The organism is Spirosoma humi (genome assembly GCF_054776575.1).
The window spans coordinates 1,498,584-1,613,926 of sequence record NZ_BAAHBR010000008.1 but is presented as its reverse complement, the minus strand read 5'-3'; the positions used below and the strand labels follow the sequence as shown (position 1 = coordinate 1,613,926).

The window sequence follows — 115,343 nt, the reverse complement described above, 5'->3', positions numbered from 1 at the left end:
GCCTGTGTATAATTCGTAAGGGCTTTACAGTCGCCATATTTACTGGCAGCTACCTTATCGGCTTCAATAGTTTGCCAGCCACCAATGCCAAGCTGAATGCTGATGTAACGCGTCTGATCCTGAACGTACTTATATACTTTTTGAACTTTCCCCAAGGTGCTTGCTTCACGCTTTGTCAATTCCAGCACGTGCTGTCTTAATTCTTCGGGAATACGGTCACGGCCTGCATTCAGGGTATGGTAGAATTGACCCAACTCCTTCCAGGTCGTTAAATGCCCTTTGTAATCCTGAACATCAAAATCGACGGGAGCCGTGTATACGATTGGCAGCTGCTCCCAGGCCGGGGGCGACAGCGGCTCAAACTCCACAGCCGGTCGATCAGCCACTTTCCAGACATATGTTTTTCCTCCATCGGCTGACGAGGTCAACGCAACCGGCGTTGGCAAATTTACTTCCTTGTAGCGCAGTGCCAGACCAGCTGGTAAATTGACCGTGAACGTAGCCTGTTCAATAGCCAGATGCTCCTCATCCTGGGGCAGCCAGGTCGGATAGAACATCAGGTTTCGCTCCGTCGTTTCCACCAAAAAATCAACGGTATAGGGATAAGAAGGCTGTTTAGGAAACGACGCAACTTTTACTCGCTGATCGTCAAAAAGATTGTAGTCCGTGTAAGTACTGTTATCGTCAATATCTGCTTTCTTAAGTTTCCTGATCAATTTACCATCCGCATCGTACAAGGTGCCTTCCAGGTTGGTCACTTTCGAGAGTTTATCATACCCGACTACTTTTTTGGCCTGATCATCGCCCCGCTCATCCAGCACCGTCACCACGGTATGAATCCGTTGGGTAGCCTCCCCTATCGACTTGACGGTAAATGTAGTTTCATGCCGACGCACAACAGCATGGGCATTTTCTTTTAAGGCTGACGACAGCGATCCCGATTGGTATTCGATCTGCGCTTGTGCAATCTGGCTAATGAACAGAAGTAGCAAAAGATGTTTTTTCATTATACGCTTATTTTCTCTCGGCCACGTCAACCCGTTTCAGAACAACCTGCTCTGCGTGTTTTGCCACAATCCGGCTGAACAACTCCCGCAGTGGACCATATTCGTCGGCTACATACTGCGTTTTCCGCAGCGAAATACGACTCATTACCTGCAACTGATTGTCGGCATTGACCGCTACCTGATATATGAAACGACCACCATTTTCGGGTAAAACCATCGAGATAGACTTAGGCATTTCTTCCACCTGATAGCCTTTGGGCAAGGTATATGTAGCCGAAAACGTCTCGTCGATCAGCACGCCAAAGTCGACCGGATAAAGCCGTTCCATTTCTTTGAATGGGCTACTGCCATGCGCTTCGGTTAGCATAGGCCGCAGATAAAGGCGATCGCCGGCTCTGCCACAAGCTTCGGGTATCGTAACCGTATACATTTCGTTGAAGGACGTACTCTTTTGATCAGTCCCCGTAAAGTCGGCTTTTTCGATCTGCCAGGCCGTCCGTTTCTTCTGAACACTCTCCAGGTACTTCGTTTTTCCGTCAACATTAAACAACTTACGACTGCGCAAGGCACTGTAGCCGCCACGCGAAAGAACAAGTGTGCCGGATACTTCGCCGTCGGTATCGATCGTGTACGAACCGGTATGCACATCGACGTCACGTTCTACCGGCGTCAGCGATATAAACCGGGGTCTGGTTGGGTGCACAAGCCGACCACTGCCGTTCAAACAATGGACGGGCAACATGCCGGGCGCCAAATAGACATCGGTGGCATCAAGCAACAGGTCTTTTCCGCCCACCGAAACGTGCGCGACTACATAATTGAATTTTTTCAGTAAGGCATATACTTCACTAATGCGCCCGTGAGAACGGGTGCTGAGGATCACAGGATTGGCATCAATGTCCATTTCCCGCAGCAAGGCAATCAGCATCAGATTAATATCGCCCGCGTCACCTTTCTTTTCATCAAATACTTTTTTGATGTTGCGCGACCAAAACGAAGATTCCTGATTCCATTTTATTGTCTGGCGGATGAAATCATAAGCGGCTGTAATGCGGTTCAGCGTATCGGGATACTGGCTCACCAGTGCTTTTGCTTTGTCGCGCAGGAAAGCCGCTCGTTTGAACTGCCCGCCAAACTCAGCATCGCTGAGCAAGGTTTTATCCATGGCATCCCAGCCAACGGAAATATTGGTGGTTACGGCACTGATAGCTCCTGGCAACTGGTAGCTGGCCAGCTCAAATTCAATCTTAGCCAGGTAATCGTCATCCGTCGTAATATAGGCTTCATCACGAAAAGCCGGAACGTTACCCATAGCAAACCGATAAGCGGATGCCGATACAGCTCCCTGACCCGGTAATAAGTCTACAGTGGTCGTTTTGCGGGTATTGACCGTTAGCGGCATGTACCCGTTCTGCAATATTTTGTAGTAAAAATAATCAGGTATGGTAATGCGGTATTCGCTCCAGTTGACGGGTATGTTTTGCTGAAACCGCCACGTTTTGGGGTTGTGGCTAACGTTAAAGGGCGTACGCACCGTGTAACGATAGTCGATGATAGATCCCTCCCGAACATTGGGCAGGGTGTATTTTTCGATCCAGAACTGATCGGATGCCCGTTCGGTAAAATGGCCCGTCTTGGTCAGTTGGTCGATTGACACATTTCCATCGACGAGATTGTAGGTATAGCCCTCGAAATCAGAGACTAGTTCGTGCTGCCCCGTTTTTCCACGCCGGGTAATCAGTTCAATAGTAGCCCGGTCATAAGCTGCTTTTTTACGTATCTGCAGCCTGATGTGGTACTGGGATACCAACCATAGGTCATTGCTATTTTCGTCAAACGTGACCTCTCCATAATCATACAGCACAACGGCCTCGGCGGTAGAATCCGTGGTGGCGTTTGAAAACTGGTCGGGGTTAATCTGGCCGAATTTGATGGCCGGGGCAGGGTCTTTTTCTTTCGCTTTCTGGGCAAGCCCAGTGGATACCCCAATCAGGGCAAGGACAACGACCAGCAACAGGCGCTGCCGCTCAAACAGGAAAGTGAACATACGTGGTGGGTAACTAACTTTACTTAAATCGGGGAGCAATATATTCGCCAATTGATCTATTTACACCATGTGAGGCACATAAATACATTTTACGGTAACCGTCTTAGCTGGCTCCGGGTGCTTTATCTGCCCGTTACCAGCCAGTCAGGACTTTCCGAAAAGTCCCTGAATGTTTTATCTTTGCTCAGTATACATCCACAAGTTTAATGGATAAGCTAACCGCCGACGATCTGGTTTACGGCTACATTAATGGTATTTTCCCTATGGCCGACGCCGACGGTACGCTTTACTGGTACGCGCCAGACCCCCGTGCCATTATTCCTTTGGCAACCTATAAACCAGCTAAATCGCTTCGTCCGGTTCTTAATCGCAATCAATTCGAGGTTCGCATCAATACCGCCTTCAATGAGGTGATGCATTTTTGTGCCATTCCCCGCTCGGACGATGATAGTGTCTGGATTTCGGAGGAAATTATCAGTGCGTATACCGAACTGCACCAGATGGGCCTGGCGCACAGCGTAGAAACGTATATAGACAACAGGTTGGTGGGTGGCCTTTACGGGGTGGCGCTGGGCAGTGCTTTTTTCGGCGAATCCATGTTCAACCGGGTGAGCAATGCCTCTAAGGTGGCCTTCCACCACCTGATTTTGCGTCTTCGCCAGCAACACTTCACCTTGCTTGACACCCAGTTTATCAATGACAATGTTCGCCGGTATGGCGCTATCGAAATTCCGAAAGCCGACTACCTGAAGCAGCTCAAAGCCGCCCTGCGCCAGAAAGCCCGTTTTGTGGAGCCAGTATCCGTGATTAAAAAGAACCCCGTTAGGTGAGTAGCGCGGTGATGCGGCCTTGGTCCGTATCTTTGCCGACATGAGAAAGCCCGTTCTTGTCCTTAAATTCGGTACGGCGTCCATTACCAAACCCAATGGCGAGCCGAATGAACCCGTAATGGTCGACATTGCCCGCCAGGTGGCCGCACTGCATCCATACTATCGAATTGTATTGGTATCGTCGGGGGCCGTTGGCGCCGGAAAATCCCTGATCCGGGAATACCGGGGCGACATTACGCAACGAAAAGCCGCTGCTGCCGTCGGCAACTTGCTGTTGCTTAACCAATATTCCCGCTTTTTCTCCATCTATGGCATTTCCATTGCCCAGAGCCTGTGCGAGCGTCATCACTTCGCCAACCGGGACCAGTTTCTGCAACTGAAGCAGACCTACGAAGAACTCTGGACCAACGATCTGATCCCGATTGCCAACGAAAACGATGTGGTCAGTAACCGCGAATTAAAATTTTCGGACAACGACGAACTGGCTACGCTTATTGCGGTCGGTTTTGGCGCCGAAGCCCTTATGCTTTGCACATCCGTGGGTGGTTTACTGGATGCTACCGGGCAGGTAATCAGACAAGTTACCAACTTTGATGAACGGGTATTCGGTGTTGTCCGAACGGACAAATCATCGCTGGGATTAGGCGGCATGGCCTCGAAACTAACGTTTGCCAAACTGGCGACCCGGATGGGCATTCGGGTCGTTATTTTCGGGTTGAGCGAACCGGACAGCATTAGCCGGGCGTTACGCCATGAAATTGGTACCGAGTTTACCCCACAGGCTACGGCTCTTTCTGCCCGAAACCGGTGGCTTGGCAGTGGCAGTCTGGCCGTGGGTCGTATTCAGATCGATGCGGGTGCTGTTCGGGCGCTGCAGCAACGGCGAAGTCTACTGGCCGTGGGGGTGAGAATCATTGTCGGCGAATTTGCAACGGGCGAAATGATTGAGATCACGGCCGAAGATCAAACAACGGTGGCCGTAGCCCGCGCCCGAATCTCGTCGGAAACCCTGGCGCAACAGCTTAACCAGCAAAACGTTGAGGTTGCCAATGCAAATGATATCGTACTTTTGTAGATCATTCTTTTTGATCATCTTTATGCTGAAACGCAATTCAATATGGTACAGGTAACGAAACAATCAGTGCAGCAGTGGATTATGTTTGACTATCTGTCAAAAAAACATCGCTTTCAGGATACGATCAATCAAATGGAGAGAAAATATGGAATGACTCTCCAAGAATTTGAAAAATACGTTGCCGCTGCCGAGAAAGAAGACGTTCAACAGTGGGATGATAACATTGAGTGGACAGCCGCTGTCGAAATGCTAGCTGACACACTCAGAAGTATTGAAGAAATTAAGCGTGGTGCTATTGAAATAGTAGAATGAGTAGTCAATACGCCCGTATACACCATATCTTGGATGATTTAGATAACTCGCCAATAATTAGCCAGTATGATGTTCTGAAATACGACCATACGGCCGTTAAATTCCAGCTAAGACTACGAATTGACTTTGTAGATCAATCGACTTTGTTTACAAATGAATATATAGGAGCGACGGTTAGAAAATATGCTTTTCATTGGCAGAGAAGCGATTTAGAAACACTTATTCGTTGGGACAATGCCCCACACTTCCCCAAATTGGCTTCTTTCCCTAATCATAAACACGACTATCGGCAAGGCGTAGAAGTTGTAACCGATAGTATCGACATTACGCTGATAGAGGTACTTGCCTACATTAATAATCAGCTCACGAACTTGTAATTATGACACCCATTACGCCCCTTCTTCAGGCCACTCAACAGGCCGCAGCCACCGTTCGGCGGCTCAGTCCAGCTCAGAAAACGGACATGCTCAATCGGCTGGCCGATGTGCTGGCCGAAAATACGGCTGAAATCCTGGCTGAAAACCAGAAAGACCTCGACCGGATGCCAGCGTCTGATCCAAAATACGACCGCCTGAAACTTACGGCAGACCGCGTTGCCGACCTCTCGGCAAGTCTGCGACAGGTAGCTATTTTGCCTGATCCGGCGAATGAGGTTCTGTTGGAACGTGGTATCGAACAGGGGCTTCAGCTTAAGAAAATCACCGTACCACTGGGCGTTGTGGGAGTCATCTATGAAGCGCGTCCGAACGTAACCGTCGATGTAGCATCGGTATGCTTGCGGTCAGGAAATGCGTGTGTTCTGAAAGGTGGTAAAGAAGCTGATTTCTCCAACCAATACCTGATCCGTCTTATCCAGCAGGTGTTGGTTGAATTTGACGTGCCGAAAGCCGCCGTTACGTTGCTTCCTCCCGACCGGGCGGTTGTCAACGAACTACTGACAGCCACGCGCTATGTCGACATTATTATTCCCCGTGGATCGGAGTCGCTGATTCAGTTCGTTCGCAAAAACTCGCTGGTACCGACCATCGAAACCGGTGCTGGTGTTTGTCATACGTACGTTGAAGAAAGTGCGGATCTGGCCAAAGCCGTTGCCATTGTTGTCAACGCCCGCGTTTCGCGGCCATCAGTTTGTAATTCGCTCGACTGTGTGCTGGTCGATGAAACCATTGCAGAGCGGTTTTTGCCCATGCTGACCGCCGACTTTGCTAAATGGAACGTTGAAGTCTTCGCCGACGAACTAAGTTATCCGATTTTTGAGAAAGCGGGTTACTCCAATCTGCAACACGCCCAACAGGAGGATTTCGGCCGTGAGTTTCTGGACTATAAATGTGCCGTAAAAGTGGTAGCTGGCCTGGACGAAGCGCTATCTCACCTTCAGACGTATTCTTCGCGCCATTCAGAAGCCATCCTGTCGCAGAATCAGGTGTTCATTGACCGGTTTTTGTTTGAGGTAGATGCGGCTGCGGTTTACGCCAATGCTTCCACTCGTTTCACCGACGGGGGCGTGTTTGGCCTCGGTGCCGAAATTGGCATCTCGACTCAGAAACTTCACGCCCGTGGGCCATTCGCCCTTGAAAAGCTGGTAACCGAAAAGTGGATTGTTGTCGGAGACGGACAGGTACGGTGGTGATTTAGACGCTAATAGTGGGCATGAACTGGCTACGATTCTTAATCCTGGGCACGGGTACACTGTCTGGTCAATGGGTTGATGCTCAATGCAGAATACTCTACCGAAGTCAGGAATTGGTCGTACAGCCCGATCAATACGTAGCCATTATACCCGATACAGCGGCTCAAATTACAGCGATTGAGTCGCGGGGTGTTTTGAGCAAATATTTACTTGTTCACTATGCGCACGCGAAGAGAAAGTTGCTTCTCAAGAGTAGTATATGGGGCTTCGTAGACAGCCGTCAAGCGGTGTGGCGATCCTATAACAAGGAACTCTTTCTTGTCCTTAACTATAATAGCAGCTGGGTCGAGTATGCCATTGAACGCCCGGTCGGGACCAGGCTTTCGGCTACTTACCCGGCGGTTATGTATAGCCGCACCCTGGATAGTGAGATCAAGTCAACGTGGAATGATGCGATAAAAGACGTTTCACCTGGTTATATAGTGCGTTGATCCATACCATTAGCTAGTACCTGGCTTGCCTGAGTGAGTCGCCATTGTAGCCCTAAATAAATTCAGAAGGGATGTCTTCGTTTAGTGATCCCATCCATCACCGGTCCATCAATAGCCGTCTCTTTATCTTTCCGAGGACGCTTGCAACCTCTTCCTAGCGCCGGGCCATACTAGCGTTTATCCTTATTTGAAGCCGTCATATTAGTTTACTTAAAATGCCAGATAATAAATATTATTACTATTTACGTATCATAACTATATTTAATTTAACAAATCATTTACTTTTATCAAAATTTACAACCCACCGTCTGGCTTTATGATGGACACCTATACCGCCATTTTTGGTGACCTGGCAGATGCGTACGTAAAAGTGCACAATCAAATTCCGGATGACAATACGCATCTTTTCAGGATATCTTCCGTAGGTCCTTATCTGGACTTACTGCCGATGTTATCCATTTTCCAAACCCACGGCGTCACTGTAGATCGCTTCATCGCAGAAACTACTCCAGATGGTGTGACGGTAGCGGTTCTGGTTCGTGACAGTTCCTATTGTCTACCCTGATCGCTCGTCAGTTGCTTAAAATATCGTCTGGTAAGACAGGAAATCGCTCACGCGTTACCCAGTCGGCACTACCATTTCGCTCAATACCCATACCAGTCCCCCCACCATTTCTGTAGGCTGCGTCGGATCTCAGCTTCTCGGGCATTCTGACCAGGATCGTATAGCCGACGCCCTTTCAGATCATCAGGCAGAAAGTTTTGCAGCGCAAAATTACCTTCGTAGCCGTGGGCGTACTGGTATTCTTTTCCGTAGCCAATCTCTTTCATCAGCTTCGTGGGAGCATTCCGCAGGTGCAGCGGCACGGGCAGGTGCGCCGTTTGCTCAGCCAACGCAATGGCCTCGTCGATAGCCACATAACTCGCATTGCTCTTGGGCGACGTGGCCAGATACACCGCCACCTGCGACAGAATAATCCGGCCTTCCGGCATCCCGATCGCCCGAATAGCCTGCACGGCTTCCGATGCCATAATCATGGCCGTGGGGTTGGCGTTACCGATATCTTCAGAAGCCATGATCAGCATTCGCCGGGCAATAAAAATTGGATCTTCACCGGCCACGATCATGCGGGCCATCCAATACAAAGCCGCGTTTGGGTCGGAGCCCCGCAAGGATTTGATAAAGGCGGAAATAATGTCGTAATGCTGTTCTCCCGACTTATCATAACGGGCAATGTTCTGTTGGGCAACGGCGGTTACACCCGCGTCAGTGATAATTAACGGGTCGGCAGCAACATGGGCCGAAGCCACCAGCTCCAGCAAATTGAGCAGTTTACGTCCGTCACCACCCGACAGCCGCAATAACGCATCGTATGATTCGACTTTAATTTGTTTTGACCGAAGAAACGTGTCCTGCGCAATGGCCCGGTCGATAAGCTGGATTAACTCTTCCCGATTAAGCCCTTCCAGCACGTAAACCTGGCATCGTGACAACAGGGCACTGTTTACTTCAAAAGAAGGGTTTTCGGTGGTAGCCCCGATAAGGGTAATCTGACCTTTTTCAACAGCCCCCAGCAGGGCATCCTGCTGACTTTTATTGAATCGGTGAATTTCATCAATGAACACCACCGGCGAGAAAAGACCGCTTGGCCGACTCAACACATCCCGAATTTCCTTGACGCCTGAGTTGATGGCGCTCAGGGCAATAAAAGGGCGCTTAACAGCCTCGGCCAATAACAACGCCAGGGTTGTTTTGCCAACGCCCGGCGGTCCCCACAAAATCATGGATGGCAGACGCCCCGATTCTACGGCTCGCCGGAGAGCACCCGATGGACCAATGAGCTTACGTTGACCAATTACATCGTCGAGAACGCGGGGACGAACCCGCTCAGGCAAGGGTGTTGAGTCTGTATTCATTCAGCGAAGTTACCCGAACCACAGAGTCTTTACAAAACGAAATTTGGTTAGACAACCCTTCCACCGCCCCTGCTGCATCTACGTTCATAGACGGTGTTTGACGGCTGAGCCGGGCGCTGGTCAGTCTAAAAAAATGACAAATAAAAATCCCGATAACTGGCTTACAGCTATCGGGATTGAAAAAATTTAGGGCTATACAGCGTCAGAGCGACACATTTTCGAGCGTGACATAACGCTTGAGGTTGCTCATGGCACCAAAGATCAGGTTATAAACGGATTGGATATTGATTTCCATGAGCGAAGAAATTTCTTCATTGCTCATGTTCTGAAAATACCGAAGATGAACAGCTTCACGCTGACGGCGGGGAAGTTTGTCGAGGGCCTGATGCAGGCAATCCGTCATAAACGAATCTTCCTCGTGGGCAATCAATAGGTTTTCGTGCGATGGATCAGCCCCGGGCAACGTATCACCAACGCGTCGGCCATTGATCATATCATCCTGACTAACTAGCTTCTGCTCAGCCGTTAAGTGCCGAACCAGCTTGCGCTTGATGGAAGCCATCAGGTAAAAGCGTACGGAGGTTGTTGGGCCAATAGTGGTCCGGTGTTTCCACAATTCAACAAACAGATCGTGAATACAATCTTTAATCAAGGCGCGGTCCGTAGCAAAGTGGGCGCAGTAGTGGTAGAGAGTTTGAACATAATTTTGATACAATCGGGCAAACGCATTTTCATCGCCACCGCGAAACTGATTCCAGAGGGTTTCGTCGTCGGGGCCGGTTTGGGAGCGTGAGCGGGCCATAGTCGGTAAGTGAGAGATTAAGGTTAGGAATAGCCTTGAGGAGTGTAAACGTACCCATAAAAAATAGAATTTAAAACAGTTAGCAAATAAAATTTTTTATTGGGGCTATTTAACTATTTGAAGAGGGGTAAAACCAAACATTCGCCCATCGAATAATCCTTTATCACTCAATTTTAGCGAAGGAATAACAAGCAATGCCATAAAAGATAGGGTCATGAAAGGGGCCGCCAGCGTACTTCCCAACACGTGCTTGGCAAACTGGTCAAGTGCCGCATACTGCCCGGCTACCACATACCCGTCTGTATCCGTCATGAGTCCCGCCACGGGAAGAGGCAACAGCAGCGATTCGGCTATTTCATGTTCACGACTCACCCCGACGGCCGATAAACCACCTTTTGCCTCGATGACCAGGTTGATCGCCCGGCATAGGCTCTCGTCATCGCAGCCAACGGCCGTAATGTTATGCGAATCGTGCCCAACGGACGACGCGATAGCGCCCTGTTTCAAACCCACATTTTTAATAAAGGCTACGGCCGGAGGTGTGTCCTGGTACCGATTAACGACAACCAGTTTCAGAATATCACGGGTCGTGTCAGGGACAATCTGTCCATTTTCGATTTTAGCGTCCTGCTGCAGTTCATTGGTAATGAGCTGCCCATCAAGCGCTTCGATAACCCTGATGAGCGGATCGCCTGCCGAACGATCGGCTTTCACCGCAAAATCAGCCGGCGTTTTAGGCGAGCAGTTAAATTGATTGACATGATCGCTCCGCCAGTCTGGGATCATCGATTGGCCATTCTGGGCAACGATCTCTCCGTTAATTACCGTTTGCTGTACACGCAATTCGGTCAAATTCGTGACGACGATATAATCGGCGGGGTCACCCTCACGCAACAGCCCGACCGGTAGCCGATAATGAAGTACCGGATTCAGGCAAGCCGCCCGTAAGACCTGCCAACGTGAGTGGCCTTTTTCCAGCGCCCGCACCACCAACTGGTTAATGTGCCCTTCGGCCAGGGTATCGGGGTGTTTATCGTCCGAGCAGAACATGATTTGCGTAGGAAACTCGGCCAGTAGCGGGATGAGGGCTTCGAAGTTACGGGCCGCGCTCCCCTCCCGAATCAGAATATTCATGCCCCGTTGCGCCTTGTCCAGCCCTTCCTCGTAGGTAAAACATTCGTGGTCGGTGCTGATACCGGCATCCATGTATCGCTGTGCATCATTGCCGGTCAGGCCGGGGGCATGACCATCGACTGGTTTGTTGAACGCTTTGGCCAGAGCGATTTTGGCCATCATGTCGGGGTCCTCGTGCAGCACACCCGGAAAGTTCATCACCTCGGCCAGGTAACCAATTTCCTTCATGGCCAGTAAAGTTCTGATATCCTGGGCGCTGATCGTCGCACCGGCCGTCTCGAAGGGCGTGGCAGGAACGCACGAAGGAGCACCGAACATAAACTTGAACGGCACTCGACGGGCTTCGTCAACCATGTAATTGACGCCCGCAACGCCTAACACGTTTCCAATCTCGTGCGGGTCCGATACGGTGGCAACCGTTCCATGAACCACCGCCAGACGCGCAAACTGTGGCGGTGTGAGCAGGGAACTCTCCACGTGGACGTGTGCATCCACAAAGCCCGGCAATACATACGGTTCGCCGGGACGTTCAGCACCCAGCCGATCAATCTGAGCAATACGGCCATTTTCAACCGAGATTGTACCGTAAGAAATTGTCTGATCGAACAGATTCAGAATGTTAGCGCTGAGCATGTAGTTAGATACGAATAAAGAGTTTCCGGCGGTACATCCACCGAAGGATTAAGTAAAAAATGCCTAACGTGACCAAACCCACCAGCAGTTGTTCATAGGCAGGCCCCAGTATCAGAAAAGGGCCTTTTCCCAGATGGGTATACAGCGATGTGACAATGAACCGGTCAATCAAATGCACCAGGCAGTAGATGGCAATGGAATTCATGCCAACCACGATGAGGGGAAAGGCCCAGCTTTGTTTATTGGCAACATCGATAATGCCGTAGAAAAGGGCGAGCAACCAGAAACACCAGCCACCGCTGAACAGCACCCAGGCAGGAGTCCAGATGCGCTTTACAACCGGACAGATACCCAACACGTGCAGGAGAACACCAGCGGCTAGGCCAATGGCCCCGGCGATCAAAAATCGCTTGATAAGCTCGTGCTGCGCTATCCCCGACCGTAGCCACCGCCCCGCCTGCAGACCCAGCAACATCGTGCCCAGGGTTGGAATAAAACTCAGGGTGGCATACCCGCCCCCGTTGAACAGAAACGGTTTTTCCCGGGGAAACAGATTGAGAAACCAGGTGTCGAACGCCCAGGCCAGGTTACTGTTTTTGTTAAAATGAGCCATCAGTTCGCTATAATGCTCCGGCCAGTCTGCCGGAACACCAACAGCGGCATATGGAAAATCAGCACCGGGGGCGGGGTAGAGAACGAAGGCCAGCCAATACCCAACCAGAATGGCAATCAGGGCCAGCCAGATCGTTCGGACGTTGGCTTTGCCCAATAAGAACAGAAACGGATACCCAAGCCCAATCTGCGTCAGTGTATCTTCAAACGTAAAATTTGTCTGACTGGCGTGGGTCGACCGCAAAAAAATCCCCAGCAGAATCAAGATTAGTGACCGACGTAGCGCTCGGCCAAATTGTGCAGCCGACGACTGGCCCAACTCGGCCCGGCTGGCCATTGAATACGGCAGCGCCACCCCAACCAGAAACGAGAACGACGGCTGAATAAGGTCGTGCAGTGAACAGCCCGCCCACGCGACATGGCTTTGATGATGGGCCAGAAAAGCCCAGAAGCTACTCTTGGGAAACGCTTCGTGCAGTTGCTCGAATTGCAGCATCTCGGCTGCCATCAGTGTCATCACAAAGCCCCGATAGGCATCCATGGACATCAGGCGTCCGGGCCACGAAAGGCCGGGCCACGCATGACCGGCCTTTCGTGGCCCGGACGTAAAATCGGTTTGGGGAGTAGACAATGAGGAGGGCATGATCAAGGTAGGAATTCAAGTATCAAAACTTGGCATTGGCCGCCACATTCGCAATAGAGTTGAACAAAGTTTTTACCTGAGGTGGTATATTTATGTCCATTTCGACTTACCGACTTATAACTTATTTATTATCAGATGCCTGCCCGCGTGTTAAAAGTTCATCCTGCCGATAACGTCATTGTTGCGTTGCGTAACCTGGCCGCCGGAGAACAAATTGAATTCGATAATACAACGTATGACTTACCCTATGCCGTTGGCGCCAAGCATAAATTTGTAACCGAAGACCGGCAACCCGGCGATCCCATTACCATGTATGGCGTGTTGGTTGGCAAGGCGACCCAGGCCATTCGACGGGGCGAACCCATCACGACGTTCAACCTGAAGCACGACGCCGACCGCTACGGTCTTGATAAAAAGCAGCCCTACGCCTGGCAGCCCCCCAATGTTTCGGCCTGGGCCGATCGGACGTTTATGGGGTATCACCGGGCCGATGGCAGCGTCGGGACGCGCAACTACTGGCTGGTTGTTCCCCTGGTCTTCTGCGAAAACCGGAACGTTCTCATTCTTAAAGATGCTTTCGAGCGCGAGCTTGGCTACGCCCAACCCGACACGTACCGGACGCAGGTGCATGAACTACTGAGCCTTTACAAAGCTGGCGAAATGGATATTGCCAGAAAGATGGAGCCTTTCGTCGATGAGTCGCAGATACGAACCATTCACCATCAGCAAAATCGTCCCTTCCATCATATTGATGGCATTAAATTTTTGACCCACGAAATGGGGTGTGGCGGTACCCGCCAGGATTCAGGCTATCTGTGCTCCTTACTGGCCGGGTTCATCAACAATCCCAACGTGGCCGGGGCAACGGTACTTAGCCTAGGTTGTCAGCATTTGCAGGCCGATATGATTTCGGCCGAGATCAAGCGGCAGAACCCGAAGTTCAACAAACCCCTGCTTCTGTTCGAACAACAGGCGGGCACGGAATACGCGTTGATGTCGCAGGCCGTCAAGGAAACCTTTCTTGGCCTGGTCGAAGTCAATAAACTTGAGCGGAAACCCGCCCCCCTCAGTGCCTTGACGGTTGGGTTAAAATGTGGTGGCTCCGACGGATTTTCCGGCATTTCGGCCAACCCCGCCCTCGGACAGCTATCGGATATTATCGTGACCTTGGGTGGCAAAACGGTTCTGGCCGAATTTCCCGAACTCAACGGTGTGGAGCAGGAACTGATCAACCGTACCGACGATACCGCCAAAGCGCAGAAATTCATCACGCTAATGAGCGACTACTCGGCGCAGGCCGAAGCGGCCGGGTCGGGCTTCGATATGAATCCCTCGCCGGGCAATATTAAAGATGGCCTCATTACGGATGCCATCAAATCGGCAGGGGCAGCCAAAAAAGGAGGCACCGCGCCCGTCGCCGATGTGCTGGACTATGCCGAACCCGCCACCACATCCGGCCTTAATTTGCTCTGCACACCGGGCAACGACGTTGAAGCCACAACGGGCATGGCGGGTTCGGGCACCAACGTTATTGTTTTTACAACGGGACTCGGAACACCAACCGGCAACCCCGTTTGTCCTGTCGTGAAGGTGTCGACGAATACGACGCTCAAAAACCGGATGCCCGATGTTATTGACTTCGACAGCGGCCCCGTCATCGATGGCGAACAAAGCATCGAACAAAATGCCCACGCCATGCTCGAGTACATTATCCGGCTGGCATCCGGCGAGGAAATTACCCAGGCCGAACGGCTGGGTCAGGATGATTTCATTCCCTGGAAACGGGGCGTTTCACTATAAATTAGCGAAAGAGCGAATGAGTGAAAGAGCGAATTCTCACTGGTACGCCAGCCTGCTTTTCGCTCTTTCATTCTTTCGCTCTTTCACTTCCTTCTCTCTATGTTCTCTCTCAAAAACAAAACGGCGCTTGTTACAGGCGGAGCCAGCGGTATCGGGCTGGCTATTTCTCAGGCGTTTGCCCAGGCTGGCGCCAGTGTTCATATTCTGGAAATCAACGGCGACTTAGCCCAACAGGTTGCCAATGACATCACCGCATCCGGCGGCCAGGCCCAGGCGCATACGATCGATGTATCGGATCAGGCGCAGGTGGTTGACCTAGTCGGAAAAATTGCTCAGCAGTCGCCCATTCACATTCTGGTCAACAACGCGGGAGTCGCGCACATTGGGAAAGCCGACACAACGGAAGAGGCTGACTTCGACCGGATTTTCCGCATCAACATCAAGGGTGTTTATAACTGTCTGTATGCTATCATTCCGCATTTAAAGGCCAATGGCGGTGGGGTCATTCTGAACATGGCGTCGGTAGCAGCCTCGGTGGGTATCCCCGATCGGTTTGCGTATTCGATGAGCAAAGGAGCCGTACTGACCATGACGCTGTCAGTGGCGAAAGATTATCTGCCTGATAATATCCGGTGCAACTGCATTTCGCCCGCGCGGGTCCATACGCCTTTCGTCGATGGGTTTCTAGCCAAAACCTACCCCGGTCAGGAAGCCGAAATGTTCGAGAAATTGTCGAAAACGCAACCCATTGGCCGGATGGCCGAACCCAAAGAAGTTGGTGCACTGGCGCTGTATTTATGCTCCGACGAGGCAGGTTTTACGACCGGCTGCGACTATCCATTGGACGGCGGCTTTATTCGACTCAATAATTAATACGGGTTCTGTTTACTTTTTCTCGCATAGACCAGGTTTTCGTCAGAATGGTTAAACTTGCGGCCTAATCTACTTTTCGTTCAAAGAATCTCTCTCCTGCATGAAACTCTTCCGCTTCGGCTCGCCCGATCACGAACATCCTGGTGTTGTGTTATCCACCGGTCAGCATATTGACGTCACCCACTTTGGCGAAGATTACGACGAATCGTTCTTCGCCACCAACGGCCCCGAACGACTCACGCACTGGCTTTCGGCGCACGCCCAAAACTGTCCTGAAGTATCGGCCGATACGCGGTTTGGCCCTTGTGTCAAGCGCCCGTCAAAAATCGTTTGCGTTGGCCTCAACTACGCCAAACATGCAGCAGAGACCAATGCGCCCAGCCCGGCAGAACCTATTTTGTTCTTTAAGTCGACAACGGCCCTCTGCGGACCCAATGACAACGTAGTTATTCCGAAACGGTCCGAAAAAACAGACTGGGAAGTTGAGCTGGCCATCATTATTGGCAAACGCGCCAGCTATGTCGAGTTGGATGAGGCCATGGATTACATCGCGGGTTATGCCCTGCACAACGACTATAGCGAACGGGCCTGGCAACTGGAGCGGGGCGGCCAATGGGTGAAGGGCAAAAGTGCCGATACGTTTGCGCCACTGGGACCTTACCTGGTTACGACCGAGGAAGTTCCGAATCCAAATGCGCTGAATTTATGGCTCAAGATCAACGGGGAGGAGTTGCAGAATTCCAACACCGACGATATGATTTTCAACGTGCCAACGCTGGTCAGTTACATCAGTCAGTTTATGACGCTGCTACCTGGTGATGTCATTTCGACGGGAACGCCCGCGGGTGTTGGCCTGGGTCTGAAACCTCAACGCTACCTCAAACCAGGGGATGTAGTTGAGTTAGGCATCGAGGGGCTGGGCGAGCAGAAACAGACCGCCGTTTCGTTTCATTCATGACAATCGACGCTCACCAGCATTTCTGGCTTTTCGACCCGGTGCGGGATAACTGGATCACAGATGACATGGCTAGCCTTCGACGGGATTTCCTGCCCGCCGATCTGGAACCGATTCTGCAACAAAATGGCATCGACGGCTGCGTAGCGGTTCAGGCATCACAATCGGAGGCTGAGACGACCTTTCTGGTTCGCATGGCGCAGGCCTACGACATCGTTAAAGGGGTGGTCGGCTGGGTCGATTTACAATCGGCGCAGTTGCCCGACCGCTTGCAGGAGCTATCGCAATACGAAGAGATCAAAGGGTACCGGCACGTAGCCCAGGCCGAACCGGACGATTTCCTGACGCGACCAGCCGTCGTCGAGGGCATTCGTCAACTGGCCAGCTTCGGCCTGACCTACGACATTCTGATTTATCCAACGCAGTTGAAGGCAGCCCTGCATCTGGTACGAAGCGTTCCTGAAGTCTCTTTCGTGATTGACCATTTGGCCAAACCTTACATCAAGAAACGGGAGATTAGCCGCTGGTCGAATTTTATGACCGAGATCGCCAAGAACAAACACGTTTCCTGCAAACTTTCGGGCATGGTTACTGAAGGGGACTGGCAGAACTGGAGCAAAAAAGATTTTTTTCCGTACATGGATGTCATCTTCGAGACCTTTGGTCCCGACCGGATTATGTTCGGTTCCGACTGGCCGGTCTGTCTGGTAGCTGCCGATTACACCCAGGTGAAAACGCTGGTCGAAGACTACGTTAGTGACTGGGGCGAGGAGGTTCGGGCAAAAGTTTTCGGAGCAAATGCCGTATCTTTTTACAAGTTGCCTGCGTAGAGAGATCTTGTCAAAGCTGTTTACATTTTCGCTTTAGTACTAGATTTGTCATTCTGAGGCAGGAGGAATCTTCGGTAGGTGTAGAAAATTAAGGCTAATACCAAAGATTCCTCCTGCCTCGGAATGACAAATTCATTTATTTCAACTCTTTTCAGAAGTTAACCAGCTTCATCAAGCGATTCGCTGACTTTTTTGATTCCCTACCTTATGGATTGTTTCGTTGGCGTTGATGTTGGCACCACCAATATAAAAGCACTGGCTATGCCATCAGATCTAAGCCAGATTCTGGCCCATGCCTCTGTCTCGCTTACGACCCTCGCCCCTCAGCACGGCTATGCCGAGCAGGACCCCGCCGAGATTTGGTCAGCTTTTAGTCAGGTCATCAGCGAAGTAAACAAAGAGCTAACGCAGGCCGGTCACACCGTTACGCACGTCGCTTTCTGCACGGCTATGCACAGCCTGCTCCCTATGGATGCCGATGGATCGCCACTGGATAATGCCATTCTCTGGTCCGACAACCGGGCCGAAGAACAGGCCAATACCTTACGAAGCACGCAGGCCGATTTGGGAAAAGCGATTTATGCCGAAACAGGTACGCCCCTCCACCCCATGATTCCGCTTTGTAAACTAGCCTGGATGCGCGAAAATGACCCGCGGGAACTGCGCCGGACGGCCCATTTCGGGTCCATCAAGGAGTTTTTGTGGCACAAGCTGACGGGTGAGTTCGAAGTCGATTACTCCATTGCCACGGCCACGGGGCTTTTCAATGAGAGCAAACGCGACTGGAGCGAACTAGCCATGAAATTTGCCGGTGTCCGGGCCGATCAGTTATCGACTCCTGTCGCCACGACCCACCAGCGCCCGTATCAGCCCCGCCCGGAAACGGCCGGTACAGGATTGCCAGAAGGTGTTTCGCTGCTCATTGGCGCGTCGGATGGGTGCCTGGCCAATCTGGGGGCGGGCGCGATAAAAAAAGGAACGGCTACCCTCACCATTGGTACCAGCGGAGCCATCCGGCAAACCGTCCGGAAACCATTGCGCGATGCCGAAGTTCGCCTGTTCTGCTACTACCTCGATGAAGGGTATTATGTTGTTGGCGGGCCTACCAACAATGGCGGCAACGTGCTGGAATGGGTAACCGAAAAGCTTACGGAACAGGATACCGACGCCGTTTTAGCCGAAGCCGCAACGGTTCCGCCCGGCTCAGATGGACTGTTATTTCTTCCCTACCTTCAGGGCGAACGGGCACCTTTGTGGAATGCCTCCGTCCGGGGGGCTTACCTGCACGTAGACTGGCTGCACACGCGGGCTCATTTCGTTCGGGCATCACTGGAAGGGGTACTTTTCAACCTACTCAGCATAAACGAGTTATTGACACAGCACACCGGTCCGGCACGAGTTATTCACGCCAATGGAGGCTTTGCCCAATCGGACCTGTGGGTGCAGATGCTGGCTGATATGGCCGGCATTCCCGTTCGGCTCAACGCCAGTAACGAAAGTGGCTCCATGGGCGCTATCCTGCTTACCATGAAAGCAACGGGCGTGGTGAAAACGCTGGATGAAGCCGCTGAACGAGTGGCTTTTGGCCGTACGTATCAGCCCGACCTTGACCGGCACACGACCTACCGGAAAGCCTTCGACAAGTGGGAAGAAGCCCTGAAAAAATTATAGCTCAACAGGCGGTGAACCAAATAGCAGACTCTCTTCGCCGTCGGCCCTAACGCTGATCCTACGCTCTAAACGAAGCCCTAATTTTTCAAGCAGGCGAATCGAATACTGGTTGGTCGGCAGCGTAATCCCAACGATGCGCGTCAGCCCCAGTACGTCCCGTGCGTATTTCATTACGGCCGTGGCCGATTCGAACCCATACCCTTTGCCAGCGAAATCGGGTAGAAAAGCAAACCCAATGTCAGGGGCGTCTACCGAGTCACGCTTAAACAAACCACAGAGACCAATGGGCTGCCCATTGGTCTTTAGCTTTACCAGGTATGGCCCAAAACCATGCTGTTGGTAGCTGTTCTGGGCACCAGCCAAGATATAAGTCTGTGCATCGGACAGCGTTCGTACTCCCCTATCTCCAATAGACTGAGTCCAGGAAGGTGTATTGAGCAGTGTCAGAATGAAGGGGGCGTCTTCAACTGAAAATTTATCGAGTATTAATCGGTCTGTTTCAATCATCGTGATTTATCGGATATATAAGGTATTTAGCCCTTAAAACGATCACCTTTTTTCATACAAAAGTATACCTATACTAAACGAATAAGGCAAGACTGTAAAAATCAAGCTTTAAGACCAGAAACAAAACTGACTAAAGGGAAAGTATGCAGTCTAAAAAATAAACCATTCCGTGTATCAGTCGATTAGCAAACGAATCAGTACGGTTTTCGCATCGGCCCGGCACGCTGCTACCCATAAATATGCTAACCAAAGTAAAAGTTCTTCTAGCCATTCGTCAGGGGCAAATTGGCGGAGGGGAAAGTCATGTACTCAATTTGGTACACTTCTTAAACAAAGAACAGTATGAACCCATAGTCCTGTCGTTCACGCCCGGCCCTATGGTTGACAAACTCAGAGAAAATGGCATAACTACATACGTTATCGAGGGAAAGAGCCCGGTTAATTATCCGATGTGGAAACAGGTAAAGGCGCTGTTGCAGAACGAGAAGATCGATCTGATACACGCCCACGGTACCCGGGCAGCGATGAATATCATTTGGGCCGCCAAACAATGTAAAATTCCGGTCATCTATACCGTACACGGCTGGTCGTTTCACTCGGATCAGTCGTTTCTGGTGAAAACGGCCCGGATACTGGCCGAACGAAAATTGACCCGCTGGTCTCATCTGACCATCACCGTATCAGATTCCAATCACCATACGGGCCAGCAACTGATCAAAGGATTTCAGTCGAGGGTGATTTTCAACGGGATTGACATGACCCGCTTCTGCCGGGATCAACCGTTCAACGACATTCGGGCATCCTACAACATACCGGCTACCCACATAGTCGTTGTTTTTATGGCCCGTATGACGTTGCAGAAAGATCCGATTACGATGGTTCAGGCTTTTAAATACGTGGCCGATAAACACCAGGACATCACCCTGCTGATGATTGGTCAGGGCGATCTGGATCAGGATGTGCTGGACGCTATTAAGCAAAATGGGCTTCAGGAACGCGTCATCCGCGACGGTTTCCGACTCGATGTTGCCGACATACTCCATGCCAGTGATATTTATTGCCTGCCCTCGCACTGGGAAGGTCAGCCCATCGGCTTGATTGAAGCGATGGCCATGGGGAAAGCGGTTATCGCTACGCATGTCGATGGCTCGAAGGAATTGGTGCAGGATGGCATCAACGGGCTTTTGATCGACCCTCAGCAGCCGAAGCAGCTTGCGAAGGCACTAGAGCGGCTCTATACAGACCATAGCCTGCGACAAGAAGTAGCGGAGCAGGCCTATCACCTGAGTAGGGAGCGCTACGATGCCGCTTACATGGCCGACTACATTGAAGACGCTTATGAAACCGTATTGACGCAAACCAGACCCGACTATTTACAGCCATCTACGCCCCAAAGCAGCCGCCTGAAAAAAGATACACTTGCCGATCTGGAAATGCAGCCGTAACCAACTATTCTCGTCTCATTCAGCTTCAGCAAGCTTACTGTCTTGCCCGATCGGGCTCTGACCTGTCACAGTAAATTCAGACGCCCCAGCTAGCCTTCTGGTCAAAAGAGTTATCTTTCCACCTTCTGGCAATAGCTTGTTTGAATGAAATCACTAGACTTAAGGCGGTCATTATACCTTATCATGCTTGTGGGCTTCGGCACATCGGTTCGGGCTACGGCTGCCCCGACCGACGAGCTGCCGGGCGTCACGTTTTTGAAAGGCTCTTGGAAAGAGGCCCTGACCGAGGCCAAACGGCAGAATAAACCCATCTTTCTGGATGTGTTTACGAACTGGTGTCCACCCTGCAAACGAATGGCGAAGGAAGCCTTCCCCAATGCCAGGGTAGGCACCAAATTCAATGTCCATTTTATTAATTATCAGTTGGATGCCGAAAAAGGTGAAGGCATCGCCATTGCGAAACAGTATGCGGTAGCCAGTTACCCGACAGCGTTGTATATAGCCCCTAACGGCGAACTCGTTCACCGATCGGTAGGCTACGGTGGCGTTAAGGCGATGCTTGATCAGGCTGATCTTGTATTAGCCATGCCTCCTTTGAAAATAACCCTCGCCAAAGGAGACAAAGACTATGCGCAGGGCAAGCGAGACCCGGACTTCCTGAAACGTTACCTGAAAACCCGGCAATCGCTCAACCGGCCTACCAATGATGTGCTGGATGCTTACCTGGACGCTCTACCCGAATCCGAACGAACAACGCCGGAAGCCCTATCGTTCGTAGCCCATACGCTTCACTCATCCGATACCAAGGCGTTTGGCTACCTGCTCAAAAACCGTCCTTCTGCATTAACGTCCGACCCCATCAACCAAAGCCTGGCGCGGACTATTGTTGGAGCGACCTACCGCGTACTCGATAGCGAGTTCCGACAAGCCTGCGCTACACATGACGAGGTCCTGCTGGAAAGCGTAATTGCCGGTAGTGAGCGAAACACAGCCTCTATCCATCCACTGGCTATACGGCAGGACGCGCAGGAGGAAGCCGCCACCCACTACAGGCTGGCGTTTTATGAAGCGACCAGAAACTTCGTGCGATACCGGGCCCTTTCGGGTCCTGTAGCAGCCAATCTGTTGATAAGCCAATCCGTCAATGAGGTGCAAAAAACGGATTCGGCAGGCGCTGTACGAATAAAGAATGCGCTGGCCTTATTACCCGACTCGCTCAGAAATAGCCTGCCCGCTACCCTGGACGAAAAGCTGCTGACAAACAAACCTATGTCGTGGAAAGTAGCGAATTCACTTCATGAAATTGCTCGTACGTATTTGGCATTGGGGACATCACCAACTGACTGGAATCCAGCCCTGATGTGGATGGAACGGGCCCTAACCTTACACCGGACGCCGGACTACGTAAATACCTATGCTGCTCTGCTCAAAAAACTGGGGCGAACAGACGATACCCTTAATGTACAGAAATAAAGTCCACAACTGGTTCAGTACACATACTCAAAATCAGGCAGGCATTCAATCGAAAATCCTGACCAGCAACGCATTAAACAACTCACCAAACTTATGAATAAGAATTCATTCACCCGCCACTTCGAGAAGTTCGCTTCCAGAGCCACGCAAGCCACAGGTTCCTCAGCCGCTTTCCTGCTGGCCCTGGCAACGATTGTTGTCTGGGTTATCACGGGGCCTATTTTCGGGTATTCAGATACGTGGCAATTGGTCATTAACACCGGCACGACCATCATTACGTTTCTGATGGTTTTCCTGATTCAGAAATCGCAGAATAAAGATTCCATGGCCATGCAGATCAAACTCAACGAACTGATTGCAGTGAATACCAAAGCCAGCAACCGCCTGTTGAATGTCGAGGATCTGACAGAAGCCGAACTCCACGCGCTGCACCAGTTTTTCGGCAAATTGGTCGAAAAGGCAAAAACGGAAGCCAATCTATCGGAGTCGCACTCGGTAGAAGAGGCCGAGGAAATTCACGAAGACAAAATTGAAGCCTTACAGCAAAGGCAGGCTGCTTACCGAAAAGAAAGATCGACCCGGCAAGCAGGCTCGTCAACCAACCAGAAACAAGCCCAGCAACCGCGGGCAGGCCGAAAAAAGACCAGCGACGAGCGCCTGTAAACGGGTGGCCGGGCCCCTTTACAAAACAATTTTCCCCCTTTAGTTTTATTATTGTTTATGTAAGTAGGATTTTTGCCAAGAGCCATACCTCGCTTTCTGTTTGTATGCGACCTATTGATCTTACTCCAACGGCTCTGGCAGTCCTTTTTCGCTATTCTTAACGCATGAATCAGCCCTTTGCTGCTCAACCCACCCCGTTAGCGCCCATTGACGAAACGTTACTCCGGCGTTCATACGATCAGTTGCAAACAGCCCTAAGCATTGGTCTGATTGCCACTTGGTTCTGGGACATTGGCACCGATAGAGTAAGTGGTGACTTAAACCTGCTTCGTCTGTTCGGCGTCGACGAACAGGCGGGCACCGACGGCCTTCCGCTGAGTGCGTTTATCAATGCAATTCATCCGGAGGATCAGCAACGCGTGATGAGCCTCATTGACGAAGCGATTCGTTCGGGCAATACCTACGAGGCCGAATACCGGATTAGCCTCCATGGCCAGACAAAATGGGTACTCGCCCGAGGGCAGGGTATTTACAACAGCAATCAGCAGCCCCTTACCCTATCCGGCGTACTGGTCGATGTTACCGATCGGAAACAGGTCGAACTGCATTCGCAAATCGTTGAAGCGAGCTTCCGGCTATCGCTTGAAGCTGCCCGGATGGGTACCTGGGAGTACCGGCTGCTAACCGACGAACTGATCTGGTCTGACCGGACCAAAGAACTCTTTGGTCTTCCGGCCTCAGCGTCGGTTGACTATCGTATTTTTTTGCAGGCCCTGCATCCTGACGATCGGGAAGCAACGGACCAGACTATTCAGGCCGTTCTCCAGCCAAGTAGTTCGGGCCGCTTTGACTATGAGTACCGGACAATAGGTATCAACGACGGCCAGCTACGCTGGATTCGGGCCAACGGACAAACGTTTCGTAACGACCAGGGCGTTGTCCATCAGTTCATTGGTACGGTAATCGACATTACGTCCGATAAAGAAACCGAAACCCTTCTGCAACAGCGCGTCGAGGCACAAACGCGTACGCTGGAACAACAGGCCCATCAGCTACGCACTACGCTGGATGCTTCGATCAATAGCATTATAGCCATGACCGCCCTGCGCGACGAGACCAATACGATCGTTGATTTTATGATGGATAACGCCAATGCTGCGGTTATCAAAAGTAATTTTATGACACCCGATCAGATTATTGGCCGCACGTTACTGACGGTCTTTCCCGGCAACAAGGAAAATGGTTTCTTCGACCTGTATATACGGGTTGTCGAAACGGGTAATCCGGAGCAAAGCAGCCAATACTACCGCGACGAGTTTGGGCTTGAAGGCTGGTTCGAAGTGTCGGCAGTTAAACAGGGCGATAACGGTGTCGTCGTCACCTATAACAACATTACCGAACGGAAGCAGGTCGAGCTAGCGGCCAGACAGCAGGCGAAGGAGCTCAAAGAAGCCAATACCGAGCTTCAGCGCTCCAACGAAAGTCTCCAGCAGTTTGCCCATATCGCGTCGCATGACTTGCAGGAACCGCTCCGGCGCATTCAGGCATTCAGCGACATTCTGCAAAATCAGTTTCTAGACAGCCTGTCTGATGGAGAGCGGGATATGGTCCGGCGAATTCAGCGATCGGCCCAGCGGATGCAATTGCTCATTAAGGACTTGCTCCTCTACTCTCAGCTTAGTACCCAGCGCGACTCCTTTACGGTTATTCCGCTCACCAATGTGCTGCAGGATGTTACGGCCGACCTGGAAATGACTATTGCCGAGAAACAAGCCACTGTCGATGTCTCTACCCTACCCAGCGTATCCGGAAATGCATCACGGCTGCGGCAGCTTTTCCAGAACCTGATCACCAACGCCCTCAAGTTTGGCCGGTCGGGCGTGTCCCCGCTGATTCAAATTCGTTCCCGTCTGGCAAACTCCGACGAACTCCCGGCCCTATTGACCGATCAGGCCGAACATCCGTTCTGGCTCATTACGGTCACTGACAATGGTATTGGATTCGATGAGCGCTACAAAGACCGGATTTTCAGCCCGTTTCAACGACTGCACAATCCGACTACCTACAGCGGTACGGGCATTGGTCTGGCCATTTGCCAGCGGGTGGCCGAAAGTCACGGGGGAGCCATTGACGTAACCAGCCAGGATGGGCTGGGCTCGACATTCAAAGTCTTTCTGCCCGTTATTGCTGACTAGCTGAACACGTGAATGCCGCCGATCTGGTAGCCGAAAAAATGGATTGATAGATCCTGAATGTTTCGTCGGCCGCAGCCACTACCTCATCGGCATGGGGCGTACCCTGCTGGCTCAGAAAGGTGCCGAACGTCTTCCAGTTTCTTCCTAAAGCCGAGCCATATCCCTGGTAAAACCGTCCCCCCTGCGCCAGTAAGGGTCTGATTGCTTCGTTTTGCTGCAGCATCCGTCCAATTACCGTTCCACCCAGCATGGAGCCTTCGCCTACGTAAGCTGCGCCCAGCAACGAAACGGGCGACCAACCCACGAACAGTTCGGGCATACGCACGGATTGGTCTTGCGTCAAATAGGCCAGATCGGCCAGCAACCAGGGCGTTTTCCGACGAACGTCCGGCTCGTATTCGCGAAAAAAATCACCATTACGATCAATTGCCTTTTCCAGTGCTTGATGAAAGACCAGGTGAGTCCGCACCAGATGGTTATACTCATCGGTCGAGAGGGTCCCGTTTTGCAGCGCTTCCGTATAAAAAAGTTGTTCGGTCTGTTCATGCAACGGGCGGGTTTCCTGTCTCAGTCGCTCCAGTAAGTTCGTCATTTATAATTTGTTCGAGTATTATTTCCCAGCCAGAAATCACACAGTTTTTTGAGCACCTCGCCCATTTCCTGATAGCTTCCTGGCTTCACCACATACGCATTGACACCCGCGTCGTAGGCTGATTTGATATCGTTTGGGTTGTCAGATGTGCTGAACGCAACAATGGGTATGTGCCGCGTCCGGTCGAGTGCCCGTGCCTGTGCAATGACCTCAAATCCACTGGTACCGTCCAGGTTCAAATCCATGAGAACCAGTTTAGGTAGCTTACTGCGTTGTTGCTCGTATCGCCCGTTCCCTGCCAGATAGTCGATGGCTTCTGATCCGCTGCTAATAACGGTATAGGTAATGGGCCGGTCTAATTTACGGATCAGGCGACTGAAGATATCCGCATCGTTCGGGTCATCTTCAACGTACAGTACGTCTACCATGAGCTTATCATTAAGTAGGGTTGACCGGAAACGAAACGAAAAACGTAGTGCCCTGGTTTGGCTCGCTGTGAAACCAAATTTTGCCCTGATGCCGGTTAATGATCCGCTTCACAATAGCCAGCCCAACACCAGATCCTTCGAAAGCACGGGCATTTTCCAGACGCTTAAACAAGTCAAATATTTTACCGGCATGTTTCATATCGAACCCAATCCCGTTATCTTCTACCGAATAAATGACTTCGCTATCGGTTTGCGTACCCTTGATGCTCACGACGGCTTCGGTGGCGAGCTGCGTGTATTTAGCTGCGTTGCTGATCAGGTTGGTAAACAGTTGCAGCGCCATCGTTGGGTCAGCCATGATCGACGGCGTATCGCCAATGTCGATCCGTAGCGAGCGCTCTTTCGACGTTACCGTAAGCTCTTCCCGGATACCTTCCAGCAACTGGCGCATATCAATCGATTGCGTATCCAGTTCCGAACGGCCCATCCGTGAGTAGAAGAGGATGTGACGAATCAACCGGCGCATCCGGTCGGTAGAGTCGATGACTTTTTGAAAGAGCGCCTGTGCATCCGGCGAAAAATCTTCGCCATATTCTTCGAGCAGGATTTCGGCATAACACCGGATAGACGATAAAGGCGTACGCAAATCGTGCGATACGGTGTAACTGAACGCATCCAGTTCTTCGTAAGCCAGCTGCAATCGTTGGTTGAGCAGACGAATCTCGTTGGCCTGCCTTGTTACAATCTGCAGAATATCCTCCCGTAGCTTCACCACAACGGACAGCTCGGCTTCGGTCCACGGTTCCGACGTATTGCGTACGATCTCTGTCCAGGCCGCAAAACTTTTACGGGGACTAAGCCGACGGAGTCCATCGTCATCGACGGTAATCGCCTTATCGGGATTTCCGGCCCAGGTAACCTGTTCAACGCGTTCGGGTTTAAACCAGAAAAGATATTCGTTCAGCTCCCTTGACAGAACAATCGTTAATAACCCGGAACCTACCGCCCGAAACGCTTCGGCGGATGGATACAGGGCTGGCAGTTGGCTGGTTTGTAAAAACGATTCGGTGCCTGTTGTACCCATCCACTCGGCCAAGGCCCGGATTTGTTTATCATCAGGTGTTATGCCGAGCCGATAGACTTTGTTATTGAAGATGAGTGCGGCTCCGGTAGCGCCCGTAATATCCAGGGCCGTCACGGGAAATTTCGTGAGCGCCCGCACCACATCATCGTTCAGAAGCAACTGCTGGTGCAACTCCCGGCCCGTTTGCTGGTATTGCTGCAGGTTCGTCAGATCTTCCTTGTCTTTCCGAAACTCCAGTGCCGCCGATAATAGCTGGCTAACGAACTTGGCGGCCTGCCGCGCCTGATAATTGACAAAATGCGGTGCCCTGTTATGGCAGGAAATAAGCCCCCACAATTCGCCCCGATACAGGAGTGAAATACTCATGGAGGCCTGAACCCCCATATTTTTGAGGTATTCGATATGCACCGGCGACACCGCCCGGAGTACCGAATGGGTCAGATCGAGCGGCTGGTTGGCGGGCCAGCCGGGTCTGGACAGAATAGCCGACGGTACGCTGCCCGCGTCGGCAATCAGGCGCACTAAATTGACTTTGTATAATTCCCTGGCCTGCTTCGGAATATCCGACGCCGGATAGTGCAGGCCCAGAAAGGGCTCCAGATCATCTTCTTTTTCTTCGGCAATAACCTGCCCGTGCCAGTCGTCTCCGAACCGATACACCATAACCCGATCGAAACCGATAATCGTTTTGACCCGACGAGCAGTATTCTGCAGCAGTTCGTTCAGCGTACGGCTGGACTGCACCTCTGTCAGCGCCTGTGAAATCAATAGCTGATTGATGGGTTGATTATGTTCATCGCCTATTGGCTCCCACTCCAGTAAGATGAGTCCCTTATACGAATGAATGACTAGATTCCAGTCGTTCCCGTTCAGGGTCAGGCGGTGTGGATTCATGGTTTCCCACGAATCGTTTCGCTGGCCTACGTTCAGAATTTCACTTAGTGTAGAAATGGGTAGATTCGTACCGGCCAGCACCTTGTCTATTGACTGGCCCAGCAGTTTGGCGGCCTCGGTACCAACGAGATCGGCAATGTTGTTGCTAACATGAACAATCGAATAGGTACCAGGCTCAATTGCAATCAGGTATCCGTAAGCCTGAATATGACCAAGAATGTGGATTGGTTCCTGCTCGCAGTTTATAAGATCAATCGTTGATGGAATCATTGAAAAGCAGCCCGTTGCTAACGAACGTAATCGACAGGGCAGGCAAACGAAAACGCCGAAATGGTAGCCCTAAATTACAACATAATTATACGTGCTACGGGATATAACTAGCATAAATCGTATATATCAATTAGCTAATAACTAAAGACGATACAATCCGCAAATGTTTATTTAGAAACGCATTTATTTAACTAAATGCCCAAACTAGTTAAAGAAGTGCCTCCCCACTGCCATTGGGAAGTCAGCCGAAAATAAAGACGACGCTTGCTCTGTCGTTTTTGCATTCACTACCTTTTACGGTAAACAAGCGTACTGATGTTGGTCAAAATCTGCCTGTTTTTATTGTTTCTTGCCTTCTCCGCTTCGGCGCAAAAACCTGTACCGCCAGGCCTGCATGCAAATCCAACGGGCGAATTAGACGCCTACCGCAGCCAACTCGATTTACTTCGTCAGACGCACCCAAACCGACACGAGCTTCCTGACCTGAAATTTTTCCTGTTCGGGATGGGCGACCGGCTCAAGCTGATTTATCGAAATGGGCGGCTATTGAATGCTCTGACCGGCAACATTGAGGAACAATGGGCGGTAAAGCAGGAAATCATTGTCCCGCCAGCGTATCTGGTTCACCTGGTTCTGACGAATGGACAAACGGTTCAGATTCAGGAAGATGCAGCAGGCGTATGGCTTCTCCAGACAAACAAACGACCCAGATTACTTCCAGGTACGCGCAGTCGGCTGAATCTACCAGACTTCGTCAACAAACGGTTCGGTTCTATACTCCGGGTACTACATCAGGAAATTCTCATGAATGTCAGAAATGGCCGCCCGATGCCCAATTTCCTGATTTACCAAAACCCCCGCTACCGCGATGCCGCACTGGTGGCGATGGTGCTGCGGAAGACCAAAAACCTTCCGCTGATTCGTGACTGGATCATGGCTATTCGCGACCCGTTCGACCGCCACAAACAGGGCCTTGCCGAAGCCGACAATCCAGGCGAGGTATTGTTTTTGGTTTCTCTGGTCTCCGATAAAAGCCACCCAGTGGTGCAAATGGCACTGGATTCGGTAAAGCCGTTTGAAAAAGAAGACTACATCGCTGGAAAGACCGACTACGCCGATCATCCCGTTTATCAAACGAAATGGTTCAAGTATGGCCTCAAGTCGCTCGGCTTACCCGATCCTTATCACATTCCCAGGCAGTATGACAGCTATTCGTCCTTGTTCTGGTGGGCCTATACGTCTGAACACGTAGCCGGCAAGAAATTTACCGGCAGTTCGAATGCCAATTATCCTTATTTCGCCTGGGCGGAAGATCACTTTTATAACGAGAACCGTGGCCTGATCGGCACGATTGACTATCCGTTAAGCTGGGAACAGCAAGCTAGTGATGCCCATTATCCAGGTCTGACTGTGCTGGACAAAGACCTGATCAGGAAAAAAATAGCCTTCCCTCATGCGTGGCACGCAGCCGAACAGTTTTTACTCCTGGCCGACCTGTAAATGTTGTTTTGGCCACGCCGGATCAATTGATTTGATCAAACTAATTGACACAAAGGTCTTTTGTTAGCCCATTGCTTCAGCTATGGGCTCCCGCAAACAAAGCGCATAAAAAAGGAACCGTTTCAACGGTTTAACCCATGCTAAACCGTTGAAACGGAATAGGATGGAGTTGACTAAACCCACCGCTAAAGCAATGGGCTGATAGAGGTTCGATTGGGTACTTATTTTTTAAAGCAATCGTCCCGGCGTGGCCTACGCCCAGACCAATAACCCGTTTAACGGGAACCGCCAATGGTAAGACCCGCTTTTACGCTGAAGTACGAATTATTGGCCGTCAGGGTGAGTCGGCTGGCCGCGTTGGTAATGCTGGTATCGCTGATTAGGTTGTAGTTGGCTTCCACATGCACAATGCCGTATTTAACACCGATTCTACCCAGGCCACCAAAGGCAGTTGTTGTGGGCAGGGGGTATGAAACAACGGAGCTGCTCCCCTGCAATTGATAGGTTTGCTGGCTGGATTCGGCATAATAGAAACCAGCGCCAACGCCTACATAAGGCTTCAGGCCCGTGCTTGTATTGATGACGTAATTGGCCGTTAAAGACGCGGATAAAATGGATTTTGCTTTACTGGCCAGGGAGATATTGTTGTCGAGAACCTCCGGGCGCTGGATAAACGCCTGTTCCAGGCGAACGCCCACTTCCAGATTTCTGGTTAGTTCATATTGTGGCTCCAGGCTGTAAACAAACCCGGCCTTACTAAGGTCGGCGTTTGTGTTAGCTGGTACATCGGCAGGCGCGGCAAAGCCCCCGGCAATGCTTACTTTGAATGGTTTGTCTGGCTTGGTTGACTTAACGGGTGGTTTGGCTTTCGTCAGTGTGTCTGTTTGAGCATTTGCGGCAACCGATGCCAGTACGAACAGAAAAGCGAATAACTTACGCATAGGGAATTGAAAATTGGAGACTTATTAATTGGCTTTGCTACGAATAGACGTCTTGTGGCGCAAAGATGGCCATTTTATCCATGAGCTGTTCTTTGTGTCGATAGTTGCTTCTGCCGACAGCTATTTTTTATCGGGCAGGATTCAAGCACACGGTAATCGCAGCGTATCCTCTATACACGCCTTACCCTCATTCCGTTGCAGTAAACCATTATTTACGCAGGAATATACGTAGGCGTATCGGTCAGTATGACCAGAGCCAGCAAGCCCCAAAACTCATTTTGCATAAATAATCAGGACCAGCCCCACCACATAAAACAGGCTCATGAGCGTCAGATAGCGGCCACAGACAGCGGGTGCGCCCCGAAACTCATGCCAGATAAACACACCCCACAACACAGCAACGATGGTGGCGCCCTGACCCAGTCCGTAACTAATGGCGTAGCCAGCCACGCCCGAAGCCAGCAGGCTGGATGCCAAACCCAGGCACCAGACCATCCCTCCGAGCATACCAATTCTATGGTTTCGGCGGCTCACATCGCCATAGTGAATTTCGCCATCGGCCGGCTTGCTGGCAAACCGACGTAACACAGGCAGAAATAGCGGGGTACTGCCAACAACGCCAATTGCGAACAGAACCAAAGCGGTATAGGGTGTCAGAAGACCCGGCCCTGGGCTGGCAAAATCCGGTGCCATGGCCCGCGCCACGAAGTAGAAAAAGAAGCTCATCAAAAACCCACCCACCAGCGAGGCCGCAATCCCTTGGGTGCTGACGGGTGAGTCCGTCGTGGCTTTGGACCGGTAAGCCAATGCACTGAAGACAATCGCCAGAAAGATGGCAAAAACACCCGACAGCAGTAAAGTTAAGTTACCTATGGGCGACAGAATATAGTTGACAATTACACCTAAAATCAGCGCTAACCCGATACCAACCGGCATGGCGACTGATAATCCAGCCAGTTCAATACCAACCACAATGAGCATGTTGGCTATGTTGAATACGAATCCACCGACTAACGCATATAAAATGTTTCGGATGCCCGCCTGGTTTAAGTCAACCAGAAAGGGCCGACCAGCCGTACCAAAGCTACCCAACGTCAGGGCCATTAACACACTTAGTATCAGAATGCCGTATGTATAATCCCGATAAAAAATAGTAGTTGGAACAGATTGGGTCGTTAATTTTTGCGTGTTGGCCCAGGAGCCCCAGCAAAGCATGGTCAGAAAGCAGACGACGACCGCCAGCGGGTAATACGAAATAATAAACATATATTATTGATTCTGTTTGGGTTAGGAATGGATGGCAATCTACAAAATGCATCCATGCTGACAAAAGATGGGTTCGTCAGAAAACTTGGTCGCGGCAAAAGGCTGCGCTTCGTCGTTGGTTACCTTTACGCCATGAATTACCTCTACATCCTCTTTGCGTTTCTGGTTGGGCTTGCCATTACTGTACAGGCCGGCGTGAATGCGAACTTGAGACAGGCTATGGCCAGCCCTATTCTGGCAGCCGCCATTTCATTCGGTTCTGGCTTTGTCGTCTTACTTCTTCTTTTTGCCGCATCCGGCTCGTCGACACCATCACTCGACACCATTAAGCAGGTAAGCTGGTGGAAATGGCTGGGCGGTGTGATGGGAGCCATTTATATGATAACTGTTATTGTGAGCGTGCCGAAAATCGGAACCGCAAACCTGGTTAGTCTGAGCGTAGCCGGGCAGTTGATAGCGGCCATTATCCTTGATCATTACGGTCTGCTTGGTTTCCAACTGCACCCGGCCAATAGCTGGCGCCTGTTGGGTGTTGTGCTGATTATAGGGGGCGTACTGCTGGTGGTGAAAAACTAAGTACCTGGTTTACGGTTTGTCGTTTAGGGCGGTTTGTCGTGACGGACTACCCTAAACGACAAATCGTGCATCCATGATCAATTACCGCTTTTACCCTTCCCTGCTGAATGTCTTCGCCCGTTACGTACATGGCGGAAACCTCTCGGCTCAGGAACTGATTGACTCGATTAATCGGGTGCCCACACCCACTACCGCAGCGCAGGAACGGGGGGTTTCGTTTGAAGAAGCCGTTATTAAAGGCACCAACGAAGAACGATTTGACCCAGACGTCATCAAAAAAGTTCGCAAGCTTCTTCCCCGCCCTATCGTCGATACGCAGGTATATTGCCAGTGGGAAATTGATGATGTGCTCTTTTACGGCTATGTCGATCTAATTGGCAAATTCAAGGCGGTCGATCTGAAAACGACGGCCTCCTACCAGGCTGGCCGCTTCCAGCACAACCACCAGAACCTCTACCTGCATGCCCTCAAACGTAAAGGCATCAAGCTGATGGAATACGTCATAACAGAATTTAAACCGGGCAGTCCAACGGAGGTACACGTAGAAAGCTATACGCTTACGCACCCCATCGACAAGCAGTTGGAAGAAATCCGATTGCTCAAAGCCTTTCTGGAAGAACACCGCTCTCTGATTACGGATAAAAAAATATTTGTCGCGCCCGGCGACGATGCCGATGCCCGGCGAAAGTCACGCTAACGTATATAGTTTCTGGTAAAGCTGCCGCTATTTCGGGTCTGGTTTCCCGTACCTTCGCGCTATGTTTCAGCGCACCCTCCACCTCTATCAACGTGCTTATAAGGGCCTGTCGCCCTCCGTTTGGCTATTGGCGGGCGTTATGCTTATCAACCGCTGCGGCACAATGGTCTTGCCATTTATGACGCTTTACCTGACACAGCACCTGCACTATTCCGTTCAGGATGCGGGTATCGTGATGGCCATTTATGGATTAGGCGCTTTTGTGGGCACCTTTCTCGGCGGTCGGCTTACCGACCGGTTTGGTTTCTATTACGTTCAGTTATTCAGCCTACTGTTTGGTGGAATGGCTTTACTGGGCCTCCAGTTCGTCACCAACTTTACCGCTCTTTGCACCAGCGTGTTTGTGTTTACGCTCTTCGGCGACGCGTTCAGGCCCGCCAATCAGGCGGCTATTGCCCACTACTCAGACACTGAAACCCGCACACGGGCATTCTCCCTCAATCGGCTGGCCATTAACCTGGGCTGGTCTGTCGGTGGTGGCTTGGGCGGCTGGATAGCTGGTATCAGTTACAATCTCCTTTTCTGGGCCGATGGCCTGACCTGCTTAGCAGCGGGCATTGTCCTGTGGCTCTGTTTGCCTGTTCCAGACAATACATCTGCGACCAACAATCAGCCAGGAGAAACTACCGTCGTTCGGGCAACAAACCAATCACCCTACCGGGACACCTGGTTTGTTTGCTTCGTCATTTGCTCCTGCCTCTACCTGATGGCCTTTATGCAATTATTTTCCATCGTGCCTTTATTCTTCAAGGAGGTTATGCAGATGCAGGAAAGTACGATCGGGAGCCTGATGGCCCTCAATGGTCTGATCATCGTGTGTATGGAAATGGCGCTGGTGTATAGCCTCGAGCAGCAGCAACGATCAAAAATTAACCTGATTGTTACGGGTGTTGGGTTGACCGTCCTTGCCTATGGTCTGCTCGCTTTGCACCAATGGCTGTCGGTGCCCCCTATGGCTATCGCCCTGGTTTTCATTTTGGTAGGCACCCTGAGCGAGATGCTGGCGGTGCCCTTCATTCAATCGTTTACGGTTGGGCGCTCCAGTCCGGCCACCCGTGGGCAATACCTGGCGTTGGCCTCCATGAGTGGTGCACTGGCACAAACGCTATCACCCGCTCTGGGGTCACAAGTTGTGGCCCATTTCGGCTTTTCGGCGCACTGGCTGGTCGTAGCGGGCATCGGGCTGACATCGGCAACTGGCTTTTGGTGGCTGGGTGCAGCAGAGCGGAAGAGCTTACAAGCCGCCACCTCAGCACCTGATTCAATCAGCTAAGCCGTTGTCTCCCCGATTTTCTTTACGAACTTTGCGCAACTTAACGAGCGCTTCGGCATTCGCTCTTTCACTTTTTCACTCCGCAAGCCTTGAAACTCTGGCAAAAAGAAGGCGTTAGTACCGCCGAACAGATTGAACGCTTCACCGTCGGTCGCGACCGTGAAATGGACTTGTACCTCGCTCCTTTCGATGTACTGGGCAACCTTGCTCACGCGCAAATGCTGGAAACCATTGGCCTGCTCTCTAAGGATGAATTGAGGCTGTTGACGGCTGAGTTAAAGACGATCTATCAACAAAGTCAGGCGGGACAGTTCGTCATTGAAGACGGCGTTGAAGATGTACACTCGCAGGTAGAGCTGTTGCTGACACGGTCGCTGGGCGATGTTGGCAAAAAAATTCACTCGGGCCGGTCACGCAATGATCAGGTACTGGTCGATCTGAAACTCTTTACCCGCGACCGACTCTGGCACGTTGCCAAAGCCGTTCAGAACGTATTCAATCGCCTGATCAGTCGGTCAGAGCAGCACAAAAACGATCTTCTGCCGGGCTACACACATTTGCAAATCGCTATGCCCTCCTCCTTCGGTCTGTGGTTTGGTGCCTACGCCGAAGCGCTTGCCGACGATATGCTGACCCTGCAAACAGCCTACCGGCTGGCCAACCGAAATCCGCTTGGTTCGGGAGCCGGTTATGGGTCATCCTTTCCGCTCAACCGCACCCTCACGACCGAATTGCTGGGTTTCGAGGGCATGCACGTCAACGTTGTATACGCCCAGATGAGCCGCGGAAAAACGGAGCAGACAGCCCTGACGGCGCTGGCCGCCATAGCGGCTACCCTTTCGCGGATGGCGATGGATATTTGCCTGTATAACAGTCAGAATTTCGGTTTTCTGGTTCTCCCGGATGCGCTCACAACGGGCAGCAGCATCATGCCTCATAAGAAAAATCCGGATGTGGCCGAGTTACTACGGGCTAAAACCAACCGCATGAAAGCGCTGCCTATGGAAGTAACGCTGGTCATGAGCAACCTGCCTTCCGGTTACCACCGCGACATGCAATTGCTGAAAGAAATTCTTATGCCTGCGTTTGACGAAATTATTGACTGTCTGGAGATTACCGACTTTATGCTCGAACATCTCCAGGTAAAAACCAACCTGCTAGACGACCCTAAATACGATTTACTATTCAGTGTTGAGCGCGTAAACGAGCTGGTCCTACAAGGTGTGCCTTTCCGGGAAGCCTACCGAACCGTCGGCAAAGAAATTGCCGACCATACGTACGAACCACCGCGAACCCTGCACCATACGCACGAAGGGAGCATTGGCAATCTGGGCAACGACCTGATTCAGAACGCCATGCAACAGGCCATTGCAGGTTTTGGGGCTGAAAAAGTCGAACTGGCCACCAGGCAATTGTTAAGTTGAAAGACACGATGAGTGAACTTCCCGAACATACACGAAACGACTTACGGCGCATTGGTGGCGAACTTTCCCGTTTATCCTTCGAGGTATTAACCGTTGTGGGTATCAGTGAGCAGGACGACCTAAGCCAGAAGCGTCTGACAGAAGTCATGGATGCAATCGATCAGGCCATACAGGGACTGGCCGAAATCATCACCCGCGATCAATCGGATGACGATGCTGCTGATTTTCAGGATGATGAGTAAATGCGCCGTTTCTTATTAGGAATGGGCCTTGGCCGCACCGGGTTTCAACCTGCGGTTGCCAAGGCCCATTCCTGTTTCAAATTGCTGATACGAACAAACCGAAACTATGCCGGTCCGCCGGTGCGCGCTCTACGTTATTCGACCCGGTAGGCTACCAGCGAATTTTTGTAGAATGTCGGCACAATCAGCAGCTTCTTATTGGCGATATAATCAATGTCGGCGGCATTAATTTTTTGTTCGCGCGTGTCGAGCAGTTGTACTTTAGTACCATCGGCATCGACGTGAAAAATCTGACCATTCCAGTCCGAAACGAAATAATTACCTTTCCCTTCGGCGACGATACCATCCGTAGCCGCCATACCATCGGCCAGGGTCGTCACTGTTTTCGTTGCCAGATCCACGGCCCGCAAAGCCCCGATTTTGGTGCTGCCAACCATCAGTTTTTTCTTACCAACGGCCAGCACACCATTGGGTTTATTGAGTTGTTCACCTTCCATCCAGACCTCCCACTTTTCGTCTTTCAGGCGGTAGATTTTATCGTTCTGATTGTCTGAGACATACACGGTACCATCTTTCGCGACGGTCACGTCGTTCAGAAAACCACCTTTCCCCACGGCATCCCAGGTCTTCTCGGCCTGTCCATTCTCTGTGTTGATGCAGACCAACCGGTACACGTCAGTCACGTAAAGCCGGTTTTTATAGAGTCCCATGCCCTTGGGTGCGTTCAGGCCCGATGTCCAGCGCAGGTTGTCAATTTTACCATCGAGTGTCACTTTGGAAATGAAACCACTGCCATCGAGCTCACCGGGTTTCCCATCGATGTTCGCTACATACAAGGTATTATTCCCATCATACAGGACCGATTCGGGTGTTCGCAATGTTGTATCGGTTTCCCAGACCTTCACTAATTTCATTGGTTTTGGCTTGACGGGTGGCGTCAGGGCCAGCAGAGTTATGCTGGCGGCTGTCAGGAACAGAAACAAGTTGAAATGCTTCATAATGGCCTTGGCTATCAAATGATTAAAAATTTTCAAAAAAATTATAGTTGTACCTTACCGGGTCTGACGTAGCTCTCCGACGCAGGCATAAAAGGAGAAATATAATTATTCTAACCGCCCCAAAAAGCGGCTTTTCTAACTGAAAACAATCAGATACGGAGGGTGTTTACAAAACTCGCGCATTAATAACACAAGGCTATGGAAACTGCTCAATTACACGCTTACGAAGCGCAAGCCCCGATTGGCCAGCTAAAGGAAAGTACTCGGGATATGATTCGGCTGCAACGCGATTACCAACTCTCGGACGAGTTATTCTGGGAAATTTTCAACGCCCGCGTTCTGCTCAACGAGCGGATAGACATTGACGCATTTATTACGGATTCCAACAGGTTGCCTGCCTACGCGTAGCAAGAAACTTACTACTGCCCATATGCGCCCGACTACCCGAAAACAGATGGTGGTCGGGCGCATATTCGTTCGATCAACTCAATCGAACAGAAAACAGCGCTTTCGATTTGGCAAAAACGTAGGTCACTACGATCAGCGTGACTACGCCACCGAGCATCACGGAAGGAACTGTGCCCAGCAAACGGGCCAGTAGCCCCGACTCAAAGGCACCAATTTCGTTGGACGAACTAACGAAAATACCATTTACGGCGGCCACCCGCCCGCGCATGTGATCGGGTGGGAAAATTTGCAGGATCGTTTGACGAATGATTACGCTGACGCTATCGAACGCCCCCGTTAAGGCAAGCATGATCAACGACAGATAAAAGTTTGTCGATAGCGAAAAAACAATAGTTGCTATACCAAAGCCCGTTACCGAAAGAAGCATATTGCGCCAGGCATTGTGGGTGGGCGGATGCTTCGTCATGTAAGCCATGGTCAACAAGGCGCCGACGGAGGGGGCGGCCCGCAAAAACCCTAGTCCTTCGGCCCCGACTTTCAGAATGTCTTCGGCGAAAACGGGTAAAAGAGCCACGACGCCCCCGAATAACACCGAAAATAGATCGAGCGAGATTGCGTAAAGCACAATCTGGGTCTTGAAGACAAAGCGAAAACCTTCTTTCAAACTCTCCAGTAGGCTCAATACCGGCGCATCTGAAACGGGAGTCGGCTTCCGTTCGATAAGCGTGATCAGCAAAAAGCAGACTGCCAGCAGGACAATGACCACAATCAGGCTGTTATCGAACCCAACCCAACTGTAGAGAAACCCAGCCAGACCCGGCCCAGCAATAGCCCCCGCCTGCCAGAATGAACTGCTCCAGGTGGCGGAGTTGGCGTACAATTCGCGCGGTACCAAAAAGGGTTTTATTGATGAGCTGGCTGGTGAGTAAAATCCTTTCGCCGTGCCAATCAGCATCAGTACCCCGTAAATCGTCGCTAACCGGGCGGTTTGTGATAACCCAGCCACAACAGAGGGCTGAAAAACCAGATACAGAATAACCGACCCGAGTAAAATAACCAGCAAGCTCCAGAGCAGAATTTGTTTTTTATCCCGCCGATCGGCCAGATGCCCCCCAAACAAGGATAGCGCAATGAACGGTATCGCTTCGGCGAGGCCAACCAAACCCAGCATCAGGGGGTCGTGGGTGATTTTGTATAATTCGTAACCCAGAATAACCTCCTGAATCAGCAGGGTAGCCGTAATCAGAAAACTATTCATCACGAAATACCGAAATTCAGGAATGCGGAGTGATGCGAAGGTGTCTACTGTGGACTGCTGAGCCATTCTATTATCGGCGTATACTATATTTATCGCCTGAGTTTTAGTAAGCAACCCCAAACGATGCAGTCTCCGTTCCGAACCAGAGTGAAAATTTGCTGCATCAGCAGCCTCGATGAAGCCCAACTGGCAACCCGACTGGGTGCCGACGCTCTGGGCCTGGTAGGCCGGATGCCCAGCGGTCCCGGCGTTGTAGCCGACGAGCGGGCCGCTGAAATTGTAGCGGCAACACCGCCACCACTGGCTACCTTCATGCTCACCAGCGAAACCAGTATCGATGCAATTGTGGCCCATCAGCTTCGGGTAGGTGCCAATACCATTCAACTGGTCGATGCCGTAGCACCCGATACCTACGCCCGGCTTCATACGGTCTTACCGGCCATTAAGCTGGTACAAGTCATTCATGTGCTCGATGAGCGAAACATCGATGAAGCCTTGCAGGCGGTTCAATCCGGAGCCGATGCGTTGTTGCTCGACTCGGGCAATCCAACGCTGGCCATTAAAGAATTGGGTGGCACGGGACGCGTGCATAACTGGCAGGTGAGCCGTCAGATTGTTGACCAATCGTCGGTGCCGGTGTTTCTGGCAGGGGGCCTGAATGCGGGTAATGTTCGCCAGGCCCTTGATCTGGTCCAGCCCTTTGGTCTTGACATTTGCAGTGGCGTTCGCACCAACGGCCATCTGGATAAACAAAAGCTGGAAGCGTTTATGAACCTGGTACGGTAAGAAGCTGTCCCTGACTGGAATTAAACAAAAACGCCCGCACCAAGTGGCGCGGGCGTTTCGATTCTGTCGAGTACGATTAAGCAACGACAATTTCTTTCACTAATTTTTCTTCTTTTACCTCAACTTTTGGTAATTCAACGGTGAGGATACCAGCAGCATAAGCAGCTTTGATGGCATCAGCATTTACCGTTTTCGGCAGGCGGAAGCTGCGTTCAAACGACGTGAAGCCAAACTCCTGCCGGGTAAATTTCTCAGTTGTTTCTTCACTTTTCGCTTCTGATTGATACGCGATCGTCAGCTTATTATTGTCAACATTGATTTTCAAATCTTCTTTTTTCAAACCGGGAGCCGCTAGCTCAAGCTGGAAACCCGTTTCCGTTTCTTTGACATTTACGGCTGGAACGTTAGGCGTCGTATTTTGATACCGATTGATAACGGGACGGCCGTAGAATGGATTGAAAAAGGTAGGGAAGTTATTGTATCGAACTAAAGTTGCCATTGTCTTATCTGTTTTCAGTAGGTTGTTTATTGTCAAACACAAACATCCTTAGTCAAAAGCTGTACCAATCTGATAGCGGCAACAATATGCGCCATTATGTCCGGATTATAAAGATACCGACAAATTGATACTGCCACAATGGCACACCACAGGCTATATAGGGTAAAAAGGGCTGACCAAAATGGCTGACTTCCTTTCTAAATTAGCTTACTACGTAGAGCTTTGATTCCAGATCATTTTGTCTTCCACAACTATCTTATTAAGGCATAATACTTCTATTTCACCTAATCCCTCGAAATATTACACTTTTTAGTAGCTACAACTTGATTAATAGGTAACAAGCGGTTAATTTTAGCACGCTTAACCGAGCATTTACTCACCATAATTTACTACTCCACTTACGATGAAGCGACATGTACTGACGCTGCTCACACTATTTTCGTGTGCCAGTACCTCCTTTGTTACCAATGCCCAGCAAACGGCCATCGATTTCTTCGACAGCGGGATTACTAAAAGTAAATCGAACGATTTTACGGGTGCCTTGCAGGCCTTTAGTATGGCAATCACGATGAATCCCGAAAACTCCGCGAGTTATTACAATCGGGGTTTAGTCAAAGCAAATTTAAAAGACCACCGGGGGGCTATTCTGGATTATGATAAAGCTATTGATCTGAATGGGAAAGATGCGCTGGCGTACCTGAGCCGGGGCGTCAGCAAAAGCCGCCAGGACGATCACCGGGGCGCTCTATTGGATTACAGCCGATCCATTGAACTCAATCCCGACGACGCACAAGCATATTACAACCGGGGCGTCAGCCGTAGCCGCATCGACCAATTCAGGGGTGCACTGGCTGATTTCTCCAAAACAATTGAACTGGAGCCAACCAATGCGCAGGCCTATTACACACGGGCCGTTACCAAACAAAAACTGGAAGACTACTCGGGCAGCGTCGCCGATTTTACAAAAGTTGTCGAACTTACGCCTAAGCGACCACAGGCTTATGCCGGGCGGGGACTGTCTAAAGTTGAGTTGACTGATTTCGCCGGAGCCATAATCGACCTGAACAAAGCGATCGAGCTGAGCCCCGAAGATGCGGAATCCTATTTCTACCGGGGCTTTGCAAAAAGCAAACTGGACGATTATAAAGCAGCCCTCGGCGACTATGACCGGGCCATTTCGCTCAAGGGTACTAATTACCGGGCGTATTATGGCCGGGGATTTTGCCGAAGCAAACTTGGCGACCAGAAAGGCGCCATAGTTGATTTTAACCAGGCTATCGAAATCAATAACGTTAATGTAGATGCTAAAGTCGTTTATACCGGACGAATGACGCACGCTATTCTGGATAACCTCCGCAACGTTGTTCAGGAGCGCAGCAAAATCAACGAACTGGGCAGCGAACGTGCCGAAGCGTACTTTAGCCGGGGCGTCAGTAAAAACAAGCAGGGGGAGCCTAAAGCCGCTATTCTTGACCTGAACAAAGCCATTGAACTGAGTCCGGCCTACGCCGAAGCGTATTTCAGCCGGGGCATGATCAGGTCGGCTCAGGGCGATCAGAAAGGAGCGCTCACGGACTGCAACAGTGCCATCAAGCTCAACCCTCGTTATGCCGAGGCTTATTACGTGCGTGGCCTCATTAAACACAGCCTTGGCGACGAAAATGGTGGTTGCCTTGACTTATCCAAAGCCGGTGAGTTAGGCTATAGTCCAGCATACAAAGTGATCAGCGACTACTGTAACTAGGCGAAGTTAGGTAGGCTACTGCTTTTATTATCTTACAATTGGTCAGTGGATTAACTAGGTCATAGCCTTGTATAGTATATTTGGCGTATGCACTTGGGCACACGTATACAGCATCCCAAAGCGGGTTCAGCTTTCTGGACGAATAGCACTACCATCTGCTCAATCTGAAGGAACGACTCGCTTTGGGATGATTGTGTCCAGTCATCCCAAAGATACCTATGAAATACGTTTATCGGTTTCTGTTACTGAGCGTAGCGCTGATTCAGGGGGGTGCTGGCTCAGGTCCCTCAATCAATCGATTCGCTGGAGACATATGCCCAGACTCATAGCCCGAACGATACCAACTACGTCAATGCGCTGCTCCAATTGGGTCGGCTAACCACCCGCGTCAAAGCCAATTACCAACGGGCTGATTCTATGCTGCGGCTAGCCGACAAAATAGCAAGAGAGCTACACTTCGGTAGTGGTATATACCGGCCAGCACGTACATAGCCTCTAATGAAGCTTCTGCAATCTGATGTGTTGGTCGATACTGGATTGGTCTGATTGGTCTTACGCAAAACAAGACGGCTTGGCGAGGCTAAACGTGCGATTGAACAGGCGCTGGCGATTTCTATAAAGCAAAAGCACCAATCAGGCATGGCAACCGATTATTTCAACTTAGGCCAGGTTTGTGAAGAGTTGAAGGAGTATAAGCTTGCCGAGCAGTACATAAAAAAGGCGCTTGCCTTGGCGAATGCCATGGGAAATAAAGATAAAGCGGCTATTTACACCCAGGGGCTGGCAGATCTTTATGGAGGCATGAACAATTTTTCAGCAGGCGTATGCTTTTCAGCTTGCCCGAAATCAGGCGATAGACTCTTCGACGGCCATTCGCACAACGGCGGAAGTGCAGCGGCTGGTGGCCAAATACCAGGCCGAGAAAAAGGAAGCACACATTAAACTGCTTCAACACCACACAGCCCGGCCAGACCAGCATGCAATACCGAGCACAGGCCATGGGTGGTCAATTGGCCGTGCGATCGGCATCGGGTCAGGGAACTCAGTTGCAACTGACGGTTAGTTTGACTGATTAATTATGACTCACCCTCTGAATCCAGCAGTCGGCAGAAAACCAGACCTACGTACTCGCCAGTGGCTGCACCGGGAGTTGGCGCTTCAATCGTCTTTCACAACAGCCAGGTGAGTTACTCAAACCGCAAGTGCTTGACTGAATCGCCGGAGGATTCGAGTTCGAGCAGCGCATCGATGCCAATATCGAGGTGGACATTGACGAATTGCCCTGTTACGCGTTTATCACTTTCCTCAGTCTTTACGCCTTCGGGCACCAATGGATTGTCGGATACCAGCAGCAGAGCGCCGTGCGGAATTGAGTTGACGAAGCCAACGGTAAAAATGGTCGCCGTTTCCATGTCGATCGCCATCGTCCGGATTTCGCGCAGGTAATCTTTAAACTTTTCATCGTGTTCCCAAATGCGCCGGTTCGTCGTGTAAACGGTACCGGTCCAGTAATCCAACTCGTACCGTTTGATGGTCGATGATACGGCTCGCTGCAACCGGAAGGAGGGCAATGCCGGAATTTCGGGACGCATATAGTCATTACTGGTCCCCTCGCCCCGAATGGCCGCGATGGGCAGAACCAGGTCACCAATTTGTGTTTTCTTCAACCCACCACATTTGCCCAGAAACAATACGGCTTTGGGATCAACCGCCGAGAGCAGGTCCATGACCGTGGCGGCCATGGCGCTCCCCATCCCGAAATTGATGATCGTAATATTGTTGGCAGTTGCCGTTTGCATGGCCCGGCCCATACCAAAAATCTCGACGTCAAACTTTTTGGCGAACAGTTCGACGTAATTGATAAAGTTGGTCAGCAGAATGTATTCGCCAAATTGCTCGATAGGCGTACCGGTATAACGGGGCAACCAGTTTAAAACGATTTCTTCTTTTGTCTTCATTTTTTAGTCTTTCACCCTTTCGCTCTTTGTATATTTGAGGTATGGTTGCGCTGAATCTCCCTCCTTTCGACTGTAAAATTAAACAAGTCGAAGGGAAACCCTATATTTTCGATTCATTACGCCGGAAGTACGTTCGGCTATCGCCCGAAGAATGGGTACGGCAGCATATTGTCAACCTGTTATTGACGCACTATGCGTACCCCAAGGCCCTCATTCGCGCCGAAGGTGGCCTGGTTCTCAACCAGACCCAGAAGCGTACGGATGTCGTTGCGTTCGACCGACAGGGGCAGCCCTTTCTGGTCGTTGAGTGCAAGGCTCCTCATATAGCACTGACCCAGTCGGTATTCGATCAGATTGCTCGCTACAATCACGTGCACAAAGCGCCTTATCTGGTCATCTCCAATGGTTTAACCCACTATTGTTGTAGCATCGACCACACAACGACAACCGTTCAGTTTCTCGACGATTTCCCGGCCTTTATGTAACGCGGGCAAGCTGCCTGTTTTACATAAAAAATCCCTGCCACCGTTGGGTAGCAGGGATCCATGTACATAAGAGCAAACTAGTTACTTTTAACCAGCTCTCCACTAGCGCGGATCGCGATTTCGTCGCTAACAACAGCGGCAGGAACCGTGCCCAGCGTAAAGTCAGCCCGTTTTACTTCACCCGTTACTTTGAAACCAGCCAGGGTTTTCTTGTTTTGTGGATTGGTAACAGGACCCGTGATCACAGCATCAAGCGTTACTGGCTTGGTAACACCGTGCATCGTCAGGTCGCCGACCAGTTTGTATTTGTTGCCCGATACTTTGCTGATCGACTTGCTTTTGAACGCCAGCGTTGGGTATTTGGCAGCATCGAAGAAATCGGCCCCTTTCAGGTGTCCGTCGCGTTTTTCCTGGTTTGTATAGATGCTGTTTACATCGGCAGTCAGGTCGATTTGAGCATCCGTAAAATCAGGCTTCGAGGATGTCATTTTAACATCGAAATTCTGGAACTTGCCATCCACTTCCGACAACATCATGTGTGTCACCGAAAAATTCAGGCTAGAGTGAGCCTTATCGAGGGTCCAGTTTTGAGCAAAAGCGCCTACTGAAGCGAACAGCAGGGCAGCGATCATTGTGACTTTTTTCATTGGTTTGTAGTAAATAAGCGATTAGAAAATACAAGTGAAAAACAAAATAACTCTATCCGAAAATTAAGCCCGCAGTCGATCGAGCAGGTTGCTGAGCATAGTTGCTTCATCGGTCGTCAGCTTATCTTGCAATAAGGTATCCCATTCGCTCTGACGCGCATCCAACTGCTTCAGTAACTCAAGGCCCTTCTCCGTAATGACGACATCTACCGCACGGCGGTCACTGGGACACTCCGTGCGCAGCACCAGCTTTTTAGCGACTAATTTATCAACCAACCTCGACGCATTCGACATTTTATCGAGCATCCGCTCCGTAATATCAGACACCTTTATGGGGTTAGGAAACTGACCCCGCAAAATTCGCAGCACGTTGTACTGCTGTATCGTCAATTTTGATGGCTTCAACAGTTGCGTCTGGCTATCGGTAAGCCAGTTGGTCGTATAAATCAGATTCACAATCACCCGATGATAGGATGATTTGAACGGTGCACTCTGTTTAATGTCTGTTTCTATTGACATACCACAAAGATAATGTAAATGTATTTAATGTCTATACATTATATCCATTTATTTTTATCGATACGGGACAATCTGTGGGGCCGACAGGTCAAAGTCGCGAAGTCTCAACGTCGGAACGCCCTCAAATGCCTGCCGGAAGGGTATTGTATTACCCGGAATGTTAGGGTAATACGTCAGTCTGATCTGAAAACTGTTAAAGGTCAGGTTTTCATTCCGCAGGCGAAACCCTAGGCCATACCCCTGATAAAGCGGCCCGCTAAACAGAGGCCGTTCGGGGAAACTGGTCAGCCCCAGGTTAACGAAGGTGATGAAGGCAACCCGGAAGCCAACCAGGTTCAGGCGGGAGAACAGAATATTTTCGTAATTGATGAGCCACCGTTTCGTTCCCCGCAACGCATCGCTGTTGATGCCTATCCCATCCGTATTGATACCGCCCCCACTACTGCCTAACGTAATGTATTCATTGGTAAACCGGTTGATACCCGTGGTAAAACGGGTATTGAAAAAATGACGCATGTTTCCCCATTTCGTTTTCAGCAACGGACTGAAATAGTTCGATTCAAACGAAAACACGCCTTGCTCAATGTGACTACTGCGAATGTAGCCGCCGACGTTGACCAGTCCGTATACGTATCCCAGATGCCGGACATATTTACCCTGCGAAAAATTCAGGCCTACATACATCCGTCTACCCAGTTCGGCATTATCGTATCCGGCAATACCCGCTACGGTTTCCCCAATCGGGACGTCCTCCGTGCGACCAAAGCCATAAATCAAGACATCACGTACGTATTTACGCCGGGAATACCCTACACTAAACAGGGTCGTGCGGCTATCCTGATAGATCTGGTTGGTATCGGCCGTTACGTCGGGGCGACGCCTGTAGGTGTAGCGTGTATTACGCAAAGCCACAATGAGCCTTGACCGTCCCTTTTCGTCCGATTCGCGCCGTTTGTAAAATAAGCGAAATGAACGGCCAATCCAGACATCCGAGTAATCATAACTGAGCGGAACCAGCAAAACACTATCGTTCCGGGTGATCAACCGGTTGTTAATCTTGGTGTGGTTTAGTTCGAGGGCCCCGGCGTATTTCATGTCGGGCGTCAGAAAAGGGCGATACAGTTTTACGGCTACCTGTTTCAGGTCACGCAGATACAGCAAATCTGCTTCGGCAGTCAGGAAGGTTTTTCCGATAAACGGCACCGTATAGCGAGACTGGTATTCTACTTTTTGCCGGGGATCAGTGCCCGAGTAAGCTACCTGCGCAAACAAATGGTGCCCCAGCCCCCGGAAATTAAGCTGATCGAACCCAACACTGAAGTTGGTAAGCCCGCCAAAACCTCCATTGGGCAACAAGGACCAGACATCCTGGGTAATGACATAAACGTCCACGAACTGCTTGCTACCCGCACGCGGCAGGACCAGAATCCGGGCATCGTGGAAGATCGACGTTGTCCGCAACAGTCGTTCGTTATCGCGTAACACAGTCGGATCAAGCACATCACCCTGCCGAAAGAGCAGGTAAGAATTCCGGATAACGTGCTCACGGGTATTGAAGTGCAGTCGATTTCCCGTCCGCTCAACCCAGTTGGCGGGTTTACGCAGGGTGTCATATACGGTCTGACCAAATACACCAAGTCGCCGGATATAAATGTCGCCGATAATTTTTCCCTCAAATATGCGGAACGGATTGACTTCAATCTGATTCACTTCACCGGTTGCCGCCCGGCTATTGTAAACGTCCTGAAATATAGCATCGTACAACTGCCGGGTTAGTCGGTGCTTGTACATTTTGGTTTTCAGTTTGCTGTAAAAAACGCTGTCACGCAGCATCAGCACGCTATCGGCCGTTACCGAGCGGATGATCGCCAACGAATCCGGGTATCCCTGCTGCATGGGTTTAGGCCGCAGGGTATCTGCTTTAATCTGACTTGTCGGCGCGGGCGATGCTTGTTTCGGATTGATGCTTCGCTGACTGCTATCGGACTGGGCGGCTACGTTAACAGAATATCCGGCCATGCAGATCAACCACACCAAGAAATGGCGCAGGAAAGACACATGCATAGACAGATACCGCTTATTCATTGCTTCATACTAGCGCCTTATAACGTTGTTAGGGTAGTAAACCGTTGCCTACCAATAGTATAGCTAAACTTGCTTACTTAATTTACGGTTTTCTGCTTATCAACTTTACCTGCGTATAAACACAAACGACCTTTGGAGCCAAACCGCAGCAAATAGTTTAATCAGCATCGTCGGCCGGGTAGGTTCGTCAAGCGTCCAACTGTTTCTGGAGCCATAAGTCCCGTTGTCGTTCAGAACCGAACTGAAAATAATGAAAGCCCAACGGCGTGAAGCCCATCTTTTCGTAAAATGCTCTCGCCCGAACGTTTCGTTCCCATACACCCAGCCACACAGCCTTGTACTTCTGCGCGCGGGCCCAGTCAAGACAATACTGTATTAACGCTCGACCCTGCCCCTGCCCTATCTGCGACGCTACTAAATAAATTCGCTGAATCTCTATGGCATTACGCTGTTTCATTCGTCTTGGTGGCGCGTGCTTTCTTAATTTTGCGTAGCCAACAAGTGTACCATCGGGTAAAACCATCAAAAAAAAGGTTGATCGGGGATCCATCAACTCTGTTTCCAGAATCGGTTGCGTTATGGACGAAGCAATGTATTCATCTACAAGTTCGGCCGGGTTATGGGGTGGCCCGAAGGCCTCACGCATGGTTATGGCCGATAGCTCCGTAAGCAGGGCAGCATCAGCCAGGGTGGCAGGTCGAATAATCAAAGGAATGTCTATTAAGGATGAATTATCGGTATGACGATCTACGAATATAGTGTGAAATTTTACCGCTACATTACCCCGTCCACAATCCAGTCATTTGTTATCATTTCTACTTAATCTTTTTTTACCTGTGTTAACGTTACGTTATCCTTTAGTACTGGCGTCAGGATCGCCCCGCCGAAAACAACTTATGACGGATGCCGGCTTTTCGTTTACCATCGAGACGCGCCCAACCGATGAGCTATTTCCCGTAACGATGCCCGTCGATGAAGTTGCCGAATACCTGGCCCGGCAAAAAGCAGAGCAGTTTCTGACCGACCGCTCCGATAGCCAGATTCCGGCCCGAATCGTGCTCTGTGCCGACACGGTTGTTATTCTGGGCAATCAAATTCTCAATAAACCACAGGATGAAGCCGAAGCTCACCAGATGCTGCGCTCCCTGTCGGGAAACACGCACCGTGTCCGTACGGGCGTGGCCATTCTGGCACCCGACAACAACGGCAATCCGCAATTATACTCATTTACGGACGAAACCATCGTACAGTTTTCACCGCTCACCGACGATGAGATTACGTACTATATCCGAACGTGTAAACCCTTCGATAAAGCCGGGTCGTATGGGGCACAAGATTTTGTGGGCCTGGTCGGTATCGAGCGGCTCGAAGGGTCATTTTACACCGTGATGGGCCTGCCTACCCACCGTGTCTATCAGGCCTTGAAAGCATACGTCGTGTAACCATGCCAGTGTACGGTGATGGCTTACACCTCGTCGTTCCCGATTCGTACGGGGTACAGTTCGTAACCAATCGTCAAACTCATCGATGCTTTTCTCCGTTTGGTAATGAGTAGCAATCCTTTATTGCATGCAATCTGATTTTTCTGACGTACCCACCTCGCAGACCGGCGCATCAGGTAACCCGGCAGCCGCCACCCGACTTCGTACGGGCCATTCGGGTGTTCATTACGAAATTTTTGTTCGTTCTTTTGCCGATTCTAACGGCGACGGCATCGGCGATCTGAACGGCGTTACCAGCAAACTCGATTATTTAAAAGACCTTGGTGTTTCGGCCATCTGGCTTATGCCCATTAGCCCCTCCCCGACCTACCATAAATACGATGTAACGGACTATTATGGGATCGATCCGGAATACGGCACGATGGACGATTTCAGGCGCCTTATTGCCGAAGCTCATCAGCGTGATATAGCCGTTATTATCGACCTGGTTCTGCACCATACCAGTATCCGTCACCCCTGGTTTCTGGAAGCAGCCAAAGGCCCTGACAATCCTTACTGGCACTATTACAAGTGGTTACGCCCCGACGAGATTAAACGACGTAAACTAGCGACCCGCGACATTACGGCCGATTCGGGCGAGAAAAATCCGTGGCATTCGGTAAAAGGAGCGACCTACCCCGAGCAATACTATGGCATGTTCTGGAGCGGTATGCCCGACCTGAACTTCGACCACCGCCCGCTGCGTGAAGAAGTTTTCTCCGTTGCCCGTTTCTGGCTTTCGGATGTGGGCGTTGATGGCTTTCGGCTCGATGCTGCCCGTCACCTATACCGGGAATCGGAAGAACCCAAAAACCACCAATTCTGGCAGGAATTCGGCCGTGTTGTCGAAGCGGCCACCCGTAATGACGGATCGTCCGGTGCCTATACCGTGGGCGAGGTATGGACCCGCCCCGAGCGCATTGCTCCGTATTTTCGGGGATTGAAAGCCAATTTCAATTTTGACCTCCAGCTGATGATCGCCGAAATCGTGCGGCAGGAAGATGATACGGAAGATCTGATCGAATACCTGACGTATGTTCACAAAACATTCAGCAAAGTCAATCCAGAATTCATTGACGCGCTGCTGCTGTCGAATCACGATCAGAACCGCATTGGCAGCCTGCTGAAAGGCAATACTGCCCATCTGAAAGTAGCGGCTAATCTATTGCTTACTCTGCCTGGCCTACCCTACCTTTATTACGGCGAAGAAATTGGTATGCTCGGCATGAAACCCGATGAGAACATCCGGGAGCCGTTTCTTTGGGATATCCGCGCCAACGATACGCAGCGTACCCGCTGGCGCCGGGGTAAGTACAGCACCAGCCAGACCGTACGGCCACTGGCGCAGCAACAAACCGATCCGGATTCACTTTTCTCGCATTATAAACGCCTGATTCACTACCGAAACAATCATCCGGTGTTGACGGACAACCTTAGTCGGCTTTTACCTACGGGAATTCGCCAGAAAGGTATCGTCGCGTTCATTCGGCAGGCGTCTACGGCGGATGGTCCACGCGTACTGGTCGTTCACAACCTGACCAAAAAGCCCATTGAGGTCGTTTTTTCACCCGATGAGTCTTGGTGCCGATGCATCACGTTTGACACTATTCCGGGCAGTTCACTCTCCGGCGATCGGCTAACAGTACCGGGGTACGGATGCGTAATCGTGGACTAACTAATTTCCACTCGAAGGGCAATCAGCATTTAAAATGCAATGTTCGACGTCCCTGGCGCTGGCTTCTGCACCGTTTAACGACCTGCGCCGATCGGGATCGCGCAGAGCGTCCATGAGGGCGCGGTCTGCACCAGGCATCCAGGTATCGGACAACGGTAACACATTCGGTTTTACAGGATTAGCCTTATAAATCAGACGTGTTAGCTTTCTAGATAATAGTAATTCGCAAAAAAAGCCGCTGTAAGCCGTATAACTTTTTCTTTATGGCCTTTAGTATGCTGAAATAGACGTGTAGAGTTCCCCATGCTTCCTCATCAACATGATCAGACTTATCGTATGCTTAGTACTTATCGTTTCCTGCCGAATACAGGCACAGTCGCCCAAAGCCGTCCGCCCAAATATTATTTTTATCCTGGCAGATGACCTGGGCTTCGGTGATGTCGGCATCAACGGGCAAAATCTGATCAAAACACCCATCCTCGACCGAATGGCGGCCGAAGGCATTCAGTTCAGGCAGTTCTATGCGGGTACGTCGGTTTGTGCACCCTCCCGGTCGTCGCTGATGACTGGACAACACACAGGCCATACCTATATCCGGGGCAACAAATCTGTGCAACCCGAAGGCCAGCAACCCATTGCCGACTCCGTGGTAACGGTGGCGGAACTTCTGAAAAAAGCCGGATACGCGACGGCCGCATTCGGCAAGTGGGGCCTGGGGCCTGCCTGTTCGGAAGGGGACCCGATGAAACAGGGTTTCGACCGGTTTTACGGATATAATTGCCAGTCGCTGGCACACCGCTATTACCCCAATCACCTCTGGGATAACGACAAAAAGGTCATCTTGGCCAATAACAAAAACCTGACGCAAACGAGCGAGTTTGCGCCCGACATAATTCAGAAAAAGGCCTTAAATTACCTGGATAGCCGGAAAAGCGGCCAACCGTTCTTTCTCTTCCTGCCATACACCCTGCCTCACGCAGAGCTGGTTCCGCCCACGGATAGCCTGTTTGCTTACTACAAGGGGAAATTTGCCGAAACTCCCTACACGGGAGCCAATTATGGTCCCAACGCGAAAACGGGAGGCTATGCCTCACAATCACATCCGCATGCCGCTTATGCAGCTATGGTAGCTCGCCTGGATAGGTATGTGGGGCAGATTCTGGCCAAGTTGAAAGCAAAAGGACTGGACAAGAACACGCTCGTTATTTTTTCGAGTGATAACGGCCCACATAAAGAGGGCGGTGGCGACCCTGTCTTTTTCAATAGCAGTGGCGGCTTTCGGGGCATCAAACGGGACCTCTACGAAGGGGGCATCCGAGAGCCCTTCATTGCCCGTTGGCCGGGCGTCATCAAGCCAGGCACACAAAGCGATTTTGTGGGTGCTTTCTGGGATTTGCTACCCACCTTTGCCGAACTGGCTGGTGCCAAAACGCCCCCCAAACTTGACGGCATCTCCTTTGTGCCGTCCCTGACGGGTAAAGGTCAGCAGATAAAGCACGATTATCTGTACTGGGAATTTCATGAGGAAGGCGGTAAACAGGCTGTCCGGCAGGGCAACTGGAAAGCCGTTCGGTTACAGGCATCCAGCAACCCCAACGGCCCTATCGAGCTATACGACCTCTCGAAAGATCCCGCCGAAACGCACGACATAGCGGCCAAATACCCCGATAAGGTCAGATACCTCAGCAAGCTTATGGCCCAGTCCCACACAGAATCGGCCTTGTTTCCCTTTGCCAAACGGTAGCCAAACGCGCCGACAACCAGTTTACTGCATCTACTCACTAAGTACCAACTGGTTAGCTAATAACCAGTCATTCTGTACCCAGTGAGCCAGTTAAGAAAGCCTATAAATTCTGATGGGATCGGTAACTGACTAGTGCCGATCTTTCTATCTTTGCCCAATTTATAGTTATACTGCTCCCATGGCCCAATCGACCCATCGAACTGCCCTCAGTGTCCGCCATTTGGTGGGTATCAAAGACCTGACCGAGTCGGACATTCAATTAATTCTGGATACGGCCGGGCAATTTAAAGAAGTCATCAACCGCCCCATCAAGAAAGTTCCATCGCTGCGTGATGTGACGATTGCCAACGTTTTTTTTGAAAACTCGACCCGCACCCGGCTGTCGTTCGAACTGGCAGAAAAGCGCCTGTCGGCCGATGTCGTCAACTTTTCAGCGTCGGGTAGTTCCGTCAAAAAAGGCGAAACCCTACTCGATACGGTCAATAATATTCTGGCCATGAAGGTCGATATGGTGGTAATGCGCCACAGTAGTCCGGGCGCTCCTCATTACCTGACCAAACACATTAAGGCCAATGTCGTTAATGCCGGCGATGGCACCCACGAGCACCCTACTCAGGCGCTGCTGGACTCTTTTTCGATTCGTGAAAAATTGGGAGATGTAGCCGGTAAGCGGGTGGCCATCATTGGCGATATTACCCACTCCCGCGTGGCGCTATCCAATATTTTTTGTCTGCAAAAGCAGGGGGCGGAGGTAATGGTATGCGGCCCCAAGACACTCATTCCCAAACACATTGAAGCCCTGGGCGTAAAAGTAGGGCACGATGTCCGTCAGGCGCTGGCCTGGTGCGATGTGGCCAATGTGTTACGCATTCAGTTGGAGCGGCAACAGATCAAGTATTTCCCATCGTTGCGCGAGTACTCGCTTTACTTCGGCATTTCCAAGCAGATGCTCGACGAACTGGATCGCCCGATCCTACTCATGCACCCCGGCCCTATTAATCGGGGCGTCGAACTAACATCGGATGCGGCCGATTCGTCGCACTCGATTATCCTCGATCAGGTCGAAAACGGAGTAGCGGTGCGTATGGCGGTGCTGTACTTACTGGCGCAATTGTAAACTACCAGCCCAGGTATCCTTCGGGCGTAATGCCTTTCAGCCGAAGGTAGACCATGCATTGCCCCCGGTGGTGAATAATATGGTTCTCCATGGCATAGATCAGCCGCCAGTTTGGCAGCTGACTACCCATAAAATCGTCTCTCCTGAGAAGTGTGTCATCGGGCACTTCGCGAATGGTCTGTTTGACAAATGCATACATCGTTCGCAGTTCGTCCATCACCTGCATCTTGGTCATTACTGGCAGCAATTGGCGGGTTCGATACGGATCAGCGACGCCTAACCGGCCCGCTAACTGACTCACGGTGAACTGGCAGCAATGCCGCCACTGTTCAGCGAAGGTCATGGCTTCGGCCGTGTACTTAAACTCAAACGAGTCGGCGGGCATTTGGCCGGCAGTCAGAAGCGTCATTTTTTCGGACATGGCCCAGGCGTCGAGTAAGTCCAGGCGTATTCGCTGGGCTTCGGACACCAGATCTTGAGTTGCGGGGCTGGCAAGAGCAGCGGCTGGTGCAAGGCCAGCGCCCAATAGGGTTTTGAGAAAATTGATCCGGTTCATGGTCGTACGCAACAGGGTTATGATCCGTCTATTACTGTCCGATTAGGCTAACAACAATGGTCTTGGACGCGTCAAGCTCGAAGGCCGCTTGCTCAAACGAAGGAGGTCCCATCAGCATGGTCACGTTTGAAAAGCCGAAGGGTTCCGTGGGCATCTGGTTCGACCGGTCCAGCTTCTGGTTTTCATTTAAATCCTGAAATACTTTGACCGCGTATCGCCCGGCGGGTAGTTGGTCAAACTTCACCTGAAAATCGCCGGTAGCTGGAATTTGAATACGAGTCTTGCGGTACGAGTTTCCGTTGAACTCAGCCGCGTCATTGACAAGACCAACATAGAGCGTACCCATTCGTTTGGTGATATTCGCAAATTCGATGGTCAGTTTATACGACGCCGAATCGCCGGGAGCGGCAAACCGGGAGGATGCCATTGTGCTGACAAATGAACCAGTGATCAGGGCGATTGTAAACAGGATCGTTTTCATGGCGTTTGTGTTTTCTGGTTTGTGAGATCGGGCCTTGTTGTCCGACGATGCAAACCTACGCCCTCCCCGGCAGCCCCTGCAAATCGAAGGGATGAACCGCTTTGTTCTGGGACTATTGGCAACTTTGGGACGAATGGTGGGGTAATTGGGGCGTTTTAGCGCTATTAAGCGGTACGTTTAAGCAGCATCTCCGGAAAAGATTGACCACCTCTACGCCTTTTCTCGTTATATTTGATAGACTAGAAATTTGGCCGGAACCACGGATGCCGACTGCGATCTAAGCTAGCCGGAACAGACCGAACAAATCCGCGAAACACGCTGTTCTGACAATACGCTGCTGGCTTACGAAAGAACGATATACCTCAACCCGCTCACACGACAGCAAACGACTTTACTTATGAAAGGCTTTCAATTCTCTGATTACGTACCGCCCGAGCAAAAAGAAGGGAGTAAGTTCGACCAGTTGCTGAACATTTTCCAGCAATTGCTGCTCTTAACCTCCGGGGATGTCGAACAAGCGATGTCCTGGATGAGCCAGCTCGATCGTCAATATAACCTCACCGACGATAAATACGGCATGGGCAATTTCTTCGATGAGCTGAAGGAAAAAGGATACCTGACCGAAGATAACCAGGAAGGTAAAATCGTGATGACGCCGAAAAGCGAGCAGACGATTCGCCGGAGTGCGCTCGAAGAAATCTTCGGCAAACTTGAACGCTCCAAATCAGGGGGAAACCACAAGACGCCTTATACCGGTACCGGAGACGAACTGAGCAGCGACATCCGCACGTATCAGTTTGGCGACTCGCTGGAACAGATTTCCATGACCGAATCCATACGCAACGCCCAGATCAACAGCGGTGTAGATGATTTCAGACTTATGGAGCGCGATCTGGAAGTAACGCAGAAAGAGCAGAAGACGCAGACATCTACGGTGCTCATGATCGACATTAGCCACTCCATGATTCTGTACGGCGAAGACCGAATTACACCCGCCAAGAAAGTGGCCCTCGCGCTGGTTGAGTTGATCAAGATAAAGTATCCGAAAGACACGCTCGATATTGTCGTGTTCGGTAACGACGCCTGGCAGATTCAGGCTAAAGACCTGCCTTATCTGGAAGTCGGCCCTTACCACACGAACACCGTAGCGGGTTTGGAACTGGCGATGGATTTGCTGCGTCGGCGCAAGAATAAGAACAAGCAGATCTTCATGATTACGGACGGGAAACCGACCTGTTTGAAAGAAGGCATCAAATACTACAAGAACTCGTTTGGACTTGACCGGAAGGTTGTCAGCAAAACGCTGACTCTGGCCGCACAGGCTCGCCGACTGGAGATTCCGATTACGACCTTCATGATTGCCTCCGATCCTTATCTGAAACAGTTTGTGCAGGAGTTTACGAAAGTAAACAATGGCCGGGCCTACTACAGCGGTTTGCAGGGATTAGGCAATATGATGTTCGAGGATTTTCAACGGAACCGTCGGAAGAATATCAAGTAGCTTTGTTAGCGGGCCAAAACATGACCACCTTCGCGAGCAAAGCTATCGCCTATTATAATGCGCTGGAAAAACCCGCCAATCTCCCGCCGGACATTGGCGTTTTGAACCCGTACCCACAACCAGAGGTTCGGTCCATTGTCAACGAGTTTTACGGCAACTTATTTGACGATACGACGCCACGTATTTTTGTACTGGGCATTAATCCGGGTCGATTTGGGGCGGGTGTAACGGGAATTTCTTTCACAACACCTCAGAACCTGCGTCGGTACTGCGGCATCGCCAACAACCTGCGCGACACGCCCGAACTATCGAGTCGGTTTATTTACCAGGTTGTCGACGCTTTTGGTGGGGCAAAGGCATTTTACAGCCAGTTTTTTCTGACCTCGCTGTTTCCACTGGCCCTTACCAAGAATGGTCCTGCGCGTGACGGCAAACCGGGTGGTCTTAAAAACTATAATTTCTACGACGATCGCATAACCACCGCAGCCCTGTGGCCTGCCATTACGGAAACGGTTCGCACCCAGATTGAGTTTGGCTGCAACAGATCCGTAGCCGTATGTCTGGGTCGCAAAAACGAAACGTATTTGCGCCGACTCAATGAGCAGCAGGGCTTCTTCGACCGCATTGTCACCCTCGACCATCCAAGGTATATTTTGCAGTACAAGTCGAAGGATACGCCCATGTACCTCGACCGCTACATAACGACGCTACACGATTGTGTAGAGCGTGCATAAGAAACGACTCGCCGTTTGGCGAGTCGTTTCTTTCTGAGGTACTCAGGCGTTGTTAGACCTTCGTCATTTCCAGGGTAACGGTGTAAGCCTCGTCTTTACCGTCACCATCGAAATCCTCCATTTCCTGGCCAGAGAGTTTCAGCGTATTACCACTAATAACGGTATCGTACACAGTCACATCGCTACCGCTGGTAAGCGTTAGTTTATTACCATCCAGTTTCCAGCTTGCGTTTTCTTCAATGGGATTATACTCTCCTGAGGACGCACACTTGGAGCCATTTGTCCCGGTAATTTTACCATTGGCATTAAAGGTGATGATCGACGTCGTCAGACATTCTACGGCGTCATTCCCCAGCCCGTTAGGTAACGAACGTAAAGCAGCCAGTAGATCATTACTTTTTTGGCCAGTTCCCAGAAAATCAACGCCAGGATTAATGGTATAACCGGATATTTTCCAGCTTCCCTGTACGGATGACGTAGTGGGTGTTATGGGATCATCACTACCTTTTTTACAACTTCCAAACCACAAAGGCATGGCCACAACCAATGCCCAGGCCATGATTTGGGCAACATTCGTTTTTTTCGTTTTCATAAATCGATCCAATTAATTTGTTTTTAATTTGATGCAAATCTATTGGAGTCGCCAAACAGGTTTAATAATGTATTGTGTAAACGGTCGTATTTACTGAGTAAAGTGTATTCACTAATCAATAGATTGATCATTAAACCCATCTGGGCAGCCCATAAAAAAACCGACTCACGAATGAGCCGGTTTTTCGAAAAGCATCTCGTTAAGTCCTTATTGCTTCTTCAGGTCCATGGTATACGTGTAAACGGTCGAACTGGGAACAGGGTAGTTCAGCATACCCTGCCATTGCAGTTTCATCGTAGACCCTGTACTCAGAACGGTGTAAGCCGTTTTGGTCCCATCACCTTTTGTTACCGTCAGTTGATTACCGCTCAGACTCCATTTGCTGGTGGCGTCAATGCCGGTAAACGTACTTAGCGGAATAGGGATAAGGCTGCAGGATGTAGGGTTATCGGTCGTTGCTTCCCCGCCCGTCTTAAACGTTATAGTAAGATCGTTCAGGCAAGTGGTATTGGTAAAAAGAAGTTTAGAGGCTGCTATCAGGTCATTGTATAACCCAAGTGCTTTAGGGTCAACACTAAGGGCCGTAATTTTATAACTTCCTTCAACCGTTGGGGTATCGACGATTGTCGGGTTGTCATCTTTCGAGCAACTGCCGAACCAGAGTGGGAGGGCAGTAAGTAATGTCCAGGCGAACAAGCGGGATAAGCGGAGGTCTTTCATTTTTTTCTGGCTGTAAAAGTTAATTGACAAGGTCATGCACTATATTGGCTTACAAAGAAAGACAGTTCTTCGATACATTTATATGCAATCTACTCAGCGGTGGTCAGGCGTCACAGGCGAAGCCGATAAAACGGGTACAGGCATTTGCGGTAGTGGTTCAATGACCACGGTAAACCAGAGTTATTTTTACCGGGAACAAGCCTTATGACACGCCCCTTCAGACAGGACCCGAAAATAAGTACCACAGCTAAACCAGCGCGCAGTGTATGTTAAAACGAACAACTGCCTACCTTTACAATTACTAAGGCAGAACCGCCTATCAACCTACAAATTCTTTTTATGCTCGTAACGACTACCTCTAATATTGAAGGCAAACGTATCACTAAATATGTGGGTCTGGTCAACGGGGAGGCCATTATTGGTGCCAACCTCGTTAAAGATTTCTTTACCACGATCAAGGATGTAGTCGGCGGGCATTCGGGGGCTTATGTACAAGCCTTACGGGAAGCTAAAAGTATAGCCCTCAAAGAAATGATCGAGCAGGCCACTCGGCTGGGGGCTACGGCCATCATCGGCGTTGACCTGGATTACCAGACCATTGGCGGCAATGGTTCCATGCTCATGGTCAGTGCCAACGGTACAGCAGTTGTTGTTGACTAAGGCAACAACGCCCTGATTATTTATGCTACAAAAAAGGGTATCTCACCAGGCGCTGCCCATTCAGATACCCTTTTTTGTGTCACCCTCTAACGCTATGCAGCAGTGGGTCTAAAACCGATCATCGTCATCCTCTTCTTCCTCCTCTTCACCAAAATTGGTACCGGGGCTGAACATCGAACCAAGTAGATCTTTGAACGACAGCCCTGTGTCCATCGCTTTTTTGCCTACCAGGGAGTGTTCGGCCAGGCCGTGCAAAGCAAACTCCATCATAAACAGCTTTTCCGTTTTACTCAGCCGCGGATGGAACTGGTCAACCAGATCGTCAAGACCATCGATGGTGCGCAACCGGGCTTCATAGTCGCGGTTGGTCAGTTCGTTAAGAAACTCCATAACGTTACCATCACCGAACCAATCCGTAATTTTTTTGTACGGATTCCCGCGTTTGTCTTTTTTAGCTTTTTCGGGATTCGGAAAATAGCCTGAAAACTGATTCCGAATGGCTTTACCGATCAGGTTCTGCGCCACAATGACCGGACCTTCTACCTCCCCTTCATAGACTAGTTCTACCTTCCCGCAAATGGCCGGTACAACCCCGTAGAGATCGGCAATGCGCACATACGTCTCTTTTTCTCCATTGATCAGCGCCCGCCGTTCGGCCGACGAAAGCAGGTTCTCGTACGCCGAGATTGTCATCCGGGCCGATACACCACTTTTCGAATCGACGTATTCACTCTCACGAGCTTCCAGGGCAATCTGCTCAATCAGGTCAGCAATCAGATCGTTGGTCTTCACCATACCCTTCTGCTCCGTTTTTACGACAGCTTCCTGCATAGTAATTTTCTTGCCGATTTCGATTGATTTCGGATAGTGAGTCACAATCTGGGAGTCAATACGGTCTTTCAGGGGGGTCACGATGCTGCCCCGATTGGTGTAATCTTCCGGATTGGCCGTAAAAACAAACTGAATATCGAGTGGCAACCGAAGTTTGAACCCACGAATCTGAATATCGCCCTCCTGCAAAATGTTAAACAGCGACACCTGAATACGAGCCTGGAGATCAGGCAACTCGTTGATTACGAAAATACAGCGGTGCGACCGCGGAATCAGCCCATAGTGAATGGTCCGTTCGTCGGAGTAAGGCAGTTTAAGCGTTGCCGCTTTAATCGGGTCCACGTCGCCAATCAGGTCGGCTACCGATACATCGGGCGTAGCCAGTTTTTCGGTATACCGGTCATTGCGGTGCAACCAGGTGATGGGCGTTTGATCGCCTTTCTCCGCGATCAGATCGACGGCAAAGCGGGATAGCGGCATCAGGGGATCGTCGTTCAGTTCGGACCCTGCTACCACCGGAATGTACTCATCCAGCAAGTTGACCATCAGGCGGGCGATACGCGTCTTTGCCTGCCCACGCAGCCCCAGTAAGTTGATATGGTGCATGGAAAGTATGGCCCGTTCCACATCCGGAATAACCGTATCTTCATAGCCCCATATGCCCGGAAAAACCACTTCCTTCTCCTTGATTCGGTCGATTAAATTATCCCGCAGTTCCTGCTTGATTGAGCGGGTTTCATACCCGGCGGCTTTGAGTTCGCCAAGTGTATTGATTGCCAATAATTTTGATGCTTTCAGGCTGCGGTAGCTCATTTGTTTACGAATAGACGATAGTAATGAATAACGAGTTATTCTTCATCTTGCATTATTCACTGTTACATTGTTCTAACAGGCTTTCGAAGGAAATGGTTTTTGGACAGCCAAATTGACTAATTTTACCGATTATGCCTGGGAGCTCAACCTCCCGTTGCCGTTTATGAAATCAACTGTATTACTTTTCTTTCTACTCAGTACGCTTATTGGGTTCACCAGTTGCCGGGTTCAGCACAGTCCGCCAGAGCTCATTAAACTGTCTGTTCCCCAGGCTTATGTCGATCAGAGTCTGACTCTAACGGGTTACCAGTTTGGCAGTGAGCCAGCGGTTATGTTCGGTTCAGGAGCAGGTGCCCTGTCGGCACCCATCAGTAGTAACAGCGAAACGACGATTCAGGTGAAAGTGCCCCGTGTGGCACCCGGCAACACGCAGATCAGGGTTCAGACGCCGGAAGGCACGTCGGATCCACTGCCCTTTTCCGTTCTGCAACCAGCCCCCATCGTAACGGCGATTACACCAGCCAACGGTATTCAGGGACAACTCATTACCATAACCGGCGATTACTTAAATCAGCTCAAACGGGTCCGGTTCGATAATATCGACGCGGTGGTTCAGGACAGCTCTACCAAAAAAATCACCTTTCCCGTACCCGCTACCGTAGCCCGCGGACCTCAGCCGCTGACGATCGAAACCATTGGGGGCCAGGTAACCAACCGATTTATTGTTGCCGGAACGCCCCAAATTACCAGCATAAGCCCATTGAACACAAAACCCGGCGCAGAGCTGGTCATTCAGGGGAAAAATTTCACTGATGGCATTGTGAGTATCAATGGCCTGACGACCGACAAAACTCTGACAACGATTAAGGATACCGAAATTCGCACCATCGTTCCGGCAACGGCTACATCGGGTCAGGTATCGGTACGGGTTTTCGAAACGTTAGTCGCTACCAGTACCGACAGCGTGAAAATTTTTCAGCCGCCGTTCATTACTCACCTGCTCGCTCAGGATGGCATTGCCGGTGATAAACTAGTGATCGAAGGCCGTAATCTGAGCCAGCTGACGTCGGTCTCGATTGGCAGCGTACCCACCACTTTCCGTATCCTTAGCGATGCTCAGGTAGAGGCCATCGTTCCGGCACTACCGGCATCAGCACAAGTATCGGTGGTGGCCAGCGGGATTGGTGGCAACACGACGGCTACCGATCCATTCTTTTTTTACCTTGCTCCCTCCAACCTCGTCCTGACCCCAGCCAGGCAACTGGGGGGGAAAACGCTGACGATTTCAGGCAGAAACCTTTATCGCATTACCGCTGTCAGTATCAGTGGTATTCCGGTGCCCATTACCAGCCGAAACGAAGGCATAGACTTGCTGGTTGGTGTTCCAACAACGGCAGTTAGTGGATCGGTCACCGTGACCAGCCGCGCCGGTACAGCGTCGGCACCTCTGGTTATTGTTCAGAAAGCAGTTATTTCGGATATTATCCCCCTGACGGCGAGGCCGGGCGAACGCGTCGTTTTACGAGGTGACTTTTTGAAGGATGCCCAGGTTTTCTTCGCCGGTGCCGCTACGGCAGCAGTCGATGGTGGTAAAAACGAAGACACGGAACGCTGGGTGACCGTTCCTGCCGATGCCCAAACGGGCCCTCTGCGCGTAACGAACATTACGAATGAGACGACCACCACGGCTGCGTTCACGGTGCTTCGACTGACATCCAGCGTAGAGTTTACGCCAAAATCTGGAAAGGTTGGCGACGACGTTATTTTAACGGGTCAGAATATAGCAACCGTTCAGGAAATTCGGTTTGGCAATGGCGCTTCAGCCGCGGCCAAGTTTGTGGTGGAAGGCGCAACGATTCGGGTTACGGTGCCAACCGGCGCAACAACAGGCCAGATTTGTCTGACAAATGCAGCGGGCACTACCTGCACCAACGCTAGTTTCACCGTCACCAGGTAGAAACGCATACTTGCGTCTCACTCGCGTCAGCAACAATTTATATAAGTCAAAAACTATCCGTAAAATTGCTGACGCATCTGAGACGCAAGTATGCGTCTCTACGATTGAATCTGCCTGACCAGCACTTCGTTGATTCGGACGTAACTTTCATGTGTCCAGCCAGCAATGTGAGGGGTTAGAACAACGCGGTCTGACTGACGAAGGTAATCGAACGAGCGTTGCTGTTCAGGGGTAAGCTTGTCCAGCTTTTCGTTTTCCAGCACGTCGAGACAGGCGCCCCGAATTTTACCATTCTCCAGTCCACGTACTACCGCCGACAGAGACGTAATTTCTCCCCGGGCGATGTTGACCAGATAGAAGGGTTTGCCGAACTGGTCAATAAACGTATCATTGATCAATGTCCGGGTCTCGTCGGTTAGCGGGATGTGAAGGCTCAATACGTCAGCTTCGGTACAAATTTGCGCCAGATTTGCTTCCTCGGCAAAGGTATCTCCGTAGTTGGTCAGGTATTTATCGTAAGCCATAACCCGGCAACCAAACCCGCTTAACCGACGTGCGGTAGCGCGGCCATTATTACCGTAGCCAATCAGGCCTACGGTTAGGCCTCCCAGTTCATAGCCTCGATTTCCTTCCCGATCCCAGATGCCCTGGCGCACTTCCCGGTCAGCTTTCAGAATGTTCGCCAGTAGACCCAGCAACATCCCAACCATATGTTCGGCAACGGCGTCGCGGTTGCCTTCACCGGCATGAAAAACCCGGATACCCCGGCGTTCGACGGCTGCCAGGTCAATTAAATCCAGACCGGCACCGGCCCGGCCAATAAATTGCAGATTGGGGGCGTGGGCAAGCACTTCTTCATCAACGGTGGTTTTGCTTCGTATCAGTAGCCCTTCATAGGGTGCCAGTGTGGTTAGCAGATCAGCCCGCGTAAGCTTAGGCTGGTAATCGTACCGAAAGCCAGCCTGATCGAGCATGGCAAAAAGCGACGGGTGCATTTCGTCGACAATGAGAATAGACAGTTGATTCTGGGACATCCGTGGGGTTTTCGTAACTTGCAGGCAATTACAATGAAAATGTAGAATGAAACGTGATGAATAAACACGTGTTTTAGTTATTCCGTTTGTTCATCACGTTTCATTCTCATTTTTCACCACTTGCTAACTCTTGGCGAAACTACAAAAAGTGCATGGAACAACGCCAATCCGAAGAATCGAACCCACACCGTACGAACGTGTCTGATGAGTCCGCTCCAGACAATCGGCTACGTAATAAGCCAGCCGATGAGACTGGCCTAGCCACTCCGCCACAGGTGGATAATAAACCTGTAGACAAGCGACAGGAAACACCACAACGCGAAAATCGTACCGACGACCAACGCGGTGGCGAAACCCGTACCGGCGACCAACGGAACGGTGGACAACGCCACGAACGAAACCGCGATGGCGGACCACGCGATGGCGGACAGCGTAACGGTACTCAAAACCAACGTGATCATCGCAATGGCGAACCACGTAATGGCGAGCAACGTAATCAGAACAACCGCCAGAACCGCGATGAACGACCGGCGGCATCGGGCGCAACGCCGACCGCTGAGCCTGCATCAAACGACCGGCCAGAGCGGAGCCAAAGGCCGAATAACCAACGCCCTAAACAACAGCGCGAAGGTCAGCCAACGGCCAACCCCCGCCCTGCCGAGAACCGGCAACGCGATGATCATCAAGCCAATCGAAATCGCCCGACAACCGACAACCGGAACAGCCAGCGTGATCCAGGCTTGATCGATCCGGAACCTCGTGAGAGTATTGATCAATCGGGGCAGTCGGCCGAAAGTATGGGACGCGATGATCGGTTAGTGATTGGTATTTCGCTGGGCGACTTCAACGGCATTGGTCCCGAAGTGATCCTGAAAGCATTGCAGTACAATCGGTTACAGAAAATCTGCACGCCCGTCATCTACGGTTCCATGAGAATTCTGAACCGATACCGAAACCTGCTGAATCTGAAAGACTGGAACCTGAACGGTGCCCAGACAATAGGCCAAATCAGCCACAAACTGACCAACGTCATTACCTGCTGGCCCGATCAAAACCAGGAGATTCAGCCCGGCCAGGTGACCCCCGAAGCTGGACAAGCGGCCCTGGCGTGTTTGCAGCGTGCCGTCGATGACCTCAAGGCGGGCAAACTGGATGCGCTGGTAACAGCCCCCATCAACAAAAATAATATCCAGTCGGAGGAGTTTAAGTTTCCAGGTCATACCGAGTACCTGGCCGAAGAATTTGGGGTAACGGACAATCTGATGTTTCTGGTAAGCCAGACCCTGCGCGTAGGCGTCGTAACGGGTCACGTACCCCTGGGCCGTGTACGCCAGAACGTCACCCGCGAACGGATTGCGCAGAAACTAACCCTGATGATGCAGTCGCTAAAGCAGGATTTTGGCATCGAAAAACCGAAAATTGCGGTCCTGGGTCTGAACCCACACGCGGGCGAGGAGGGATTGCTGGGCACGGAAGAAAACGAGATCATCAAACCCCTCATTGCCGAATGGCGCAACAAAGGTCAGTTGGTGTTTGGTCCCTACCCCGCCGATGGTTTCTTCGGTACACGGGCTTATACAAAATTCGACGCGGTACTGGCTATGTATCACGACCAGGGTCTGATTCCATTTAAGGCAATTGCCTTCGAAGAAGGGGTCAACTTTACGGCAGGCATGCCCGCCGTTCGCACATCGCCCGATCACGGTACCGCCTACGATATTGCCGGTAAGGATCTGGCCGACGAAACATCTATGATACAGGCCATTTATACCGCCATTGACGTTGCCCGAAATCGAAAAGAATTTTTGGAACTGGAAGCAGGGGCGTTAAAATAAGGGATCGCCTTGTACGGTCTGTACACTTGGATGACAGGCCACATAGTGTACGGGCAGTACAAAGCGACCAGTCAACAACTTTATAACTATAGCAAGAATGTTAAAATCAATGACCGGCTTCGGCAACGCAACGGTGGAGGCTGGTGGCCTGTCTGTAACGGCGGAAGTTAAAACGCTGAATTCTAAGTTTTTAGACATTTATTGCCGAATGCCCCGCCAGTTTTCCGACAAGGAAATTGAACTTCGGGCCCTACTCACCCAGCAATTGGAGCGGGGCAAAGTCGAGCTGTCGCTTAATCTGACCCGCGTCAATGCCGTTCGGCCCGGCGTTACAATCAACCGGCCGTTGGTGTTGGCCTACGTTTCTGATCTTAAAGAAACCGCCAATACGATGCTGATGAGCATTCCGGACAGCGATGTGCTGCAACTGGCGCTGCAGCAACCCAATGCGTACCTTACAGAATCGAATGACACAGCCGCCGACTCGTCTGACTGGGAAACGGTACTGGCGGCCGTAAAGGAAGCCATCCAGCGGTGCGACAGCTTTCGGAAGCAGGATGGAGCCGTTTTGGAAAGTAAATTTCAGGAATACATCCAGATTATCACCGACCGCCTGGCCGACATTGAAGAACATGACGTTCGGCGGATTCCGGCAGTGCGCGACCGGATGCGACATTCGGTACGTGAGTTGCTGGACAGCGAATCGTTCGATCAAAACCGCTTCGAGCAGGAGTTGGTCTATTACGTAGAGAAGTTCGACATCTCGGAAGAAAAAGTTCGGCTGACCAATCACCTCAACTATTTCCTGGAAGTGCTGGCAACGGAAGAAGCCAACGGCAAAAAGCTCAACTTCATTTCGCAGGAAATCGGCCGTGAAATCAACACCATCGGCTCCAAAGCCAATGACTCCTCCATTCAGCGGTTTGTGGTGCAAATGAAAGACGAACTGGAAAAGATTAAGGAACAGACCATGAATGTGATCTAGTATGCCTAAACTTCCTCTTGATTTCTATCAGAACCACGATACGCTAACGCTTGCCCAGCTTCTGCTGGGTTGCGAACTGGTGCACGAATCGGCCGGCGAAGGCACCACGGCGGGGATCATCGTTGAAACGGAGGCTTACCTGACCGATGATCCGGCCTGCCATGCGTACCGCCGGCAAACGCCCCGCAACGCGGCCATGTTCGGCCCGGCAGGAACACTTTACGTCTATCAGATCTACAATCATTACAACTGCATCAACATCGTAGCGGGGCCAGAAGGTGTAGGGGAAGCCGTCCTGATTCGTGCGCTCGAACCCACCGAAGGGCTTGACTTGATGGGTATCCGACGCAACGACGCCTTCAAAACGGGGTTCGCCCGATACCGCAACAACACCATCGACCCCACAACAGCCGATGGGGAACGTAACCTCGCCAACGGACCGGGCAAACTCACCATCGCGCTGGGTATTAGCCGAACTGAGCATAACTTCGCGTCGCTGACCACCGGAGATATTTACATCCGTGGCCCCGTTCTGCATGATTTCGACATGGTTACAACCACCCGCATCGGCCTGACACAGGGGGCCGATCTCCCTTATCGTTTCTACGTGAAAGGCAATCGCTATATCAGTAAGAAATAAGCTAACTGATAACGATATCGTATTTAGTCAATAAACCCGGCAAGCTATGAAGTGAGAATTTTGTCTTCTTTAGTCTATTGCCATCGGGGTCCAGACTCAGGTTGTAGGAGGTTGAGAAATCTACCTGAGTCAGGGTATTGTTGGCAAATTGGGTAAGCTCCAGATTACAATTTTTAAATACCGCTCCACTCAGGTCGCAATTCATGAAGCGAGCTTCTTTTAGCGAGCAATCCACGAAGCGGGTTTTCTTAAGGTTGCGGCTAAGAAAGCTGGCGTAGTCCAAACGGCATTCCTGAAAATCGACATGGAAACCGAAGCTGCTGCAATGCCCAAAGTTGAGCGAGCTCAACAGGCAGTTGGCGAATACAATATCGTCCAGTTTAGTGCCTTCAATCACGGCCATTCCCAGGTTGCAATTTTCGAATCGGCAGTTCGTGAAGCTGGCATTGGCTAGTATAGCTTTCGATAAATTAAGGTTTCTGAATAGACACTGCTCAAACTCGTGGCGGGTCCATTGGTCTATACGGTTTGAGTTCTGGTCAAAAAGCTGTTGGTGAAATTCCATTTTTATCCGTTTTCAAATCTCTCGCGTGCCGGTGTCCACTACCCAGCGTCATCCTTCGCGCATGGAGGCACAAAAGTAGGCGAGCGTTGTACCCCTTATGCCTTTCTGAATAAGAAATCTCTGTTATTAAGATTCCCTGGTTGAATCAGGACAGGCAGGCCAATCTAACATTCGCCAGTAATTACATCGGCAACGAAACGGTGCGTAACAGTTGGCTGATAACTATCGTGAATACCCGAACAGCAACGAACAATGCATTTACAATAACACCATCGTGAAAAGCCCCGGTGGATTGATTGGTGCTGGCAATGGAGCCACCTACAGGTTCTACAATAACTTCGACAAAAATGGGGCCTTGTTAACGCAGTAGGCTGGTTGTTGACGATAACCTGTTTGTGGACTTTTCGTCAATGACCGTTTCTCTAGTTAACGCACAAATGGCATCGGGTTGCCGCCTTGGTAAGCAGCAGTCCGATGCCATTTATGCGTTAAAAACCCGGATGATCAGAGCGGTTTATTGAGCGCTTTTTCCAGTTCGCTTTCCTCGTTCACCGATGGGGGTTTTACCTGGCTAGGCTCTTTTGGCTGTTGAGCAGTTTTTTTGACGGTTTCCCGACGAGGCTCCTTCGAACGAATCGTTGCAATTTCCTCTCCCGACGCAACAACTGTCCGTTTGGTACCAGATTTATCGGCCGCAAACGACTGCCGCATCCGGGCCAGCGAATCGATCACCTGCGTTAAATTTTCATGACCCTTTTCCGGGTAAGTGATCGACTTGGCTTCGCTGTTTGGCGAGCGCACCGAAACCGTCGGCTGACCGGGTGTTGGTAAAGACTGTTTTACCGACGCTGCCTTCGGCGTTACAGGCTGGCAGAGGCCGGGAAAGAGCTGGCACTTTTGGGTGTAGCCAATATACCCCAGCCCACTCATACCAGCGAGCACGGCTATTATAAACCAATTTCCTGACCGACCTGAGGACAGGGACGACTCCCGTTTCTGCTGATTGACAGCCAAACGACGTCCAGTTGGCATGGAGAACCACCCCGTCCGTCTTCCCCGAAGAGGAATTATCTGGCGATCGGATGGAGTCTGGATCGTCAATTGTCCCGTGTATAAACCGGGTTTACTGGCCGCGAACCGAACATGCACATGGAACTTTCTGGCCGGTGAAACTACCGTTAATGTGGGGCTGTAATAGGGACGGCTATCACTGGCCAGTTGAAAATAGGCGGGTAAGTCGGTTGTCAGCGTAATAGGCGTGTCAACGGGTTGCTGACTAATCGTCAGCAATAGGTAGGCTGAATTATCGCTTGCAGTTTGCGTGAAGGAAAGCTCCGAATGACTAACCGTCAGCCCGGCGTTTCTGGTCACTGCCTGGGTTACCTCAATTGGCAAAACTACCGTTTCTGCCGCTGGATTCTGGATTGTCAGCACACCGTTCACCGGGTACTCTTCGGCATACGCTAAGGTAACAACACCACGGGCAACCCATTGTCGATTAGGTTGTTGACTATGCTCAAAGGTTTGCTCCCGACGAGGTTCGCTGGTTTGCGAAGTGGTCATATAGTATCCTTCCGATACCGTTACTACCAGCTCTTTATGATTTGCGGGTAGCTCATCGACAATCGACTCTACCGTGAAACTAAACGCCTTATCGTGGAAGTCGTCGGCTCGAATGAGCGTCTGAACAGACTGCTGAATAGGCATATGTGAATTTCTATGGATTGAAGAGGCTTTTATTAACCGGACAGCCAGGCTGGTATTCAATAGTTCAGGTACAGAACCGTCCCTTATTCTTGTATACCGAATAGTAAATTAGTCAATTAACGCGTGTATAAACTGACTCAAAATGAGTAAAATTCGGTCTTAGAATCAGACGAGTAGGTGGTGTTCTAAGCGATTTCTGCGGTTTAGTTAAAAACCGAACGTAAAGTCACTACGTATGTACTACCAACTCAACAAACACCCTATGAAAACTATTCAATTGGTCGGACACTCACCGACTGTTTTGGTTCAATCTATAATGTGGCTGGAAGGAGATGCCAACTATACACGAGTTCATTTTCAGGACGGTTCCATTAAACTAATCACCCAGTCGCTTCATTGGTTTGAAAAAAATCTGGACTTTGTTCGGGTTCATCGTTCGGCAATTATTAATCCGGCTTACGTTCAGGAGTTCAGTCAAAAAAAAGGTCGATCCGGCTCAATACGGTTAGCCGATAATACGCTTATACCTGTTTCTCGGGACCGTCTGGAGTATACGGCGTCTCAGCTTTCGCTAACAAACGAGCATCGGTCGCCTTCCGAAGAAGTATAAGATAAGCGAAGTCAACTTCCACTCCTAACGTCAGGCGCTAACTAGCAGCCTGACTCATTCCAGCTCCGCCTACCGCTAATTGAGTCGTTTTACTGCTCATCACAACGACTCCGTATTTCCATACGAAATTAAGCACTCATTTTAGAAAATATAAGCCGACTACCGAGAAATACGAGTTAATTTCTTAGCTGGTATAACGCAAAATAATCCTATTATTAATCAAAGTGATTTTATCCACTTGTTACTATATTATTTCTTATAAAAACAAAATATATTCAACAAAGAATATTACGTCAATATAACTAGCTATTTTATTTAATACCTGTATTTCCTGTATAGGCTTCTGCTTTTTGTTTAAGCAAACTCCCCCTCTAGTTTTATAGTAGATATACCGGTAAACAACCTGAACGGTGCATCGCTTTCTGGCAGTCACTCCGCACAAACAGGACAGGCTACCACTCCCTAACCTTACCTGAACAATGCCTACTCTGCCCTGATATTGATGCCCAGCCAAACAGCAGGCGCGATGTCATTAGATCAGGTCATTAACCGGCAACCAGTCCCGTCTGGACGCACAACCGAACAACGATTGATCGGGCCGATATACGTACCTACGCTCTACAAAAGCAGACTATTTCTCTGGTATGCAGAGCTACCGACGTACGAACAAATCTTAATTCACCCAGGACTAGTAGCCATGAATTGGCTTCTCTGCGCCAGCGAAAACTTATACTATTCAATCGTTTTACGTTATGACTGCACCGGTAATTCTATTTGCCTACAAGCGCCCAGATGAACTGAAGGCAACCATTAAAGCTCTCGAAGCCAACTATTTAGCTCCGGAGAGTGATCTGTACATTTTTGCTGACGCGCCCAAGCGCCCGGCTGATGCGCCCAAAGTGGCGGAGGTTCGTCAACTGCTAGACGCGGTTTCCGGCTTTAAAAGCATTCATCGAGATTACGCGGAAACCAATATCGGATGCGCTGATTCGGTCATTAGAGGTATCTCTCAGGTGCTGGCCAAATACCCCACGGCCATCATTGTGGAAGATGATCTGGTTACGTCGCCCAACTTTCTGGACTTCATGAACCAGGGTTTGGAACAGTACGCCAAAAATAAGCGGGTTTACTCCGTAGCGGGTTACACATTTCCGTTTCAGAAACCGGCCAACCATGCGTCGGATGCTTACTTTATTCCCCGTCACAGCCCCTGGGGATGGGCTACCTGGGCCGACCGCTGGCAGTCGATTGATTGGGACATGGCCGACTACCCGGCTTTTACGCAGGACAAAGCCGAACAGCGATTGTTCATGCAGGGCGGATCCGACTTATTGGGTATGCTACGCGACCAGATGGAAGGAAGGGCAGATGCCTGGGATATCCGCTTCTGCTTTAACCGATTCAAAAACAATGGCTTAACGGTTTATCCGACGATTTCGAAAGTAGAAAATATCGGGTTCGGCGAAGAGGCTACACACACGAATATTTACAACCGCTATAAAACCCAGTTGGATGACGGGCAACAACGGGTCTTCAACCTGCCGAGAATCGTCCAGTCTACGGAATATTATCAACAACAGACCCTTCGCCGATACAGTATTCCAATTCGGATATTCAACCGGTTGAAAACGCTCGCTGGCATGCGTTAATCCAGTTTTGACCGCCCCGTTAGTGTTTAGCGGGGCGCTTTTTTTTCAGCATTTGTCTCTAGATCGCTCATCGTAATGATATACTCAGGCTTTTTCAAATCAGTGATGCTGGTGGCTTCATTCACCATCCTGGCTTATTGCAAACCATCTGATCCGGCACCGGACACCATCGTTGAACGGGAGGATGCCCTAACGATTGCTCAGGTAAGAGCCTTTACGGAGAGCTCCGTTCCTACCCGGGTCCGCATCACCGATGCAGGCCGGGAAGGCGTCTTTAAACTCGACCAGGCCGACCGCACCACGGAAGACAATATGGGAATAACATTGGTGACGGTTAAAGGCTATCGCTACAAACGGGAATTCACGGGTTCGGCCAACGGATACTGGTTCGGCATCACCGAATCGGATGACGATATAGGCCCTGAACTGATCACAGCCATCCGAGTAACGAACGACATCACGATTCCGGATGGTACATACACGCAATTGACCAATGCCAACCTAAGGAGTAACTTAACTTTACGGGCTAATCCCGGCAAAGCAATTATTCGACTGCCCAAGTCCCATGTTTCTTTAGGCGCACTCGTCAGCGCCACAGATCCCAACGCGTCCCTGGACAATGTTATGATCGATGGGTTAAGTTGGATTGTATCCTCTCAGGAAACGGGTAATTATGGTACCATTTCGATCGACGGCCCATCCGTTTCGAACCTGACGATTCAGAACTGTAGCGGAGATGACAGTGCAGCCAAGGATAGTACGAATTGGCTTACGCTGAAGATTCAGGCCGGACGAACGGCCTCCAACATCATCGTTCGCAACAACACAGTACAGGCAAAACGCATGGCCTGTGAGATTTTCAACCACGACAACTTCAATGTTTACGCGGGCAAGAATATCGTCGTTAGTGGCAATACGTTCTATAATTGCCATTTTGGCATTTCGTTATCCGGACCGCTGGACCAGCTCACAGTGGATAGCAACAACATTAAAAACTGTAGTCTGTTTGGGATCGAAATAGCCGGAGCGGCTCAGCATGTAACGATTACCAACAATAAATTCGAAGGCGTATTCGACAAGTTTCTCGAGGGGTCCAATGACGGCGGAGGTAACGGATCGATCGTTGGGGGGATGATTATCAGTGGAAACTCAACGGTTGGTTTGTGTACGGGAGGCATGCAGCTCTTCAATGGGGGAGCCGTTCAGTTCACGAAGAATGTCTTTAGAATGACAGGAATGATCGAGTTGTTTTCTTCGACGGCGGGCGGCACTTTCACCGATAATATAATCGAGAGTTCGGCCACCAAAGCAGTTATTTGTGACAATTCTCCCAATAACACCTTCTCGAACAATACCATTTCGAACAAAACGAATGCAGTTAATCAGGCTACATTTTTGGCCTATGGTAGCAAAGCCACAAACAATGTCCTGACGGGCAACAAACTAATTCAGGGAGTAGGTGGAAAGCCTTATGATGCTGTGCTAGGCGCCAGTTGCAAGGCTTCCATGAATTACGACGCAGCTGGTAACCTTATTCCTTGACAATGGTCTTGCCGGAGTCGTGCGCCTAACCGGCTGGCCTGCTTATTCTGGCCAGAAAATCGCATAATATCCGCTTTCTCTGCCCTGCCCGCCAGCTTAAATACTGGCGGGCAGTTTGCATTTAACAAACACCAGTGAGTCCCAATTTCGATCAAACGAAGATCGCTATCTTAAATAGGCAAAAATCACCTCATGTATGAAAAAAGCAGCAGATCCTGAATCTGGTAATAATACAAATCTGTATACCTAAAGCGCTAGATACGTTTTTGAATAATTACTATCGATGATATAACTATTTCCATAAACAGGCCAAATCCTTAGTTAATTTCTTAACAGGTATTACTTGCTTAGTTTATAGAATAGATGATATGAGTACCATATTCGTATTGCTATAAATAAATATCTATTACCTAATGTGTTACCAAACAGCTTAAAAAATTAATTACTAACTAATATCTGTTTACAAGGCACCGAACAGTGTAAAGCTCCTAATCTTTTGTCTTCAGAAATCAACATTCTACTTTCGAGTTATAATAGTACAAAGGCTGAACGGCAAGTTCGTGTTCTGTGTACTCCACCGTGCTCCCATCTTCCTAGTACTCCACCGGTACGCGCTAAAGGCCTCCCTAATTAGGAAGCCGAAGAATAGTATAAACCTGATTATCAGCTTAATCGACTTACCAAAAGTATAGTACTCCCAATACGGCCGGCCGTACGAGCGATTAACGATTGTCAAGTCATTCACAACCCATTCATTATTACTAAGTAGAACGATCAAGCCACACGACGAATGAGTAAAAGGACCAAAACACCACACCTAACCCATTGGATAAGCATATTAGCCATTGCCCTTTCTGTTGCGTCCCTGGAAGGCTGCACATCGGCCAAGAAACTGGCTTACTTCCAGGATATCAGTACTAAGGGAGACACCGTGAACATTGCCGAACCTTTCATACCCACCATCCGGAAAGGAGATATTTTGTCGGTTCAGGTGAGTAGCCTCAATGCTGAAGCGTCGGCTTATTTCAACCCGGTTTCCATGGCCGATGCGACCGTAGCGGCAGCGACCGCCAATCCGCTGGCACGTACCGTTGGCTACGCCGTAGCTGATGATGGGACGATTAAACTGCCGCTAATCGGTCAGTTGAGCGTTGTGGGGTTAACCAATACCAAAGCCAGTGAGCTTATTACAACCAAACTCAAAAGCTATCTGAAAGAACCAACGGTTAATGTCAGAAACCTGAACTTCCGGATTTCGGTGCTTGGCGAGGTAGCCCGCCCGTCACTTTTCACTATCCCAAACGAGCAGATAACCCTGCCGGAGGCCCTGGGACTAGCTGGCGATCTAACCATCTATGGCCGTCGTGACAATGTTCTGGTTATTCGGGAAGAAGGCACGAAAAGGGTTTTTGCCCGCCTTGACCTGACCAATCGGGACGCTTTCCGCTCACCCTATTATTCACTTCACCCCAACGACGTAGTGTACATCGAGCCCGGAAAAGCCCGCGCCACCAGCGTTGACCGAGCTTACCAGCTTACTCCCGTCATCACCGGTATTCTGTCGCTGATCGCCATCATTGCCACCCGACGTTAACCAAACTCAACTCATACTCCTCAACGTACTAATTCTCTGTTATGAATTCACGATCCTCTCAATCCTATGTGTCTTATCAGGTTGTCGATTCCGGCAGCTCGGTGCTCAGGACACATATACTGCCTTACCTGCGCTACTGGCCCTGGTTTGTTTTGTCGGTAGGTTTGTCTCTGGCTGGCGCTTATGTGTATTTGCTGTACAAACAGCCAATCTATAAAATCCAGGCCAGCCTGTTGCTTCAGGACGAAAAGAGAGGCAGTGGTCAGGATACCCCCCTGAAAGAACTGGAGGTATACTCGCCGAAGAAGGTGGTCGAGAATGAACTCGAAGTCCTGCATTCGTCTACTCTGATGGACCGGGTTGTTACGAACCTTCATCTGGACAGCCAGTATTTTCGGAAAACCAAATTCGGCAAACGGGAGATCTACGCCGAATCGCCCGTCTGGATTCTTGTTGAGGAAGCTGACCCCAGTTTGTACAAGACACCACTGGCGCTCTCCTTCGTGAATGCCGAAACGGTACGCATCAACGACAAGACATATCCGCTTAACCAACGCCTGAAAACGCCTTACGGCCAGTTTCGTGTATTGACACGGAAAGACGTGAGCGCTAAAAGTGAGCCTATTACGGTTCAGGTACTGCCAAAAGCGGCAGCCGTTGGCATGTATCTGGATAAGCTCAAAACTGAGCCTACCAGCAAAACGTCCACGGTTATTCACCTGACGCTGGAAGATGCCGTTCCTGAAAAGGGGGAGGCCGTACTGAATAGCCTGATCAACGAATACAATCTGGCGGCCATTGCCGACAAAAACAAGGTAGCCTCCAACACGCTAAAGTTCGTGGAGAACCGGCTTCGTATGGTATCGGGCGAATTGTCTTCGGTCGAACGAAATGTAGAAGAATACAAATCGACCATGGGCATTACCGATCTGGGGGCTCAGGCCCAATCGTTTCTGCAGACAACGCAACAGAATGACGCCCAGCTCAACCAGGTGAACATTCAGTTGGCGGTACTCAACGATCTGGAAACTTTCATCACCACGCAGTCAGATAAACGGGGTAGCACACCGGCCACCGTAGGCATCAACGATCCGGTTCTGCTGGGTCAAATCGATAAGCTTTCCCAGCTCGAACTTCAACGTGACGAAATTCGGCAGACCAGCGGAGACGAAAACCCGAAACTGCAATCGCTGGATAACCAGATTAAAAACACCAAGCACAACATCGACCAGAACATTCGGACCATGAAGTCCATGCTCACCAGTTCGAAAGAACAGTATGTGGCGAAAAACGAAAAACTGGAGAATGTGATCAAGACTGTTCCCAAGCAGGAACGCGCGCTGATGGACATTACCCGTCAGCAGACGATCAAGAATAACCTGTACACCTACCTGCTTCAGAAGCGTGAAGAGATGGCCGTTACGTTTGCCGCTGCCATTTCGGATAGCCGGACGATCGACGCAGCCAAAAGCAGCCTGGGACCGGTGAAACCCGTCGGCGTTGTTATCTACGCGCTCTTCGGACTCGTTGGGTTGCTACTGCCAACAGCCGCCATTGCGGGCCGGGGAGCCCTGAACACCAAAGTGTCGCGCCGGGGCGATGTGGAAGACGTAACCCAGGTGCCCATCCTGGGAGAGATCATGAGCAAGCGGCAGCGCGATGTGCTGATCGTTGGTCCAAACAACCGGTCCGTCATTGCCGAACAGATCCGGACCATCCGCACGAACCTCTACATTGGCAAAGGCGAAATGGACGAAAGCCAGGTGCTGCTCTTTACATCCAGTATCAGTGGCGAGGGCAAATCGTTCATCTCCATGAACCTGGGCGCGAGCATGGCCTTACTCAAACAGCCAACGGTCATTCTGGAAATGGACATGCGGCTGCCACGCCTGCACCAACTGTTCGATATCGACAACTCGGTTGGCATCAGCACGTACCTGAATGGAGAAGCTACGGTAGCTGATATCCTGAAACCCGTTCCGGGCTACCCGAATTACTTTATTATCCCAAGCGGCCCGCTCCCACCCGATCCGTCCGAGCTGCTGAGCGGCCCTAACCTGAAACAGTTGATTGGCGAACTGCGCGAGAAGTTCCGATACGTGATCATCGATGCCCCTCCAATTGGTATCGTTACCGATGCGCAGGCCATTGCACCTTACTCCGACGCCACTCTGTTTGTAGTCCGTCATGGCGTAACGCCGAAAGACAGCCTGAAAATCCTGGATATGCTCCACCGTGAGCAGCGCTTCCAGAACATGCGCATCATACTCAATGCCGTAGGAAGTGGTGATGGTTATCATTTCAACAACGGTTACAAGAACAGTTACTCGTATCGGTAAGACCACGAACGCCATGAAGGCGGTTTTACCTCGGATGATAACCGGCATACCTCTTCATCCATACCTGTAAACAGACACGATCATGCAGGCTTCTACCAACGGAAAAACATTTCATTTATATCTCAGCTACGATGATGAGGCCAAGCCTTATACAGCGAAGCGCGTGATTATGGGCATAAAAAAGCGGGGATTTGACCTATTAATTGCCAGTATCGTTGTGGCCTCTGTTCTCATTTGGCTTATACCTATACTAGCTCTATTGATCAAATTGACCTCACCGGGACCAGCCATTTTCGTGCAGTCCCGCACGGGGCGGAACGGTCGGGTATTTCCCTGCCTGAAATTCCGGACAATGACCTACGACCGGAACGCCGAATTTCACCAGGCAACCCGACACGACATGCGGGTGACGCGCATCGGCAAGTTTCTACGCAAGACGAATCTGGACGAAATGCCCCAGTTTCTGAATGTACTGGCTGGGCACATGAGCATTGTGGGGCCACGGCCACACCCGATTCCGCTCGATGCCCAGCATTGGCACACGCTACCCGGCTATAAGGAACGCTACACCGTTCGGCCCGGTATTACCGGACTGGCGCAGGCCAGAGGAGCCCGTGGCGAAACCGCCGAGTTGTACAAAATGAAAGTCAGAGTGCGCTACGACCATCTGTACATCAGTCGCCAGTCGACCCGGCTGGATGCTAAAATCTGCTGGTGGACCGTACAGGCGGCCATCAAAGGCAACAAAAATGCCTGGTAGACTACATCTTTTCAACGCGTAACCAGTCTCCATCACCATGACAAAAGTCTTACAAGTGCAGCTTTACGATGCTGGTCTGCCCTCGGCCGTTCAGGACATCATCGAGCAGTGCCAGCCCACCGCTACCCGGCAGAATAAATGCGTGAGTGCCACGGGGGCTCACGGTCTGGTAACGGCGTTCAAAGAGCCGGAGTTTAAATCGGTACTCGACTCCTTTTACTGGAATCTGCCCGATGGCATGCCCGGCGTTTGGGTTGGCAAACTCAAAGGAGCCAAGCAAATGACCCGCTGCTACGGCCCTGATTTCTTCAAATATGTGTTTGAAAGCAGTGCCGACAAGTCGATCAAACACTTTCTGTGTGGGGGTCAGGAAGGCGTTGCCAACGAACTGAAACAGGCCGTTGGCCGGAAGTTCGGCAACTACCAGGTAGCCGGTACGTTTTGCCCGCCATTCCGGGAAATGTCGGATCAGGAGTTTCGGGCTTTGGGCGAGCAGATCAATCAGTCGGGGGCCAACATCGTCTGGATTGGCCTGAGCACCCCCAAGCAGGAACGTTTTGCCCGGCGGCTGGCCCAGTGGGTCGATGTCAACTTCATCGTGACGGTGGGAGCCGCTTTCGACTTCCATACCGACCGGGTCAAACAGGCTCCAAGCTGGATGCAGCGCATGTCGCTGGAGTGGCTTTTCCGACTCATGTCGGAGCCCAAACGTCTCTACAAGAGGTATTTAGAAATTGTTCCTCTTTTTATCATCCTTAATGTAAAAGAATTTTTCTCACCCGTTAAACAAACAACCGCTTCGGCGAATCAACAATTATGAAAAAAGCTCTCGTCTGTGGTGCTGGTGGCTTCATTGGTGGTCACCTTGTCAACCGACTCAAATCTGAAGGATACTGGGTTCGTGGTGTCGATGTAAAAGAAAACGAATACGGCAACAACAACGCCGACGAGTTCGTTATCGGCGATTTAAGAAATCCGGAAGTAGCCGACGAGGTAATCACGTCAGATCTGGACGAAATTTACCAGTTAGCAGCTGACATGGGTGGTGCTGGTTTTGTCTTTACGGGTACAAACGATGCCGCCATCATGCACAACTCGGTGTTGTGTAACCTGAACGTTCTGGAAGCAGCCAAGAACAAAGGGGTGAAACGGATTTTCTATTCGTCGTCGGCCTGTATGTATCCTGAGCATAACCAGATGGACCCCAACAACCCAAAATGCTCGGAAGAGTCGGCTTATCCGGCGAACCCAGACAGCGAATACGGTTGGGAAAAACTGTTCTCGGAGCGGCTGTTTCTGGCCTACCAGAAAAACCATGGCATTGAAGCCCGCATTGCCCGTTTCCACAACATCTTCGGCCCAATGGGTACCTGGGATGGTGGTCGCGAAAAAGCACCCGCTGCCGTTTGCCGCAAAGTGGCGATGGCCGAAGAGGGTGGCTCGATCGAAATCTGGGGCGATGGCAAACAAACCCGTTCGTTCCTGATCGTCGATGAGTGCGTGGAAGGTATCCGTCGGTTGATGGCGTCTGATTTTTCGGGTCCGGTAAACATCGGTTCGGAAGAGATGATCTCGCTCAACGACTTCGCCAAAATGGTAATCGATATCTCGGGCAAAAACCTGTCGATCAACAACATTCCGGGTCCACTAGGCGTCCGTGGTCGTAACTCCGACAACCACCTGATTACCGAAAAACTGGGCTGGGCTCCCTCGACTCCCCTGCGGAAAGGTGTTGAGAAAACCTTCGACTGGATTTCGGAACAGATCCAGAAAAAAGAACTCGTAGAAGCCTAATGGAACGGATTACAGCCTCTCTTATGCACCTTGAGCGCGAGCTTACGGCCCACGCTCAGGGTGCAAAGCAGGTTTTCCTCCGCAACAGCGATACGCCGACGAATGTAACCCAGGTAGCGTATGGCACCTTTACGAAGGCGGATTACTGCGACCTGCACGCGCACGCCACCATGGAAGAATGCTTTTTTTTCCTGAAAGGTGAAGGCGTTTATGTAGTGGCCGATCAGCAGATTCCGCTGCAACACGGTGTTTTTGTTCGAATTCCGGCCGGCGTTTTACACAGACTGGAAACGACCAGCGAGGAACCCCTGGAGTACGTTTATTTTGGAGTAGCCACGAATTGAGTTCTTTAACCGACAAACAAAGTATGGTAAGCAAGCAGGCCGCAACTGTCGCTATGGACGAGGTAACCATGCTGGATTCAGTCGCCGAGTCCACGGCCGCCGTGGATTCGAGCAGTTCGAAGCCCAAAGCGTTATCGAAGCCGGTTCTGAAGCGATTGGCTATCAATGTGGCATCGCTGTTCAGCGTTCACGTGGCCAATATGCTGTTGCCCCTGCTGACGGTACCTTATGTCGTTCGCATCATCGGGCCGGAGCGCCTGGGTCTGCTGAATTTTTCGCAGGCTTACGTGGCTTACTTTACCCTATTGATCAACTACGGATTCGATATGGCCGCCGTTCGAACCATTGCGGCCAACCGAACGGACAAAGCCCTGGTGAATCGGGCGTTCAGCGAGGTTATTGCCGGGAAGACGCTGCTGTGGGTGTTGTCGACCCTGATCTTTATGGGTATCACGTGGTTCACCCCCGAGTTCCGGTCGCATATTGTGCTGCACACCTGCACCTACATCACGTGCATCGGCATCGTTCTGTTTCCCGTCTGGCTTTACCAGGCTATGGAAGATCTGGGGCGGGTAGCAATCTTCAACCTGGTTGTCAAGGTATTGTTCACCCTGGCGGTGTTCTTGCTCATCCGGAAACCCGAAGACTATTTTTACCAGAACCTCTCCGTCAGTATAGCCCAGGTGGTGGTCAGTGTCATTGCCATTACCGTAGCGATACGACGCTTTAAACTAACGTTTACCTGGCCAACGATTAGCCAGTTAATCAACCGGTTTCGGGAAGACAGCACCCTGTTTTTCTCATCGGTGATGATCACGCTGTATGCCGGCTCAACGGTTTTTCTGCTTGGCCTCCTCAGCAATGCTTACGACGTCGGTATCTTTTCGGCGGGTACCCGGCTTGAAAGTATCTCCCGCTCTTTTGTTACGATGGGTCTGAACCAGGCCTTCTTCCCCATCGTCGCCAGTGCGTTCGGGGCCGGCCGTGCGAATGGCCTGCACGTTGTTCGAATGACGTTTTTCCCGTTGATGGCCTGCATGGTTCTGGTGTCGCTGGGGTTATGGCTGGTTGCCCCGGTATTCATCACCTTGTTTTACGGAGCTACGTTTCACGACGCCATTCCGGTGTTACGGATTGTCTCGCTATTACCCATCATGATCGGAATCAGTAATCTGCTGGGCATGCACACGATGCTGAATCTACGAATGGACAAAGCGTTCTTCCGGATAACGGCCCTGGGTTCCGTTGTTGGTCTGGTGGTCAACGCGGTACTGATTCAGAAAATGGGTTTCGTCGGGGCGGCTTATGCCTGGGTAACGGCCGAAGCCTTCATTGCCCTATCCATGTATCTCTACCTGCGCAACCAGGGCATACAAGTCATCCAGTTGGCTTATTTCCGGGAAGCTGTTCAGTTCACGCAGACCCGATTAGCCACACTTTTTAAACGAACCAATTGACAATGGCAACAGTAGCCGCCGTGGTTGTGACCTATAACAGGCTCGAAGACCTAAAAAAATGCATCGTTAGTCTGCAGGAGCAAACGCACCCGCTCGATGCCATCTTTGTCATCAACAATGGCAGTACAGACGGGACAGACAAATGGCTAGCCGCGCAAACCGGCCTTCAGATCACCACGCAGGCAAACCTGGGCGGGGCGGGTGGTTTTGCAACGGGTATCGATACGGCCTACCAAGCCGGATTCGACTGGCTATGGTGTATGGACGACGATTGCCTGGCCGCGCCAGACGCACTGGAAACCCTGATGAATGCGCCAAATATTGGTCCCTGCATCAAAAACTGCGTTTCGGTTAGTAACAAAGATCACAGCGAATTAGCGTTTTACGTAGACCGGCCCAACCGTAGCTACCGCAAAGTGGCCGATATGTCACCCTTTGATCTGGTCTATGGTGTTGCTTTCTTTTTTAACGGCACCCTGATTAGTAGTGAAGTTGTTAAACATGTTGGCCTGCCCGACAAGAAACTGTTTATCTGGGGCGACGAAGTCGAGTACATGACCCGCGTCCAGAAAATGGGGTATCCTGTTGTAACCGTACCGCGCTCTAAATTTTATCACCCCCCTTCCTTTGATCGGGATGGTATCCCCTGGCCGGGTGCCTGGAAGCAGTATTACGCCGTACGAAACCAGCGCCGGGTATTTCAGAATATCCACGGCGACAAATACGGAAAACTCGTTTTTCTGCGGTGGTCCGTCCGGGCTACACTGGGGCAGGCGGTAACCAGCCACAACAACAAGCTGTATAATTTCCTGCTCTACAGCGAAGCGGCTCTCGACAGCCTGTTCAATAACTTCCGGAAGAAACCGGGCAGTATTCTTACTCTGAAACTGTACCGATTATTGAATAAACAACCTTAGCAGCTGCCAAAATAGATCTGTTCAGTATGAGAGTTTTACTCGTTTCAACGGCCACTCAAACTTCCCGCACGGGCGTCACAGCGCATTACAATCGCTTGCTGGCCGAGTTGCCGGGCCGGGTAGACTCTGTCCAGCTCATTACGCCGGCCGATGCGCCTTTTCTTGTCAAAAAAACGTTTGGCCTGCTACGGCGGGTGGCGGCTTTATTTGGTCAGAACAGCAGCGCACTCTGTCTGGAACTGGAGAATTTCGTTAGTGTATGGGCGTCGGTTCGGCTAAAAGGTCCGAATTCGTTCGACATTGTTCATGCGCAGGATACCACGTCCGGGGCGGCAGCCGCCATTGGCTTGTCTCGCAAAGTACGGGTTATTGTCACCTGCCATTTCAACGATAACCCGATAGCCGAATACCGGGAAGCGTATCAGCTGAACGCCTGGACCGATCAGCGGTTAACCGACTGGTTCACGTATCTCTTCAAACAGCAGGACGCCTTTATTACGGTTTCCGGTTATACCAAACGCACCTCCGCTTTTTTACGCCCGCAGCAGGCGGTCTGTACCGTTATTCATAATGGCGTTACGTTTCCACCGGTGCTGCCCCGGCAGGATGAAGGGCTTTTGACGATTGTCAATATCGGTACCATCGAGACCCGGAAAAATCAGCGGTTACTGATCGATGCAGCCGCCGAATTACGCCAGCGGGGCTACACCAACTTTCGGATAAAGCTACTGGGCGACGGCCCCAAACGCCAGGAGTGGGAAGCTCTCGTGAAGGAAAAGGGGCTGGACCGTTTTGTTTCCTTCCTGGGATTCCAGGCAGATGTGGCCAGCTTCCTGCAACAAGCCAGCCTGTACGTACATACAGCCGCTAACGAATCTTGGGGATACACCATTACCGAGGCTATTTCGGCCGGAACACCCGTACTGGCGCTGGCAACGGGTGGTATCCCCGAGCAATTCGACAGCCAGAAACCGGGGCTTTTACCCGCCAAAGCAACCGCTTCTGAACTGGCCGAAGCCATCCTGCGCTACCAGCAGCCGGCCGACAGGCAGCAGTTGGCGAATCAGCAAATGCACTACGCCCGCGAGCGATTCCGAATGGATATCATGATCGATAAACACCTCACGTTTTACCGGGATGTCATGAATCGGCAGGAAGCAAATTTCACCCACGAATCAACAGCGCTTACGGTATGATGACCTGGATATATAGATTCGTACTTTTTCTCCTCCTCTTTGGGATGAGTGCCCTTATTTACGGGGGAAATTCGCTCAACCCGCTGTTGGACAAAGCCGTCAGCGGAACAACGCTGATCGGTATTCTGGCCCTGATCGTCTGTTACTTCTGGCAACCACCGCTCTACAAAACGGTAGCCTGGCTGCTGGGTTTGGGTGTTATTGGACTGGTCCTGGAATCCCGGTATGAATATGGGCAATTTGTGTACTCGTACTTCGTCATCAAGCGCTTTGCCTACTGTGGTCTGGCACTGCTGGCCTATGTGGTTGCTACCCAGGCAGAGCCGTTCAAACTTAAGTACGCCGTTTACCTCATTTTCGCCTTTTACGTCATCAATCAGTTGGTTCTGGGCCAGATCTTTACTTACAACCTGACCTCCGAGAGCCGGACAGTAACCTCAAACGAGGCTCTGTACCTGGTTATTCCGTGCCTGTATTATCTGATGATGTATCTGAAAGATCGCAAAATTCCCGATCTGCTGCTGACCTTATTTAGTTTCGCCTTAATCGTTTTTCTACTGCACCGTTCCGTGATCTCGGCCGCTATTGTAGCCATTGGCGTCGTGGCGGGCCTGTCGATGGTCGGCAAACTGCCCACGAGTGGTTTCCCGGTAGGTCGCACGCTGGGTACGTTTGCGATTTTACTCATTCTACTGGCTCCGGCCCTGGCCATGATGCCGGGCAATAAGGTCAATGCTTTTCTGGAAAACATCGGGGGAATTCTCGACCCTAAAGAAGATAATACCGGGAGCTGGCGCCTGGAGCAGTCGGAGTATTATTTAAGCCAGATTCCCGACAAGCCCATGCTTGGCTGGCGCTATGAAGGCTACGACCGGGGCGAAATTATGGTGAATGAAGATTTTCCCGAGAAGGGCACCATCATTCACTCGCAGTACATCGACATGCTATACAATTATGGCGCGGTCGGTCTGGCCATCAACCTGCTGATCATCCTCGGCACGTTGCTGACCCTGTATCGCCGGAACAAGACGTTCACCATCGAGCAGACCGTACTGTTCGGCTTCATCGTCAGTGGTCTGGTCTATGGTGTTTCGTATCAGTTACCCGTGTTTTTCTGGGGGTTTGTTGGCCTGGCTATGCACTATGCCCTCAAACGCCCGGACGAAGACGACACCGATGAGTATATAACAGTGGACATCACCGAGTCATCGGACACGTCCCTACAGCCTTTCGTATCGACTAAAACTCAGGAAGTTCTATGATTAGTATCGTTATCCCTGTCCACAACCGCTTAGAGTTTACCCGGCAATGCCTGGCGTGTCTGTCCGTTCAAACCTATCGAAACTTTCAAATTATCGTGGTCGACGATGGGTCGACCGACGGCACCGATCTCATGATCAGCCAGGAATTTCCGGAGGTCGTTGTCCTGAAAGGCGATGGCAATCTGTGGTGGACAGAAGCCACCAACTGGGGCATCCGTTACGCACAGAAACAGCAGGATAAACGGCAGGAAAATTTCGTATTGACCCTCAACGACGACACCCGTGTAGCCCCCGATTACCTGCAAACCATGGTGGATGGCTATCGCAAACACAAGCCCTGCCTGATCGGCTCGGTTAGTGTCGATAGCGATAATCCCGAAAAGCTGGAATATGCCGGAGCGGCCTTTGAACTGTATACGGCTGGCGGACGACATCTGTCGGAGGATTACCACAATAGCTACCGGGAGCTGTCGTCGCGCACCTCGTACGTGGAGTCGCACTCGCTGCCCGGCCGGGGAACGCTGATTCCGATGGAGGTATTTGACAAAATCGGGCTGTTCGATTCGAAGAAATATATCCACTACATGTCAGACATCGAGTTTTCGGTACGGGCACGGAAGGCGGGCTATCGACTCATTGTCAATGTGCCCAGCGTGGTTTATGAGTTTGTGAAGGCAACGGGCATTCAGGTTGAGCGTAAAATAACGCTGAAGGAGTTTATCGACGGCTTTACCTCGATCAAATCGCCGACCAACCTGCGCGTTCGCTACAACTTCGCCATTGACCACTCCAAGACCAAAGCGCTTTACTTCTGTTTCGACGTCGGTCGGATTTGTACGGGTTTCCTGCTGCGTAAAGTTCGGATTATGAAATCGCTATAAGGCTATGAAAAAAGTGCTTCTATCTGCCTACGCCTGCCTGCCCAACCACGGCTCCGAAGAGGGGACGGGCTGGACGTATGCCACCACATTGAGCCTGAATGAACTGGAAGTGCATTGCCTGACGAAAAAAGACGGGGAAGTTGCGATCGATTCGATTCTGGATAGCGGCCTGTTTCCGAACCTGATGGTGCACTATGTGCGGCTGCCTGCCTGGGTCGATAAATTCTGCGATTCTAACCTGATCGGGATGTATTTCCATTATATCTACTGGCAGTGGAGCGCCATGAAACTGGCCCGGCAACTGGATCAGAAGCACAATTTCGATATCGTGCACCATGTTACCTACGGCAGTATTCAGCTAGGTAGCTTTCTGTACAAACTTCGTAAGCCGTTCATTTTCGGGCCGGTAGGTGGCGGGCAGCGAGCGCCCAAAAACATGAAACGGTATTTTGGCACCTACTGGACCCGGGAGTGGCTGCGCGACTGGGTCGGCACGTTGCTTCAATATACCAACCCCGGCTTTTTCAAATCCGTGCAAACAGCCGACCGGTTGGTTGTCACGAATCTGGACACCTACGCGCTGGCCCGAAAATTACGGCCAAACTTACCCATCGACCGCATATGGGATGCAGGGCTGAATTCGACGTTTTTGCCAGAGCAACCCATTGAACATTACCCCGACAGTACGCTGAAATTGCTGTGGACTGGCCGCCTGCTACCCCGCAAAGCCCTCGAACTAACCATTCAGGCCCTGGGGCAAGTCGACCCGGCCATTCCCGTCATGCTGACCATTGTAGGCGGAAAAGGCGAAATGGCCGGATTCGTTCCGCAGTACATTGAGCAATATGGCGTCAGTAACCGGGTGAACTGGGTTGGGCATGTGACCTTTCAGGAAGTCAAGAATTACTACGAGCAGTCGGATGTATTTTTCTTCACGAGCCTGCGCGACTCCTGCCCGCACCAGTTGCTGGAAGCCATGGCTTACTCGCTTCCGGTGGTCACGCTGGACTTACACGGGCAGGCCGAACTGGTCAACGACAACACCGGCTTACGCGTACCGGTAACCAACGAGGAGCAGGTCGTTTCGGATCTGGCACGAGCCATCGAATGGATGTACACGCATCCTACAGAACGGCTGGCAATGGGACAGGCAGGCTATTCATTTGCCCAGTCGCAGTTGTGGGAAACAAAAATCAGAACGTTCATCGACGAATTGTATCCGGCTGTGTTAGCGAAGCCGGTTGCCTGCTCGCCTGCTTACAGACGAGGGTAACGAAATACGCTACGCATTATTTACTCAACGATTCATAGGTGTAAAAACTTCTCAACATGATTACCCTAGATCAATTATCATCCTTAGGGATTGGAACGAGTCGGGCTGCATCGCTGGGAAGTCGGCTTTCTCCAGACTTTTTTGCCGGGTTACTCCGTCTAGCCTCCGAGCAAGGCGTCAACCTGATCGACACGGCCGATTTTTATGGGTCGGGCGACTCCGAACGGCTGATTGCCAAAACCTTAAAAGCGACCGACCTTCCTTATTTTGTCGTTACCAAGGCTGGTCTTCCCTGCGTGCATACACCCGGCTGGCTCTCGCCCCTCAACCAGATCGGCAAGAAAATAAAGCAACGGGCGGGTGCCCGAAACAACTACACGGCCGCTTACCTGATCGAGAGTGTGCAGAAAAGCAACAAACGGCTTCGGGTCGAAGCCGCCGATGCCTTATTGCTGCACGAACCCAGTTGGACCGATCTGGCCGATGCCGACTCCTGGGATGGGCTGGCCAAAATAAGGCAGCAGGGCCTGGCCCGCTATACGGGTGTTTCCTCCAATGACTACCGGGTGGTGGAAGAAGGTATTCGCAGTGGGCAGGTTCAGCTCGTGCAAACCGCAACGGCCTGGCAGGCCGACGGTAATTACTCGATTCCGGACCTGTGCCGGAAACATAATATTCCGGTAATTGGCAATCAGGCATTGCGCCCCTACAAATCGCTCCTGGAAAAATACACACAACACGCGGCTACGATTCATCAGCTGGATGGGCTGGCCAATATGTCATTGCCGCAATTTTTACTTGCCTCCCTACTGGCGGATAAGAAAGCGGATACGGTGCTGTTCGGCACCAGCGATCTAACCCATCTGGCGCACAATACGGCGTCGCTCCGTTACGTGGCGGCTCTACCACCCTCCTTGTCGAGATTAAACCAACTCCTGTCATGATCGTTACCAAAAACACGTTCCAGCCAGGGCAAACACTCGACGCCGACATTTGCATTATTGGCAGTGGCCCGGCGGCTATCTCCATGGCCCTCAGCCTGGACGGCTCGCCACTCTCCGTCATCCTGCTGACGGGCGGCAGCTGGACCGAAACCATTACCAATCAGGACTTATACCGGGGAGGTGTCTTCCCGGTGGGTTCGCACGAGCCGCTGGAAGAAAACCGCCGTCGCCAGTTTGGCGGCACCTCGTCGGCCTGGGGTGGGCGCTGCATTCCCTTCGAACCCATTGATTTTAAAACCCGCCCCTGGGTGCCCGAAGGCAAATGGCCCATCACGTTTGATGACCTTCTGCCCTATTACCACAAAGCGGCCGACCTGTGCCAGATTGGCCGCTATGAATTTGATGCCCAAAAAGCGTTTCCCGATAGTCGGCGGGAAATCCTGGAAGGTCTGGATTCCGAGGAGTTGATTTCTTATCCGCTGGAGCGCTGGAGTCCTCCGGTACATTTTGGGAAAGTCTATCAGGAAAGGCTGGAGAACAGTAAAAACATCCAGGTGTTGATGGATGCCCACGTGCTGTCGCTGCAAACGAAGGATAGCCTGAGCCGGGTTAGCCATGTCGAGGTATCCATGAATGGCTCCCGGCTATCCGTTCAGGCCCGCCGGTTTGTGCTGGCCACGGGTGGCATCGAAAATGCCCGCTTGTTATTACACTCCACAAACGACCGGTTCCCTACTGGCCTTGGCAATCAGAACGACAATGTAGGCCGGTATTACATGGTTCACCTCAGTGGCGTTTTCGCCGAGGTGAAACTTCGGGATAAACGAAAGCTCATGGCCGACTTTGAGCAGGATGCCGGGGGCGTTTACTGCCGCCGACGCTGGTGGTTTCCTGAGCCCGTTCAGGAAACGAACCAACTTCTGAACAGTATTTTCTTTCTTTATCACGCCAACACCACGAATGGCCACCGGGATGTTTTGTTCTCGTCCCGGTTCGTTGCCAAGTCGATGTTGTCGATACTGAGTCAGAAGTCCGTAAACCGATCGGTCACTAAAGCCCGGCAACTGATGCCTTCCCTCCGGGAGCATTCGGTCAACATTGCCAAAAACGGCTTGCTCGAAGTTCCTGATCTGATCCGGCTTGGTCTGAAACGAATGGCTAAACGTCGCTTGCCTTTCCTGCTCCCATCCAAACGAAACGACTACTGGGGATTGTATTTCCAGACGGAACAGGCGCCGAACCGGGAGAGCCGGGTTTCCCTGTCCGATTCGCAGACCGATACGTTCGGCGTTCCCCGGGCGGAGGTCAGACTCGCCTTTCTGGATGCCGATATCGACTCCATTGTGAAAGCGCATAACCTCTTTGTGAATACGTTTACCAGCAAGGATCTGGGTGAGATACGGTATAGCGAAACGGGCCTCCGCGCCTACCTGCAGGAACGCTTCAAGGCTTTCAACTCGTCATCGCACCACATCGGAACCACCCGCATGTCGGACGATCCTAAAACCGGGGTCGTCGATAAAGACGCCAAAGTGTATGGTCTTGACAATCTGTATGTAGCGGGTTCTTCGGTCTTTCCGACCGGTGGACACGCCAATCCGACCCTGACCATTGTTGCTCACGCGCTGTTACTGGCCGACCATTTAAAGCATAAGCCCCTATCTGAATGACGCAACCCGTCCCCAGTGTTCAGCCGGTTACCGGCCGGCATTCCGGGTGAAATTGACGTATCTTCCTCTTCCCGCTCTCGTTATGAAAAAAGTATTGGTTTCCGCTTATGCCTGTATTCCGGATCTCGGATCCGAAGAAGGGAATGGGTGGTTTTATTCATCCTTAATCAGCCAGCAGGGCTACCAGGTCGTCTGCCTGACCCGTGACGTTGGCAAACGCCAGATTGAACAGAAACTAGCCGATTACCACTATCCGAATCTGACATTTGCGTACGTCACCTTACCGAGTTGGATCGACAAACCCTATTCGTTTGGCCTGTTGGGCATGTATTTCCATTACATTCTGTGGCAGTGGGCGGCCATGCGGCTTGCCCGGAAACTGCACAAGGAAAACCGGTTCGATTTGGTGCACCACGTTAGTTATACGAGCCTTCAACTGGGAAGTTTTATGTATAAACTCAGGATCCCGTTCATATACGGACCCGTAGGTGGCGGGCAGGAAGCGCCCTATTCCCTGCGCCATTATTTTAAAGATAACTGGGTGAAAGAACGGATGAGATCGCGGGTTAGTGCGCTTATGCTCCGCTTCAACCCCGGCTGTTACCAATCGGTCCGGCACGCCGATTACGTACTGGCCTGGAATGAGGATACCCGGCAGATGATTCATTCATTGGGCCGCACCAAGCAGGTTGAGAAGGAGTTCGGGGGCGTGGGCAAGCACTTCATTCCGTCGGAACCCACTCATCGGCCAGCCCACAATTCGCTGGAACTGGTCTGGGTCGGCCGTCTGATGCCGCGAAAGGCGCTTGAACTTTCGCTGCACGGCTTCAGCAAAGTAGACGCACAACTACCCATTCGATTAACAATTGTTGGCGATGGCGAAATGGGGCGGTATGTACCCGAATACATCGCCAAATACAAACTGGAAAACCGGGTAAACTGGGTCGGTAAAGTAAGCTACGAGCAAGTGAAGGACTACTACCGAAAAGCGGATGTTTTTCTGTTCACCAGCCTGCGCGATACGGGGCCCGCTCAATTAATGGAAGCCATGGGCTATTCGCTCCCCGTGGTCACCCTCGATTTACACGGGCAAGCCGAGCTAGTGAATGACAGCACGGGTATTCGGGTGCCCGTGACCGACCCTGAATCCGTTGCCTTTAACCTGGCAAAAGCCATTACATGGATGTACCACAACGAAGCCAAACGAATGGAGATGGGCCTGAACGCCTTCCGGTTCGCGCAGCAGCAGAGGTGGGAATTGAAGATCAATCACATCATCCAGAAATATTACAATCCGCTTCTTGAGCAGGGCGTCGGTCTGGCGTTTGCCATGAGCAATTTTATTGACTAACAGCAGCAGGTTGTATTTATCAACCCAACTAAACGAAATCGCCCAATGTATATCAGCATTTTAGGCTCCATTGCAACCGACGATCTGTTGACCGAAAGCGCCCGGCAGCAACTGGGCACTTACCCTAAAGGGCAGGCTGGCGCGCCACTGATCAGCAATCTCATCAAGGAGTATCTCGTGCGCGGGCACAAGGTACTGGCCGTCACTCAGGATGATAGACTGCCCGACGACGAGCCCCCCTTCGTGTATGAAGATCAGCAACTGACGTACGTCATTGTGCCCAGACGAAAACATACCTTTCGGCCCAACGGCAAGCGCCCCGGTCGGACGGCCGATTTTTTCAGTTTCGAACGGGCTCAGTTGCTGGCCGTTCTGCGGCACTACAAACCGGAGGTTGTGCATGCCCACTGGACGTACGAGTATGCGCTGGCGGCCCTGTCGTACACCCCCGACGCGGTCATTACGGTTCATGACAATGCCCGCATCATCTTTAATTACGTCCGTACCCTCAACCGCTTTTTCCACCTGCTGCTGGCCCGTTATGTTTTCCGGAAGGGTCAGCGGTTTACGGCGGTGTCACCCTACATGGCAGCAACGGTACAAAAGTGGACGGCGAACCCGGTTACGGTAGTTCCCAATCCTGTGCCGATGCCTGCCAGGCCAAGCACGCGATCTATCCCTGAAACACCGATTATCAGTATGGTGGTAAACGGATGGGACGACCGGAAGAACAGCAAAAATGCCCTGCTGGCGTTCAAAGGAATTCAGCAGGTGCATCGAAATGCCGTGCTCTGGGCGTTTGGAACGGCCTTCGAGCCCGGCGCTGAAGCCGACGCCTTTTGCCGGGAACATCAGATTCCTAACGTAATCCTTCATGGCCTGACTCCTTATGTCGAGGTACTGGAAAAAGTATCTCAAAGCTCGCTGCTGCTGCATGCATCCCTCGAAGAATCATTCGGCATGGTACTCGCCGAAGCCATGAGTTATGGCGTGCCGGTGGTGGCCGGAAACGATAGTGGGGCCGTTGCCTGGGTTGTGGAAGATGGTGGCTTACTGGTCGACGTGACAAAAGTGGAGGAGATGGTCGGTGCCGTCGATACCCTCCTGTCGGACAGGGCACTGTACGAACAATGTGCAGCCAATGCCATTCAGGTCGTAAAAACACGATTTCCCGTCGAGCGTATCGCCGATCAGTTTATCGCCCTTTATCCGGCTTCTCAAACCAGCCCGGAAACAGCCGAACGTGCCCAGCCAGTCCATAGCCAGTTAAGTCTCGATTCTGCCTACAAAAGCTAGGGTTTTGGGTATAAATTCTCCGCGACGCGTATGAACCAGCAAAAGAAAGAAACTCGAATACTAGGTGTCGCCTTGCTACTGGTCGTCTCCGTCAGCCTGATTACCTCGTTATTTTTCAAAGAAAAATGGCTGTGGATGGATGAAGTGTTGAGTTATTTATTGATTTCTGACCCATCGATTGTTCACATGAATGATGCGCTGGTCAGCAGCATGGATCAGAACCCGCCCATTTTTCCGAACGTCTACTGGCTTATCGGCCATCTGGTAAACGATCACCCCCAGTTTCTCAGAGCAGTAACCGTTGTTACGTTCGCCGTTACGGTGGTGTTGCTCTACCGGTACACGACAAAGCTGATTGGCAACCCCGTTCTGAACGTTGTCCTGATCACGGCGATTATCGCCTTCACGTACCTGAACCTGAGCCTGTCGACGCAGATACGCGGCTATGCGCTCTTTCTGCTCGTCAGTCTGGGCTATTTTGTCATCATGCACCGGCTTATGGCATCGCCTAGCCGGACTAGTTTGCTGGTGGCTTTCGGCTTGCTGGCTTTGCTTCTGGTTTTCAGCCACAGCTTTGGCTTGTTTTACGCGGCTGCTTCGGGGGCGTTTTTTGCGGGACTGTTTCTGCTGTCCAGCGACCGGCGTTATTTACTGGTTCTGGCCGTTCACGCGCTGGTTCTGGTCATCTGGCTTTTGGTATGGTACCCGAATTTCGTTATACAGACCCAGGCAGGCAAACCGCATTCGTGGATTCCCCTGCCAACGTTTTGGTCTTTTTTCACGATTGTTGGCGAACTGGCACCAAGCCTGTCATCGACGCTGGAACGCAAGCCGGTCTTCCAGTTTTTACCGATTCTCCGGTTTTTACTACTGGTTGGGTTGTGGACATACATTGCCCTCCCGCGTCTGAGGAGCACTAAATTCAGGGACCTTCTCCGCGATAAAGCCTTTACATTTTACCTGCTTTCGGGTTTCATGTACCTGATTCCTATTGCAATTTCGCTCGTCGTTTCGCTCAGCTTCAGGTCTGTATTTATCAGTCGGTATTTGTGGCCGGGTCATTTGCTGGTCATTTACCAATTGGTGTATGCCTTCTATTTTTTTCGCAGCCGCTGGAACGTCCTTCCGGGCAGGCTGGCGCTGGTCACCAAATTAGTACCCTTGTACATGCTGCTGCTGGCTGGTTTTATCTTTTATCAGAACCGCAAAGTGACGGCTTTCCCCAGTGGCGTGCTGTCTTATTTGCCTCAACTGGATAAACGATACCCCGTCTTTGTCGAAACCGCCGATTACTTTCTGCCCATCTGGTTCCACAACAAAACGACCCCAGTACGGTACCTGCTGGATTGGGAAACCGCACTGAACGAGAACAACATATTGCAGGCAACAGTAGCGCACAAGGTGTTGAAATCAGTACGGGAAAAATACCACGTGAACGACATCATGACGAAGCAGGAGTTCAACCCGACCAACGTCCCTCACTTCTATGTTGTCGATGAAAGCAGCAATTATCAGATCGAAGAGTTTATCAAGACCGGTAAAGTGCAGATCATCCGCGAGTTACCAATTGACATTGCAGGGCACCGTCTTTTAGAATGTAAGTTCCGTTCCTGACCGGTGCTCACTTTTCAGTAAGTGTTTTTAACTAAATAACAACGTACTATGAAACAAGTAAAACGAGTCTCAACCAGCCTGCTTCTCCTGGTTGCCCTGATGGGAATTATTATTTCCTGTAAGAAGGCAACGACCGACGATCCGCTACCCCAGCCCGCCACAACGACCATAACTGCCATCAGTCCGGCTACGGCGCCGGTGGGCAGCACAGTTGTCATTACGGGTACGAATTTCAGTACAGATCCAACCAGCAACACGGTTTCCATCGGGGGTGTAACGGCTACCGTCGTATCGGCCTCATCGACACAGTTGGTTGTCGTTGTACCAGCGGGCGCAGCGAGCGGTCCGGTCTCCGTAACGGCCAGCGGGCAGACGGCCCAGAGCCAGGCGACGTTCACGGTTGCCATTCCGGCCGCTAAACCCGTGAAAGAAGTGCAGGGAACGCTTTTTGCCAACCTAACCTGGACTAAAGACACGGTCTACCAGCTTCGGGGAACGGTCTATATTCCGGAAAATTTTACGCTGACCATTGGGCCGGGAACGGTTATCAAGGGTTCAGGCCCCGAGCTGGACCCCAAAGGTACCAATTATGCGGGTGCTCTTGTCGTTGAGCGTCGCGGGGCCATCAGAGCACTGGGTACGGCTACTGCCCCCATTGTATTTACGTCGGCAAAAGCGGCTGGCCAACGTGCACCGGGCGACTGGGGCGGCTTGGTGCTGATCGGTAAATCGCCAGTAAATCAGTCGAGAACGGCTCCCTATCCCAACGGTATCCGGAATACGGTGGACGCGTACGGTGAACCCTTCGACAACTCCGGCACTCTGCAATACGTTCGCATCGAGTACGCGGGAGCGGTTCAACCGACTACCCCGGCAACCCGGCTGGCTGGCCTAACACTTATTGGCGTTGGCACGGGTACGGTTATCGACCACGTTCAGGTTTCGTATAGTGGCAGCGATGCGTTCTCGTGGTTTGGCGGCACAGCCAGAGCTAAAAACCTGTTCGCCTATCGCAATACCGACGACGACTGGAGTATTGACTGGGGTTTTGTCGGTAACGTCCAATTCGGTGTATCGCTGCGCGATCCGGCCGTAGGCACCTCGGCGGGTTCCAACGGATTTGAAGCCGAAAGCTACCAGGCTACGGAGGCCGGTGATGTTACGCCGGTCGTTGCCATCAACGGCTATACGCAAACGGCGCCAACATTTGCCAACATCAGCAACTTTGCGTTTAACACGACACCAACGACAGGGTTCTACCAGGCTGGCATGTATCTGCAGCGCAATACAGCGATCACGATTTACAACTCCTTATTTTACGGTTATCCGGAAGGGTTGCACCTTGCCGGGTCGACAGTGGGCGCAACGGCAAACCTGACCAGCGGTACGCTGGACCTGAAAGGTATTGTCCTGGCCAACGTGCTGACACCCGTAGTTGGTGCGGGAGCGGTCACGACCGATCAGGCCACAGCCTACTTTACCGCCAGTGGGCGATCCAATCAGATTATCCAAACATCGGATTTGGCATCGCTGTTGCTGCCGGGTGAAAACTTCAGTTTGAGCGCCCCCAATTTCTTACCACAAACGGGCTCTCCCCTGCTAATGGGCGCAGTGACGGGTGGTAAGTTAGCGGATACGTTCTTTACGCAAGTAACATACCGAGGAGCTTTTGGTACGGATAACTGGACTACTGGATGGACAAGTTTCAACCCTCAGGCCAAGGATTATGACCGCTAGCTCACTAAATAATACGTTATAAACCCAGGGTTGTTGTCTCTTGATGTGACAGGCGGAATGAACACACAGTTAGTTGGTACCTTGTGTTCATTCCGCACCCAGGGCTCTGCATAAAGTGATTGTTACGAATGGCTCATAGACAACACGACTTCATGATCGACAAGAGCTATAGAATAGATATTTATACTAAAGACACCTAAATAAAAGCGAGTGCGTATCTCAACGTATTGTTATTATGAGCGTTATTAAACCTGCCTTACAATATCCGGAACTTATAACCCATTTATCGGGGGCCAACAATTACTGCTGGCTCCATTTTCGGAATGGTGAAAAAAAATTACTGGCGAAACCAATCAGTTACCTGGAGTGTGAATTACCCGGATTTATTCGGGCTCATAAAACGGTCCTTATTAACCCGGAGTATGTAAAAAGTTTACATCAACCACCCCGCCAGAAAATGGCCGGTGAAATTCAGTTAAATAATGGACTTTCCTTTCCGGTCAGTCGCCGACGCTGGAATCAGGTAGTCGATGCGCTGGCGTATCGAATCGCACCCATTTCCAGCAAAGGCGCTGTAGAACAGCCAGGCATCGATGTTCCGACCAAAGTCTCGAGTCCGGACGTGGCAATACCGGAAAAATCTATTTTGCTTGTTACCGATGACGAAGCCAGTGCATTGCTGGTGGGGCAGATGATCGAGAAGAAGTGGCTCAGCTACCGGTTTCATAGTACCAATCAGGCCAACCATTTACCCGATTTATTATCGGGGGTTACCGAAGAGGAATACCCGGCCCTGTTGATCCTGGACGCTCGCACCACAACGTTGGAACGGTTGCATACCCTGCAAAAGCTCAAACAGCATCCTCAACTATGCCGGTTACCCATTATCCTGCTGGTTTCTCCCACCGACAGCTTAGTAACGGACGGGTATCGACGGCAGGCCAATTCAGTTATTTCGCTACAGGATGGGTACATTAGCTTCGCCCAAACCATCGAGCGAGTTTGCCAATTCTGGCTATTAACGGCGGCTTTGCCAGGTGCAACGAAAATGGCGGCCGTCAGCGAAGTAAAATAAGTTTGTCTTTGCCAGAGGGTGGCTTACCCCTTCAGGGTTTGCAGAAGCGCTAACCTGTAAAAGCGTACTAGCCAACTGCGTTAAAAGACCACCCCTGGCAAAGCCCACCTTAAATCGAAAACAGCAAGGGCGGAAGCGTAACGGTTTCCCACCAGTACGTACGAAGCTCTTTGAAATAAGCCAGCCAGCCCGAGAAATCTTTCGGCTTCACGATGTAGGAGGAACTACCGAACTGGTAAGAATCGGCAATATCCGTAGAATCGTTCGATGCGCTCAGGATAATGATAGGGATTTGATTACAACGAGAGGGCATGCTTTTGATCTGTCGAAGCAGCGCCCAGCCATCGGCCCGATCAGGTAAGTATAAATCCAGCAGGATCAATTTGGGAGCTTCCCACTCCTGCCAATGCCACTCATCGAACATTGCCAACGCTTGTTGCGTAGTGGTTGCCAATACCGGCGTGACTTCGGCAAGACATTGCTCCATAGCCTTTTTCATAATCAGCCAGTGATCCAGGTTGTCTTCTACAATGAGTAGTTTAGCTTGGTTAAAATTAGTTTTGATTGTATCCAGCGATTGTGAAACGGGCATGAGAAGGGTATTAAATAGCTTGGTCACAAGTTACTCAATACCCTTCATTTAACACTTAGCGGCAATCAAAAAATAAAATGGATATTTCGGGGCTAACATATTTAACCACACGTATGTAGAGAGCGCCTGCACGTGCTTCTCACAAAAGCATCATTCGAAGTCGGTTATTCGGTTACCAAGACCACATTGACTGATCTGGTTATCGACAACTCAGTTTTTCATGAAAAGGTCACGCATCGGAGGTTTTCTAAATGCGCTTTGCCAGGTTATCGGTCGTCTATTTTTTTGCAGAAAGCAAAATAAGTACGTTACTTATTTCTTAAAACTTGTGCCCTTCCCAGGCAGTCAATTCATCGTTCATTAAAAAGCTTAACGTTTACATGTACTAGCAGGGCCGTTTCCTCATTATCTAAGGAGTTCGAACCTATTAAAAAGGGGATTAAATTTTGATTAATGTATCAATCAACTTGATAAAACAAACGTGATCGTTTTTGAGGATGCATCAATAGCTCTTTCCTGAATTATCAAGCCCAGATCCTCGTCAGAGAGTCGGTCACCATATTGGGGTAGGTAACCAAAGGCTTCATAAAATTTTTCGACGTTGTAAAAACATACGGTCAGCTTGAGTATCCAATCATCTATAACCGACTGATTTTCATACCAGTCGTCCACATGTGACAGTTTTTTTATTAAATGAAGCTGCTTTTCTGATAATGTGAATTGTACTCGCCAATCGTTAACAATCCATTGTTCATGTTCGATAGCGTCAATCAAGGTTCGCATAATGTCCTTCTCAATAACACACAATAATTTACTAATCGGGGTAAAGTAAACTATTGTTTTGCGCTTTTCACAAGAATCGTATATTGTTAATTATCGTCATATTGACTCTACTCCATTAAAAAGATGTGCTTCTAATTCGCGTTCAGAACGGGCTTCCCACTAAGTACACTATATTGGCAGATTAAAATATAAATTTGACTATTTTCCAAAGGTAACATTTGTTCGATTAGACTACTGTTTTGCTAAGCCTACCGGTATTCAGCTATTGGCCAAGCTTCCTCCAAACGATGAAAATGTCAGCGACAAGTAGGTAATCGCTTACTGAGTAGGATAACGTGATTGCTACGAGCCTATCACCGGGTAGCTCGAATTGTACATAGCTGCAATCAATTATTGACAAGTATAAATCGGTACTAAGGCTTTTCCCGTATATCTAATTAATTGAAGAGAAGTGATTTTTTAATACATGGCCATGCGTAAAATCGGACTAATAATCTGATTTACTAAAATAAGTTTTCGTCGTGCTGTAAAGACATTTCCAGCCGATTACACACAACAAATCACTTCCATATAGTATTGATTTTCAATAATTTATGCTTCTAAATACTCATTATCTGATACATTATCCGATTGAATTTACTACCACATCTACTACTGACGGCTTATGCATTTTGCAGCGCTTGTAATGTATACAATGAATTGATGAGTATACTAAAAGAATGTCACGTGTGAAAATAAATACGTACGATAAGTATATGACAGATAGGATAGAAAATCAGTCAAATGACGTGGGTGGCTGCTTAGTTTGTCAGTATATTTGGTATAAGTAAGTTTTTAAGCAATTATTTCAGCCTATATGACAAAGTTACCTACTACGAAACGTCGAAAATTACCCAGGATTCCGATTCTAGTCGTTGAGGATAACGCCGATCAATGGCTGATTATCCGCTCTGCTCTGGCTCAGTGCTTTCCAGAAGTAGAGCCCTTGTGGATGAATAACAAAGTACAAGTAATCCATCATTTAGAAAACTGCTTATTGACGGAAAAGCAGTTACCCCATTTGGTGTTGAGTGATTTATATTTACCCCGTAGAGAGGATGGTTTTTCGCTATTGGAAGCAATAAAAGGCCATTCTGTTTTCCGACAATTGCCAATCGTTATTCTGAGTAATTCTGAAGACAGCACTGATATTGAAAAGTCATACGCACTCAGCATCGCTTCCTATATTGTCAAGCCTGTTACTTATCACCAGTGGCTCAACTGTTTTTATACATTCAGACGTTATTGGTTAGAAGCCGTCAGGCTTCCTTCCCACTCAAATTGAGGCACTTTCTTAGCTACTGTTTCTCTTACTATGGCCCTAATTCATCGTTTTACGTTGTAACGTAAAGCTTCCATCAGTTGTAAATAAAGAATCAGGCACTACGAACCAGATGAGCTAAACTGGTTCGTAGTGCCTGATTCTTTATTTAGAGGTATATCTAAAGTTTAACCAATTAAATTTTAATTTATTAAGCGGTTGACAATTTATTAATATATGAATAATAAATAGAATATCTTCTTACATTTATTCATCAGTCCAAAATTAAACAAACAGGTTCATCAAGTTTATTTATTGGATAGAATCGTAAAATAAAAAGGACCATATGGATAGTCCATATCGCTTATTATTAATTTAAAAATTATGGATTCGCACCATATCAACTGAATAGGATACACTTATCTATCTTATTCAGACAGCTAATAATATGTATTCAAGGTTATACAAAAAGCTAACTCACTGTTTAAGTATACTCGTAATTGCTATTCCCTTCTCCGGTAGTTTAGCTCAATCGACTTACTATGTAGCCAACACAGGCAACGATGCTAACGATGGTCGTTCTGTTACGTCTCCTCTTAAAAGCTTGAGCCGCGTTAATCAATTAAGTTTACAAGCGGGGGACTCGCTCCTGTTCCGCCGGGGCGATACGTTCAGTGGAACGTTAGTGATCAGAAAGTCAGGGACATCCGAAAAACCACTCTTTGTTGGCGCCTATGGGCAGGGAGCCAAGCCGAGGCTCACAGGAGCCGTTCCAGTAAAAAACTGGGTCAATGTGGGCAACAACCGGTGGCAGGCAGCCTGCTCCACTTGCGGAGATGGGGTAACGGGCGTATACCGAAACGGACTACCGCTCCCGTTAGGCCGCTATCCTAATCCGGACGCGCCAAATCGCGGTTACCTCACGGTACAGAGCCATACAGGAGCCACTCAATTGACTAGTCAGCAAGCCCTGACAACGAACTGGACCGGGGCAGAAGTCGTGCTTTTCCCAACTTACTGGATTATCGACCGGGCCACCATAACGAAGCAAACGAACAACACGCTTACCTTAAATAACTCGTCGACGTATGGCCTTACCGACAACTGGGGCTTTCTGATTCAGAACCACCCGGCCACGCTCGATCAACCCGGCGAGTGGTACTATAACCCTGCTAATCAGACGGTACTGCTCTACGCAAACAGCGGTAACCCCAATACGGAGACAATTACGGCAACCGCCTTTGACCGGGCTATCGATATCAGCAACTCGGTTTTTATAACCATTAAAGGCCTGAACATTTCGGAAGCAAAACATGAAAACTTATACGCTAACACGGTATCAAACCTAGTTCTGATAGACAATGATTTTAGTAGAGCGGGCGAAAATGGACTGGTTTTCAGCGGATCCGGCACGAATATTCTTGTTGAGAAAAACTCGATTTCTCACATCAACAACAATGGCGTTTATATAGCTGATTACCAGAAGTTTACCTTTCGAAATAATACTATTCGGGACGTTGGTGTTCTGCCCAATCGCGGCAAAAGTGGCGATGGCCAGTTTACTGGTTTTCAGTCCTTTGCCACTCAAAATACACTTATCGAAAATAATGTAATCGATAGCGTTGGCTATATCGGTCTGTCGGTCTCCAGCAACAGCATAATCCGGCAAAATCTGATTAGTAATTTCTGCATGGCGAAGAGCGATGGTGGAGGCATTTATCTCTGGAATGGCGCCCAGTTACCGCTGCAGAACATTCAGATTCAGTCGAATATTATCCAGAAAGGGGTCGGTACCTTTGGCCCTCTATCCGCCACAGAATACACGGGGGCACACGGGGTATTTCTGGACGACTGTGTTAAATCCGTTACCATGACCGACAATACCATCACTGATTGTCATGGTCTGGGCATTTACCTGCACGCGGTCAATCATGTAAAGCTGATTCGGAATACCTCCTTTAACAATACGGTCGGCCAGCTTATCCTGTACAATTACGACGCGCCCTGCCTGCCTCGTGATAACGTCCTGAACCAAAATATACTGGTTGCCAAAACCGCTACTCAGTCGGTCGTAGGCTACATATCGGGTGCAAACGATTTGAGCCGTTTTGGCCAGATGACGCAAAACTATTATGCCCGGCCGTTCAATGACGTCTTCACCATACGATCGGTTTACAATCGGACGGTTGTCAACGATTTAAGTCTGGCGCAATGGCAGGCTCAATTTGGTCAGGACGGGATGTCTAAAAGTAGTCCCATAACCTATAAGGATTACCGCATTAAGAGTTTGAAAAGCGCCAACTTACTGGCCAATTCGTTTGCGTCAACGAATGAAGGCTGGACAACATGGAGCCCTTACAACAACGGACAGGCTAGCTGGACTAATGCCGGACTTCTCGATGGGGGCAGCCTGCAACTGGGTTTTTCGACGGCCTCCGGTCATGCGGACTCGTATGTCCTGGCCTACAAGAATATTCAGACCATTGCCAAGTCGAAAACGTATCTGCTTCGGTTCGAGGCCCGTGCATTGGCCCTGAAAAAAATCGTTGTTTTTATTCGCCAGCAGAACAGCCCTTATCAGGACCTGAGCCGCCGGTATGAGTTGCTGGTTGAACCAACCAAGAAAAGCTACGAGCTGGCGCTAACCGCGCTTGCCAACGAAACAAATGCGTTGCTAACCGTTCAATTACAGGAAGACAATCAGTCTGTTTGGCTGGATAATGTTTCGCTGCAGGAAACGACCATTGAGTCAGTGAACCCCAGTGAGTGGATCAAACTTGTTTATAACCCGACCTTAAACGATAGTCTGATCGTGCTGAGCAGCCCCTACCGGGATGTCAAAAATCGGTACTATGCCCGCCAGATTCTACTGAAGCCTTTTTCATCGGCTGTTCTGTTACGGGACTCCCTTCCACCGGTCGATGTTAGTCTGACGCTGAAAACGGACCGCACATCGGTTAAAATAGGTGATGTGGTATCCTTCTCGCTTTCCCTGCATAATGAATCCACCGCTCATGGCAAAACACCCAGCCAGGTGCAGTGGGCCTGCCGGATACCAGCTTCTTTAACGATGGTAAACCAGCCAAATGTATCGCCCGAAGACAGTCTGTTGCGGGGAACCGTTCAGAAGCTACTCACCGATACTACCATCGTGTTTCGCATGAGGGCAACAGCCGCAGGGGATTACCGTGTAGCGGCTCAGGTAACGGCCTCAACATATGCCGATCCCGATAGTACGCCCGACTCGGGTACCGACGATGGCGAAGATGATCGAGCCGTTGTCGGGCTGCTGGTTCGGCACTTGACCGCGGCCGACACTACGGCTACAGCTATCGTTACGGCAACAGAGCCTCTGGCAGGCAGCACAAATCATGCGGTTTATCCGAACCCCACCGGCCATGAGTTTTCGTTTATTGCCGAAGCAGACATAATGTCCATTCGGCTTACAGACATGCTGGGCCGCGAATGTTTTCTTCAGGAACGAATTCGTCGGGACCAGCTGATTCAATTTGGCCAACAGCTATCCACTGGCTATTATTTGCTGTCTATCCAGTATAAAACGGGCGAACAGCGAACGGTGAAGCTACTGAAAATGGGTGGGCTGTAAGTGCGCTTCGCTACATTGATTCTAGTTAAAAATGCCGAAAGCCACTCTGAATAGAGTGGCTTTCGGCTATGAGATGAAAAGCTAAAAAATCCCTTACTTGGCTGGCTTTTTGAAAATAGCCTCATCTACTTTAGGATTGATCGTAAGCTTGGTTGTCACCATTGTCAGGGGGCCCATTTGTGGATTGGCAATTTCCATGGTGTTGGGGAATTTAATGCCTTCTACATCTTTATAGTCCGAAAAGCCCATTTCGCCCTCCTGCCCGTTCATAACCATTTTAACTTTGCTGACCAGATACGTGCTGGCATCAACGTACTCATCCACCGTTTGCCCCTCTTTTGTCGTTACTTTCAGGTGGTAAGCGTCTTTACCGTCTACCTTTTCTTTACCCACCAGATCAACTTTGTTTCCTTTTTCTTTATAGTTGACCAGCGGACCAAACGGATCAAGCTGCCCCATCTGCTGCTTAATCTGATCGGCGGGCATATCTTCGGGCTCACCCGTTCCCTGCATCATTGTCGGGCGCAGCATCCAGCCGGTTGTCCCATTGACGACCTGAATCATGGAATTGCCCATTACCGACGATTCGGAACGCATTGCTTTACCGACAACAATCGTTGTTTTGCTGGGTATCTCCATGCCCTGCACCGAAAGCGACCGCTCAGTAACCAGCGTAGATACGCCTTTCAGTTTGTCCATGCCACCCAGAGCGGCAATGTGTTTGTCAATAATTTCGTCAGCCGTTTGGGCGTAAGCGCCTGCGGAAACGAGAGCAGCCAGGGTAACGGCCAGGAGTCGGTTAGTTTTCATTCGGTAATTGGACCAGTTAGTTCGTGTAATTTTTCAGAAAAGTAATCACTTAAACAACAACTCAGTGTTTTAATCAGCATAAAGTAGGCGTACCGGTTCAGCCTTTACTAGCGGGGTGTACCGCCACCGGAAGACGTGCCACCGGCTGGAGCCTGGCCACCGCCGTCGCTCTTCACGTCATCGTTGTTGACCGATTTTGCCTTTTTACGGGGCGCATCCATCGTCATCTTCCCGATTTTATACGTAAACGTCAGGCGAATACCGCGGTTGTATAGATACACATCGTTTACCTGACTGAACTGCGCTGAATTCAGGACCGTGTGGATATTGAACCGGTTGGAGAGAAAGTTTTCGGCTGCGATCCCTACGCTTCCTTTTTTACTCTTGAAATCCTTCTTGACACCGAGCGTGTAGAACCCAAAACCGCCCTGGGTTCCCTGTAGCTGCACCTGTGAACCCTGCAGAAAGCCGAAGGCCTGAGCGCCCCATCCGTTACTAAACTGGGCCGAAGCGAATGTTCCTCCGCTCAGATTGAACCCCGTGTTGGTCAAACTTTCCGAAACGCCATCTGCGTTGGTCACTTGGCCGGTCAAGCTGGTGTAAAACACGTTCAGGAACAGGCCAACATTGATTTTCGAGGTCACGGCCACGTTGGCAAATGTGTTGGTGCCATACGTATACTGACGGCCAATGTTCTGGTAAGTCGTTACGATAGCGCCCACCAGTGTATCGGATGGCTGCCGAACCTGGGTGATGGCGTTGTTGGTCGAGCGGCCAAAGAAGGTTGCATTGATAAACGTCTTCTTGATCGTTTTACTCACGCCCAGTTCGAAATTATTGGTTAATTCGGGGCGCAGCGATGGGTTACCAATCGTGATGTTCTGCGGGTTGGCCGTGTTGAAGTTTGGGTTCAGCTGTTGCAGGCCGGGCCGCTGAATCCGGCGGTTGTAGCCTAGTTTCAGCGTTGTCCCTTTAAACGTTTTCGACGCATTGACACTGGGAACCAACACTCCATAATTGCCAATACCAAGCGTGCCATCCTGTTCCGTACTGGCATCGATAAAGGTATGCTCGTAGCGTAGCCCTCCTTTCAGGGTGTATCGCTTCTTGGTCGTATAGGTATACGAGCTATAGGCAGCGGCAATATTCTGATGATAGAGCAGCGCCCCCTGAGTTCCATTTTTTTCGGTTGTAAACTCACCCGTTGGGCCAGCCAGTAAGTAACGATAGTCACTGTTGACCTGCCGGGTAATGCCTTTCGCCCCGAACTCGATCAACTGGTTTTTCTTGATAGGGGTCTGGTAATCAGTCTGCAGCGTAAACTCTTGGTTCACGTTCTTATTCAGGTTCTGCTGACGACCGGTCAGAGCACCCGACCCGTTCAGCAGATTGGCATCGAAATTGTTAGTCAGATCGTTACGGCTGTAGAGCGTCGAAATGCTCCATTCCTGCTGAGGTTTGAACGTGTGTAGGTAATCGACATTCACATCGACCGTTCCGGAAAGGTTTTTCGTACTTACATCCCGGTTTGAGTTTGCCCCAGGCGTGCCATTCGTGAACAATTGCGTAACCAGATCCTGCTGACTGAGCATATTCCGTACGCCATACCGAACGCCGGCCGTCAGGCTCTGATTTTTAGCCAGATCATAATCGAAACCCAGGTTATACTGCCCAAACAAGCCATTGCTGGTCCCATCGCCCGACTGGCGGGTCAGGGTAGTCGCGCCGTTTACCTGACTGGTTTGATCGAGGTTGGTTTTTGTGATGGTGTTGTACATCGCACGGCCGAAACCACCGAGTGTAAACCCAGCCTTACCCTTCCGGTAACTACCATTGAGCGATAGCATCGATCCCCGGTTACCTACCCCAGAGTCAATGTTAAGGTTCAGTCCCTGCAAGCTGTTCTTTTTGGTGATGATGTTGATAATCCCCCCCGACCCTTCGGCATCATATTTGGCCGATGGGCTGGTAATCACCTCGACCGTTTTGATCTGGTCGGCCGGAATTTGCTTCAGGGCATCGGCAACGCTGCTGGCGACAATGGTACTGGGCTTGTTGTTAATGAGCACCCGAATATTGGAACTCCCCCGCAGCGAAACATTGCCATCCAGGTCCACCGTTAGCAGCGGCACTTTCCGCAGAATATCGGTGGCGTCTCCGCCCTTGGCCGTAATGTCTTTATCGGCATTATAAACCAGGCGATCCACTTTCTCTTCGATCAGGGCCGCCTGCCCGGTTACGGTTACTTCCTCAAGCGTTTTGACACCTGAGTTAAGTTTAATGACACCCATATCCAGTGTTTGCCCATTGGCCAGCACCACCTGATCGATTAGTTTATTCTGGAAACCAACGAATGAGATGAGCATTCGGTACTCACCTGCAACCAGTTTCGACAGAACGAACTTACCTTTTTCGTCGGCGACTGTACCATCGACTGTTTTTCCGGTGGCTTTATTGATGAGGGCGATACTGGCAAATTCAACCGCTTTAGCCTGCGTCGAATCAACGACGGAGCCCGTTAGTTTGGCGTTTCCTTTCGGACTTTGATCTCCGGCCGTTCCGGGCAAGGCTTTGGGTTGCGTGGTGCCCCCCATGCCCGGAAACTGGGCCCTGGCGGGTGTAAGTAAACTGGCAGCAAGTAATGTTGTAGCAATAAGTATAGCGTTCGATTTCATGGCGTTGCTTTAACTAGAACAAAGGTGTAGACAGCAGCGCGAACCCGAAATCAAAAGTGGACAAAGGGCAGAATAAACCGGATAGACATCGGTTTATTCCTGACGAATGAATTCCCAATAATGCCCTGACCGGCCGTATTGACCAGGGGTTATGGCTGTCAGCCAACGGCCTATTCAGCCATTCTCGAACAGCCAGTGGCTATTTGGTACAACGAAGCCAGTATATTCTTTACGCTCAACCACTTTTCACACCATGCCCGGGAATTGAATCGGGACGAGTCGACTTGTCATCATCCAGTTCATCAGTTTCCTGTATTACGGACTGGCCAACCCCAGCATACATACCCCGAATGATCATCAGACACGCAACGACGACGCTTAGCTACTTTCTACTTCTGGCTAGTCAATTATGGGGGTTGAGTTACGCCCAATCTCCTTTCCCGGCCAATGTCCGCCGGGTTGTTTTCATCGGCAACAGCATCACATACGCAGGCACCTACGTGGTCGATATCGATGCCTATTTCACAACACATTACCCGAAACAAGCGCCTGAATTCATTAACGTTGGCCTGCCGAGTGAAACCGTTTCCGGTTTGTCGGAAGAGGGCCATGCAGGCGGGCAATTTCCCCGACCCGACCTGCACACACGGCTCGCCAGGGTGCTGGCCCTCACGAAGCCAGATCTGGTTTTTGCTTGTTACGGCATGAATGATGGTATCTACCTGCCGTTCGACGAAAGTCGGTTTCAAAAGTTCAAGGAGGGCATCAACTGGCTCCATCAGGAAGTGGTCAAATCAGGAGCCAGCATCATTCACCTGACGCCACCCCTATTTGACGAACTAAAGGGCGGTCATCCGGGCTACGCGGCTGTGTTGGATCGTTATACCGATTGGTTATTGGCGCAAAAAACAGCCCAGGCGTGGGACGTAATCGATATTCACTATCCGATGAAACAATACCTGGATGCGCATCGAAAGGTCGATTCCGATCAGGCCATTGATGGCTTTGCCCTGGCTGAAGACGGCGTTCATCCGGGTGCCGTTGGGCATTGGATTATGGCCAGAAGCATCCTGTTGGGCCTGGGCGAAAAAGCCGTTGCCAAGGCTCCTAATCTGGCAGTCGCGATAGGACCGATACCTAACGCAGCACAACTTATTTCGCTGGTGACCGAACGTCAGACCATCCTGAAAGATGCGTGGCTAACGACCGCCGGGCACGACCGACCGGGGATGAAAACGGGCTTGCCGCTCAATGAAGCCAAAGCCAGGGCCGCCAATTTAGACGCCCAAATCAGGGCACTTAGTCGATAGTACCAATTCAAAGGGCAATACATTACATTGAGTAAATGGGTTAAGATACCGGATGACTTGATGCGCTCTTCTGGTCAAAGACATAGAATGTTCATCGAAGATGTAACCTAACCTAGTAGTTCCAATAGCCCGGCTGTTGGCGCAACGAATCTGGCCCTTTGTATAGCGATCAAACACATTGAAAATAGATTCTTCGGTGGAAACTTCTCATCTGGCCGTCAATGTTATTTATCTACACAGAAGCGCTTTGGTAACCTCCCTAAAAATCGTTAATTTAGCCCGTAGATAGCCAACGTATCTAGCGGCTGGAGAACGGATGCGCCATCTTACCACTCTTTAACCCCATACATTAATCAATGAACAAAACCGCTGGGACATTCTTTGATCCCATCAGCAAAGTAAGAATTCATCAAAACAACTATACCATCGATCAGGCCGAAGCGGCCAATCATGGTTTCGATCTGGCCGTTAAGCAGTTTCTGCGCGACTGGATTGAACAGGGTACCGTATCGACCAAAAGCCTGGATGGCGAAGGCGATATAGAAGAGTTTGTGGAGCAGGGTGCATTACGTAGCTTTTTTAAACACCGGGAAGATGCCTTCGAGCGACTGCTCGAACAAGAGCATATAGCCCGCCATTTGCTTCGACCTATCGACGAAGTTTACTTTCAGAATGATGCTTATGAGCCGCTACTGGCTCAGTTTGAGAAGCGTATCTATAACATTGCCGCCCAGCGCGAACACCTGGAGGTTCCGTTTCGCTACAGTCCGCTTAGTCGGCAGGGTACTTACGGCGACACCATTCAGCTAACCGACGCGAACGGCGAGCCACCCCGAGAAGATATCGGCGTTTATTTTGGTACCCGTCGTACCGACAGCACCGCATTGACCATTCTGGCGCATCAGCTGCGCTGGGAAGCGATGGTGCCCTCTGACTATGAACTTCCGGTTCATGTCATTACGGAAGGCTACATGGACGATTCATTACGGTCGGTTAAGGCCATGACCGAACAGTTGAACGAAGAAGGCGCTACGCAGCCGCATTGCTTCGTGATTCAGCGACGCCACGCAGCCGACGATCGCCATTTGGGAGCCGCCCTGCTGGTGATGAACCCGGCGTTGCCTTCGTTGCCCCAGCGGATCATATTTTGCGATACGCTCAATCCGGGTCAGCGACCACCCTGGTGGGATAAATTCAAACAGAAAATAGATGCCGTTTTTCCACAGCCGACCGATCAGGCACTGGCTTCGGACAGGCTTGAAGATGGTGGTGTAAAACTGCAGCGTCTGCACGATGGCGTACCGGTGCGTCACCAGGATATTGACTGCGCCTTTTATACCGCATCTATGTGCCGGGCGCTTATTCAACTGGCTAAGGCCGATGCGGAGTTGATCCTCAATGGCTCCATTGAAGCGGTCGTTAGCCAGATGACAGCCCGGATGCCTGAGTATTATGAACAGCCAAACCAACCCAAAGAGCCTGCCGAAGTACGGGAAGTTAACGTAATTCGGCGATGGAATACGGGGTGGCAGGCCTTAAAAAATATGATGCAGAACCGACTGACGGATCTGGCGGCACAACTATCGGTTTCCAGCGAGCAACCTCTGGAATTCTCCTAGTCAACCTGTAATGCACACGGGCAACCCCTATCTGGGCTGCCCGTTTTTTTTGCAAGACACTTCTACACGTATATAGATTAGCGTTCAAATCTAGTTAACTTTCTTTTGCTTCAATTATTTTTTCGTGTGCCTCTTCCAGATCATCTTTTTCAGGCTCGGGTACGTCTTCGGTAATGCGCTCCGGCTCGGATACGTACGTTAGGGAAATAAACATTGGAAAATGGTCAGACCCGCCATTGGGCAGCCGTAGGATTTTCTGCAACTGAAAATGTGTCGAGACAAAGACATGGTCCAGGGGCCAGCGCAGAAAGAAATACCAGGCATGGAACGTATTGTACAACCCACGGCCAATGCGTAGGTCCAGCAAACCACTCACGCGTTGAAATAGACGGGTCGTATGCGACCAGGCTACATCGTTCAGATCACCGGCAACGATGGTAGCGCCCCCCCTTTTTCGGGCTTCTTTGCCCACCAGCAGCAATTCGGCATCCCGCTCCGTCGATCGGTAATGCTCCGTGGGGCTGGGTGGCATGGGATGCACGCCATAAAAATTGATGATTTGCCCAGAGGGTAATTCCAGTTGAGCATACACGGACGGAATATCGTCCTGAATCAGAAAGCGTAGTTCGTGGTGACGAATCGGTAAGCGCGAATACAGCAGCATGCCATACGTATTTTCCAGCGGATGCAAAACCTGGTGGGGATAATTGGTCGCTATCGGTGCCAACGCATCCTGCCATTTCTGGTTGGTCTCCAGAAGCAGAAGCACGTCGGGTTTGTGTTTATCCACCAGATTCCGGACATGATCTGTTTGGGAGTTGTCCATCAATACGTTGGCTACCAACAATCGAATCGTGTTCGTCTCAAGGTCATCGTTGCCGGTTCGGCTCGCTACCCGAACAACCTGTTTCTTATGCAGAGGGGTAAACGGGTAAATCAACCACCCCTGGTAGCATAGTGTTGCCAACAGGCTGATAGGTACCAGGCCATAATAATTTGTGAGTGTATGATCGAATACCAACCAGCAGACAAGCCCGATGGCCGCCAGTACGGTAAGCTGCAGGTGAGGAAAGTCCCACATCCGGATCCACCAGTAATCCAGACGAATGAAATTAAGAAATGAAGCTACGGTTACAACAATGGCATAAACAAGCAGGACATACTCAACAGTGTGCATGACGGTGTTAAAAATGGCGGTTGATGATTATAACCGCAAAAGCCGAGTATCGGTTTTTCACCAAAAGATAGTCCGCTTATTGTCAATCACTTGTGAATCCAAAAGGCTGTCGTAAAGTCAATTCACACACTGTATTCTTCGGTAGCAGCACTATTTTAACTGTTAGTAGAACGATACCCGCCAAACTGAGGCCTGATTAAGATATTGAGTTATATTCGTTGAGCCAATCTCCACACCTACCTGATGCACCGTTTATACGCTACCTCCCCTGTATTCAGTCAGTTTCCACTTTTACTGGCCAACAAAAAAATTGGTATCGGGCTTTTCCTGACGCTTACCCTATTGTATGGCGTTTTCTTCATCCGTAACTTTTCTGGGCCCCTGGCCGAGACGTTGCCTGGCGATACAGATCAGTGGGAATACATGGGGTATTATTTGCTTGAGAACCTTTCCTTCACGCCCCTGCCCCACCTCAGGTTAGTCAGTGATCAAACCTTTTTCCCGTACGGAACCAATCATGCCTTTCAGGGCTGGGCACTTGAGTCGAACAGTTGGTATGCCGTGTGCTACTTTCTTTTCGGTATGGGTCCCTGGCTCAATATATATTATCTGCTGAGTTTATTGATAACCAGCGGGGGTACGTACCTTTTGCTACGAACGGATTATAGTGACAAGCGTGCCTGGCTGGCTGGCTTCATGGTTACGTTCCTCAACTTTTATGCACTCAACAAGTACCCTGGTCACTTTGCCTATAGCGTCATTCATTGGACGGTCTTAAGCTTTATTACGGATTTTTTACTGGTCAGGCGGGTCGTTCTGTATGAGCGTATCCCGTTGACGATGATTTTGTTAAAGTTGCTCCTGCTCGCTTTATGCCTTGGTCTTGACCTGGGTTATGTGCTGGGGTATGCGCTAAGTTCGTTCACCATCAGTAGCCTGTTCATAGCTGGCCTGACGATCTATAGAGCTTACCAGCAACCGGACAGGGCAACAGCCGCAATGTATCAGACGATAACAGTTTGGCGGACTAGCTGGCATCCTGTCTACTCAACGGCCCTGCTGCTATTGTTCTGTTGCCTGGTTCTTTTTTACGTTCCTCTGTTACTGGATATACTACGGCAGACGTCCGTCTTCACCTTTGCCGACCCGTTTAGTGGCGGACATGGATGGATGAACCCTTTACGACTCGTTCAGCCTTATTTTCCAGGTTTCCATCTGGCAGACTACGCTATCAACAATCCGTTTCATGACATGCCAGAAGGTTACGGGGCCGGGAGTCCGGGTTGGTTGTTACTGGGTCTGGCGGCCCTTGGCTTCTGGCACACACCACGAGCTGTTCGGTGGGCTTATCTGCCACTAGCCGTCTTCTTTATTCTGCACTTCGTTTATCACCCAATCCATATACCCTCGTTACAGATTTTTCCCTGGTGCCGGTTTAATCGGCACCCATCACGCGTTACCCTTCTCTACCCAGTCATAGCGGCTATCTTCGCGCTATACCTGCCAGCCAGACTGCCCTCTTCCGTCTGGATAGCACTCCTGCTTACTGGGCTGATCGAAGTAAGTACGGTGTTTCACTATCGGTATACCTGGCAACCCTACTATTTCCCGGCATCGTTTGCGCCTTACATGAAGCGAATTCAGCAGCAACCAGGAGCGGCCATCCTGGACTGGCCCTTTTGCGTGGTTGGCGGTAATGGCGTAGGCGGAGTAAACGGTCTGTGTCCGCTATACAGTACAACCAGTATGCTGTACACATACAAACGGTTTCATGGGAAAAAGACGATCGGCCAGTATTTTGGTCGCCTTCATGACGCACAGATACAACCGTTTCTGAAAGCTGGCTGGCCACAATTACTTGCCCATGCTGAGCTACCTGACTTCATAAACGCGAAACACCTTACGGCCTGTTTCACCAAAACGCAGTGGCAATTTTTCGACCGTTTTTATACACTGAATGACTTCGCAGGCATAAACCTGTGTACCGATCTGCTGCCGGAATCCTGCGTAAACGCATTTTATGCCCGCTATGGGCAACCTATTGCCGAAACGCAGTTACCGGTTACGGGGCGTGTCGTTTTTATTCCTAAATCGGCCAGCGCCAGAGCTAAAGTAAATAGCCGGTTGGGAAAGCTCGTTCATTTTCCCTGCGGCTGCGGCAATTAAGACTCAAGTAAGCGGAAACCGTTGATGAAGCGGGGAACCCGAGTTGCCCGCTTCATCAACGGTTAGCCCAATGCTGGGCGATTGCTCCCTACAGATAGGGTTCCGATCATTCAAGTATGGCATTATGCCTCATCCGACAGAGAGAATAATTTATCCGTATTCAACAACCACACAAAATACAGTCAACTACTTCATTACCAAATCGTTGCTACGCTACGATCGGGCTATAACGCCTAAACTAATTAATCCCACAAAATACATAGGGCAAATATTTTAAACAAATCCTGGCTTTCTTCTCTTTAAGATGGCATGAACGACGAAGCTGATTCAATTCAAGTGCCGGACCAGATTCTGCCATCACCAGCAACGGCGTGGACTGAGCAAACCCATCGGTTTGATATCATCCACGAGCAAGTGCAGGTCGATAAGCAGGTGATCGAAACGGGCGTGGTTCATATAACAAAACGAGTAAATGAAGAACGTCAGGTCGTTAATTTACCGACCAGTCGGGAAGAGATCACGGTTGAACGAGTTGCGCGAAATCAGTACGTAGAAACGCCCCCGAGCGTTCGCTACGAAGGCGATACGATGATTATTCCGGTCTTGCAGGAAGTGGTTGTTACGCAGAAGAAAATCCTCTTAGTTGAGGAAGTCTACGTAACGAAACACCAGGTGCATACGCACCAATCACAGGAAGTCATCCTCCGGAAAGAGGACATCGTCATTGAGCGAACACCGATCACTCCCGATAAGCGATCGGACTGATAGCAATATCCGGCTTTGTATTACCACTTAATTAGCATACATACGTAAACTCAACAAAACCACAGAACAATGGCACAACAAACAGTAATCGGTGTATTCGATGATGCATCAGATGCGCAGCGCGCCGTAGACCAACTAGTAAGCAACGGGTTCTCTCGTGACAGCATTGATTTGTCAGCTCAAACGTCGCCAAACTATAGCGACAGCACAGCTACCCGGATTGATCGGGACGACGACGATGATAACAACAGTGGTATTGGTGGCTTCTTTAGTTCGCTGTTTGGTAGTGATTCGGATGATTCCCGCAAGTACTCACACGTAGCCAGCCGGGGTTCGGTGGTAACGGTTCACGCTCAATCATCGGATGAAGCCGAACGGGCCGCTGATCTGCTCGACGAATATGGCGCTGTTGATGTAGACGAGCGAGCAAACGAATACGGGTATGCAAGCTACAACCAAACCAGCAACGCACCCAACAGCGTCGACTACAATGCTGCCAGCACAGGTGCACCAACGACCGGCATTGGCGCTACCGGCACAGGCTATGGCGTAACAGACGATCTGACAAACACGTCGGATCGTATACCTACAGCGGATACAAACACCGATCAGACAATAAAAGTCATTGAAGAAAACCTGGAAGTAGGCAAACGGGAAGTTGAACGTGGTGGCGTTCGGGTTCGTAGCCGCATCATTGAACGACCAGTGGAAGAAAGCCTGCGCCTTCGTGAAGAACGCGTACATGTGCAACGGACACCCGTCAATCGCCCGGCTACAGCCGATGATCTGAACGCCTTTCAGGAAGGAAGCATCGAGCTGATTGAGCATGCCGAAGTTCCCGTTGTTTCGAAAACGGCCAACGTCGTTGAAGAAATATCGGTCGGCAAAGAAGTCAATGAACGTGTTGAAACCATCCGGGACACCGTTCGGAGCACGGATGTCGACGTCGAAAATCTGACCTCCACAGATCCGCTGACCCAGACTAATCAGACCAATCGCGCAATTGATCTGGACGATGATGCCAACACAGCATACACCAATCGGTAATTGCCCATACCATTAAAAAGCCCGGCCACGCATGCGTGGCCGGGCTTTTTAGTGATTAAACGTTGCACGGGTAAAACCTGCACAACAAGATTTCTTACCCGTTGATCAGGGAGCCATTTGCCTGTAGAACCTTACTAAAAAACAGCAATTGATAAGGCAACGCATTTCCCCAATACTCCCAGGTATGAGCACCAGGTCGCTCGGTGTAATCGTGCGGAGTTTTATTTTCCATGAGTCGCCGGTGTAAGTCGCGGTTGGTTTCAATCAGAAAATCGTCTACGCCAATATCGAAAATCAGCGGCAAGTTGTTTGCCTTGAGTTTGTCAACCATCGTCACCATGGTGTAGCCCGGATACAGTGCATCGCCCTCCTTAGGTGGT

Annotated in this window: 103 protein-coding genes (2 of these 103 cut by a window edge); 69 read left to right on the top strand and 34 right to left on the bottom strand. The window is 50.6% G+C overall.

What is annotated here, in order from left to right; all coding sequences use genetic code 11:
- Positions 1 to 1,007, bottom strand: partial view of a DUF3857 domain-containing transglutaminase family protein gene (locus ACYU8Y_RS15385; protein ID WP_460938724.1) — the 5' portion only. It extends 904 nt beyond the left edge of the window; 1,007 of the gene's 1,911 nt are visible here — the first part of the coding sequence; it begins with the start codon at positions 1,005 to 1,007; its stop codon lies off the left edge, out of view.
- A gap of 7 nt (positions 1,008 to 1,014) precedes the next feature.
- The gene (locus tag ACYU8Y_RS15380; protein ID WP_460938722.1) at positions 1,015 to 3,054 is read right to left on the bottom strand and encodes a transglutaminase domain-containing protein; all 2,040 of its coding nucleotides are present in this window, start codon (positions 3,052 to 3,054) and stop codon (positions 1,015 to 1,017) included.
- 206 nt (positions 3,055 to 3,260) lie between these two features.
- On the opposite strand from ACYU8Y_RS15380, the gene aat reads away from it, so the two are divergent.
- From aat to ACYU8Y_RS15345, 7 genes are all read left to right on the top strand, one after another.
- Positions 3,261 to 3,884 carry a leucyl/phenylalanyl-tRNA--protein transferase gene (gene aat, locus ACYU8Y_RS15375; RefSeq protein ID WP_460938720.1) on the top strand — a complete coding sequence of 208 codons (624 nt, stop codon included), beginning with the start codon at positions 3,261 to 3,263 and terminating at the stop codon, positions 3,882 to 3,884.
- A gap of 40 nt (positions 3,885 to 3,924) precedes the next feature.
- Complete coding sequence (gene proB, locus ACYU8Y_RS15370; RefSeq protein ID WP_460938718.1) at positions 3,925 to 4,959, top strand: glutamate 5-kinase; 1,035 nt, start codon at positions 3,925 to 3,927, stop codon at positions 4,957 to 4,959.
- A gap of 42 nt (positions 4,960 to 5,001) precedes the next feature.
- Complete coding sequence (locus ACYU8Y_RS15365) at positions 5,002 to 5,271, top strand: hypothetical protein (protein ID WP_460938716.1); 270 nt, start codon at positions 5,002 to 5,004, stop codon at positions 5,269 to 5,271.
- Complete coding sequence (locus ACYU8Y_RS15360) at positions 5,268 to 5,648, top strand: toxin-antitoxin system TumE family protein (RefSeq protein WP_460938714.1); 381 nt, start codon at positions 5,268 to 5,270, stop codon at positions 5,646 to 5,648. The genes ACYU8Y_RS15365 and ACYU8Y_RS15360 overlap by 4 nt, the downstream gene beginning before the upstream one ends.
- 2 nt (positions 5,649 to 5,650) lie before the next feature.
- Positions 5,651 to 6,901 (top strand): glutamate-5-semialdehyde dehydrogenase, encoded by a 1,251-nt coding sequence (locus ACYU8Y_RS15355; protein ID WP_460938712.1) that lies wholly within the window; start codon positions 5,651 to 5,653, stop codon positions 6,899 to 6,901.
- A gap of 20 nt (positions 6,902 to 6,921) precedes the next feature.
- Entirely contained in the window at positions 6,922 to 7,392 is a 471-nt protein-coding gene (locus ACYU8Y_RS15350) for a hypothetical protein (protein ID WP_460938710.1), read from the top strand.
- A 316-nt stretch (positions 7,393 to 7,708) separates the two neighbouring features.
- Positions 7,709 to 7,957 (top strand): hypothetical protein, encoded by a 249-nt coding sequence (locus tag ACYU8Y_RS15345; protein ID WP_460938708.1) that lies wholly within the window; start codon positions 7,709 to 7,711, stop codon positions 7,955 to 7,957.
- 80 nt (positions 7,958 to 8,037) lie between these two features.
- Here the strand turns inward: ACYU8Y_RS15345 and ACYU8Y_RS15340 are convergent, their stop codons facing one another.
- From ACYU8Y_RS15340 to ACYU8Y_RS15325, 4 genes are all read right to left on the bottom strand, one after another.
- On the bottom strand, positions 8,038 to 9,309 hold the full coding sequence (locus ACYU8Y_RS15340; protein ID WP_460938706.1) for a replication-associated recombination protein A: 1,272 nt from the start codon (positions 9,307 to 9,309) through the stop codon (positions 8,038 to 8,040).
- A gap of 202 nt (positions 9,310 to 9,511) precedes the next feature.
- Positions 9,512 to 10,111, bottom strand: coding sequence for an RNA polymerase sigma factor (locus ACYU8Y_RS15335; RefSeq protein ID WP_460938704.1), 600 nt, complete (start codon positions 10,109 to 10,111; stop codon positions 9,512 to 9,514).
- A 105-nt stretch (positions 10,112 to 10,216) separates the two neighbouring features.
- Positions 10,217 to 11,878, bottom strand: a complete 1,662-nt coding sequence (gene ade, locus ACYU8Y_RS15330) for an adenine deaminase (RefSeq protein WP_460938702.1) — start codon at positions 11,876 to 11,878, stop codon at positions 10,217 to 10,219.
- Between the two features lie 4 nt (positions 11,879 to 11,882).
- Positions 11,883 to 13,031: an acyltransferase family protein gene (locus ACYU8Y_RS15325; RefSeq protein WP_460939044.1), complete on the bottom strand. Its 1,149-nt coding sequence runs from the start codon at positions 13,029 to 13,031 to the stop codon at positions 11,883 to 11,885.
- Between the two features lie 237 nt (positions 13,032 to 13,268).
- Between ACYU8Y_RS15325 and ACYU8Y_RS15320 the strand changes: the two genes are divergently transcribed.
- The 5 genes from ACYU8Y_RS15320 to ACYU8Y_RS15300 all read left to right on the top strand — a co-directional run bounded on the left by ACYU8Y_RS15320 (position 13,269) and on the right by ACYU8Y_RS15300 (position 19,262).
- Entirely contained in the window at positions 13,269 to 14,933 is a 1,665-nt protein-coding gene (locus ACYU8Y_RS15320) for a UxaA family hydrolase (protein ID WP_460938700.1), read from the top strand.
- Between the two features lie 99 nt (positions 14,934 to 15,032).
- On the top strand, positions 15,033 to 15,806 hold the full coding sequence (locus ACYU8Y_RS15315; RefSeq protein WP_460938698.1) for an SDR family NAD(P)-dependent oxidoreductase: 774 nt from the start codon (positions 15,033 to 15,035) through the stop codon (positions 15,804 to 15,806).
- 100 nt (positions 15,807 to 15,906) lie between these two features.
- A complete protein-coding gene (locus ACYU8Y_RS15310; RefSeq protein ID WP_460938696.1) occupies positions 15,907 to 16,764 on the top strand; it encodes a fumarylacetoacetate hydrolase family protein in 858 nt (285 codons plus the stop codon).
- Entirely contained in the window at positions 16,761 to 17,591 is an 831-nt protein-coding gene (locus tag ACYU8Y_RS15305) for an amidohydrolase family protein (RefSeq protein ID WP_460938694.1), read from the top strand. Before ACYU8Y_RS15310 ends, ACYU8Y_RS15305 begins: the two co-directional genes overlap by 4 nt.
- Before the next feature lie 207 nt (positions 17,592 to 17,798).
- Complete coding sequence (locus ACYU8Y_RS15300) at positions 17,799 to 19,262, top strand: gluconokinase (protein WP_460938692.1); 1,464 nt, start codon at positions 17,799 to 17,801, stop codon at positions 19,260 to 19,262.
- On the opposite strand, the gene ACYU8Y_RS15295 is transcribed toward ACYU8Y_RS15300, so the two are convergent.
- Complete coding sequence (locus tag ACYU8Y_RS15295; RefSeq protein WP_460938690.1) at positions 19,257 to 19,769, bottom strand: GNAT family N-acetyltransferase; 513 nt, start codon at positions 19,767 to 19,769, stop codon at positions 19,257 to 19,259. The two genes, ACYU8Y_RS15300 and ACYU8Y_RS15295, sit on opposite strands and share 6 nt — an antisense overlap.
- 239 nt (positions 19,770 to 20,008) lie before the next feature.
- On the opposite strand from ACYU8Y_RS15295, the gene ACYU8Y_RS15290 reads away from it, so the two are divergent.
- From ACYU8Y_RS15290 to ACYU8Y_RS15275, 4 genes are all read left to right on the top strand, one after another.
- On the top strand, positions 20,009 to 21,214 hold the full coding sequence (locus ACYU8Y_RS15290; protein WP_460938688.1) for a glycosyltransferase family 4 protein: 1,206 nt from the start codon (positions 20,009 to 20,011) through the stop codon (positions 21,212 to 21,214).
- 144 nt (positions 21,215 to 21,358) lie between these two features.
- A complete protein-coding gene (locus ACYU8Y_RS15285) occupies positions 21,359 to 22,687 on the top strand; it encodes a thioredoxin family protein (RefSeq protein ID WP_460938686.1) in 1,329 nt (442 codons plus the stop codon).
- Between the two features lie 93 nt (positions 22,688 to 22,780).
- A complete protein-coding gene (locus tag ACYU8Y_RS15280; protein WP_460938684.1) occupies positions 22,781 to 23,350 on the top strand; it encodes a low affinity iron permease family protein in 570 nt (189 codons plus the stop codon).
- A gap of 164 nt (positions 23,351 to 23,514) precedes the next feature.
- Positions 23,515 to 25,545 (top strand): PAS domain-containing sensor histidine kinase, encoded by a 2,031-nt coding sequence (locus ACYU8Y_RS15275; protein WP_460938682.1) that lies wholly within the window; start codon positions 23,515 to 23,517, stop codon positions 25,543 to 25,545.
- Here ACYU8Y_RS15275 and ACYU8Y_RS15270 read toward each other — a convergent pair.
- From ACYU8Y_RS15270 to ACYU8Y_RS15260, 3 genes are read right to left on the bottom strand one after another with little or no spacing between them, the layout of a single operon-like run.
- Positions 25,532 to 26,137, bottom strand: a complete 606-nt coding sequence (locus ACYU8Y_RS15270) for a biliverdin-producing heme oxygenase (protein ID WP_460938680.1) — start codon at positions 26,135 to 26,137, stop codon at positions 25,532 to 25,534. The genes ACYU8Y_RS15275 and ACYU8Y_RS15270 overlap by 14 nt on opposite strands.
- The gene (locus ACYU8Y_RS15265; protein WP_460938678.1) at positions 26,134 to 26,565 is read right to left on the bottom strand and encodes a response regulator; all 432 of its coding nucleotides are present in this window, start codon (positions 26,563 to 26,565) and stop codon (positions 26,134 to 26,136) included. The genes ACYU8Y_RS15270 and ACYU8Y_RS15265 overlap by 4 nt, the downstream gene beginning before the upstream one ends.
- Before the next feature lie 10 nt (positions 26,566 to 26,575).
- Positions 26,576 to 28,813, bottom strand: a complete 2,238-nt coding sequence (locus tag ACYU8Y_RS15260) for an ATP-binding protein (RefSeq protein WP_460938676.1) — start codon at positions 28,811 to 28,813, stop codon at positions 26,576 to 26,578.
- A gap of 315 nt (positions 28,814 to 29,128) precedes the next feature.
- Here ACYU8Y_RS15260 and ACYU8Y_RS15255 point away from each other — a divergent pair, with 315 nt between their 5' ends.
- Entirely contained in the window at positions 29,129 to 30,313 is a 1,185-nt protein-coding gene (locus tag ACYU8Y_RS15255) for a hypothetical protein (protein ID WP_460938674.1), read from the top strand.
- Positions 30,314 to 30,588: 275 nt separating this feature from the next.
- Here the strand turns inward: ACYU8Y_RS15255 and ACYU8Y_RS15250 are convergent, their stop codons facing one another.
- Complete coding sequence (locus tag ACYU8Y_RS15250; protein ID WP_460938672.1) at positions 30,589 to 31,254, bottom strand: outer membrane beta-barrel protein; 666 nt, start codon at positions 31,252 to 31,254, stop codon at positions 30,589 to 30,591.
- Between the two features lie 273 nt (positions 31,255 to 31,527).
- The gene (locus ACYU8Y_RS15245) at positions 31,528 to 32,520 is read right to left on the bottom strand and encodes a GRP family sugar transporter (RefSeq protein WP_460938670.1); all 993 of its coding nucleotides are present in this window, start codon (positions 32,518 to 32,520) and stop codon (positions 31,528 to 31,530) included.
- Between the two features lie 132 nt (positions 32,521 to 32,652).
- Between ACYU8Y_RS15245 and ACYU8Y_RS15240 the strand changes: the two genes are divergently transcribed.
- From ACYU8Y_RS15240 to ACYU8Y_RS15220, 5 genes are all read left to right on the top strand, one after another.
- On the top strand, positions 32,653 to 33,096 hold the full coding sequence (locus ACYU8Y_RS15240; RefSeq protein ID WP_460938668.1) for a DMT family transporter: 444 nt from the start codon (positions 32,653 to 32,655) through the stop codon (positions 33,094 to 33,096).
- A 73-nt stretch (positions 33,097 to 33,169) separates the two neighbouring features.
- On the top strand, positions 33,170 to 33,793 hold the full coding sequence (locus tag ACYU8Y_RS15235) for a hypothetical protein (RefSeq protein WP_460938666.1): 624 nt from the start codon (positions 33,170 to 33,172) through the stop codon (positions 33,791 to 33,793).
- 61 nt (positions 33,794 to 33,854) lie between these two features.
- Positions 33,855 to 35,126, top strand: coding sequence for an MFS transporter (locus tag ACYU8Y_RS15230; RefSeq protein WP_460938664.1), 1,272 nt, complete (start codon positions 33,855 to 33,857; stop codon positions 35,124 to 35,126).
- 89 nt (positions 35,127 to 35,215) lie between these two features.
- Positions 35,216 to 36,550, top strand: a complete 1,335-nt coding sequence (gene argH / locus ACYU8Y_RS15225) for an argininosuccinate lyase (protein ID WP_460938662.1) — start codon at positions 35,216 to 35,218, stop codon at positions 36,548 to 36,550.
- 8 nt (positions 36,551 to 36,558) lie between these two features.
- Positions 36,559 to 36,792 (top strand): hypothetical protein, encoded by a 234-nt coding sequence (locus tag ACYU8Y_RS15220; protein ID WP_460938660.1) that lies wholly within the window; start codon positions 36,559 to 36,561, stop codon positions 36,790 to 36,792.
- 134 nt (positions 36,793 to 36,926) lie between these two features.
- Here ACYU8Y_RS15220 and ACYU8Y_RS15215 read toward each other — a convergent pair whose 3' ends face one another.
- Complete coding sequence (locus ACYU8Y_RS15215) at positions 36,927 to 37,790, bottom strand: SMP-30/gluconolactonase/LRE family protein (protein ID WP_460938658.1); 864 nt, start codon at positions 37,788 to 37,790, stop codon at positions 36,927 to 36,929.
- A gap of 198 nt (positions 37,791 to 37,988) precedes the next feature.
- On the opposite strand from ACYU8Y_RS15215, the gene ACYU8Y_RS15210 reads away from it, so the two are divergent.
- Positions 37,989 to 38,198 carry a hypothetical protein gene (locus ACYU8Y_RS15210; protein ID WP_460938656.1) on the top strand — a complete coding sequence of 70 codons (210 nt, stop codon included), beginning with the start codon at positions 37,989 to 37,991 and terminating at the stop codon, positions 38,196 to 38,198.
- Between the two features lie 73 nt (positions 38,199 to 38,271).
- On the opposite strand, the gene ACYU8Y_RS15205 is transcribed toward ACYU8Y_RS15210, so the two are convergent.
- Complete coding sequence (locus tag ACYU8Y_RS15205; protein WP_460938654.1) at positions 38,272 to 39,522, bottom strand: MFS transporter; 1,251 nt, start codon at positions 39,520 to 39,522, stop codon at positions 38,272 to 38,274.
- A 57-nt stretch (positions 39,523 to 39,579) separates the two neighbouring features.
- Here ACYU8Y_RS15205 and ACYU8Y_RS15200 point away from each other — a divergent pair, with 57 nt between their 5' ends.
- On the top strand, positions 39,580 to 40,242 hold the full coding sequence (locus ACYU8Y_RS15200; RefSeq protein WP_460938652.1) for a phosphoribosylanthranilate isomerase: 663 nt from the start codon (positions 39,580 to 39,582) through the stop codon (positions 40,240 to 40,242).
- A 76-nt stretch (positions 40,243 to 40,318) separates the two neighbouring features.
- Here the strand turns inward: ACYU8Y_RS15200 and ACYU8Y_RS15195 are convergent, their stop codons facing one another.
- On the bottom strand, positions 40,319 to 40,741 hold the full coding sequence (locus tag ACYU8Y_RS15195; protein WP_460938650.1) for an Hsp20/alpha crystallin family protein: 423 nt from the start codon (positions 40,739 to 40,741) through the stop codon (positions 40,319 to 40,321).
- 403 nt (positions 40,742 to 41,144) lie between these two features.
- On the opposite strand from ACYU8Y_RS15195, the gene ACYU8Y_RS15190 reads away from it, so the two are divergent.
- The gene (locus ACYU8Y_RS15190; protein WP_460938648.1) at positions 41,145 to 42,485 is read left to right on the top strand and encodes a tetratricopeptide repeat protein; all 1,341 of its coding nucleotides are present in this window, start codon (positions 41,145 to 41,147) and stop codon (positions 42,483 to 42,485) included.
- Positions 42,486 to 43,031: 546 nt separating this feature from the next.
- Entirely contained in the window at positions 43,032 to 43,427 is a 396-nt protein-coding gene (locus ACYU8Y_RS15185) for a tetratricopeptide repeat protein (RefSeq protein ID WP_460938646.1), read from the top strand.
- Positions 43,428 to 43,672: 245 nt separating this feature from the next.
- Here ACYU8Y_RS15185 and ACYU8Y_RS15180 read toward each other — a convergent pair whose 3' ends face one another.
- Positions 43,673 to 44,443 carry an AMP nucleosidase gene (locus ACYU8Y_RS15180; RefSeq protein ID WP_460938644.1) on the bottom strand — a complete coding sequence of 257 codons (771 nt, stop codon included), beginning with the start codon at positions 44,441 to 44,443 and terminating at the stop codon, positions 43,673 to 43,675.
- A gap of 41 nt (positions 44,444 to 44,484) precedes the next feature.
- Here ACYU8Y_RS15180 and ACYU8Y_RS15175 point away from each other — a divergent pair, with 41 nt between their 5' ends.
- Positions 44,485 to 44,928, top strand: a complete 444-nt coding sequence (locus ACYU8Y_RS15175; protein WP_460938642.1) for a type I restriction enzyme HsdR N-terminal domain-containing protein — start codon at positions 44,485 to 44,487, stop codon at positions 44,926 to 44,928.
- 77 nt (positions 44,929 to 45,005) lie between these two features.
- On the opposite strand, the gene ACYU8Y_RS15170 is transcribed toward ACYU8Y_RS15175, so the two are convergent.
- From ACYU8Y_RS15170 to ACYU8Y_RS15155, 4 genes are all read right to left on the bottom strand, one after another.
- Positions 45,006 to 45,575, bottom strand: a complete 570-nt coding sequence (locus tag ACYU8Y_RS15170) for a YceI family protein (RefSeq protein WP_460938640.1) — start codon at positions 45,573 to 45,575, stop codon at positions 45,006 to 45,008.
- Positions 45,576 to 45,638: 63 nt separating this feature from the next.
- The gene (locus tag ACYU8Y_RS15165) at positions 45,639 to 46,094 is read right to left on the bottom strand and encodes a MarR family winged helix-turn-helix transcriptional regulator (RefSeq protein WP_460938638.1); all 456 of its coding nucleotides are present in this window, start codon (positions 46,092 to 46,094) and stop codon (positions 45,639 to 45,641) included.
- A 54-nt stretch (positions 46,095 to 46,148) separates the two neighbouring features.
- Positions 46,149 to 47,990: a hypothetical protein gene (locus ACYU8Y_RS15160; protein WP_460939042.1), complete on the bottom strand. Its 1,842-nt coding sequence runs from the start codon at positions 47,988 to 47,990 to the stop codon at positions 46,149 to 46,151.
- 376 nt (positions 47,991 to 48,366) lie between these two features.
- Positions 48,367 to 48,888, bottom strand: coding sequence for a GNAT family N-acetyltransferase (locus ACYU8Y_RS15155; protein ID WP_460938636.1), 522 nt, complete (start codon positions 48,886 to 48,888; stop codon positions 48,367 to 48,369).
- 127 nt (positions 48,889 to 49,015) lie between these two features.
- Here ACYU8Y_RS15155 and ACYU8Y_RS15150 point away from each other — a divergent pair, with 127 nt between their 5' ends.
- From ACYU8Y_RS15150 to ACYU8Y_RS15135, 4 genes are all read left to right on the top strand, one after another.
- Positions 49,016 to 49,621 (top strand): Maf family protein, encoded by a 606-nt coding sequence (locus tag ACYU8Y_RS15150; RefSeq protein WP_460938634.1) that lies wholly within the window; start codon positions 49,016 to 49,018, stop codon positions 49,619 to 49,621.
- Between the two features lie 127 nt (positions 49,622 to 49,748).
- Positions 49,749 to 51,335: an alpha-amylase family glycosyl hydrolase gene (locus ACYU8Y_RS15145; protein ID WP_460938632.1), complete on the top strand. Its 1,587-nt coding sequence runs from the start codon at positions 49,749 to 49,751 to the stop codon at positions 51,333 to 51,335.
- A 319-nt stretch (positions 51,336 to 51,654) separates the two neighbouring features.
- A complete protein-coding gene (locus ACYU8Y_RS15140; RefSeq protein WP_460938631.1) occupies positions 51,655 to 53,079 on the top strand; it encodes an arylsulfatase in 1,425 nt (474 codons plus the stop codon).
- Positions 53,080 to 53,257: 178 nt separating this feature from the next.
- On the top strand, positions 53,258 to 54,196 hold the full coding sequence (locus ACYU8Y_RS15135; RefSeq protein WP_460938629.1) for an aspartate carbamoyltransferase catalytic subunit: 939 nt from the start codon (positions 53,258 to 53,260) through the stop codon (positions 54,194 to 54,196).
- Position 54,197: 1 nt separating this feature from the next.
- Here ACYU8Y_RS15135 and ACYU8Y_RS15130 read toward each other — a convergent pair whose 3' ends face one another.
- The gene (locus tag ACYU8Y_RS15130) at positions 54,198 to 54,752 is read right to left on the bottom strand and encodes a DinB family protein (RefSeq protein ID WP_460938627.1); all 555 of its coding nucleotides are present in this window, start codon (positions 54,750 to 54,752) and stop codon (positions 54,198 to 54,200) included.
- Positions 54,753 to 54,783: 31 nt separating this feature from the next.
- Complete coding sequence (locus tag ACYU8Y_RS15125; RefSeq protein ID WP_460938625.1) at positions 54,784 to 55,233, bottom strand: DUF2141 domain-containing protein; 450 nt, start codon at positions 55,231 to 55,233, stop codon at positions 54,784 to 54,786.
- A gap of 397 nt (positions 55,234 to 55,630) precedes the next feature.
- Here ACYU8Y_RS15125 and ACYU8Y_RS15120 point away from each other — a divergent pair, with 397 nt between their 5' ends.
- Together ACYU8Y_RS15120 and ACYU8Y_RS15115 are read left to right on the top strand one after the other, a co-directional pair.
- On the top strand, positions 55,631 to 56,734 hold the full coding sequence (locus tag ACYU8Y_RS15120; RefSeq protein WP_460938623.1) for a vWA domain-containing protein: 1,104 nt from the start codon (positions 55,631 to 55,633) through the stop codon (positions 56,732 to 56,734).
- Positions 56,735 to 56,754: 20 nt separating this feature from the next.
- A complete protein-coding gene (locus ACYU8Y_RS15115) occupies positions 56,755 to 57,468 on the top strand; it encodes a uracil-DNA glycosylase family protein (RefSeq protein WP_460938621.1) in 714 nt (237 codons plus the stop codon).
- A 52-nt stretch (positions 57,469 to 57,520) separates the two neighbouring features.
- Here the strand turns inward: ACYU8Y_RS15115 and ACYU8Y_RS15110 are convergent, their stop codons facing one another.
- On the bottom strand, positions 57,521 to 58,060 hold the full coding sequence (locus ACYU8Y_RS15110; RefSeq protein WP_460938620.1) for a lipocalin-like domain-containing protein: 540 nt from the start codon (positions 58,058 to 58,060) through the stop codon (positions 57,521 to 57,523).
- A 207-nt stretch (positions 58,061 to 58,267) separates the two neighbouring features.
- Positions 58,268 to 58,780 (bottom strand): lipocalin family protein, encoded by a 513-nt coding sequence (locus tag ACYU8Y_RS15105; RefSeq protein ID WP_460938618.1) that lies wholly within the window; start codon positions 58,778 to 58,780, stop codon positions 58,268 to 58,270.
- Positions 58,781 to 58,862: 82 nt separating this feature from the next.
- Between ACYU8Y_RS15105 and ACYU8Y_RS15100 the strand changes: the two genes are divergently transcribed.
- Both ACYU8Y_RS15100 and ACYU8Y_RS15095 read left to right on the top strand, forming a co-directional pair.
- Positions 58,863 to 58,988, top strand: coding sequence for a hypothetical protein (locus ACYU8Y_RS15100; RefSeq protein ID WP_460938616.1), 126 nt, complete (start codon positions 58,863 to 58,865; stop codon positions 58,986 to 58,988).
- A 131-nt stretch (positions 58,989 to 59,119) separates the two neighbouring features.
- On the top strand, positions 59,120 to 59,440 hold the full coding sequence (locus ACYU8Y_RS15095) for a heavy metal-binding domain-containing protein (RefSeq protein WP_460938614.1): 321 nt from the start codon (positions 59,120 to 59,122) through the stop codon (positions 59,438 to 59,440).
- Positions 59,441 to 59,548: 108 nt separating this feature from the next.
- Here the strand turns inward: ACYU8Y_RS15095 and ACYU8Y_RS15090 are convergent, their stop codons facing one another.
- Entirely contained in the window at positions 59,549 to 61,084 is a 1,536-nt protein-coding gene (locus ACYU8Y_RS15090) for a P-loop NTPase family protein (RefSeq protein ID WP_460938612.1), read from the bottom strand.
- Positions 61,085 to 61,247: 163 nt separating this feature from the next.
- Between ACYU8Y_RS15090 and ACYU8Y_RS15085 the strand changes: the two genes are divergently transcribed.
- Positions 61,248 to 63,041 (top strand): IPT/TIG domain-containing protein, encoded by a 1,794-nt coding sequence (locus ACYU8Y_RS15085; RefSeq protein ID WP_460938610.1) that lies wholly within the window; start codon positions 61,248 to 61,250, stop codon positions 63,039 to 63,041.
- Positions 63,042 to 63,139: 98 nt separating this feature from the next.
- On the opposite strand, the gene ACYU8Y_RS15080 is transcribed toward ACYU8Y_RS15085, so the two are convergent.
- Complete coding sequence (locus ACYU8Y_RS15080) at positions 63,140 to 64,075, bottom strand: 2-hydroxyacid dehydrogenase (RefSeq protein ID WP_460938608.1); 936 nt, start codon at positions 64,073 to 64,075, stop codon at positions 63,140 to 63,142.
- Between the two features lie 152 nt (positions 64,076 to 64,227).
- On the opposite strand from ACYU8Y_RS15080, the gene pdxA reads away from it, so the two are divergent.
- The 3 genes from pdxA to ACYU8Y_RS15065 all read left to right on the top strand — a co-directional run bounded on the left by pdxA (position 64,228) and on the right by ACYU8Y_RS15065 (position 67,535).
- The gene (gene pdxA / locus ACYU8Y_RS15075) at positions 64,228 to 65,910 is read left to right on the top strand and encodes a 4-hydroxythreonine-4-phosphate dehydrogenase PdxA (RefSeq protein WP_460938606.1); all 1,683 of its coding nucleotides are present in this window, start codon (positions 64,228 to 64,230) and stop codon (positions 65,908 to 65,910) included.
- 97 nt (positions 65,911 to 66,007) lie between these two features.
- Entirely contained in the window at positions 66,008 to 66,895 is an 888-nt protein-coding gene (locus ACYU8Y_RS15070) for a YicC/YloC family endoribonuclease (RefSeq protein WP_460938604.1), read from the top strand.
- Between the two features lies 1 nt (position 66,896).
- Complete coding sequence (locus ACYU8Y_RS15065; RefSeq protein WP_460938602.1) at positions 66,897 to 67,535, top strand: DNA-3-methyladenine glycosylase; 639 nt, start codon at positions 66,897 to 66,899, stop codon at positions 67,533 to 67,535.
- 1 nt (position 67,536) lies between these two features.
- On the opposite strand, the gene ACYU8Y_RS15060 is transcribed toward ACYU8Y_RS15065, so the two are convergent.
- On the bottom strand, positions 67,537 to 68,100 hold the full coding sequence (locus tag ACYU8Y_RS15060) for a pentapeptide repeat-containing protein (protein WP_460938600.1): 564 nt from the start codon (positions 68,098 to 68,100) through the stop codon (positions 67,537 to 67,539).
- Positions 68,101 to 68,311: 211 nt separating this feature from the next.
- Here ACYU8Y_RS15060 and ACYU8Y_RS15055 point away from each other — a divergent pair, with 211 nt between their 5' ends.
- Positions 68,312 to 68,470: a hypothetical protein gene (locus tag ACYU8Y_RS15055; RefSeq protein WP_460938598.1), complete on the top strand. Its 159-nt coding sequence runs from the start codon at positions 68,312 to 68,314 to the stop codon at positions 68,468 to 68,470.
- A 134-nt stretch (positions 68,471 to 68,604) separates the two neighbouring features.
- Here ACYU8Y_RS15055 and ACYU8Y_RS15050 read toward each other — a convergent pair whose 3' ends face one another.
- Complete coding sequence (locus ACYU8Y_RS15050) at positions 68,605 to 69,807, bottom strand: hypothetical protein (RefSeq protein ID WP_460938596.1); 1,203 nt, start codon at positions 69,805 to 69,807, stop codon at positions 68,605 to 68,607.
- 262 nt (positions 69,808 to 70,069) lie between these two features.
- On the opposite strand from ACYU8Y_RS15050, the gene ACYU8Y_RS15045 reads away from it, so the two are divergent.
- From ACYU8Y_RS15045 to ACYU8Y_RS14940, 22 genes are all read left to right on the top strand, one after another.
- On the top strand, positions 70,070 to 70,417 hold the full coding sequence (locus tag ACYU8Y_RS15045; protein WP_460938594.1) for a LytR/AlgR family response regulator transcription factor: 348 nt from the start codon (positions 70,070 to 70,072) through the stop codon (positions 70,415 to 70,417).
- Between the two features lie 752 nt (positions 70,418 to 71,169).
- A complete protein-coding gene (locus tag ACYU8Y_RS15040; protein WP_460938592.1) occupies positions 71,170 to 72,066 on the top strand; it encodes a glycosyltransferase family protein in 897 nt (298 codons plus the stop codon).
- 75 nt (positions 72,067 to 72,141) lie between these two features.
- On the top strand, positions 72,142 to 73,608 hold the full coding sequence (locus tag ACYU8Y_RS15035; protein ID WP_460938590.1) for a right-handed parallel beta-helix repeat-containing protein: 1,467 nt from the start codon (positions 72,142 to 72,144) through the stop codon (positions 73,606 to 73,608).
- 790 nt (positions 73,609 to 74,398) lie between these two features.
- Positions 74,399 to 75,202 carry a polysaccharide biosynthesis/export family protein gene (locus tag ACYU8Y_RS15030; RefSeq protein WP_460938588.1) on the top strand — a complete coding sequence of 268 codons (804 nt, stop codon included), beginning with the start codon at positions 74,399 to 74,401 and terminating at the stop codon, positions 75,200 to 75,202.
- A 41-nt stretch (positions 75,203 to 75,243) separates the two neighbouring features.
- Positions 75,244 to 77,541 (top strand): GumC family protein, encoded by a 2,298-nt coding sequence (locus tag ACYU8Y_RS15025; RefSeq protein WP_460938586.1) that lies wholly within the window; start codon positions 75,244 to 75,246, stop codon positions 77,539 to 77,541.
- A gap of 82 nt (positions 77,542 to 77,623) precedes the next feature.
- The gene (locus ACYU8Y_RS15020) at positions 77,624 to 78,301 is read left to right on the top strand and encodes a sugar transferase (protein ID WP_460938584.1); all 678 of its coding nucleotides are present in this window, start codon (positions 77,624 to 77,626) and stop codon (positions 78,299 to 78,301) included.
- Between the two features lie 37 nt (positions 78,302 to 78,338).
- The gene (locus ACYU8Y_RS15015; RefSeq protein WP_460938582.1) at positions 78,339 to 79,121 is read left to right on the top strand and encodes a WecB/TagA/CpsF family glycosyltransferase; all 783 of its coding nucleotides are present in this window, start codon (positions 78,339 to 78,341) and stop codon (positions 79,119 to 79,121) included.
- Positions 79,118 to 80,095 (top strand): NAD-dependent epimerase/dehydratase family protein, encoded by a 978-nt coding sequence (locus ACYU8Y_RS15010; RefSeq protein ID WP_460938580.1) that lies wholly within the window; start codon positions 79,118 to 79,120, stop codon positions 80,093 to 80,095. Before ACYU8Y_RS15015 ends, ACYU8Y_RS15010 begins: the two co-directional genes overlap by 4 nt.
- A complete protein-coding gene (locus tag ACYU8Y_RS15005) occupies positions 80,095 to 80,439 on the top strand; it encodes a cupin domain-containing protein (protein WP_460938578.1) in 345 nt (114 codons plus the stop codon). The genes ACYU8Y_RS15010 and ACYU8Y_RS15005 overlap by 1 nt, the downstream gene beginning before the upstream one ends.
- Before the next feature lie 23 nt (positions 80,440 to 80,462).
- A complete protein-coding gene (locus ACYU8Y_RS15000) occupies positions 80,463 to 81,896 on the top strand; it encodes a flippase (protein ID WP_460938576.1) in 1,434 nt (477 codons plus the stop codon).
- A gap of 2 nt (positions 81,897 to 81,898) precedes the next feature.
- Positions 81,899 to 82,813 (top strand): glycosyltransferase family 2 protein, encoded by a 915-nt coding sequence (locus ACYU8Y_RS14995; protein ID WP_460938574.1) that lies wholly within the window; start codon positions 81,899 to 81,901, stop codon positions 82,811 to 82,813.
- A 26-nt stretch (positions 82,814 to 82,839) separates the two neighbouring features.
- On the top strand, positions 82,840 to 84,009 hold the full coding sequence (locus tag ACYU8Y_RS14990; protein ID WP_460938572.1) for a glycosyltransferase family 4 protein: 1,170 nt from the start codon (positions 82,840 to 82,842) through the stop codon (positions 84,007 to 84,009).
- Positions 84,010 to 84,053: 44 nt separating this feature from the next.
- Positions 84,054 to 85,271 carry an O-antigen ligase family protein gene (locus tag ACYU8Y_RS14985; RefSeq protein ID WP_460938570.1) on the top strand — a complete coding sequence of 406 codons (1,218 nt, stop codon included), beginning with the start codon at positions 84,054 to 84,056 and terminating at the stop codon, positions 85,269 to 85,271.
- Positions 85,268 to 86,152, top strand: a complete 885-nt coding sequence (locus ACYU8Y_RS14980; protein WP_460938568.1) for a glycosyltransferase family 2 protein — start codon at positions 85,268 to 85,270, stop codon at positions 86,150 to 86,152. Before ACYU8Y_RS14985 ends, ACYU8Y_RS14980 begins: the two co-directional genes overlap by 4 nt.
- A gap of 4 nt (positions 86,153 to 86,156) precedes the next feature.
- Positions 86,157 to 87,425 carry a glycosyltransferase family 4 protein gene (locus ACYU8Y_RS14975; protein ID WP_460938566.1) on the top strand — a complete coding sequence of 423 codons (1,269 nt, stop codon included), beginning with the start codon at positions 86,157 to 86,159 and terminating at the stop codon, positions 87,423 to 87,425.
- 56 nt (positions 87,426 to 87,481) lie between these two features.
- A complete protein-coding gene (locus ACYU8Y_RS14970; RefSeq protein ID WP_460938564.1) occupies positions 87,482 to 88,369 on the top strand; it encodes an aldo/keto reductase in 888 nt (295 codons plus the stop codon).
- A complete protein-coding gene (locus ACYU8Y_RS14965) occupies positions 88,366 to 90,039 on the top strand; it encodes a GMC oxidoreductase (RefSeq protein WP_460938562.1) in 1,674 nt (557 codons plus the stop codon). Before ACYU8Y_RS14970 ends, ACYU8Y_RS14965 begins: the two co-directional genes overlap by 4 nt.
- An 82-nt stretch (positions 90,040 to 90,121) precedes the next feature.
- On the top strand, positions 90,122 to 91,390 hold the full coding sequence (locus tag ACYU8Y_RS14960) for a glycosyltransferase (RefSeq protein ID WP_460938560.1): 1,269 nt from the start codon (positions 90,122 to 90,124) through the stop codon (positions 91,388 to 91,390).
- A 45-nt stretch (positions 91,391 to 91,435) separates the two neighbouring features.
- Complete coding sequence (locus ACYU8Y_RS14955; RefSeq protein ID WP_460938558.1) at positions 91,436 to 92,686, top strand: glycosyltransferase family 4 protein; 1,251 nt, start codon at positions 91,436 to 91,438, stop codon at positions 92,684 to 92,686.
- A 30-nt stretch (positions 92,687 to 92,716) separates the two neighbouring features.
- Entirely contained in the window at positions 92,717 to 94,300 is a 1,584-nt protein-coding gene (locus ACYU8Y_RS14950; RefSeq protein ID WP_460938556.1) for a hypothetical protein, read from the top strand.
- 48 nt (positions 94,301 to 94,348) lie between these two features.
- Positions 94,349 to 96,037: an IPT/TIG domain-containing protein gene (locus ACYU8Y_RS14945; RefSeq protein ID WP_460938554.1), complete on the top strand. Its 1,689-nt coding sequence runs from the start codon at positions 94,349 to 94,351 to the stop codon at positions 96,035 to 96,037.
- Positions 96,038 to 96,272: 235 nt separating this feature from the next.
- Positions 96,273 to 97,112, top strand: coding sequence for a LytTR family transcriptional regulator DNA-binding domain-containing protein (locus ACYU8Y_RS14940; RefSeq protein ID WP_460938552.1), 840 nt, complete (start codon positions 96,273 to 96,275; stop codon positions 97,110 to 97,112).
- Between the two features lie 109 nt (positions 97,113 to 97,221).
- Here ACYU8Y_RS14940 and ACYU8Y_RS14935 read toward each other — a convergent pair whose 3' ends face one another.
- Together ACYU8Y_RS14935 and ACYU8Y_RS14930 are read right to left on the bottom strand one after the other, a co-directional pair.
- Positions 97,222 to 97,704 (bottom strand): response regulator, encoded by a 483-nt coding sequence (locus tag ACYU8Y_RS14935; RefSeq protein WP_460938550.1) that lies wholly within the window; start codon positions 97,702 to 97,704, stop codon positions 97,222 to 97,224.
- A gap of 462 nt (positions 97,705 to 98,166) precedes the next feature.
- Complete coding sequence (locus tag ACYU8Y_RS14930) at positions 98,167 to 98,487, bottom strand: hypothetical protein (RefSeq protein ID WP_460938548.1); 321 nt, start codon at positions 98,485 to 98,487, stop codon at positions 98,167 to 98,169.
- Between the two features lie 856 nt (positions 98,488 to 99,343).
- On the opposite strand from ACYU8Y_RS14930, the gene ACYU8Y_RS14925 reads away from it, so the two are divergent.
- Positions 99,344 to 99,811 (top strand): response regulator, encoded by a 468-nt coding sequence (locus ACYU8Y_RS14925; protein WP_460938547.1) that lies wholly within the window; start codon positions 99,344 to 99,346, stop codon positions 99,809 to 99,811.
- Positions 99,812 to 100,391: 580 nt separating this feature from the next.
- Positions 100,392 to 103,394: a right-handed parallel beta-helix repeat-containing protein gene (locus ACYU8Y_RS14920; protein ID WP_460938545.1), complete on the top strand. Its 3,003-nt coding sequence runs from the start codon at positions 100,392 to 100,394 to the stop codon at positions 103,392 to 103,394.
- Positions 103,395 to 103,487: 93 nt separating this feature from the next.
- Here the strand turns inward: ACYU8Y_RS14920 and ACYU8Y_RS14915 are convergent, their stop codons facing one another.
- Positions 103,488 to 104,204: an outer membrane lipoprotein-sorting protein gene (locus tag ACYU8Y_RS14915; RefSeq protein WP_460938543.1), complete on the bottom strand. Its 717-nt coding sequence runs from the start codon at positions 104,202 to 104,204 to the stop codon at positions 103,488 to 103,490.
- A gap of 107 nt (positions 104,205 to 104,311) precedes the next feature.
- Positions 104,312 to 106,879, bottom strand: a complete 2,568-nt coding sequence (locus tag ACYU8Y_RS14910; RefSeq protein WP_460938541.1) for a TonB-dependent receptor — start codon at positions 106,877 to 106,879, stop codon at positions 104,312 to 104,314.
- A gap of 350 nt (positions 106,880 to 107,229) precedes the next feature.
- Between ACYU8Y_RS14910 and ACYU8Y_RS14905 the strand changes: the two genes are divergently transcribed.
- Together ACYU8Y_RS14905 and ACYU8Y_RS14900 are read left to right on the top strand one after the other, a co-directional pair.
- On the top strand, positions 107,230 to 108,189 hold the full coding sequence (locus ACYU8Y_RS14905) for an SGNH/GDSL hydrolase family protein (protein ID WP_460938539.1): 960 nt from the start codon (positions 107,230 to 107,232) through the stop codon (positions 108,187 to 108,189).
- 356 nt (positions 108,190 to 108,545) lie between these two features.
- Positions 108,546 to 109,808: a hypothetical protein gene (locus tag ACYU8Y_RS14900; protein WP_460938537.1), complete on the top strand. Its 1,263-nt coding sequence runs from the start codon at positions 108,546 to 108,548 to the stop codon at positions 109,806 to 109,808.
- A 94-nt stretch (positions 109,809 to 109,902) separates the two neighbouring features.
- On the opposite strand, the gene ACYU8Y_RS14895 is transcribed toward ACYU8Y_RS14900, so the two are convergent.
- Complete coding sequence (locus tag ACYU8Y_RS14895; protein WP_460938535.1) at positions 109,903 to 110,985, bottom strand: endonuclease/exonuclease/phosphatase family protein; 1,083 nt, start codon at positions 110,983 to 110,985, stop codon at positions 109,903 to 109,905.
- A gap of 243 nt (positions 110,986 to 111,228) precedes the next feature.
- On the opposite strand from ACYU8Y_RS14895, the gene ACYU8Y_RS14890 reads away from it, so the two are divergent.
- The 3 genes from ACYU8Y_RS14890 (at position 111,229) to ACYU8Y_RS14880 (ending at position 114,963) form a co-directional block, all read left to right on the top strand.
- Positions 111,229 to 113,151: a hypothetical protein gene (locus ACYU8Y_RS14890; protein ID WP_460938533.1), complete on the top strand. Its 1,923-nt coding sequence runs from the start codon at positions 111,229 to 111,231 to the stop codon at positions 113,149 to 113,151.
- Between the two features lie 309 nt (positions 113,152 to 113,460).
- On the top strand, positions 113,461 to 113,916 hold the full coding sequence (locus ACYU8Y_RS14885; RefSeq protein WP_460938531.1) for a YsnF/AvaK domain-containing protein: 456 nt from the start codon (positions 113,461 to 113,463) through the stop codon (positions 113,914 to 113,916).
- Between the two features lie 69 nt (positions 113,917 to 113,985).
- A complete protein-coding gene (locus ACYU8Y_RS14880; protein WP_460938529.1) occupies positions 113,986 to 114,963 on the top strand; it encodes a YsnF/AvaK domain-containing protein in 978 nt (325 codons plus the stop codon).
- A 94-nt stretch (positions 114,964 to 115,057) separates the two neighbouring features.
- Here ACYU8Y_RS14880 and ACYU8Y_RS14875 read toward each other — a convergent pair whose 3' ends face one another.
- Positions 115,058 to 115,343: the 3' end of an alpha/beta hydrolase gene (locus ACYU8Y_RS14875; RefSeq protein ID WP_460938527.1), read on the bottom strand. 593 nt of this gene lie beyond the right edge of the window; only the last 286 of its 879 coding nucleotides appear in the window; its start codon lies beyond the right edge, outside the window; the stop codon is at positions 115,058 to 115,060.

What these genes read in the sequence shown, in the direction of transcription:
- ACYU8Y_RS15380 (WP_460938722.1), bottom strand. Translation starts at nt 3,054, where the DNA reads ATGTTCACTTTCCTGTTTGAGCGGCAGCGCCTGTTGCTGGTCGTTGTC.
- aat (WP_460938720.1), top strand. Translation starts at nt 3,261, where the DNA reads ATGGATAAGCTAACCGCCGACGATCTGGTTTACGGCTACATTAATGGT.
- proB (WP_460938718.1), top strand. Translation starts at nt 3,925, where the DNA reads ATGAGAAAGCCCGTTCTTGTCCTTAAATTCGGTACGGCGTCCATTACC.
- ACYU8Y_RS15365 (WP_460938716.1), top strand. Translation starts at nt 5,002, where the DNA reads ATGGTACAGGTAACGAAACAATCAGTGCAGCAGTGGATTATGTTTGAC.
- ACYU8Y_RS15360 (WP_460938714.1), top strand. Translation starts at nt 5,268, where the DNA reads ATGAGTAGTCAATACGCCCGTATACACCATATCTTGGATGATTTAGAT.
- ACYU8Y_RS15355 (WP_460938712.1), top strand. Translation starts at nt 5,651, where the DNA reads ATGACACCCATTACGCCCCTTCTTCAGGCCACTCAACAGGCCGCAGCC.
- ACYU8Y_RS15350 (WP_460938710.1), top strand. Translation starts at nt 6,922, where the DNA reads ATGAACTGGCTACGATTCTTAATCCTGGGCACGGGTACACTGTCTGGT.
- ACYU8Y_RS15345 (WP_460938708.1), top strand. Translation starts at nt 7,709, where the DNA reads ATGATGGACACCTATACCGCCATTTTTGGTGACCTGGCAGATGCGTAC.
- ACYU8Y_RS15340 (WP_460938706.1), bottom strand. Translation starts at nt 9,309, where the DNA reads ATGAATACAGACTCAACACCCTTGCCTGAGCGGGTTCGTCCCCGCGTT.
- ACYU8Y_RS15335 (WP_460938704.1), bottom strand. Translation starts at nt 10,111, where the DNA reads ATGGCCCGCTCACGCTCCCAAACCGGCCCCGACGACGAAACCCTCTGG.
- ade (WP_460938702.1), bottom strand. Translation starts at nt 11,878, where the DNA reads ATGCTCAGCGCTAACATTCTGAATCTGTTCGATCAGACAATTTCTTAC.
- ACYU8Y_RS15325 (WP_460939044.1), bottom strand. Translation starts at nt 13,031, where the DNA reads ATGGATGCCTATCGGGGCTTTGTGATGACACTGATGGCAGCCGAGATG.
- ACYU8Y_RS15320 (WP_460938700.1), top strand. Translation starts at nt 13,269, where the DNA reads ATGCCTGCCCGCGTGTTAAAAGTTCATCCTGCCGATAACGTCATTGTT.
- ACYU8Y_RS15315 (WP_460938698.1), top strand. Translation starts at nt 15,033, where the DNA reads ATGTTCTCTCTCAAAAACAAAACGGCGCTTGTTACAGGCGGAGCCAGC.
- ACYU8Y_RS15310 (WP_460938696.1), top strand. Translation starts at nt 15,907, where the DNA reads ATGAAACTCTTCCGCTTCGGCTCGCCCGATCACGAACATCCTGGTGTT.
- ACYU8Y_RS15305 (WP_460938694.1), top strand. Translation starts at nt 16,761, where the DNA reads ATGACAATCGACGCTCACCAGCATTTCTGGCTTTTCGACCCGGTGCGG.
- ACYU8Y_RS15300 (WP_460938692.1), top strand. Translation starts at nt 17,799, where the DNA reads ATGGATTGTTTCGTTGGCGTTGATGTTGGCACCACCAATATAAAAGCA.
- ACYU8Y_RS15295 (WP_460938690.1), bottom strand. Translation starts at nt 19,769, where the DNA reads ATGATTGAAACAGACCGATTAATACTCGATAAATTTTCAGTTGAAGAC.
- ACYU8Y_RS15290 (WP_460938688.1), top strand. Translation starts at nt 20,009, where the DNA reads ATGCTAACCAAAGTAAAAGTTCTTCTAGCCATTCGTCAGGGGCAAATT.
- ACYU8Y_RS15285 (WP_460938686.1), top strand. Translation starts at nt 21,359, where the DNA reads ATGAAATCACTAGACTTAAGGCGGTCATTATACCTTATCATGCTTGTG.
- ACYU8Y_RS15280 (WP_460938684.1), top strand. Translation starts at nt 22,781, where the DNA reads ATGAATAAGAATTCATTCACCCGCCACTTCGAGAAGTTCGCTTCCAGA.
- ACYU8Y_RS15275 (WP_460938682.1), top strand. Translation starts at nt 23,515, where the DNA reads ATGAATCAGCCCTTTGCTGCTCAACCCACCCCGTTAGCGCCCATTGAC.
- ACYU8Y_RS15270 (WP_460938680.1), bottom strand. Translation starts at nt 26,137, where the DNA reads ATGACGAACTTACTGGAGCGACTGAGACAGGAAACCCGCCCGTTGCAT.
- ACYU8Y_RS15265 (WP_460938678.1), bottom strand. Translation starts at nt 26,565, where the DNA reads ATGGTAGACGTACTGTACGTTGAAGATGACCCGAACGATGCGGATATC.
- ACYU8Y_RS15260 (WP_460938676.1), bottom strand. Translation starts at nt 28,813, where the DNA reads ATGATTCCATCAACGATTGATCTTATAAACTGCGAGCAGGAACCAATC.
- ACYU8Y_RS15255 (WP_460938674.1), top strand. Translation starts at nt 29,129, where the DNA reads ATGTTGGTCAAAATCTGCCTGTTTTTATTGTTTCTTGCCTTCTCCGCT.
- ACYU8Y_RS15250 (WP_460938672.1), bottom strand. Translation starts at nt 31,254, where the DNA reads ATGCGTAAGTTATTCGCTTTTCTGTTCGTACTGGCATCGGTTGCCGCA.
- ACYU8Y_RS15245 (WP_460938670.1), bottom strand. Translation starts at nt 32,520, where the DNA reads ATGTTTATTATTTCGTATTACCCGCTGGCGGTCGTCGTCTGCTTTCTG.
- ACYU8Y_RS15240 (WP_460938668.1), top strand. Translation starts at nt 32,653, where the DNA reads ATGAATTACCTCTACATCCTCTTTGCGTTTCTGGTTGGGCTTGCCATT.
- ACYU8Y_RS15235 (WP_460938666.1), top strand. Translation starts at nt 33,170, where the DNA reads ATGATCAATTACCGCTTTTACCCTTCCCTGCTGAATGTCTTCGCCCGT.
- ACYU8Y_RS15230 (WP_460938664.1), top strand. Translation starts at nt 33,855, where the DNA reads ATGTTTCAGCGCACCCTCCACCTCTATCAACGTGCTTATAAGGGCCTG.
- ACYU8Y_RS15220 (WP_460938660.1), top strand. Translation starts at nt 36,559, where the DNA reads ATGAGTGAACTTCCCGAACATACACGAAACGACTTACGGCGCATTGGT.
- ACYU8Y_RS15215 (WP_460938658.1), bottom strand. Translation starts at nt 37,790, where the DNA reads ATGAAGCATTTCAACTTGTTTCTGTTCCTGACAGCCGCCAGCATAACT.
- ACYU8Y_RS15210 (WP_460938656.1), top strand. Translation starts at nt 37,989, where the DNA reads ATGGAAACTGCTCAATTACACGCTTACGAAGCGCAAGCCCCGATTGGC.
- ACYU8Y_RS15205 (WP_460938654.1), bottom strand. Translation starts at nt 39,522, where the DNA reads ATGGCTCAGCAGTCCACAGTAGACACCTTCGCATCACTCCGCATTCCT.
- ACYU8Y_RS15200 (WP_460938652.1), top strand. Translation starts at nt 39,580, where the DNA reads ATGCAGTCTCCGTTCCGAACCAGAGTGAAAATTTGCTGCATCAGCAGC.
- ACYU8Y_RS15195 (WP_460938650.1), bottom strand. Translation starts at nt 40,741, where the DNA reads ATGGCAACTTTAGTTCGATACAATAACTTCCCTACCTTTTTCAATCCA.
- ACYU8Y_RS15190 (WP_460938648.1), top strand. Translation starts at nt 41,145, where the DNA reads ATGAAGCGACATGTACTGACGCTGCTCACACTATTTTCGTGTGCCAGT.
- ACYU8Y_RS15180 (WP_460938644.1), bottom strand. Translation starts at nt 44,443, where the DNA reads ATGAAGACAAAAGAAGAAATCGTTTTAAACTGGTTGCCCCGTTATACC.
- ACYU8Y_RS15175 (WP_460938642.1), top strand. Translation starts at nt 44,485, where the DNA reads ATGGTTGCGCTGAATCTCCCTCCTTTCGACTGTAAAATTAAACAAGTC.
- ACYU8Y_RS15170 (WP_460938640.1), bottom strand. Translation starts at nt 45,575, where the DNA reads ATGAAAAAAGTCACAATGATCGCTGCCCTGCTGTTCGCTTCAGTAGGC.
- ACYU8Y_RS15165 (WP_460938638.1), bottom strand. Translation starts at nt 46,094, where the DNA reads ATGTCAATAGAAACAGACATTAAACAGAGTGCACCGTTCAAATCATCC.
- ACYU8Y_RS15160 (WP_460939042.1), bottom strand. Translation starts at nt 47,990, where the DNA reads ATGCAGCAGGGATACCCGGATTCGTTGGCGATCATCCGCTCGGTAACG.
- ACYU8Y_RS15145 (WP_460938632.1), top strand. Translation starts at nt 49,749, where the DNA reads ATGCAATCTGATTTTTCTGACGTACCCACCTCGCAGACCGGCGCATCA.
- ACYU8Y_RS15140 (WP_460938631.1), top strand. Translation starts at nt 51,655, where the DNA reads ATGATCAGACTTATCGTATGCTTAGTACTTATCGTTTCCTGCCGAATA.
- ACYU8Y_RS15135 (WP_460938629.1), top strand. Translation starts at nt 53,258, where the DNA reads ATGGCCCAATCGACCCATCGAACTGCCCTCAGTGTCCGCCATTTGGTG.
- ACYU8Y_RS15130 (WP_460938627.1), bottom strand. Translation starts at nt 54,752, where the DNA reads ATGAACCGGATCAATTTTCTCAAAACCCTATTGGGCGCTGGCCTTGCA.
- ACYU8Y_RS15125 (WP_460938625.1), bottom strand. Translation starts at nt 55,233, where the DNA reads ATGAAAACGATCCTGTTTACAATCGCCCTGATCACTGGTTCATTTGTC.
- ACYU8Y_RS15120 (WP_460938623.1), top strand. Translation starts at nt 55,631, where the DNA reads ATGAAAGGCTTTCAATTCTCTGATTACGTACCGCCCGAGCAAAAAGAA.
- ACYU8Y_RS15115 (WP_460938621.1), top strand. Translation starts at nt 56,755, where the DNA reads ATGACCACCTTCGCGAGCAAAGCTATCGCCTATTATAATGCGCTGGAA.
- ACYU8Y_RS15110 (WP_460938620.1), bottom strand. Translation starts at nt 58,060, where the DNA reads ATGAAAACGAAAAAAACGAATGTTGCCCAAATCATGGCCTGGGCATTG.
- ACYU8Y_RS15105 (WP_460938618.1), bottom strand. Translation starts at nt 58,780, where the DNA reads ATGAAAGACCTCCGCTTATCCCGCTTGTTCGCCTGGACATTACTTACT.
- ACYU8Y_RS15100 (WP_460938616.1), top strand. Translation starts at nt 58,863, where the DNA reads ATGCAATCTACTCAGCGGTGGTCAGGCGTCACAGGCGAAGCCGATAAA.
- ACYU8Y_RS15095 (WP_460938614.1), top strand. Translation starts at nt 59,120, where the DNA reads ATGCTCGTAACGACTACCTCTAATATTGAAGGCAAACGTATCACTAAA.
- ACYU8Y_RS15090 (WP_460938612.1), bottom strand. Translation starts at nt 61,084, where the DNA reads ATGAGCTACCGCAGCCTGAAAGCATCAAAATTATTGGCAATCAATACA.
- ACYU8Y_RS15085 (WP_460938610.1), top strand. Translation starts at nt 61,248, where the DNA reads ATGAAATCAACTGTATTACTTTTCTTTCTACTCAGTACGCTTATTGGG.
- ACYU8Y_RS15080 (WP_460938608.1), bottom strand. Translation starts at nt 64,075, where the DNA reads ATGTCCCAGAATCAACTGTCTATTCTCATTGTCGACGAAATGCACCCG.
- pdxA (WP_460938606.1), top strand. Translation starts at nt 64,228, where the DNA reads ATGGAACAACGCCAATCCGAAGAATCGAACCCACACCGTACGAACGTG.
- ACYU8Y_RS15070 (WP_460938604.1), top strand. Translation starts at nt 66,008, where the DNA reads ATGTTAAAATCAATGACCGGCTTCGGCAACGCAACGGTGGAGGCTGGT.
- ACYU8Y_RS15065 (WP_460938602.1), top strand. Translation starts at nt 66,897, where the DNA reads ATGCCTAAACTTCCTCTTGATTTCTATCAGAACCACGATACGCTAACG.
- ACYU8Y_RS15060 (WP_460938600.1), bottom strand. Translation starts at nt 68,100, where the DNA reads ATGGAATTTCACCAACAGCTTTTTGACCAGAACTCAAACCGTATAGAC.
- ACYU8Y_RS15050 (WP_460938596.1), bottom strand. Translation starts at nt 69,807, where the DNA reads ATGCCTATTCAGCAGTCTGTTCAGACGCTCATTCGAGCCGACGACTTC.
- ACYU8Y_RS15045 (WP_460938594.1), top strand. Translation starts at nt 70,070, where the DNA reads ATGAAAACTATTCAATTGGTCGGACACTCACCGACTGTTTTGGTTCAA.
- ACYU8Y_RS15040 (WP_460938592.1), top strand. Translation starts at nt 71,170, where the DNA reads ATGACTGCACCGGTAATTCTATTTGCCTACAAGCGCCCAGATGAACTG.
- ACYU8Y_RS15035 (WP_460938590.1), top strand. Translation starts at nt 72,142, where the DNA reads ATGATATACTCAGGCTTTTTCAAATCAGTGATGCTGGTGGCTTCATTC.
- ACYU8Y_RS15030 (WP_460938588.1), top strand. Translation starts at nt 74,399, where the DNA reads ATGAGTAAAAGGACCAAAACACCACACCTAACCCATTGGATAAGCATA.
- ACYU8Y_RS15025 (WP_460938586.1), top strand. Translation starts at nt 75,244, where the DNA reads ATGAATTCACGATCCTCTCAATCCTATGTGTCTTATCAGGTTGTCGAT.
- ACYU8Y_RS15020 (WP_460938584.1), top strand. Translation starts at nt 77,624, where the DNA reads ATGCAGGCTTCTACCAACGGAAAAACATTTCATTTATATCTCAGCTAC.
- ACYU8Y_RS15015 (WP_460938582.1), top strand. Translation starts at nt 78,339, where the DNA reads ATGACAAAAGTCTTACAAGTGCAGCTTTACGATGCTGGTCTGCCCTCG.
- ACYU8Y_RS15010 (WP_460938580.1), top strand. Translation starts at nt 79,118, where the DNA reads ATGAAAAAAGCTCTCGTCTGTGGTGCTGGTGGCTTCATTGGTGGTCAC.
- ACYU8Y_RS15005 (WP_460938578.1), top strand. Translation starts at nt 80,095, where the DNA reads ATGGAACGGATTACAGCCTCTCTTATGCACCTTGAGCGCGAGCTTACG.
- ACYU8Y_RS15000 (WP_460938576.1), top strand. Translation starts at nt 80,463, where the DNA reads ATGGTAAGCAAGCAGGCCGCAACTGTCGCTATGGACGAGGTAACCATG.
- ACYU8Y_RS14995 (WP_460938574.1), top strand. Translation starts at nt 81,899, where the DNA reads ATGGCAACAGTAGCCGCCGTGGTTGTGACCTATAACAGGCTCGAAGAC.
- ACYU8Y_RS14990 (WP_460938572.1), top strand. Translation starts at nt 82,840, where the DNA reads ATGAGAGTTTTACTCGTTTCAACGGCCACTCAAACTTCCCGCACGGGC.
- ACYU8Y_RS14985 (WP_460938570.1), top strand. Translation starts at nt 84,054, where the DNA reads ATGAGTGCCCTTATTTACGGGGGAAATTCGCTCAACCCGCTGTTGGAC.
- ACYU8Y_RS14980 (WP_460938568.1), top strand. Translation starts at nt 85,268, where the DNA reads ATGATTAGTATCGTTATCCCTGTCCACAACCGCTTAGAGTTTACCCGG.
- ACYU8Y_RS14975 (WP_460938566.1), top strand. Translation starts at nt 86,157, where the DNA reads ATGAAAAAAGTGCTTCTATCTGCCTACGCCTGCCTGCCCAACCACGGC.
- ACYU8Y_RS14970 (WP_460938564.1), top strand. Translation starts at nt 87,482, where the DNA reads ATGATTACCCTAGATCAATTATCATCCTTAGGGATTGGAACGAGTCGG.
- ACYU8Y_RS14965 (WP_460938562.1), top strand. Translation starts at nt 88,366, where the DNA reads ATGATCGTTACCAAAAACACGTTCCAGCCAGGGCAAACACTCGACGCC.
- ACYU8Y_RS14960 (WP_460938560.1), top strand. Translation starts at nt 90,122, where the DNA reads ATGAAAAAAGTATTGGTTTCCGCTTATGCCTGTATTCCGGATCTCGGA.
- ACYU8Y_RS14955 (WP_460938558.1), top strand. Translation starts at nt 91,436, where the DNA reads ATGTATATCAGCATTTTAGGCTCCATTGCAACCGACGATCTGTTGACC.
- ACYU8Y_RS14950 (WP_460938556.1), top strand. Translation starts at nt 92,717, where the DNA reads ATGAACCAGCAAAAGAAAGAAACTCGAATACTAGGTGTCGCCTTGCTA.
- ACYU8Y_RS14945 (WP_460938554.1), top strand. Translation starts at nt 94,349, where the DNA reads ATGAAACAAGTAAAACGAGTCTCAACCAGCCTGCTTCTCCTGGTTGCC.
- ACYU8Y_RS14940 (WP_460938552.1), top strand. Translation starts at nt 96,273, where the DNA reads ATGAGCGTTATTAAACCTGCCTTACAATATCCGGAACTTATAACCCAT.
- ACYU8Y_RS14935 (WP_460938550.1), bottom strand. Translation starts at nt 97,704, where the DNA reads ATGCCCGTTTCACAATCGCTGGATACAATCAAAACTAATTTTAACCAA.
- ACYU8Y_RS14930 (WP_460938548.1), bottom strand. Translation starts at nt 98,487, where the DNA reads ATGCGAACCTTGATTGACGCTATCGAACATGAACAATGGATTGTTAAC.
- ACYU8Y_RS14925 (WP_460938547.1), top strand. Translation starts at nt 99,344, where the DNA reads ATGACAAAGTTACCTACTACGAAACGTCGAAAATTACCCAGGATTCCG.
- ACYU8Y_RS14915 (WP_460938543.1), bottom strand. Translation starts at nt 104,204, where the DNA reads ATGAAAACTAACCGACTCCTGGCCGTTACCCTGGCTGCTCTCGTTTCC.
- ACYU8Y_RS14910 (WP_460938541.1), bottom strand. Translation starts at nt 106,879, where the DNA reads ATGAAATCGAACGCTATACTTATTGCTACAACATTACTTGCTGCCAGT.
- ACYU8Y_RS14905 (WP_460938539.1), top strand. Translation starts at nt 107,230, where the DNA reads ATGATCATCAGACACGCAACGACGACGCTTAGCTACTTTCTACTTCTG.
- ACYU8Y_RS14900 (WP_460938537.1), top strand. Translation starts at nt 108,546, where the DNA reads ATGAACAAAACCGCTGGGACATTCTTTGATCCCATCAGCAAAGTAAGA.
- ACYU8Y_RS14895 (WP_460938535.1), bottom strand. Translation starts at nt 110,985, where the DNA reads ATGCACACTGTTGAGTATGTCCTGCTTGTTTATGCCATTGTTGTAACC.
- ACYU8Y_RS14890 (WP_460938533.1), top strand. Translation starts at nt 111,229, where the DNA reads ATGCACCGTTTATACGCTACCTCCCCTGTATTCAGTCAGTTTCCACTT.
- ACYU8Y_RS14885 (WP_460938531.1), top strand. Translation starts at nt 113,461, where the DNA reads ATGAACGACGAAGCTGATTCAATTCAAGTGCCGGACCAGATTCTGCCA.
- ACYU8Y_RS14880 (WP_460938529.1), top strand. Translation starts at nt 113,986, where the DNA reads ATGGCACAACAAACAGTAATCGGTGTATTCGATGATGCATCAGATGCG.